Below are 115,343 nucleotides of genomic sequence, written 5' to 3'. Positions count from 1 at the left end.
GATGCCGAAGGCGAAGACGTCCATCTCCAGGTCGTCGACCACGCGGGCGAGCTGGTCGATCTGCTCGGGCGCGAGGAACTGGGCCTCGTCCGCGATCACGTAGTCCGCGCGCCGGCCCTGCGAAAGGTGCTCGACGAGGTAGGCGTACAGGTCCACGCCGTCCTCGACCTCCACCGCGTCCGTCACCAGGCCGAGACGCGAGGACAGCTTGCCCTGCCCGGCCCGGTCGTCACGGGTGAAGATCATGCCCGTCAGTCCGCGCGCGGAGCGGTTGTGCTCGATCTGGAGAGCCAGTGTCGACTTCCCGCAGTCCATGGTTCCGGAGAAGAACACCAGCTCGGGCATGAGCAGTTGGGCACCTTTCGGCGAGTGAGGAGGACGGTGGTGTACAGCCGGCAGGGCGGGAAGGGGCCTCAGGAGCGTACTTCCAGCAGGGGGACCAGCTGCTCGGCAGGGGTCATCGAACCGTGGTTGCCGACCATCAACGACTCCTTCGGCTCCTGCTCGGAGGCGATGAGCAGGACGTCGTCGCGGGCGGCGGCGACCACGTCGCCGATCCGGGCGTACACCCGGTCGTCGACGCGCGGCCCGAACCAGCCCGCCGCGAGGGCCTCCTCCCGGGAGGCGACCCAGAACTGCTCGCCGAGCACCTCGCGCCAGCAGGTGAGCACGTCGTCCTCGGCGCCCGGCACCGCGTACACGTGCCGCGCGCGTCCCTCGCCGCCGAGCAGGGCGACGCCGGCGCGCAGCTCCCAGTCCTCGTCGAAGTCGATGCGGTGCTGCTCGTCGAACGGGACGTCGACCATGCCGTGGTCGGCGGTGACGTAGAGCGCGCTGTGCGGCGGGAGCTGCTCGGCCAGGCGCTGGACGAGCCGGTCGACGTGCATCAGCTGTCCGCGCCAGGTGTCGGAGTCGACGCCGTAGCGGTGGCCGGCGCCGTCGAGTTCGGAGTAGTACGTGTAGACGAGCGTCCGGTCGGCGGCGGCGAGTTGCTCGGCCGCGACGTCCATGCGCTCCTCGCCGGTCAGCCGCCCCACGAACGTGCCACCGCTGAGGGCGACCTTGGTCAGCGGGGTGTTCTGGAAGGCCGGGGAGGACACCTGGGCGGCGTGCACGCCCGCCTGCTGGGCGAGCTGGAAGACCGTGGGGTGGGGCTGCCAGGCGCGCGGATCGCTGTACGGCTGCCAGCGCAGCTGGTTCATCAGCGCGCCGGTGGCCGGGTTGCGCACGGTGTAGCCGGGCAGGCCGTGCGCGCCCGGGGGCAGGCCGGTGCCGACGGAGGCGAGCGAGGTCGCCGTGGTCGCCGGGTACCCGGCGGTGATCGGGCGGCCGGTGCCGCCGCGCGAGCTGCCGAGCAGGGAGGTCAGGTAGGGCGCGTCCGCGGGGTGCGCCTTCAGCTGCTCCCAGCCGAGGCCGTCGATCAGGAAGACGCACGCGCGGTCGGCGGGGGCCAGCTCGCCGATCGCGGCCGTCATCCGCGGTACGCCCATGCCGGCGGCCAGTGTGGGCAGCAGGTCGGCGAGCGAGCCGGTTCCGTACTCGGGCACGGGTGCGGACTCGACGGCCAGCGGCTCCGGGTGGCCCCAGGCGGTGGCGTCGTCGGGGGAGAAGGGGCGGGTCATCAGCGGGTCGGGTCCGCGGTGGCCTCGGAGATGGACTGCGCGAACGCGAGGGCCTGCCGCACTGTCTCGGGGCCGTCGCCGGCCTCGCTGACGCGCAGGCTGAGGTCGTCCGCCGTCGAGTTGCCGGTGTAGCCGTGGTCGGCCTCGCAGTTGGGGTCGCCGCAGGCGGCGGGCTCCAGGTCGATCCGGGACACGGCGCCCCAGCCGATGGTCAGCACGACCTCCCGCGGCAGCGTGCCCGGCGTGTACTGCTCCGGGTTGGCGACCACGCGGCTGACCACGACCGACGAGATCCGGTCGAGCTTCACCGACTCCGTGGACGTGGTGGCGTACGGCGTCGGGGAGGTGCTGTCGGCGGCCTGCTCGTCGGTGTGGCTGACGATGAAGCGGTTGCCGGTGAGGACGAGCACCGTCACGTGTCGCCGCACCTCGTTCTGGTCGAACGTGGTCTCCTGGTGGACCAGGTACGACCGGATGGGCTCACCGCCCACGGCGGCCTCCACCGCCTCGGCCACGAGAGCCGGGTAGTAACCGCTGCGTTCGATCGCCGAACGCAGCCCCTGGGTCGTCGTACTGGTCTTGGCCATGCCGTCCATCCTACGGGGGCGCGCTGACTGCGAGGCACCGCTCCTGAGAGGGGAACCCCGCTCAGTACACCGGGAGCGTGCGCGGGCCGAGGTCGTCGCGGGCGGGCGGGGGTGCCAGGCGCACGGTGGCGTCGAGGACGCTCAGCCCGCGCGGGGCGACGACGACCGGCTCCAGGGTCACGGCGACGACCTCCGGGTGGTCGTGGACCAGCCGTGACACGCGCAGCAGCAGCTCCTGCAACGCGGGGGTGTCGACCGGGGCCGAGCCGCGCCAGCCGAAGAGCAGGGGTGCCGTGCGGATGGAGCGGATCAGGGAGGTGGCCTCGCGGTCGGTGACGGGGATCAGCCGGTGCGCCATGTCGCCGAGCAGCTGGGAGGCGACCCCGGCGAGCCCGAAGGAGAGCACCGCGCCGGCCGCCGGGTCGATGACCGCGCGCACGACGGTGTCGACCCCTCGGGGTGCCATCGCCTGCACCACCGGCCGCAGCTCCTCGGGCTTACCGAAGAGGTCGGTCAACTCGGCGTAGGCCCGGCGGAGTTGATCCTCGTCGGTGAGGTCGAGGCGTACGCCGCCGAGGTCGGCGCGGTGCCGCAGGTGCGGGGCGGTGGCCTTCAGGGCGACGGGGTAGCCGAGGGCGCGGGCGGCCTCCGCGGCGGCGTCGGGGGTGGGCGCGGGCAGGGCCCGGCGCACGTGGATGCCGTACCGGCCGAGCAGCTCGCAGGTCTCCTCCGTGCCGAGCGTGAGGCCCTGCCCGCGCTCGAGCAGTCCGCCGATGAATTCGGCGGCGCCCTTCTCGTCGATGTCCTCGTACTCCGGCACCTTCCCCGGCTCCACGGCCTCCCGCCGCCACTGGCCGTACCGGACCGCCTCGGCAAGGGCCCGCACGGCACGCTCGGCAGCGGGATAGGCGGTGATCAGCCGCGGCCCGGTGGGGGCCGGCTCGGGCCCGGCACCGCCCGCCGCCACACCCGCGGGACCTGCGCCCCCGGCCGCGGCCCTGTCGGGCACGGCAGGGGACGGCCACCGGGAGCCGGGGCGGAGCTGCGACCCCGTGGCGGAAGCCTGGCCCGGACCTCGCCGAGGTCCTGACGTGCATGCCTTTGGACCTGTGCCGGTCTCGGGATTCGGGTCTGCCAGGGATGCCCGGTCCGCCTGGTGCCCCGGACCCGCCGGGGACGCCGCGGCAGGCCGGGGTGTCGTGGGAGGTGGCAGGAGGGGGGTCGCTCCCGGGTGGGGGCCCGGGCCGGGTGCCGGGGCCGTGCTGGTGGCGGCGGAGAGGGCTTCCGCCAGGCCGCCGAACTCGACGTGCACGACCAGGACCGGCTTGCCGGGGACCTCCTGCGCGGCCGAGCGCAGCGCCTCGGCCAGGGCCGAGTCCTCGGCGGCCCCCTCCCCCAGCGCCGGTATCAGGGTGACGACCACCGCGTCGGCGGTCTCGTCGGCGAGCGCCCGGGACAGCGCGTCCCGGAAGTCCTCCGCCGACGCCGCCGTCGTCAGGTCCCGCGGCGGCTGGGGGCGCAGCCCCTCCGCGAGGCAGCGGTCGTAGGTCAGCACGCCCAGCGACTCGGAGTTGCCGAGGATCGCCACCCGCGGGCCCGGCGGCAGCGGCTGCCGGGCGAGCAGCAGGCCGGTGTCGACCAGTTCGGTGATGGTGTCGACCCGGATCACGCCGGCCTGCCGCAGCAGCGCGGACACCGTCGCGTGCGGCAGCCGCGTCGCCCGTACCGCGTGCCCCTGCGGGGCGGAGCCCGCGCCCTGCACCACGACCAGCGGCTTCACCGCCGCCGTACGCCGGGCCAGGCGGGTGAACTTACGCGGGTTGCCGATGGACTCCAGGTACATCAGGGCGACATCGGTGTCGGGGTCGTCGTACCAGAACTGCATGACGTCGTTGCCGGAGACGTCCGCCCTGTTGCCGGCCGACACGAAGGTCGACACGCCCGTGACCCCGGTGACCCCGCCGCCGCGCCGGTGCAGCCGGGACAGCAGCGCGATGCCGATGGCCCCGGACTGGGCGAACAGCCCGATACGGCCGGGCCGGGGCAACTCGGGGGCGAGGGAGGCGTTCAGCCGGACGTCCGGCGAGGTGTTGATGATCCCGAAGGTGTTGGGCCCGATGATCCGCATGCCGTACGTGCGCGCCTGCCGCACGAGGGCGCGCTGCCGCTCGCGTCCCTCGGGGCCGCTCTCCGCGTAGCCCGCGGAGATCACGACGAGCCCCTGCACCCCGTGCTCGCCGCACTCGGTGACGGCGTCCGGGACGCGCTCGGCCGGCACGGCGACGACGGCGAGGTCCACGGGCCCGTCGATGTCCCGCACCGAGCGGCGGGCGGGCACCCCGTCGATCTCCCGGCAGTCCTCGCCGAAGGCCCGGTTCACGGCGTGGAGCCGGCCTGTGAACCCGGCGTCGCGGATGTTGTCGAGGATGCTGCGGCCCACGCCGCCGCGCGTGCGGCCCACGCCGATGACGGCGACCGAGCCGGGCACCAGGAGCCGCCGCACCGACCGCCCCTCGGCCCGCTGCTCCCGTGCGCGCTGCACGGCCAGCGACCGGTCGGTCGGCTCGATGTCGAACTCCAGGTGTACGACGCCGTCCTCGAAGCTGCGCTTCTGGACGTACCCGGCGTCCGTGAACACCTTGATCATCTTGGTGTTGGCCGGAAGCACCTCGGCGGTGAAGCGCCGGATGCCGCGCTCGCGGGCGACGGCCGCGATGTGCTCCAGGAGCGCGGAGGCGACCCCGCGTCCCTGGTGGGCGTCCTGCACCAGGAAGGCGACCTCGGCCTCGTCGGAGGGCGCCGAGGCGGGCATGCCGTCCGCGCCGATGCGGTCGTAGCGCACGGTGGCGATGAACTCGCCGCCGACCGTGGCCGCGAGTCCCACCCGGTCCACGAAGTCGTGGTGCGTGAAGCGGTGGACGTCCTTCGCGGACAGGCGCGGGTAGGGCGCGAAGAAGCGGTAATACTTGGACTCGTCCGACACCTGTTCGTAGAAGCTGACCAGACGGCCGGCGTCATCGGCGGTGATGGGGCGGATCCGTGCGGTGCCGCCGTCGCGCAGCACCACGTCCGCCTCCCAGTGGGCGGGGTACTCGTGCCGGTCCGGCGAGGTCTGCATGGGCCCCAGCGTACGGCTCGCGTCCGACAGCGGCGCGAGGCAGTCTGTGGAGGACACACGTCGGACCGAGGCCGCGGTCCGACGCCACCCGGGGCGGCGCACACCCCCGCTCCGGGCTCGCTCCACGTGTGGAAAACTGGTCTAGACAACCCTGATCACCCGAAGGGCAGCAACACATGGCTGAGCGCCGCGTCAACGTCGGCTGGGCCGAGGGCCTCCACGCCCGCCCCGCCTCCATCTTCGTCCGGGCCGCCACGGCCTCAGGCATCCCCGTGACGATCGCCAAGGCCGACGGGACGCCCGTCAACGCGGCCTCCATGCTGGCCGTGCTCGGCCTCGGCGCCGAGGGCGGCGAGGAGGTCGTCCTGGCCTCCGACGCCGACGGCGCGGACGCCGCGCTGGACCGGCTGGCCAAGCTGGTCGCCGAGGGCCTCGGGGAGCTTCCCGAGACCGTCTGACCGGCAGGACCGCTCCTGCGCCGAAGCCGTGCCGCCCGGACGGGGTGGCACGGCTTCGGCGTGCCCGGCGTGCCCGGCGGGCCCCCGGAACACCGGAAGGGAACACGGTGGGGAACACCGGAAGCCCCGGCTCGGGAGCCGGGGCTTCGGGTGTTTCGCGTGACGCGCCGGGCGGTGTGCCGGCGCGGGAGGTCAGATGGTGAGGCCGTGCCGGCGGAGGTAGGCCACGGGGTCGACGTCGGAGCCGTAGTCCGGGGACGTACGGGCCTCGAAGTGCAGGTGCGGTCCGGTGACGTTGCCGGTCGCGCCGGACAGGCCGATCTGCTGGCCCGGGACGACCTGCTGGCCCATCGAGACCCCGATGGACGACAGGTGTCCGTACTGGGTGTACATGCCGTCGGCCATCCTGATCACGACCTGGTTGCCGTACGCCCCGCCCCAGCCGGTCTCGACGACGGTGCCGATGCCGACCGCGTGGACGGTGGTGCCGCTCGCGGCGTGGAAGTCGATGCCGGTGTGGGTGCCGGAGGTCCACAGTGAGCCGCCGGTGCGGTAGCCGGTCGATATGTAGGAGCCGAGGATCGGCGTCACGAAGGCGTTGAGACGCTTGCGTTCGGCCTCGCGGGCGGCGCGCGCCTTGGCCTCGCGCTCCTTCTCGGCCCGTTCCGCGGCCTTCTTGCGCGCGGCCTCCTCGGCCTGCTTGCGCGCGGCGGCCCTGTGCTGGGCGAGGGCCTGGGCGTCGATCTTCTCGGCGACGCTGTCGCCGATGGTGACGACCGGGGTGAGGCCGGTGTCCTCGGGGGCGGGGTCCTCCGCGGCGAGGGCCGGGGCGGCGAGGGTGCCGATGACGCCGGTGGTGGCCAGGGCCGCGACGCCCGCCGCACGGGCGGTGGTGCGGTGCATCCGGCTCGGCCGGCGGTGCTTCCCGGCGGCGCGGGTGAACGCCATGGAGACGTGGGTCCTTTCCTTCCCTCTCGCCTACCGGGTTAGCTGACGGGTTCGGAGCAGGAAGGTCTCCTACGGCCCCCTCGCGGCGTGCGCGGGTGTCCGATTCACCCCAGGGACGGTGGGTCCCCGGCTCCCCCGGCTCGCGCCGTACGGGGACTCAGCGATGGCTGTCCGGTGCCGCGGACGCGGCGCACTGCCCGACGAACAGACGGACCGACGCTAAACGGGGCCGCTTTCCATTCCCAAACGGATCAGATGTTTTGTAGCGCATACCACAGGGCAGACAGGCAACCTCCCCCTCAATTCGGACATCGTGGGGCCCTGGTGACGCTTCGGTCACCAGGGCCCCACGCGCGCGTGTACCGTTCGCCGCGCGTGCGGCGGCGCGGCGGCGCGGGGGTACCTCTACTCGGCCGCGACGACGATGACCCGGCCGGCGCCCAGGGCCTCGACGGGCTCCTTGATCTGCGCCGCGTCACCGACGAGGACCGTCACCAGCCGGTCCACGGGGAACGCGTTGACGACGGCCGCGGTCGCCTCCACCGTGCCGGTCGCGGCGAGCTGCTGATAGAGCGTCGCCTGGTAGTCGTCGGGCAGGTGCTGCTCGACCTGGTCAGCGAGCGTGCCCGCCACGGCGGCGGCCGTCTCGTACTTCAGCGGCGCCACGCCGACGAGGTTCTGCACGGCGACGTCCCGCTCGGCGTCGGTGAGGCCCTCGGCGGCGAGCTTGCGCAGCACCGTGAACAGGTCGTCCAGGGCCGGGCCGGTGTTCGGGGTGTCGACCGAGCCGCTGATGGCGAGCATCGCGGCGCCCGACCCGTCGGGGGCCGACCGCAGCACCTGGCCGAACGCCCGCACCCCGTAGGTGTAGCCCTTCTCCTCGCGCAGGACGCGGTCCAGGCGGGAGGTGAGGGTGCCGCCGAGGCAGTAGGTGCCGAGCACCTGGGCGGGCCACACGCGGTCGTGCCGGTCCGGGCCGATCCGGCCGATGAGCAGCTGCGTCTGCACGGCACCGGGCCGGTCCACGATGACCACGCGGCCGGTGTCGTCGGCGGTCACCGGCGGCACGGGCCGCGGCTTGGCGGGCGAGCCGGTCCAGGCGCCCAGGGTCCGGCCCAGCAGCTCGTCGAGGTCGACGCCGGTGAGGTCGCCGACGACCACGGCAGTGGCCGTGGCCGGACGCACGTGCCGGTCGTAGAAGGAGCGGACGGCCGCCGAGTCGATCGCGCCGACCGTGTCCTCGGTGCCCTGGCGCGGACGCGACATGCGCGAGCCGGCCGGGAAGAGCTCCTTGGACAGCTCCTTGGCGGCGCGGCGGGCCGGGTTGGCCAGCTCGTGCGGGATCTCGTCGAGCCGGTTGCGCACCAGGCGCTCGACCTCGGATTCGGCGAACGCGGGCGCCCTGAGGGCGTCGGACAGCAGGCCGAGCCCCTTGGCCAGGCGGGAGGCCGGGACCTCCAGGCTCAGCCGTACGCCGGGGTGGTCGGCGTGCGAGTCGAGGGTGGCGCCCGCGCGCTCCAGCTCGGCGGCAAACTCCTCGGCGGAGTGCTTGTCGGTGCCCTCGGAGAAGGCCCGCGCCATGATCGTGGCGACGCCGTCCAGGTCGGCCGGCTCCGCGTCCAGGGGCGCGTCCAGCAGCACCTCGACGGCGACGACCTGCTGGCCGGGGCGGTGACAGCGCAGCACCGTCAGGCCGTTGTCCAGCGTCCCGCGCTCGGGCGCGGGGAACGCCCACGGCTTGGCCGCGCCGGCCCGGGGCTGGGGGTGGAACTCCATCGTGGCGAGCTCGGTCACTTCGCCGCCTCCTCGGTCTCGTCGGTGGCCGCGGCGTCCGCGCCCTGGGCGTCGTCCTGCGCGTCGGCGGCGGTCGGCTCGTAGACGAGCACCGCGCGGTTGTCGGGGCGCAGGCGGGACTTGGCGGCCTCCCGGACCTCCTCGGGCGTCACCTCCAGGACCCGCTTGACGGCGGTCAGGGCGAGCTGCGGGTCGCCGAACAGGACGGTGTAGCGGCAGAGTTCGTCGGCGCGGCCGGCGACCGTGCCGAGGCGGTCCAGCCACTCGCGCTCCAGTTGGGCCTGGGCGCGCTCCATCTCCTCGGCCGTGGGGCCCTGTTCGGCGAACCGGGCGAGCTCCTCGTCGATGGCCGACTCGATGACGGGGACCTCGACGTCGCCGGAGGTCTTCACGTCCAGCCAGCCCAAGGAGGGCGCGCCGGCCAGCCGCAGCAGTCCGAAGCCGGCCGCGACGGCCGTACGGTCGCGGCGCACCAGCCGGTTGTAGAGCCGGGAGGACTCGCCGCCGCCGAGGATGGTGAGCGCCAGGTCGGCCGCGTCGCACGCGCGCGTGCCGTCGTGCGGGAGCCGGTAGGCGGCCATCAGGGCGCGGGCCGGGACCTCCTCCTCGACGACCTCGCGCAACTGCTCGCCGATGACCTCCGGCAGGGCGCCGTCGCGGGGCTCGGGCTTGCCGTCGTGGGACGTGATGGAGCCGAAGTACTTCTCAATCCAGGCGAGCGTCTGCTGCGGGTCGATGTCACCGACGACCGACAGGACGGCGTTGTTGGGCGCGTAGTACGTGCGGAAGAACGCGCGCGCGTCTTCCAGGGTGGCCGCGTCCAGGTCCGCCATCGACCCGATCGGCGTGTGGTGGTACGGGTGGCCCTCCGGGTAGGCGAGGGCGGTCAGCCGCTCGAAGGCGGTGCCGTAGGGGACGTTGTCGTAGCGCTGGCGGCGCTCGTTCTTGACGACGTCCCGCTGGTTCTCCATGGACTCGTCGTCCAGCGCCGCGAGCAGGGAGCCCATGCGGTCGGCCTCCAGCCAGAGGGCGAGCTCCAGCTGGTGGGCGGGCATGGTCTCGAAGTAGTTGGTGCGCTCGAAGCTGGTGGTGCCGTTGAGCGAGCCGCCCGCGCCCTGCACCAGCTCGAAGTGGCCGTTGCCCTTGACCTGGGCGGAGCCCTGGAACATCAGGTGCTCGAAAAGGTGAGCCAGGCCGGTACGTCCCTTGACCTCGTGGCGCGAGCCGACGTCGTACCAGAGGCACACCGCCGCGACCGGGGTCAGGTGGTCCTCGGAGAGCACCACGCGCAGGCCGTTGGCCAGGCGGTGCTCGGTCGCTGTCAGGCCGCCGGAGTCTGCCTCGGCTGCGGCCGTGTGACCCATGGGCATGTACGTCCCTTCGATCGCGGTGGCGGTCTGCGAACCGCCCTTTTCCTGCCGGTCCTGCCACTGTATGCAAGCGTGCGGACCCCTGGCGAAGTTCCCACGACCCGTACGCCGAGAGCGAGACAAAGCCACGCGCCGCGGCGGCGGGGCGGGAAGGGACGCGAAAGGGCTTCGCACGCGCCACAGAAGCACCACCGCCCTCAAGGGCCACGGGATGGAGAAGGCGCGGCAGCCGACGGCGGGAGGCGCCCCGGAGGCGGGACGGGATCGCGGAACGGCCCTGTGGGACGGGGCGTGGTCCGCGTTGTCGGTCGCGCGGTCCACAATGGTCCGCGTCAGATCCCGTCACGCTTCAGCAAGGAGCCGGCAGCGATGGCCCGCCGCAGCACGAAGACCCCGCCGCCCGACGACGCGTACGAGGAGAGGATCCTCGACATCGACGTCGTCGACGAGATGCAGGGCTCCTTCCTCGAGTACGCGTACTCGGTCATCTACTCCCGCGCCCTGCCGGACGCCCGGGACGGACTCAAGCCGGTGCACCGCCGCATCGTCTACCAGATGAACGAGATGGGGATTCGCCCCGACCGCGGCTACGTGAAGTGCGCGCGCGTCGTCGGCGAGGTCATGGGCAAGCTGCACCCGCACGGCGACGCGTCGATCTACGACGCCCTGGTGCGCCTGACCCAGCCCTTCTCGATGCGTGTCCCGCTCGTCGACGGCCACGGCAACTTCGGCTCGCTGGGCAACGACGACCCGCCGGCCGCCATGCGGTACACCGAGTGCCGGATGGCCGAGGCCACGGGTCTGATGACGGAGTCCATCGACGAGGACACCGTCGACTTCGCCCCCAACTACGACGGCCAGGAGCAGGAGCCGGTGGCGCTGCCGGCCGCCTTCCCGAACCTGCTGGTGAACGGCTCCTCGGGCATCGCCGTCGGCATGGCCACGAACATGCCCCCGCACAACCTCAACGAGGTCATCGCGGCCGCCCGCCACCTGATCCGCCACCCCAACGCCGATCTGGACGCCCTGATGCGGCACGTCCCGGGCCCGGACCTGCCCACCGGCGGCCGGATCGTCGGCCTGTCCGGGATCAGGGACGCCTACGAGACCGGCCGCGGCACCTTCAAGATCCGCGCGACGGTCTCGGTGGAGACCGTGACGGCGCGCCGCAAGGGGCTGATCGTCACCGAGCTGCCCTTCTCCGTGGGCCCGGAGAAGGTGATCGCCAAGATCAAGGACCTGGTCGGTTCGAAGAAGGTCCAGGGGATCGCCGACGTCAAGGACCTCACCGACCGCGAGCACGGACTGCGCCTGGTCATCGAGATCAAGAACGGCTTCGTGCCGGAGGCCGTCCTGGAGCAGCTCTACAAGCTGACGCCGATGGAGGAGTCCTTTGGCATCAACAACGTCGCCCTGGTCGACGGCCAGCCGCTCACGCTCGGCCTGAAGGAGCTGCTGGAGGTCTACCTCGACCACCGCTTCGAGGTCGTACGGCGCCGCAGCGAGTACCGCCGGCGCAAGCGGCGCGACCGGCTGCACCTGGTGGAGGGCCTGCTCACCGCGCTGGTGGACATCGACGAGGTCATCCGTCTGATCCGCTCCAGCGAGAACTCCGCGCAGGCCAAGGAGCGCCTGATGCGGCGCTTCTCGCTGAGCGAGGTCCAGACCCAGTACATCCTGGACACCCCGCTGCGCCGTCTGACCAAGTACGACCGCATCGAGCTGGAGGCGGAGAAGGACAAGCTCGTCGCGGAGATCGAGGAGCTGACCCGGATCCTGGAGTCCGACGCGGAGCTGCGCAAGCTGGTCTCGGCCGAACTGGCCGCGGTCGCCAAGAAGTTCGGCACTCCGCGGCGCACGATGCTGCTGGAGGCGAGCGACTCCCCGGCCGCCGTGGTGCCGTTGCAGGTGGCGGACGACCCGTGCCGCGTCCTGCTGTCCTCGACCGGCCTGATGGCCCGCACGGCGAACGGCGACCCGTTCGCGCGCGGGGACGGCAAGCGGCAGAAGCACGACGTGATCGTCTCGGCAGTCCCGGCGACCGCCCGGGGCGAGGTGGGCGTGGTGACGTCGGGGGGCCGCCTGCTCCGCGTGAACGTCGTCGACCTGCCGCAGTTGCCGGAGACGACGTCGGCGCCGAACCTCGCCGGCGGCGCGCCGCTGGCGGAGTTCGTCTCCCTGGAGGACGACGAGACCGTGGTCTGCCTGACCACGCTGGACGAGTCGTCGCCGGGCCTGGCGCTCGGCACCGAACAGGGTGTCGTCAAGCGCGTCGTCCCCGACTACCCCTCCAACAAGGAGGAGTTGGAGGTCATCACGCTCAAGGAGGGTGACCGGATCGTGGGCGCGGTCGAGCTGCGCACCGGTGAGGAGGACCTGGTCTTCATCACGGACGACGCCCAGCTCCTGCGCTACCAGGCCTCCCAGGTCCGCCCGCAGGGCCGCGCGGCCGGCGGCATGGCCGGCATCAAGCTCACCGAGGGCGCCAAGGTCATCTCGTTCACGGCCGTCGATCCGGCCGCGGACGCGATCGTCTTCACCGTGGCCGGGTCGCGCGGCACGCTGGACGACTCCGTGCAGACGACGGGCAAGGTCACGCCGTTCGACCAGTACCCGCGCAAGGGCCGCGCCACCGGCGGCGTGCGCTGCCAGCGGTTCCTGAAGGGCGAGGACTGCCTGGCCTTCGCCTGGGCGGGTCCCACCCCGGTCCTGGCCGCCCAGAAGAACGGCAGCCCGGCCCAACTCCCGGAGGTCGACCCGCGCCGGGACGGCTCGGGCGTGTCGCTGCCGAAGACGGTGGCGGTGGTCGCCGGGCCCGTCTAGCTAGACCGACAGATCCGCCGGGTCCGGTCCCGGGTCCGGCAGGCTCGGGTCCGCCGGATCCGGGTCCTCGGGGTCGTGCCCCTCGGGGTCCCGTACGTAGCGCAGGACGCCCCACATGCCGTGCTCGTCGGCGTGTGAGGCGTCCTGCTTGCACGCCTCCAGTTCCTTGCCGAGGGCGTCCGCGTCGATGCCGGAACCGATGAGCACGAGCTGGGTGAGGCGGGGCTCGCCGTCCGGCCAGGGCTCGGGGTAGAAGCGCAGGAAGCGCCCGACGGCGTGCACGGCGTAGCGGTTGCGCGCATCGTACGGGCCGAAGCCGACGTATCCCTTGATCCGGTAGAGCCCGTCGGGGCGGCTGTCCAGGAACCGCATCAGCCGACGGGGGTCGAGCGGCATGTCGGAGACGAAGGAGAGGCTGTCGTAGCCGGCGTGCAGATGCCCGGCGTGGTGGTCGTGGGCGTCCTCCGCGTCGGGCATGTGCAGGTCGTCGAAGGAGAGCTGCCCGACCCGCTCCTCGCTCGGCCGGCAGTCGAAGAGGAACTCGGGGTCCACCCTGCCGTACGAGGCCGGGACGACGGCGGCCCCGTCGACCAGGGACCGTACGAGTCCCAGCACCTTCTCGCCGTCGGCGGCCCGGTCGGTCTTGTTGACCACGACGAGGTCGGCGAGCGCCAGATGCCGGTCGATCTCGGGATGCCTCGCGCGGGTGTCGCCGAACTCGGCGGCGTCGACGACCTCGACGAGCCCGCCGTAGACGACCCTGGGGTTCTCGCTCGCCAGCACCATGCGGACGAGTTCCTGGGGCTCGGCGAGTCCGCTGGCCTCGATGACGACGACGTCGATACCGGCGGCCGGGCTCGTCAACCGGTTTAGGTACACGTCGAGTTCACTGGCGTCGACCGCGCAGCACAGGCACCCGTTGCCGAGGGAGACGGTGGAGTCCCCGAGGGCTCCCGCGACCGCCATGGCGTCGATCTCGACGGCCCCGAAGTCGTTGACGATCGCGCCGATGCGGCTGCCGCCGCCGCGGTGCAGCAGATGGTTGAGGAGCGTGGTCTTCCCCGAGCCGAGGAATCCGGCGAGCACCACGACCGGGATCTGCGCCGCGCTGCGACTCGGACTCGGGTTCCGGCTCGGCTGACTCACCGTTCGACCTCTCTCACGCCGACGCGTGCACCGGCTCACGGCCCGGCGCACGCACGAGGATGGAATGCCGACCAAGGATACGAGCCGTGCGCATCACGGCTGCCGGATCCGCCGTTGCGGCGACTTCCGGAGGAGATCACTCCGGCGGCTTGAAGTGGATCCGGCGCGAGTCAGGTTAGGCTCACCTGTGTGAGTACGTGCTCGACCGCCTCCCGGCAGCTCGACGAGCCGATGGCCGCCACCGCGGCCACGGCGACGACATGGCTGCTCCTTGAACAGCCCGGTCCCTGGGGTGCCAAGGCACTCACTTCGAGCCACCTGGACCGCGCGCTCGGGCGTGCGCTGGAGCGCGCGGCGCGGGGCACCGGCGTCCGGATCGCGCTCATCCGCCGTCCGGGGCGGCACGCCGATAGCCGCACCCAGTCCGTACGGCATGTGTACGCGGCACACACTGTCCCGGGAAACGTATGGCTGCGCAGCGCCATGACCGCCGACCCGGAGCACCTGCTGGACCTGGACTTCGCCGCCCTGGGCAGGGGTGACCACCACACCTTCGACGCCGCGCTCCAGGGCGGGCCTCACACAGGTGATCCACTCGCACTGGTGTGCACCAACGGCAAGCGGGACCAGTGCTGCGCCCTGCTCGGCCGCCCCCTCGCGGCCGAACTCGCCGCCTCCGGGGTCCAGGACGTCTGGGAGGTCACCCACCTGGGCGGCCACCGCTTCTCTCCGACGCTGCTCGTGCTGCCGTTCGGATACGCCTACGGCCGGGCCGAGGCCCACGCCGTCAAGGAGGTCCTGCACGGTGTGGGCGAGGGCCGGGTGGTCCTCGACGGCTGCCGGGGCCGGACGGCCTGGGAACGACCGGGACAGGCCGCGGAACTGGCGGTGAGGGAGACGGCGGGCGAGTACCGGGCGGACGCGCTGAGCATCGTGCGCACCGACGACGTGCCCACCGACGGCCCGGCGCCCTGCTGGGAGGTCACCGTCGCCCATGCCGACGGACGCCGCTGGCACGTGACCGTGAGCCAGGGGGCCGCTCTGCCGCCGCACCCGGAGAGCTGCGGTGCGTCGCTGCTGGGCGGGCCGACGCGCATGGAAGTGATCGCCGTCCGCGAACTGGCGACCGATCGGCTCGCCGGCTGACGGCTGACGGCTGACGGCTGACGGCTGACGGCTGACGGCTCACCGTCCGGGGGCCGGCCACTGAGGCGCACGGCAGGAGATCCGCGCCACACCCCGGGAGCAGCACCCGCGCCCCGACGTACTGTCATGGTCATGAGCGTCTCTCCTCCCGCGCGCCGCCGGCGGCTGGGCCTGCCGCGACGCGTCTTCTCGCAGGTGTTGTTGATGCAGCTGGCGATCGCCGCGGGAGTCGCCGTGCTCGCGACCGGCCTGTTCCTCGCGCCACTGGGCCACCAGCTCGACGACCAGGCGATGCGCCGGGCGCTCGCCATCGCCGAGACCACCGCCGAGAACCAGCAGATCGCACGGGACCTCCAGCACACCGCCCCGAGCGTCGACGGTCCCGTGCAGCGGGAGGCGGAACGGATCCGCAAGGCGACCGGCGCCGAGTACGTCGTGGTGATGGACATGCGGGGCACGCGCTGGTCGCACACGGATCCGGAGGAGGTCGGCCAGCACGTGTCGACGTCTCCCAAGACGGCCCTGGCCGGCCGGAAGGTCATGGAGATCGACACCGGCACGCTGGGGCGCTCGGCACGCGGCAAGGTGCCCCTGTACGACGCCGACCACCGCATCGTGGGGGCGGTGTCGGTCGGCATCGCCTACGACAGCGTGCGGGCCAAGCTGATCGACGCCATCCCGGGTCTGTTCGCCTACGCCGGCGGCGCCCTGGCCGCGGGCGCGCTGGCCGCGTGGCTGATCTCCCGGCGGGTCCAGCGGCAGACGAGGGACCTGGCCTTCTCGGACATCGCGGCGCTGCTCGCCGAGCGCGAGGCCATGCTGCACGGCATCCGGGAGGGGGTCGTGGCCCTGGACCGCGTCGGGCGGATCCGGCTGCTCAACGACGAGGCACAGCGGCTGCTCGGCCTCGGCGACGAGGCGGTCGGCCGGTCCCTCGACGAGGCGCTCGGGGAGGGCCGGACGACCGACGTCCTGGCCGGGCGGGTGACGGGCACGGACCTGCTCACCGTGCGCGGGCAGCGTGTCCTGGTCGCCAACCGGATGCCGACCGACGACGAGGGTGCCGTCGCCACCCTGCGCGACCGCACCGAACTGGAGGAGCTGGGCCGGGAGCTGGACTCGACACGCGGCCTGATCGACGCCCTGCGCGCCCAGGACCACGAGCACGCCAACCGCATGCACACGCTGCTCGGGCTGCTGGAGCTGGAGATGTACGACGACGCCGTGGAGTTCGTCGGAGAGGTCGTCGGAGACCATCGGGCCACCGCCGAGCAGGTCACCGAGAAGATCCAGGACCCGCTGCTCGCCGCCCTGCTGGTCGGCAAGGCGACCGTCGCGGCCGAGCGCGGGGTCGCGCTGTGGCTGTCGGACCGCACGCACCTGCCGGACCGGGTCGTCGACCCCAGGGGGCTGGTGACGATCGTCGGCAACCTGGTCGACAACGCGCTCGACGCCGTCGCGGCGACCCCCCACGCGCGCGTGGAGGTCGAGCTGCGCGCGGAGGCACGTACCGCCGTGCTCCGGGTGCGCGACACCGGGCCCGGGGTACCGGCGGGCCGGCGCGACCTGATCTTCACGGAGGGATGGTCCACCAAGCAGCCGCCGGCGCACGGCAGGCGCGGTATCGGTCTGTCCCTGGTGCGCAGGCTCGCCGAGCGGCAGGGCGGAACCGTCGCGGTGGGCGAGGCGCACGGCGGCGGCGCGGAGTTCACGGTCGTACTGCCCGAGGCGCTCGCCGAGCCGGAGCCGGCGCTGGAACCCGCCCTCGGCCCCGCCGCCGGGACCGCCGCCGGGACCGGCGAGGATGAGGGGGAGCAGTGATCGAAGTCCTGATCGTGGACGACGACCTCCGGGTCGCGCAGGTCAACGCCGCCTATGTGGAGAAGGTGCCGGGCTTCCACGTCGCCGGTGAGGCGCACAGCGCGGCCGAGGCGCTGCGCAGGCTCGAGACGCTGCCGCGCCTCGACCTGGTTCTCATGGACCACTACCTGCCCGACGACACGGGACTGTCGGTCGTACGGGAGATGCGCGGTCGCGGCCTGCGGACCGACGTGATCATGGTGACGGCGGCCCGGGACGTGTCGACCGTGCAGGCGGCGATGCGGCACGGTGCGCTGCAGTACCTGATCAAGCCCTTCACCTTCGCCGGGCTGCGGTCCAGGCTGGAGGCGTACGCGGCGCTGCGCCGTGTCCTGGACGGTGGCGGCGAGGCCGAACAGGCCGAGGTCGACCGGCTCTTCGGGGCGCTGTCGGCGGCGCCGGAACCCGGGCTGCCCAAGGGGCACTCCCCCGCCACCACCGAACTCGTCCGCCGGACCCTGATGCGGGCCGACGGACCCCTGTCGGCCCAGGAGGTCGCCGAGCGGACCGGGGTGAGCCGGCAGACCGCCCAGCGCTGTCTGAAGTTCCTGGAGCGCACCGGACGGGCCCGGCTGACGCTGAAGTACGGCGGCGCGGGCCGCCCGGAACACCGTTACGTGTGGGCGGCCCGCGACTGAGGCGACGGCTCGGGGGGAGGGGAAGAGGCCGTTGCCCCCCTTGCATACGGATGTCAGCCCGCGGCCTTCTCAACGAACTCGGTGGTGAACGTCTTGCTGAGGTCCACGTTGCCGTTCTTGATTTCGGGCTTGAACGCCTCGAGCACCTTCTCCACGGTCTCCGGGCCGTTCGCCGGCATGACGCCGTCCTTGGTGAACATCGGCAGCGTGCTCTTGATCGCCTCCGCGTAGAGCGTCTTGTTGCCCTGGGAGTAGTCGGCGGGCATCTTGGCGGCGATCTCGTCGGCGCTGTGGGTGGACATCCACTTGAGCGTCTTGACGAACGCGTTGGCCAGCTTCTGGACGGTCTCCTTGTGGCTGTTGACCCAGTCCGTCTGCATGTACAGGCTGGACGACGGGTACGGACCGCCGAGCGCCTCCTGCGACCCCTCCGGCGTCCGCATGTCGATCAGGACCTTGCCCGCCTTCTTGTCCAGGATCGTCGCGACGGTCGGATCGGTCGTCATGCCGGCGTCGATGGAGCCCTGCTCAAGCGCGGAGATGAAGGTCGGGCCTGCGCCGACGGCGACCGGCGTGAACTCGCTGATCTTCACCCCGTTCTTGACCGCCAGGTACTTGGTGAGGAAGTCGGTGGAGGAGCCGAGGCCGGTGACGCCGAGCTTCTTGCCCTTGAAGTCCTTCGGTGAAGTGATCTTGCCCGCCGCCTTGTTGGAGACGACCTCCACCTCGCCGGGCGCGTGCGAGAACTGCACCACGGATTCGACACTCTTGCCCTTGACCTGCAGGTCCAGGGTGTGGTCGTAGAAGCCGACGGCGCCCTGGACCTGGCCGGAGACGAGCGCGGTCTCGGCCTGGACACCGGCGGGCTCGCTCAGCAGCTCGACGTCCAGGCCCTCGTCGGCGAAGTAGCCGAGGCGCTGGGTGAGCATCGCGGGCATGTAGATGACCTTGTCCAGGCCACCCACCATGATCTTGACGTGCTCGCCCTTGCCGCCGCCTCCGCCCTTGCCGGAGTCGGTGGTGGAGCTGGCCTGATCGTTGGCGCAGGCGGTGAGGGAGGACAGGGCGAGCAGGCCGGCGGCGGCCGACGCAGCGAATCTGGCGGTCTTGCGCATGAAGGTTCACGTCCTTGTGAGAGGCGGTGCGAGAAGAGGAAAGGCTTTGACGGAGGGCCGGTACGGCAGTGGGCCGTCAGTCTCCGGAGTCCGCCGGCTTCCAGCGGAAGATGCGGCGCTCGGCGAAGGTGAGCAGCCCCTCGGCGACGAGCGCCACCGCGGCGAGGATGACCATCGCGGCGTACACGCCGGCCGCGTTGAAGGTGCCCTGGGACTGCGCGACGAGCAGGCCGATGCCCTTGGTGGCGCCGATGTACTCGCCGACGATCGCGCCGATGAGGGCGAAGCCGAAGCTGACGTGCAGGCTGGTGAAGATCCACGAGGTCGCGGACGGGATGACCACCTGGAGCGTCACCCTGCGGTCGCTCGCGCCAAGGATCCGGGCGTTGGCCACCAGGTTGCGGTCGACCTCACGGGCGCCCTGGAAGGCGTTGAAGAACACCGGGAAGAAGACCAGGACCACGGCCGAGGCGACCTTGGAGACCGGTCCGAGGCCGAACCAGATCACGAAGATCGGGGCGAGGACGATCCTCGGGATGGAGTTGAGGACCTTGATGTAGGGGCCGAGGACATCGGCGAGGAACGTGATGCGGCCCAGTGCGATACCGAGGATCACACCGGCCACCACACCGAACACCCAGCCGAGCAGCGCCTCGTAGAGCGTGTACCAGATCTGCTCGCCGAGTGAGCCGAGCGAGGTGCCGTGCATGATCCAGGTCCAGATCTGGTCCCAGATCTTCGAGGGCATCGAGAAGTTGAACGGATCGATGGCCTCGGCCCGGGACAGTGCCTCCCACAAGCCGAGGACGGCCACCAGCACCAGGACGCGGGCGGAGCCGACGGCCACCTTGCGTTTGCGGGCGGCGCGGGCCCTGGAGTGCGCGCGGTCCGGGGTCTTGACCGTTTCGGCGACCGGTGTGCTGAGAACCTCAGGCGACATGGGCGGCACCTCTTTCACGGGTGATGCGGACCTCTTCGCCGAGCGACTCCCAGATCTCGCGGTAGATGTCGATGAACTCCGGCTGCAGGCGCACCTGCTCGACCTTGCGCGGCCGCGGCAGACCGATGTCGAAGACCTGCTTCACGGTCGCGGGGCCGGCGGTCATGACGACGACCTTGTCGGCCAAAGCGATGGCCTCCTCCAGGTCGTGGGTGACGAAGACGACCGAGGCGCCCGTGCCCTCCCACAGCTCCAGGAGCTCGTCCGACATCAGCGCCCGGGTCTGCACGTCGAGCGCCGAGAAGGGCTCGTCCATCAGCAGGATCTCGGGGTCGTTGACGAAGGTGGAGGCGAGGGCGACACGCTTGCGCTGGCCGCCGGAGAGCTGGTGCGGGTAGCGGTCCTCGAAGGCGGCGAGTCCCACCCTGGCCAGCCAGGCGCGGGCCTTCTCCTTCGCCTCGGCCTTCGGCACGCCGCGGAATCGCGGCCCGGCCATCACGTTGGACAACACGGAGCGCCAGGGGAAGGTGGCATCCTGCTGGAAGACGAAGCCGACCTTGCCGCCGACGCCGTTCACCGGCTCGCCCGCCACCAGCACGTCACCCTCGGTGGGCTCCTCCAGCCCGCTGACCAGGGTCAGGGTGGTCGACTTGCCGCACCCCGTGGGGCCGACCACGGCCACGAACTCGCCGCGGCGCACCGTGAGGTCGAGGTCCCTGACGGCCGTGTGCAGGCCCCCTGACGGGGTCCTGAACGTCTTGCTGGCGCCCCGCAGTTCGATGGCGGGGCTGGTGTCTGTGCTCATGACCCGGGACGGTAGATGTGGCCCCGGCCACAGCAGCAGTCTTCTGAGCGCAACCCGTTCTTTTGCTCGCAAGCACCTGTTGTGCTCGTTTTGCGCGCGCTACAACAACGGAGCCGAACAACGGCTCAACGCCCCTATGGCCTTGAGAGAAAGAGGCCCGATGATTGACGTCCTGGTGGTCGACGACGACTACCGTGTCGCTGAGATAAACGCCAAGTACGTGGGAAAGGTTCCCGGCTTCCGGGTCATCGCCCGCGCGCACAGCGCCGCACAGGCCCTGACCACCGTGCAGCGCGGAGGCATCGCCCTGGTCCTGCTCGATCACTACCTGCCCGACCGCACGGGTCTGGAACTCGTCCACCGCATGCGGGAACAGGGCATCGGCACCGACGTCATCATGATCACGGCAGCCGGGGACGTGGCGACCGTCCAGCAGGCGATGCGCCTGGGCGCGCTGCACTACCTGGTCAAACCGTTCACCTTCGCCGCGCTGCGCACCCGTCTGGAGTCCTACGCAGCCCTGCGCCGCACCGTCGACCGCGTCGGCGGACACGGCGTCACCGGGCAGGAGCAGGTGGACCGGATCTTCGGCGCCCTGCGCACCGCACCCGCGCCCCCGTCCCCGGGGCTGCCCAGCGGCCACTCGGAACCGACGACGGACCTCATCTGCGGTGTGCTGCACCACGCCGACCAGCCCCTGTCCGCCCACGAGGTGGCCGCCCGGACCGGCCTGAGCCGCTCCACCGCCCAGCGCTACCTGCGCCATCTGGAACAGGCCGGACGCCTGCGTCTGTCCCTGAAGTACGGCGACACGGGGCGACCGGAACACCGCTACGCCTGGGTGGCGCCCTAGCCCCGGGCCGCACGGCAGTACGCCGCCGCGCGTCGCTATACGGCCCCCGCGCCCGTCAGCGACCGCACCTCCGTCTCGGCGTGCTTGGCCTCGTCCGGCGCCTCGGTGGAGGTGACGGTGCCCAGCCAGCCGGCGAGGAATCCCAGCGGTACGGAGACGATGCCGGGGTTCTCCAGCGGGAAGAGCCGGAAGTCGACGCCCGGGAACAGCGCGTCGGGACTGCCGGAGACCACCGGGGAGAGCACGACGAGCCCCAGCGCGGGAATCAGCCCGCCGTACACGGCCCACACCGCGCCGCGAGTCGTGAAGCCGCGCCAGAACAGCGAGTAGAGCAGTACCGGCAGGTTCGCCGAGGCGGCGACGGCGAACGCGAGGCCCACCAGGAAGGCCACGTTGAGGTTGCGGGCGAGCAGGCCGAGGGCGATCGCGACGACGCCGATGCCGACCGCGGCGACGCGCGCCACGGCCACCTCGCCGCGCTGCCGGGCACCGCGGCGCCGCAGCGACGCGTACAGGTCGTGGGCCACCGACGCCGAGGAGGCGAGCGTGATCCCGGCGACCACCGCGAGGATCGTGGCGAAGGCGACCGCGGCCACCACCGCGAACAGGACCGTCCCCGCCGCGGAGTCGGCGCCGCCGCCGAGGTCGAGGGCCAGCAGCGGAACCGCCGTGTTCCCGGCCGCGTTGGACCCGCGCAGGGCGTCCGGTCCCACGATCGCGGCCGCACCGAAGCCGAGGACGATCGCCATCAGGTAGAAGCCGCCGATCAGACCGATGGACCAGATCACCGAGCGCCGGGCGGCCCGCGCCGTCGGCACGGTGTAGAAGCGGGACAGGATGTGCGGCAGCCCCGCCGTGCCGAGCACCAGCGCCAGTCCGAGACTGATGAAGTCCAGGCGCGCGGTCAGGTCCCCGCCGTACTTCAGTCCGGGCACCAGGAAGGCGCCCCCGTGGCCGCTGCGCTCGGCCGCGGTGAGCAGCAGCCGGTCGATGTCGCCGTGGAACCTGACCAGGACGAGCACGGTCAGCACGACGGTGCCGCCCAGCATCAGGACCGCCTTGACGATCTGGATCCAGGTGGTGGCCCGCATCCCTCCCAACGACACGTAGATCACCATCAGCGCGCCGACGCCGATGACGGTCCAGGCCTGCACCCCTGCGCCGGTCCGGCCCAGGAGCAGCGCCACCAGGCTGCCCGCGCCCACCATCTGCGCCACCAGATACAGAACGGACACGGTGACCGAGGAGGTTCCCGCCGCGATCCGCGCCGGCCGCTCGCTCATCCGTGCCGCGACCACGTCGGCGAGCGTGAACCGCCCGCAGTTGCGGACCAGTTCGGCGACGAGGAAGAGCACGACCAGCCAGGCCACGAAGAAGCCCACCACGTACAGCACCCCGTCGTAGCCGAACAGGGCGATCAGTCCGGGGACTCCGAGGAAGGAGGCGGCCGACGCGTAGTCGCCCGCGACGGCAAAACCGTTCTCCATGGGCGAGAACAGCCGCCCGCCCGCGTAGAACTCCTCCGCCGATCCGTGCCGGTTGCGGCTCACCCAGGTGGTGATCCCCAGGGTGACCGCCACGAACACACTGAACAGCACCAGTGCCAGCGTCTGGTGGTTGCCCGTCACGAGGCACCACCACGCGCGCCGCGCGTCAGTTCCTGGGTGGCCCAGCGCAGTTCGAGCGCCGCCCGGTCCCTGCGCAGCCGTGCGTGCCGGGCGTAGGCCCAGGCGAGCAGGAAGGTGCTGAGGAACTGCCCGAGGCCCGCCAGCATCCCCACGTTCACCGCGCCGGCCACCGGCCGCGCCATGAACCCCGGCGCGGTCGTGGCGGTCACGACGTAGCTCACGTACCAGACGAGGAAGAGGGCGACCGCCGGCATCACGAACCGCCGGTAGCGGCTGCGCACTTCCTGGAACGCCGCGCTGCGCTGCACCTCGAGGTACGCCTCGGCCGCCGTACCGGCCCCCGGCCCGGTCCGCTCCTCCCGGCGAGCCGCCGGTACCGGTGCGGTGGGAGCTCCCGTGCCGTTGTCGTCACCCCAGCCGGAGGCCAGCGCGTCGTACCAGGGGTCGCGGTACCTGATGTCCTCGGGCTCCGGGTCCTGGCCTTCGTCGGTCCCGGGTCCGTTCCCGGGTCCGTTCCCGGGTCCGTCACCGCCGGCACGGAAGCGGTCGTTGCTTGACTGCATGCCCAAGGATGGACAGACCTGGAAGTTCCCTGACTTCTCTTCCCCCCGCTCTTCACCCCATCAGGTGACTCATCTCCGTCGGTGGCCGCGTCGGCACCGACAACTCGGCGCGGGCCTCCCCCCAGAAGGGAAGTCCCGCGCCGGCAGGGACCGGTGCCCTAGGCGTCGATGCGCGAGCGGTCCAGGGTCGCGGCCGAGCTGGCGATGAACTCCTTGCGGGGTGCCACGTCGTTGCCCATCAGGAGGTCGAAGACCTGCTCGGCGGCCTCCAGGTCGGAGAGGTTGATCCGGCGCAGGGTGCGGTGGCGCGGATCCATGGTGGTCTCCGCGAGCTGGTCGGCGTCCATCTCACCGAGGCCCTTGTAGCGCTGGATCGAGTCCTTGTACCGCACGCCCTTGCTCTCGAACTCGAGCAGCTTGTCGCGCAGTTCGCGGTCCGAGTAGGTGTAGACGTACTTGTCCTGGCCCCTCTTCGGCTGGATCAGCTCGATGCGGTGCAGCGGCGGCACCGCGGCGAACACCCGGCCCGCCTCCACCATGGGACGCATGTAGCGGTGGAACAGCGTCAGCAGCAGGGTCCGGATGTGGGAGCCGTCCACGTCGGCGTCGGTCATCATGATGATCTTGCCGTAGCGGGCCGTGTCCAGGTCGAAGGTACGGCCCGAGCCGGCTCCTATCACCTGGATGATCGCGCCGCACTCGGCGTTCTTCAGCATGTCCGTGACGGACGACTTCTGCACGTTGAGGATCTTGCCGCGGATCGGCAGCAGCGCCTGGAACTCGGAGTTCCGCGCCAGCTTCGCGGTACCGAGCGCGGAGTCGCCCTCGACGATGAACAACTCGCTGCGGTCGACGTCGTCACTGCGGCAGTCGGCGAGCTTGGCCGGCAGCGAGGAGGACTCCAGGGCCGTCTTCCGGCGCTGCGCGTCCTTGTGCTGGCGGGCGGCGATCCGCGTGCGGGCCGCGGCGACGGCCTTCTCCAGCACCACGCGCGCCTGTTGTGCGGCGTCGCGCTTGGTGGAGGTCAGGAACGCCTTGAGCTCCTTGGTGATGACGTTGTTCACGATGCGGCGGGCCGCCGAGGTACCGAGGACCTCCTTGGTCTGGCCCTCGAACTGGGGCTCGGCCAGGCGGACCGTGACGACCGCGGTGAGGCCCTCCAGGGCGTCGTCCTTGACGATGTCGTCCTCGGCGACGCGCAGCATCTTCTTGGCGCGCAGCACCTCGTTCATGGTCTTGGCGACGGCCTGCTCGAAGCCGGCCACGTGCGTGCCGCCCTTGGGGGTGGCGATGATGTTGACGAAGGACCGCAGCGTCGTGTCGTAGCCGGTCCCCCAGCGCATGGCGACGTCGACGCCGAGCTCGCGGGTGACCTCGGTGGGCGTCATCTGGCCGTGGTCGTCGAGGACCGGGACCGTCTCCTTGAAGGTCCCGTGCCCGGTGAAGCGGAGGACGTCGCAGACCGCCCTGTCGCTCGCCAGGTACTCGCAGAACTCGCTGATGCCGCCGTCGTAGCGGAAGGACTCCTCACCCTTGCTGCCGCCGTCGCCGAGGCCGTACTCGTCACGGACGACGATGGTCAGCCCCGGCACCAGGAACGCCGTCTGGCGGGCGCGCTGGTGCAGGTTCTCCAGGGACAGCTTGGCGTCCTTGAGGAAGATCTGGCGGTCGGCCCAGTAGCGCACGCGGGTGCCGCTGCGGGACTTGGGGATCTTCTTGGCCTTGCGCAGCCCGCTCCCGGCCTCGAACCTGGCGTCGGGTCCGCCCGCCGTGAACGCGCCGGGCACACCACGCCGGAAGCTGATGGCGTGGGTGTGGCCGCCGCGGTCCACCTCCACGTCCAGCCGGGCGGACAGGGCGTTGACCACGGAGGCGCCGACGCCGTGCAGACCGCCGGAGGCGGCATAGGAGCCGCCGCCGAACTTGCCGCCCGCGTGCAGCTTGGTCATCACGACCTCGACGCCGGACAGACCCGTCTTGGGCTCGACGTCGACCGGGATGCCGCGGCCGTTGTCCCGCACCTCCACCGAGCCGTCGTCGTGCAGGACGACCTCGATGTGGTCGCAGTAGCCGCCGAGGGCCTCGTCGACGGAGTTGTCGATGATCTCCCACAGGCAGTGCATCAGACCGCGGCTGTCGGTCGACCCGATGTACATGCCGGGGCGCTTGCGCACGGCTTCGAGTCCCTCGAGGACGAGCAGGTGCCGAGCGGTGTAGTTGGAACCGTCGCGGTCTGCTCCTGCCAGCAGCGCTGTGGACGGCACGGACGTCTCGGCGGTCACGCGGTTCGCTCCTCGCTGAATTTCAGATGGGGCCCTGATGGGTAAGGGCACGGCTCGGGTAGCCGCTCAGAGAGTACCGAGGCCTGGTAGAGCCCTTGTAACGCAACCCTCGGCAGAAACACAGACTAGTAGAGAGTCGCATACACGTTCGATCCTTCAGCCGAGTGAAGCACATATCACGTTCCCTTCGAGGCATGAACCATTTAGGCTCCGGGCACGTCCTCATGAAACAACCGGCAACCCGGCCGGGGAGGACCGACCATGACCGACAGCGCGAACCCGTACGACACATAGACACGCAATACGGCACATTCGCCGCCAAACCGGCAGCAGCCGACGGCCCCGAAGAAGAATCTTCGAGGAAAAGCCACGATCGGGAACGTTTGGGGCTGGTTGGATGTTGACCCTGGTACGACAGCTCGTCGAGCTAGAGAAGAGGCGACGTGACTACTGTTCTGACCCCCGCGAGCCCACTGACGGCCGCTGATCGCTGCGACCGCTGCGGCGCCCAGGCATACCTGCGCGTCGTCCTGCTGAGCGGCGGAGAACTGCTCTTCTGCGCCCACCACGGGCGCAAGTTCGAGCCAGAACTCAAGAAGATCGCCGCCGAGATACAGGACGAGACCGAGCGCCTGACCTCCGTTCCGGCGAACGCCTCCGAAGAAGAGCGCTGACATCCCGCCCGACGAGCCTCCGGCGCAGGCCGGCGAACGGGCGGTCGCTCCTGGCATCCAGGAGCGACCGCCCGTCCTCGTGACCCGCGACGCCGGTCAGGACTTGCCGGGCGACAGGTGGGGCGCCTTCGAGCCGGCCCGGCTCAGCGCCCGGACCACCTCGGACACACGCGTGTAGACGCCGGGGCTCCCGGCGCGCCCGCAGCCGCTGCCCCAGGACACAAGCCCGATCAGCCGCCCCTGTGCGACCAACGGGCCCCCGCTGTCCCCCTGACACGCGTCCCGGCCCCCGGCGGTCTCCCCCGCGCACAGCATGCTCTGAGGCAGGTATTTGCCCTCGCTGGTGCCCGGATAGGCCTTCTTGCACTCGGCGTCGGGCAGGACGTGGAGAGACGCGCCATACAGGCTGTGGGCATAGGCGGCGGTACCCGTGGTGTCCCCCCATCCGTAGACCGTGGCGCTCGTGCCCGGCGAGTACGCCGGGTCGCCCGCACCCGCCATGGGGATGACCGCACTCTGCGGCAAGGGCTCGGCAAGAGTGAGCACGGCGAAGTCACCGGCATTGGTGGTGGAGTCGTAGCGCGGATTGACCCAGGTGCGGCGCACGGAGACCTCCTTGCCCTGATCGGAGAGCAGATCCGTACGTCCCGTGATCACCTTCAGATCCGGCGTCGGTGGCGCGCCCACGGCCTCACTGGACAGACAGTGGGCCGCCGTGAGCACCGCGGTGCGGCCGATGGCCACGCCCCCGCAGAACTGCCCCGCACGGGTGCCTCCGAACCGGTCACGACTGGAGAGCGCCACGGTCCACGGACTCTGCGACACATCGACGGGGAAACCGCCGACGACGACGCTGTCGGCGGCGACGGGCGCCGCCGCGGCCAGCGGTATCGCGCCTCCGGCGGCCGCCAGGACCAGCGGCCCGATCAGGGCACGGGCAATACGGCGTCGCATGGATGCTCCTCACTCTCAGGCGATCACGGAACACCCAGAGTCATGCACAGTGGCGCGACGCGCAGCACGAGGGCCGGCCCCCTGCAGGGGGCCGGCCCTCGGTGTCATATGCCTGGACTAGTCGAGGTAGTCGCGCAGCACCTGCGAACGCGACGGGTGGCGCAGCTTCGACATGGTCTTGGACTCGATCTGACGGATCCGCTCACGCGTGACGCCGTAGACCTTGCCGATCTCGTCGAGGGTCTTCGGCTGACCGTCGGTGAGACCGAAGCGCATGGAGACGACGCCCGCCTCACGCTCGGACAGGGTGTCGAGGACCGAGTGCAACTGCTCCTGGAGCAGCGTGAAGCTGACCGCGTCGGCCGGGACGACCGCCTCGGAGTCCTCGATGAGGTCACCGAACTCGCTGTCGCCGTCCTCGCCCAGCGGGGTGTGCAGCGAGATGGGCTCGCGGCCGTACTTCTGGACCTCGATGACCTTCTCCGGGGTCATGTCGAGCTCCTTGGCCAGTTCCTCCGGGGTGGGCTCGCGGCCCAGGTCCTGGAGCATCTGGCGCTGCACGCGCGCGAGCTTGTTGATGACCTCGACCATGTGCACCGGGATACGGATGGTGCGGGCCTGGTCGGCCATCGCGCGGGTGATCGCCTGACGGATCCACCAGGTGGCGTACGTGGAGAACTTGTAGCCCTTGGTGTAGTCGAACTTCTCCACCGCGCGGATCAGACCGAGGTTGCCCTCCTGGATGAGGTCCAGGAAGAGCATGCCGCGGCCGGTGTAGCGCTTGGCCAGGGAGACCACCAGACGGAGGTTGGCCTCCAGGAGGTGGTTCTTGGCACGGCGGCCGTCCTCGGCGATGATCTCCAGCTCGCGCTTGAGCTTGGGGGCGAGCTTGTCGGAGTTCGCCAGCTTGTCCTCGGCGAAGAGGCCCGCCTCGATGCGCTTGGCGAGCTCCACCTCCTGCTCGGCGTTGAGCAGGGGGACCTTGCCGATCTGCTTGAGGTAGTCCTTCACCGGGTCGGCGGTGGCGCCGGCCGCGGCGACCTGCTGGGCGGGAGCGTCGTCCTCGTCCTCGTCGGAGAGCACGAAGCCGGCGCTCTCGGCGCCCTCGGGCTCCTCCGCCGCGCCCTTGGCCTCCTCGAGCGCCTCGTCCTCGATGAGCTCGACGTCGTCCTTCTTGGCGGCGGTGGTCTTCTTGGCCGCCGTCTTCTTGGCGGCCGTCGTCTTCTTGGCCGCCGTCTTCTTGGCGGCCGTCGTCTTCTTGGCAGCGGCCTTCTTCGCGGCGGCCTCTTCCTCGACGGACGCGCCGGCGGCGGGCGCCGCCGGAGCGGCGGTGGCGGTGGCCTTCCTGGTGGTCACCGTCTTCGCCGCGACCGTCTTGGTGGCGGTGCGCTTGGCCGGACTCTTCGCTGCGACGCTCTTTCGGGTGCGCTTGTTGGGCTCCGCGGCACTGACCATCAGCGTCACACCCTCTTCCTCGAGGATCTGGTTGAGGCTGCGCAGTACGTTCTTCCACTGAGTGGCCGGAATCTGGTCAGCTTCGAAGGCCCGACGCACATCGTCGCCGGCGATCTGCCCCTCAGCCTTTCCCCGCTCAATGAGCGCCATGACAGAGACGGACTCGGCGATCTCCGGCGGGAGCGTACGGGATGTGCTGGCCGACACGAACAACCTCTCGGAACGTTGGAAAACGGCTTCCGGCCCCGTCCATCGCGGACAGGAGCCGACCACCGGCCTTTGGGCCGACGGCGCGGGTGTGGGCCGGGAAGTTGCACAGCGCCGTGTACGGCGTCCGTATTCCCTCCGCGGCTGTCACCTCTTAGGTCATCGCGTTGTACCCAGGAGTGTTACGCCCAATCTGCGTGGCCCCAGTCACACCCCGTAAGTGCGTAAAAACGGCCAGACGTGGGCAGATGGAGTGGGCCGGTCGCCACGGACACGATCCCACCGGCGGCTCGCCCGGTCACGTGTGGCCCCCGCCGGCTCGCGGAGGGATCCGCGCCCGCGGCCCGCCGGCGAACCGCCCCTCACGGGGCCCCGCCGGAGGACGGCAGGGCCCCAGCCGTGCCGCCCACGCAGGGACCGACGCTCGAGCGGTTCAGTGCTCGCGCGGCGCGGGGACCACCCGCTCGACCTCCGGGTGCACCGTGAGCAGTTGGCGCATGGCACCCTCCGCCGCGGTGCCGTCGCCGCTCGCGATCGCGTCGACGATCCGGGCGTGCTGCGCCAGGGAGGCCTCGTTCGGCCGGTCGCAGCCCGTGACGGGGCCGCCGGACACCTGGAGGGCGGCCGAGACGATCCCGGAGAGGTGCTCCAGCATCCGGTTGCCCGCGATCTGGATGAGCAGCGAGTGGAACTCGGCGTCCGCGCGGGAGAAGGTGAGCGCGTCGCCCTGCCCCAGGGCGTGCCCCATGATCTCGACCATGTCGGACAGGCGCTGCTGGATGTCCTCGCGCCCGTGCCCGGCGGCGAGGCGCGCGGCGAGCGGCTCGATCGTCCAGCGCAGCTCGCTGAGCTCGCGGCGCTGGTCGTCGCGCTGCGGCCCGAAGGCCCGCCACTCGATGATGTCCGGGTCGAGGAGATTCCAGTCGCTGACCGGGCGCACCCGCGTGCCGACGTTCGGGCGGGCGCTGACCAGGCCCTTGGCCTCCAGGACCCGGAGCGACTCGCGGACGACGGTACGGGAGACCTCGAAGCGCTGGCCGATCTCCTCGGGCACCAGCGGACGGTCGGCGCCCAGGTCCCCGGAGACGATCATCTGACCCAGCTGCTGGACGAGTTGGCCGTGCAGTCCGCGGCCGCGGCTGCCCGCGGTACGCCGGCCCACACGCCCCAGTTCCGGGTCGGCGCCCTCCCAGGCGGGGCTCGCGACGCGGTCGGGAGCGGGCGCCTCGGAGTAGGGGTAACGGTCGAGTCCGCCCGGGCCGGCGAGACCAGAGTCTGTGGAGCGGGCGGCGGTCATCATGGTGTGCGCAAGGGTACTCACGGATCCTTTGTCGGCGCCGTCTCCAACTCCCTTGAGTTCTTTGGTGAAAAGCACACGAAAGGGTGATCGCTCACTTCGCCTCAATTGACGCCTTATCGGAAAGAAATGGGCTCTCCCTGGGAAGTTGCGTGCAGAGCCCGACCGAAAGGGAGCGAACCCCTGTCATCGGGTCCGGCTGCGCAGAGCTGTCAGCAGGTATGCGCACAACAACGCGACGAGCGTCAACGCCAGAGCACCGCCCACGGGTTGGGCGATCATCCGCGCCGCGGCAGCCAGGTACCGGTCACCGCCGAAGGGCCACTGGAGCAGGAAGAGCCGGCGCAGCCGGGCGGGCAGACCGGCGGCGTTCCACGCCTTCCCTCCCATCGCCCACTGCACCAGGGGTACGACGAGCACCGGTACGGAGAGCACGGTCGCAAGCCCTCCCGTGGTGGACCGGAACACCCCTCCGGCCAGCACGCCGGCCCAGGCGCATCCCACCACGAGGCTGATCCAACTCACGCTCAGCCAGAGCCAGTCGCCGGGAACCTGGGTGAGTTCCTGCCCGTAGACGGCATAGAGCACTTCGGCGTTGCAGCCGACCGTGAGGAAGGCGAGCAGCAGCGCGGTCGCGGAGGACACGATCAGCTTCGCGGTGAGCAGCCCGAGCCGGCGCGGCACGGTGCCCCGGTCCGTCGCCAGCGCGGGGTGGCGGAACTCGTCGCCGAAGGCGAGCGCGCCGAGCAGCCCGGCGCCGAGCGCCGCCGACGGCAGGGGCAGTTGCTCCGGCCATGCCGTCAGCAGCCGGGGCTGGGGGGCGTGGCCCATCCGCCCCATGACCAGGGCCGTGACGGCGGAGCAGACGAGGACGGCGGCACCGACGAGGAAGCCGGTGCGGACACCGGCGGCCCGAAGCAGCTCGTACCGCAGGGGGCGCAGGGGGCTGGGGCCGGGGCGCACGGAGATCGGGGGCGGGAGAGCGGACGAGGCATCGAGTGCGGCGGCCTCGGCGGGCCGCGGAGTCGGGATCGAGGGCTGCGCGGGTGCGGGGTGGCCGGCCGCGGGGTGCGCGTTCGCGGGGTGCGCGTTCGCGGGGTGGCCGGCCGCGGGGTGGCCGTTCGCAGGCTGCCCGTTCGCGGGGTGGCCGTTCGGAGGCTGCCCGTTCGCGGAGTGGTCGGCCGCGGGGTACGCGGCCGCGGGGTGTGCGGCCGCCCGCTGCTCGGCGGGGGGTTGATCGGGTCGCGGGGTTGTCGCGGCGGCTCCGTCCGGGGCTTCCGCAGGTGCGGACGATTCCCGGGAGGGCGAGGAGGTGCGGGCGGCGCCAGGGGCGGGGGCGGTGGTCGTGCCCGTGGTGGCCTTGGCCTCGGAGTCGGCGGTCGGGTCGCGGGGTTCGGGGGCGGTGGCGGGGCCGAGGGCTTCGGAGCCGCTGGTCGAGTCGCGGGTTTCGAAGCCGACAGTGGAGTCGAGGGGCAGGGAAGCGGCGGCAGGGGTCCTGTCCTCGGGACTGGCGACCGGTTCCGGCGGCTGGGAACCATCGGTGGGGGCCGCACCGCCGGGGTGGGTGGTGGACCGCGAGGCACCGGCATCGGTGAGGGCGACCGGGTCGTCGGGGTGAGTGGTGACCTCCGGGCCACCGGAACCGGTCGTGAGATCCGGGCCGTCGGGACGAGCGACGGACGCCCCTTCGCCGGGGCCTGCCGCCGGAACTCGGCTTCCCGTGCGACCCGCAGGGGAAGCCACCTTCGCCCGCGGCTCCAGGGGTACGCCGAGGACGTGTGCGGAGCCTGACACACTGTCGGGACGGGGAGGGGCCGACGGCGTCCCGCTCGTGCCGACGAGCGGCTCCCCCGAGTACGTGGTGACGGACGGTTCCTCCAAGCTCCGGCTGACGGAGCCGCCGTCTCCGGCCGAAGGGGCGTACGCGCTGTCTTCACCCCCCGCGAGACGTGTCCCCTTGGAGCGCGGGACGGCTGCGGCGCTCGCCGCGACAGCGGCCGCGGACGGCTGCCTCTTCCCCGCGGCCGGTACGACAGCGGACGGCTGCCGCCCGTCGGGGGGCGTCGTCACCGTGACCTCGGCCCGGGGCCCCTCGGCCGGCTCCGCGGCCGAAGGCGCTGAACCCGCACCGGCGCCCATGTCACCCACCTCGTCGGCGAGTTGGTGGATGAGGATGCCGTGACGGAACGCGGCCTCGCCGACGTCGGCACACGTACTGCCGTAGACGAACAGACGGTTGCCGCTCTCGCGTACGACCTCGACGGAGCGGCGGGCGGTACGGGCCTCCTTGGTCAGGAGGGCTCCGAGGCGGGAGGCGTGCGGGCTGCGCACGGCGACACGGGGACGCAGCCGGTGACGGGCGAAGTCCGCGGCCTCCTGATCCGCAACGAGCCTGCCACGTTCGAGCGTGACGACGCGGTCGGCGGCGCGGGCCGCCTCCTTGGGGTCGGCCGTGGTGAACAGGACCGTACCGCCCTGGTTCACGTGCGCCCGCAGCACGTCGTGCAGCCAACGGCTTTCCCGCGCGGACAGTCCATCGGTGGGGGCGTCGAGCACCAGCGTGTGCGGGTCGCCCAGCAGGACACAGGCCAGGCCCAGCCGGCGGTCCACCCCTCGGGACAGAGTGCCCAGGCGCTCCTCTCGGAAGCTGACGAGCCCGACGGCCTCGAGGACTTGTTCGGCGCGCCGTGCCGGAAGACCGGCCGCGGCACAGAGCATGCGCAGATGGCCACGGACCGTGCGTGCGGGGTGTCCTGGGACGCCGCCCAGGAGAACGCCGACCTCGCGGGAGGGATGGGCGATGCGATGCAGGGGGTGACCCCTGAAGTAGGTGATGCCGCAGCCCTGTTGGAGCTCGAGCATGAGCCTGAGCGTCGTCGTCTTGCCCGAGCCCGCCGTCCCGAGGAGCGCGGTGACACGGCCCGCGTGCGCTTCGAAGGAAACGTCCTCGACGGAGGGCGGAAGGCCCTTACGGGAATCACTGGTCAGTCCGAAGGCCTGGATCACCCGCAGCAAGATAGCGCGTCATGTCTGGATTTTCCGGGTATCAGGCCTCGCATTCGCCATCCGCTGGCGTTACTCGGCTCCCTTCTCCCATGGGGCAACAGGATCGGTTCAGCGGGCCCGGCATCCGACTTGGCGAACGTGCCGACTCACGACGGCGACGGGCGGACGGAGGTCAGACCTCCGGGCGCAGCATCGGCGGGTTGAGCAGGGTGGCTCCCCCGGCCCGGAAGAGCTGGGCCGGCCGGCCGCCCTGGCGGGTGGTCGTCCCTCCGGTCGGCACGAGGAAACCCGGGGTGCCCGTCACCTTGCGGTGGAAGTTGCGCGGGTCGAGGGCCACGCCCCACACCCCCTCGTAGACACGGCGCAGTTCACCGACGGTGAACTCGGCCGGACAGAACGCGGTCGCCAGCGAGGAGTACTCGATCTTCGAGCGGGCCCGTTCCACTCCGTCCGCGAGGATCTGGGCGTGATCGAAGGCCAGCGGCGCCACCGGCTCTCCGTCACGGCCGTAGCCGCCCTGTTGCAGCAGTTCCTCCACGGGCGCCCAACGGGCGTGCTCGGCGTCGCCGCCCGCCCGAGGCGCGGGCAGGTCGGGAGCCAGGGCGAGGTGAGCGACGCTGACGACCCTCATCCGCGGGTCACGCTTGGGGTCGCCGTAGGTCGCGAGCTGCTCCAGGTGCGCGCCGTTGTCCTGGACCGGGGCGAACGGGTCGTGCACGCACAGCCCGGTCTCCTCCGCCAGCTCCCGCGCCGCCGCCTGCGCCAGATCCTCATCGGCCCGTACGAAGCCTCCGGGAAGCGCCCACCGGCCCTGGAACGGCGGCTCACCCCTGCGCACCGCCAGCGCGCACAGGGAATGACGGCGCACGGTCAGCACGACCAGGTCCACGGTGACGGCGAAAGGCGGAAAGGCTGACGGGTCGTAGGGCATGCCGCGATCATAGTCGTCTGCCTGACGATAAACACTCCCTTCGCCGGTCGCATCGATGGCTGATCCACATCGGTCCTCCGCTCCCCCGCGAGCCCCACGGGCGTTCCTTCACCGGCGCTTCTCGGCAGCGCCGCTCCCCCGATCGGCACCCGGCCTGTCGGCGCCTCGGCGACGTGAACCGCCCCGTCCCGAAGTGCGCGTACGCGGACGACCCGGCGCCCTGGAGGGACCCGGGCATGCGCCGTCGGTCCGCGAGGTCGCGGGGCGCGACCCGGCCGGGGCGGGTCCGTCCACGCGCGTCCGGCGACAACTGCGGGACGCCGGGTCCGGCGCCGTTGGGGCAGCGTCGCCATCGGTTCCGATCGCCTCGTGCGGCGCCGTCGCGACCACGTCGGCCCCTGCGGCCGCGCCGCCCCGGGCGGCCGCTTCGCCCTGCGGCGTCGCGGCCCCGGCCGTTGCCGCTGCCGCACCGGCGTCCGCGGTTTTCGACAGTGCCCGTCCCTGTCGCTCGGCGCGCAGGCAGCGCCGGACCGACTCGGGGTCGAGCCCCTCGTTGCAGGCCTGGTGCAGGAGGCGGGCGAAGAGGTAGTCGTGGTCCGCGCCCAGTGCCATGGCCAGGGCCTCCCGGGCCTCCAGCTGGTCCCCGGCCGACCAGGCCACCCAGCCGGCGAGGGTCAGGGGCGCCGCGGCGTGCTCTCCGTACGGGCCGACACAACGGCGGGCGAGCGCTCGCCACAGCCGCAGTGCCGGATCGGCCTCGTCTCCCTCCATCCACTCGGCAGCGCGGTCCCGTGTCGTACGGTCCTGGAGGCCCAGGATCAGCGATGCCGCTTCCTCGTGGTCGAGCAGCTGGTCGTCACGGAGGTCCGCACGGGCGTCACCGGGCAGGAAGGGCACCTCGGCGAACCGGGTCATGACGCGCTCGGCGAGCTTCAGGGTCTCCTCGGCCACCGACGCGCGCTCGGCCTCGTCGAGGATCCTGGGCACCAGGGACAGCCCGGCGGCGTCCAGGGCGATCTCCTGTTCCAGGGCCGCGGCGGTCTCCCAGGGCAACAGCCTGGCCCGCAGCTCCTTCAGGCTGCCTCTGACCTGGATGCCCGCGTACGCCGCCGCGGCGGCCAGCACGGAGGTGCCGGGCAGCCCCATGGGCAGTCCGTCGTCGGGGCAGCATCCCTCGGTCGGGCAGCAGTACGACCAGAAGCGCCCGTCGGAGATGCACAGCGCCTCGATCACGGGGACGTCCAGGTGGCCGCATTCCGTACGCAGTTTCTGGGCCAGCGGCTCCAGCCGCCGCACGACGTCTCGGCCCGACTCGCCCGCCGCCGGCTCCTGGCAGAGGAAGGCCACCATCCGCTCGGGCTTGGCGCCTCTGCGCTCGCTGCCCGTGATCAGGCCGTGGGCCAGTTGACGGGCGGCGAAGGGCCAGTCGTCCTTGCCGGCGGGAATGCCGAGCCGGGCACGGCCACCGAACCGGCCGCGCCCGCCCCGGTCATTCAGCGCGACCAGGACGATGCTGTCCTCGGGGCGGTACCCGAGGAGATACGGCAGGGCGTCGGCGAGCTCGGCCGGGGTGCGGAGGGTGACCTGGTGTTCGGGGGCGGATCCGTCGTACGCGATGTCACCGTTTTCGAAGGATCCGGTCGTTTCGCTGTGATTCGTCATGTGCCGACGATCTCGCGGATCGCAAAAGTCCGCTTGAGCCTGTGGACAACTCTGGACGAGGACACGTCAGCCGCGGCCCGCGTTCCAGTTCCGGCCCCCGGCTCCGGCTCCGGCTCCGGCTCCGGCTCCTGCTCCTGCTCCTGCTCCAGCTCCTGCTCCTGCTCCTGCTCCAGCTCCCGCTCCGGCCCGATGCCCGCCCACCTCAGGTCTTTCCCGGTTGTCAGTGCCGTCCTGTTGTATGGGACGCATGGAGCACACGAGCAACGCGGACCTCAGGAAGGCGGCCGACACGGTCCTCGCCCGTCTGGTCGGCGACGGCACGGGCACGGCCCGACTGCGCGAGGACCAGTGGAAGGCGATCGAGGCCCTGGTCGCCGACCGGCGCCGGGCCCTGGTCGTGCAGCGCACCGGCTGGGGCAAGTCCGCGGTCTATTTCGTGGCCACCTCCCTGCTCCGGGCCCGCGGAAGCGGCCCCACCGTGATCGTCTCCCCGCTGCTCGCCCTCATGCGCAACCAGGTCGAGGCCGCGGCCCGCGCCGGCATCCACGCCCGGACGATCAACTCGGCGAACACCGAGGAGTGGGACACCGTTCAGGGCGAGATCGCCGAAGGGGCGGTCGACGTCCTGCTGGTCAGCCCCGAGCGGCTCAACAACCCGGACTTCCGCGACCAGGTCCTGCCCAAGCTCGCCGCGGCGACAGGACTGCTCGTGGTGGACGAGGCGCACTGCATCTCCGACTGGGGCCACGACTTCCGCCCGGACTACCGGCGGCTGCGCACCATGCTCACCGAGCTCCCGCCCGGTGTCCCCGTCCTCGCCACCACCGCCACCGCCAACGCCCGCGTGACCGCGGACGTCGCGGAACAGCTGGGGACAGGAGACGCCTTCGACACCCTGGTGCTGCGTGGTCCGCTGGACCGGGAGAGCCTCAGCCTGAACGTGCTGCGGCTGCCGGACGCTGCGCACCGAATGGCCTGGCTCGCCGACCGCATAGGAGAGCTGCCGGGCTCCGGAATCGTCTACACGCTCACGGTCGCCGCAGCCGAGGAGGTCACCGCCTTCCTGCGGCAGCGCGGCCACACGGTCGCGTCCTACACGGGCAAGACGGAAAACGCCGACCGGCAGCAGGCCGAGGAGGACCTGCTCGCGAACAAGGTCAAGGCCCTGGTCGCCACCTCGGCGCTGGGAATGGGCTTCGACAAGCCCGACCTCGGCTTCGTCGTGCACCTGGGGTCGCCGTCCTCCCCCATCGCCTACTACCAGCAGGTGGGCCGCGCGGGCCGTGGCGTGGAGCACGCCGAGGTGCTCCTGCTTCCCGGGAAGGAGGACGAAGCGATCTGGGAGTACTTCGCGTCGCTCGCCTTCCCCTCCGAGGATCTGGTGCGCCGCACCCTCGACGTGCTCGCCCGCGCTGAGGGGCCGCTGTCGCTGCCCGCTCTGGAGCCCCTGGTCGAGCTGCGCCGTTCCCGGCTCGAGGCGATGCTCAAAGTGCTCGACGTGGACGGAGCGGTCAAGCGGGTCAAGGGCGGCTGGACCGCGACCGGCCGGCCGTGGACGTACGACGCGCAACGATACGAGTGGGTCGCGCGGCAGCGGGAGGCCGAGCAGCAGGCGATGCGCGACTACGCGTCGGCGACGGGCTGCCGTATGGAGTTCCTGCAGCGCCGGCTCGACGACGACAGCGCCAGGCCCTGCGGTCGCTGCGACAACTGCGCGGGCGCCCGTTTCACCGCGGACACCTCCACCGCGGCGCTGGACGCCGCGCGCGTGGACCTCGGCCGGGCCGGTGTGGAGGTGCAGCCCCGGCGTATGTGGCCGACGGGCCTGCAGGCGGTCGGCGTCGATCTCAGGGGACGCATCCCGGCCGGTGAACAGGCCGCTGAGGGGCGAGGTCTGGGACGCCTCTCGGACATCGGCTGGGGCAACCGGCTGCGGCCGATGCTCGCGTCCCAGACACCCGACGCTCCCCTGCCGGAGGACGTGGCGCGCGCGGTGGTGGGCGTACTGGCCGACTGGGCGAAAGGACCCGGCGGCTGGGCCCCGGGCGCGGTGGACGCGCGGCCACGCCCGGTCGGCGTCGTCACCATGCCCTCTCGCACCCGGCCCCGGCTGATCCACTCCCTGGGCGCGCACATCTCGGAGGTCGGCCGACTGCCGCTGCTGGGCGGCGTGGAGTACACGCCGGACGCACGGCGGGTGCCGCGGAGCAACAGCGCCCAGCGTCTGAAGGCCCTGGACGGGGCGCTGACCGTACCGCCCGCCCTGGTCTCCGCCCTGGCCGACAATCCCGGCCCGGTGCTGCTCGTGGACGACTTCACCGAGACCGGCTGGACCCTCGCGGTCGCCGCCCGCCTGCTCAGAAGGTCCGGCACGCAGGCGGTGATGCCACTGGTCCTGGCGGTGCAGGGCTGATGCCACTGGTCCTGGCGGTGCAGGGCTGATGCCACTGGTCCTGGCGGTGCAGGGCTGATGGCACACGTCTGCGGCCCACGCGCACGACGCGGGCGGTCCCAGGAGTCGCGGGACGAGCGCCGGGTAGGGATATAAGCCATGGGTCGCCCGATAACGGCCGGTGCCCTCAATTGCTCGTTGCCGCATCCCAGTTCGACAGGAAGAATTGAAGTCCGCTCCCCGCACGGCTCAGCCGTTGGCCGGTAGGGCTCTCCTGCGGTGTGCGCTCCCCCGAATCCGATCCCGCCCGCAGTGTGGGCGCGTAGCCGAAGGGAGGAACGTGACCTTCGGATTCGCTCCGTCCTCGGCGGCATCGTTGTCGACGTCCGCCACCTCCGTCCACCGTGTGCTCGAACCCTCGGAGTGGGCGGCCGCGGGCATCCCTCTGCTGCGCAATCCGCGGGAGGTCGTCAGCGGACTGCACGCCCGGCACCTCCCCAGGCCCGCCACCGCCGTGGTCGCCGTCCTGGACCTGGACGAGCGGCTGAGGGCGAGCGCCTCCTTCGCCCGCCGGTCGGCGCCCGCCGACGGCTGGATGTTCCGCAACGCGCTGCTGGCCCAACTGCGCCAGGTCATCCCGCACGACCTGCGGCGCCGTACCCCGGTGCGCACCGCCGTACTGCTCTACTGCCGTGACGGGGACGCGCGTTGGACCGAGGAGGACGGGGCGTGGATGTGGGGACTGCGTGACGCCTGCACGCTGCACGGGCTGCGCTGCGGGGCGTACATCACGCTGACCCGGGACGGCTGGCAGGTCCTCGGCGAGGGCCGGGGGGGCCGGCGGCCGCACGCGTACTCGGCGCCCGAGCCCTTCGGCGCCGCCGAGGCTCCGTCCCCGCTGCCGCGCACCGGCGGCGCGGCCTCCGAGGTGCTGCGCCGCGCGGCGGCCCGCTGACGGACGGCACTCCCCCATCGTCCGCTCATGCCGGACGGCCGACCGGCCGGGGTGCGCACGCCGAAGGCCCCGCCGCCGGTCTTACGGCGCGGCAGGCACGACGTCACCTTTCTTCGGCCCCCGGACGGGCTCGGGTCCCCGGACGAGCGCAGGACCGTCGGACGGACTCAAGGCCGCACGGACTCAAGGCCGCACGGGCTCAGGACCGCCGGACGGGCCGGACGCGGCTCAGACAGCCGCGCCCAGCACCGAGTTGATCTGCTGCGGGTCACCGCAGACGACCAGCAGCGCGTCGGCCTTGGCGTGCGCCAGGGACAGGGCCGTGGCACCAGCGGCCTCGGGGCCGCCGTTGACCGCGACCACGACCACGGGGCGGGACGTGGCACGCGAGGCCACGGCGGCGTCCGCGTAGAACACGTCGTCGCGCGCGTCGTTCTGCGCCCAGTAGGACGCCTCACCGAAGGACAGTTCGTGCGCGGCCCACGGATGCGACCCACCGGTGGTGATCACCAGCACGTCGCCGGGGGCACGGCCCGACTCCAGGAGCAGGTCGACCGCTTCCTCGGCGGCGTCGAGCGCGCCGTCGGCGGAAGCCGGAACGAGTTGGATTTGAGGGGTCGCCGAGGCGGCGGGGGCGGTCGGCCGCGACGGTGCGGACTTGGCCGGGACCGACTCCCGCGACGCGCGCTGCGGCGGCGGCGCGGGCCGTGCGGGACCTGGACGACCGGGGCGCGGCGGAGCCGCGGGACGGGGGCCGGGAACGGGGCGGGGGGTCGGCGCGGTGCGGCCGGCGGACGGCGTGGCGCGGGGACCCTGGGCACTCTCGTGAATCTGAGGCTCCTCGGGAATGAGAGGCATGGGCTGATATTTATCAAACGTTGGTGCGGCTCGCGTGGGCGGGTGGCCCATCGGGCCGAGCGGAACGATCAGAAGTCGAAGCCGAGCTGACCTTCGACCTCCGGAACGCCTCCGTCTGCCCAGACACGGACCTTCTTGAGGTGTCGCCACCGGGGCAGCGCATCAAGATACGCCCACGACAACCGGTGGTACGGGGTGGGTCCCCGCTCCTCCAGCGCGGCCTTGTGCACGGGCGACGGATATCCGGCATTGGCCGCAAAGCCGAAGTCTGCATGCTCGATACCCAGTTCGGCCATCATTTTGTCGCGGTGGACCTTGGCGATCACCGAAGCGGCCGCGACGGCCACGCACGACTGGTCGCCCTTGATGACCGTACGGACCCTCCAGGGGGCGCCGAGGTAGTCGTGCTTCCCGTCGAGGATGACCGCGTCCGGGGGGATGGGCAGTCCCTCCAGGGCGCGCACGGCCGCGAGCCGCAGTGCCGCCGTCATCCCCAGGTTGTCGATCTCCTCCGGAGAGGAGCTCCCGAGGGCGTACGCGGTCACCCACGTCTGCAGTACCGCCGCGAGTTCGGTGCGTCGCTTGACGGTCAGCAGTTTCGAGTCGGTGAGCCCGACGGGCGGCCGGCGCAGTCCGGTGACCGCCGCGCAGACGGTGACGGGGCCGGCCCAAGCGCCGCGCCCCACCTCGTCGACACCGGCAATGACCTTCGCTCCGGTCGTGGCCCTGAGAGAGCGCTCGACGGTGTGAGTGGGTGGTTCGTACGGCATGGCGCCCTCAGCGTACGCTGCCCGGATCCCGCTGCGACACCCCGGTTTCCCTGGAGAACCGCGACGTCCCGCACCCGGATTGCCAGGGGCTGGTCGGGGGCGGCGGCGGAACCATCGACCGACCGGTCACCCCTTCGCGATCACGGCCCCTTCGTTCGCTCATGCACATCCCGGTGCGGTGCGTCATCGCAGCTCGGACGACTTCGCGCACAAGGCTGTTCGCCGCGTCGGACCTCGCTTCACCCACCTGCATTCCAGGGATTACGACGTCCAGAAGAAGCCTGATCGTCGACTCGACCGCCCCGTCGGGGGTCGCATTCGGAAGCACTCCGTCCGCTTCGGGTCGCATTCGTGAATCGATGCGCGAAGCGCGAAGCCAGGACGCGCCAGGCGCTCGCCTCCTGCGCGGACAACGGCACGCGAAGTGGAGGTCACACGGACATCGGGACCCAGTCGGGCAGCGCCTCCGTGCGCCGCACCCACTCGGCGGGCGGGGCCCCGGTCTTCCCCGAGGCGAGCACGCCGCCCACGATGGCGCAGGTGGTGTCCACGTCGCCGCCGGCCCGGGCAGTCGTCCAGAACGCGTCCTCGAAGTCGGCCAGACACCTGGCGGCGGACCAGAGCGCGAAGGGCACCGTGTCGTGCGCCGTCGTGCGCCGCCCGCTGCCGAGGACTGCGGCGACGGTGGCCACGTCGCCGTAGTCGAGCATGTCGCGGGCACGCCGCAGACCGGCGCCCACGGCGCTCCTGGCCGGTACGAGGTCGATGACGCCGCCGAGCAGCGCCTCCGCGCTCGGCGGTCCGCCGGGTGCGGCGGCCAGCGCGGCGGCCGCGGCCACGGCCATGGCGCCCACGACGGCCTCACGGTGCTGGTGGGTGGGGTAGGCGGAGATCTCGGCCTGGTGGGTGGCCTGCTCCGGGTCGTCCGCGTACCAGGCGCCCAGGGGCGCCGTGCGCATCGCGGCGCCGCTCCCCCACGATCCGTGCCCCTTGAACAGCGCGGGCGCCAGCGTGCGCCAGTCGCCGCCCTCACCGATCCGCCGCAGCAGACCGGCCGTCCCCGCGCCGTACCCGCGCTCCGGTGCGTGGCGCCGGGCGAAGGACTCGGCCAGGGCGTCCTGGTCGACACGGTGGTGGGCGGCCAGGACGGTGACGACGGAGCAGGCCATCTCGGTGTCGTCCGTCCACTGCCACGGGCCGGACGGCAACTCGCGGCGCTTGAGCAGCGGGTAGTTCACCGGAGCGAAGAACTGCGAGCCCAGCGCGTCTCCCACCGCGAGCCCGCGCATGCTGGCCAGGGCGCGCTCCAGGCGCACGCCCGGAGAGGAGTCAGGGGTCATCGCTCAGCCGCTCCATCCAGTGATCCCGTATGATCCCGGCTCACGCCACTGCTCGAACGGACGATCGAGCGCGTACCTGCCGTCGTCCCCGAGAACGAGCATCCGCATCTCGGCGTTCCCCGGGTTGGAAAGGCTCTCGAACTCGGCGACGGTCCAGTGGAACCAGCGCATGCAGAAGAGCCGCATGGCCAGGCCGTGGGTCACCAGGAGGACGTTGGGCGGGTGGCCGGGGTCCTCGAAGCTGCGGAAGAGGCTCTCCAGGAAGCCGCCGACCCGGTCGTAGACGTCGGCTCCGGACTCGCCCTGGGCGAAGCGGTAGAAGAAGTGCCCGTAGGTGTCCCGGTAGGTCTTCTGGAGGCGCACGTCGTCGCACTCCTGCCAGTTCCCCCAGTCCTGCTCGCGCAGTCGCGGCTCTTCGCGCACGCGTATGAGATCGGGGTCCAGCCGGAAGGAGTGGAGCGTCTCGTGGGTACGCCGGTAGGGGGAGACGTAGACGCTCACGCGTTCGCGTCCGAACAGGTCCCGCAGTTCCTTGCCGGTCTCCTCGGCCTGTCTCCGGCCCCGCTCGGTGAGCGCCAGTGCGTGGTCGGGTTCGCGCTCGTACACGGTGTCATCGACGTTGCCCGTTGACTCGCCGTGCCGGACAAGGATGATGCGCCGTGGTCGTGCCATGCCAGAACAGTAGATCGGGTCGGCGCCGATCGAGGACTCCAGCGGGCCCGGTACGGCGCAGATCACACAAATCGCGCGGCCCGCGCCACACAAGCCCGTGGGCGACCGTCCACCGTCAAACCGTCCAGGTGCTCTCGAGTTCCACGATGTCGCCCGTGAGCGACGCCATGTCGGCCTCCGTCTGGGCGCGCAGCGCCAGGCGCTCCACGCGCTCCGGGCGGTACTTGCCGTGCTCGGCGGCGGACTGCCACATGGACAGCACGAGGAACTCGTTGCCGGGAGCCTCACCGAACAGGCCGCGCACCATGCCGGGCGAGCCGGCCATCGCCGGGTTCCAGACCTTCTCCTGCATCAGCGTGAAGTGCTCGGTGCGCTCCTCGTGGACCCGGCAGAGGGCGACCCGCAGCAGGTCCGCGTCCGCGAAGCGGGGTTCGAAGCCCGTCTTCACGTCGAACCGGTAGTCGAACAGGCGGACCTGGGCGTCCTTGAAGGTGCCGCCCTGTGCCGCCGCCAGCCGGTCGTGGGAGCGGGCCATGAAGGAGTCGTAGAAGGCACGGCTCTCCCAGAAGGCGAAGATGTGCGCGACACCCGGCCGTCCCCGGCTCCACCCGCCCCCCTGCCCCCGAAACCCCGGCTCCCCCAGAAGCCCCGCCCACTTCCGCTGCCCCCGCTCGAAGCCCGGGCGGTCCACCACGGTGCAGCGAATCCACTTGACCAGCACCGCGCCATCGTAAGGCCCTGCGACGTGGCATTGGTCACTCCTGTGGGGACAGCGCCCGCGCAAGCGCCCCCGCGCGCGTGGCACGATGGACAACAAGCGCCCGTGGAACGGAAGTTGAGGCAGAGGGGCGCACAGGTCGGGCAAGGGGGAGTCAGATGAGCGGACTCAGCAAGGGGATCGGCAGGGTCGAGGTCGCGGTCAAGTGGGATCCCAGTCCCGCGGGGCAGCCACCCACTGATCTGGATCTGGTCGCCGCGGCCTACAGGGCCGGCGACCCGCATGGTGATCCGGCCTATGTGGTGCATTTCAACAGCCGTTCCCCCGACGGAACCATCTATCTCAACCGGGACAGCAGGAACGGCCAGGGCTTCGGGTGGGACGAGGTCATGATGCTCGAACTCGACCGGCTCGGCGACGGGTACGCGCGCGTGGTGGTCGGCGTCGTCATCCAGCAGCGTCCGGCGCACCGCACCTTCGCCGGCGTACTCGGTCCGGGAATGCGCGTCCGTGAGGGGTACACCGTCCTCGCCGAGGACGACTTCGGCGGTGTGCTCGGAGCGACGGCGGCCACGGTCGCGGAGTTCGCGCGGAACGAGTCGGGCACCTGGGAGTTCCACCCCGGCGTCCTCGGCTTCGAGGACGACCCGGAGACCTTCACCCACGCCATGGGCCGAGCGCACCCGTCGTAGCCACAACGCCTAAGGGGCGCGGCCCGTGGCCGACGCCCCTTACTTCACGGCGTTACCGTCAGATCAGCTGCAACCGCTGGTCGAGCCGCAGCCCTCGCAGATGTAGCAGGAGCCGGCCCGCTGCATCTTCGTACCGCAGGAGAAGCACAGCGGGGCGTCGGCCTGGATGCCCAGCTGCATCTCCACCAGCTCGGCGCTGGTGTGCGCCTGCCTGGGAGCGGGCTTGGCCGCCTCGACCTCGGCCTTCGGCGTGGCGACCGCCTTCAGGTCGGTCTGCCGGGGCGCCGACTGGGCCAGGCCCTCGACGTCGAGCTCGTCGTCGGTCGGCTCGTAGGAGCCGGTCTCGAGGTGGCGCTGACGCTCCTCGGCGGAGTGGATGCCGAGCGCGGAGCGCGTCTCGAAGGGCAGGAAGTCCAGCGCCAGGCGGCGGAAGATGTAGTCGACGATCGACTGCGCCATCCGCACGTCCGGGTCGTCGGTCATACCGGCCGGCTCGAAGCGCATGTTGGTGAACTTCGAGACGTACGTCTCCAGCGGCACGCCGTACTGAAGGCCCACCGACACGGCGATCGAGAAGGCGTCCATCATTCCCGCGAGAGTCGAGCCCTGCTTGGACATCTTCAGGAAGACCTCGCCGAGACCGTCGTCCGGGTAGGAATTGGCGGTCATGTAGCCCTCGGCGCCGCCGACCGTGAAGGAGGTGGTGATGCCGGGCCGGCCCTTGGGCAGGCGCTTGCGGACCGGGCGGTACTCGACGACCTTCTCGACCGCGCTGCGGATCGTGCCCTCGGCCTTCTCGGCGATCTCGGCCTTCTCGTCCTCCTTCTTCTTGGCGGAGAGCGGCTGGCCGACCTTGCAGTTGTCGCGGTAGATGGCGAGCGCCTTGACGCCCAGCTTCCACGCCTCGAAGTAGATCTCCTCGACCTCTTCGACGGTCGCCGACTCCGGCATGTTGACCGTCTTGGAGATGGCGCCGGAGATCCAAGGCTGGATCGCGGCCATCATGCGGACGTGGCCCATCGGGGAGATGGCGCGCTCGCCCATGGCGCAGTCGAACACCTCGTAGTGCTCGTGCTTGAGGCCGGGGGCGTCGATCACGTTGCCGTTCTCGGCGATGTGGGCGACGACCGCCTCGATCTGCTCCTCCTGGTAGCCCAGGCGGCGCAGGGCCTGCGGGACGGTGCCGTTGACGATCTGCATCGAGCCGCCGCCGACCAGCTTCTTGAACTTGACCAGCGCGAGGTCGGGCTCGACGCCCGTGGTGTCGCAGGACATGGCCAGGCCGATGGTGCCGGTGGGCGCGAGGACGGACGCCTGGGAGTTGCGGAAGCCGTTCTTCTCGCCGAGCCGCAGCACGTCCTGCCAGGCCTCGGTGGCGGCGGCCCAGACCGGCGTGTCCAGGTCGTCCATGCGGACGGCCGTGGTGTTGGCGTCGGCGTGCTGCTTCATCACCCGCAGGTGCGGCTGGGCGTTGCGGGCGTAGCCGTCGTACGGGCCGACGACCGCGGCGAGCTCGGCCGAGCGCTTGTAGGCGGTACCGGTCATCAGGGAGGTGATGGCACCGGCGAGGGCACGACCGCCGTCGGAGTCGTAGGCGTGGCCCGTCGCCATCAGCAGCGCGCCGAGGTTGGCGTAGCCGATGCCGAGCTGGCGGAACGCGCGCGTGTTCTCGCCGATCTTCTGGGTCGGGAAGTCCGCGAAGCAGATGGAGATGTCCATCGCCGTGATGACCAGCTCGACGACCTGGGCGAAGCGCTCGACCTGGAAGGACTGGTTGCCCTTGCCGTCGTCCTTGAGGAACTTCATCAGGTTCAGCGAGGCGAGGTTGCAGGACGTGTTGTCCAGGTGCATGTACTCGCTGCAGGGGTTCGAGCCGTTGATACGGCCGGACTCCGGGCAGGTGTGCCAGTGGTTGATCGTGTCGTCGTACTGGATGCCCGGGTCGGCGCAGGCCCAGGCGGCCTCAGCCATCTTCCGGAACAGATCCTTGGCGTCGACCTGCTCGATGACCTCGCCGGTCATCCGCGCGCGCAGGCCGAACGTCCCGCCCTGCTCGACCGCCTTCATGAACGTGTCGTTCACACGGACCGAGTTGTTGGCGTTCTGGTACTGGACGGAGGTGATGTCATCGCCACCGAGGTCCATGTCGAAGCCCGCGTCGCGCAGGGCGCGGATCTTCTCCTCCTCCTTGACCTTGGTCTGGATGAAGTCCTCGATGTCGGGGTGGTCGACGTCGAGGATGACCATCTTGGCCGCACGGCGGGTGGCGCCGCCGGACTTGATGGTGCCGGCGGAGGCGTCGGCACCGCGCATGAAGGAGACGGGCCCGGAGGCGTTGCCGCCGGAGGAGAGCAGCTCCTTGGAGGAGCGGATGCGGGAGAGGTTCAGGCCGGCGCCCGAGCCGCCCTTGAAGATCATGCCCTCTTCCTTGTACCAGTCGAGGATCGACTCCATGGAGTCGTCGACGGACAGGATGAAGCAGGCGGAGACCTGCTGGGGCTGCTTGGTGCCGACGTTGAACCAGACGGGGCTGTTGAAGCTGAAGATCTGGTGCAGGAGGGCGTAGGCCAGCTCATGCTCGAAGATCTCGGCGTCGGCGGGCGAGGCGAAGTACTTGTTGTCCTCGCCGGCCTTCCGGTACGTCTTCACGATGCGGTCGATCAGCTGCTTGAGGCTGGTCTCGCGCTGCGGGGTGCCTACGGCACCGCGGAAGTACTTGCTGGTGACGATGTTGACCGCGTTCACCGACCAGAAGTCGGGGAACTCGACGCCACGCTGCTCGAAGTTCACCGAGCCGTCGCGCCAGTTGGTCATGACGACGTCACGGCGCTCCCAGGCCACCTCGTCGTACGGGTGCACGCCGGGGGTGGTGTGGATGCGCTCGATACGCAGCCCCTTGCTGGCCTTGGCGCCCTTGGCTCGGGAACCTCGTGCCGGACCGCTCGCCGTCTCTGTCATGCCGCCTCCCTGTACGGGCGTAAACGCCCTGAAGTGCCCCTGTGTTCCGGAGCACGGTGTTCTGTCTGGTGCCGCGGGCACCCTCGCTGCCACCCGCGACAGGTCTTCCTCACCGCCGCTGAGCCGGGTCCGGACATGCCGTCCGGACCGGCCCGCTGCTCAGTCGGCGGTGCCTGCGGGCAGGGGGACCTCAGCCGTCCCGCCGCGCCCGCGGCCGTCTTCCTGGCACTCCTCACAAGCGCCGTCGCCGTCCTGCGCGGCGGTGTGTCCCGTTCCTTCCCTGAGTTCCGCGATGGCGGACTCGAAGTCCTCCAGCGAGTCGAACGCCCGGTAGACGGACGCGAACCGCAGATAGGCGACGAGATCGAGCTCCTTCAGGGGGCCGAGTATGGCGAGCCCCACGTCATGAGCGGCCACCTCGGCGCTCCCGCTGGCGCGCACCGCCTCCTCGACCCGCTGGCCCAGCTGGGCCAGCGCGTCCTCGGTCACGGGCCGCCCCTGGCATGCCTTGCGCACGCCGTTGATGACCTTGATCCGGCTGAAGGACTCGGTGACTCCGGACCGCTTGACCACCATGAGCGAGCACGTCTCCACTGTCGTGAACCGACGGGAGCAGTCAGGGCACTGGCGGCGCCTGCGGATGGACGTGCCGTCGTCCGTCGTACGGCTGTCGACCACGCGGCTGTCGGGGTGCCTGCAGAAGGGGCAGTGCATGGACTCCAACCCTCCTCACAGCAGACTCAATGGCCTCACCAGACCCATGGGCCCCGCGAAGCAGCCACAAGCATAGGCGATGAACGGCGGCCCGAAGACCGGGGGGAACACAATCTGTGGGCCGCTATAGCTATCCAACCACTACATGTGGGGATTGACTCCATACGGGCAGGCGATGCGCGCGTGTCGCGCGGATATGGCCGCGCGGCGTGCGCCGGAGCCGCCACGGGCAACACACCGGTGAACCCGCACCCGCCGGGGAGCTTACGGAGATACCGTGAGCGCCGCGCGGAGGACGCGTGGCACTCCCGGGCAGACGGGAGGCGGCACCCGGCTGACGGGACACCAGATGGCAGACTGGGGCGGCAACCCACGAGGTCGCCATCCCGGCGATGAAGAGTACAACAATGAACCCTTTTGCCAGCCGGGCACCGCATTGCCTATACACCCAGAAACGCAAACAAGTCCGGCTGTCGGCGTTTTTTCACTCGAACGTGTGTTTGGCGCAACCTTTCGAAAGCAACTACCGTTGTGCCGGAGGGAGACCATCGAGAGGGGCCGACGTGACCACCACCGCAGACAGTGCCACCATCACTGCCCAGGACCGCTCCCAGGGCCGACTCGAGCCGGTGCATGCGATGAACGAAGCCACGAATCCCGAGGGGCACAAGCGCTCCCTGCCGGGCCGACCTCCGGGCATCCGGGCCGACAGCTCGGGCCTCACCGACCGTCAGCGCCGGGTGATCGAGGTCATCAGGGACTCCGTGCAGCGGCGCGGCTACCCGCCGTCCATGCGGGAGATCGGGCAGGCGGTCGGCCTCTCCAGCACCTCCTCGGTCGCACACCAGCTGATGGCGCTCGAGCGCAAGGGTTTCCTGCGACGTGATCCGCACCGTCCGCGCGCGTACGAGGTCCGCGGCTCGGACCAGGCCACCGCGTTGCAGCCGACGGACACGGTGGGCAAGCCTGCCGCCTCCTACGTCCCTCTGGTCGGCCGGATCGCGGCCGGTGGCCCCATCCTCGCCGAGGAGTCGGTCGAGGACGTCTTCCCCCTCCCCCGGCAGCTGGTCGGTGACGGAGAGCTGTTCGTCCTCAAGGTCGTCGGTGACTCGATGATCGAGGCCGCGATCTGCGACGGCGACTGGGTCACCGTCCGCCGCCAGCAGGTCGCCGAGAACGGCGACATCGTGGCCGCGATGATCGACGGCGAGGCCACCGTCAAGCGCTTCAAGCGCGAGGACGGGCACGTCTGGCTCCTCCCGCACAACGCGGCGTACGAGCCGATCCCGGGCGACGACGCGACCATCCTCGGCAAGGTGGTGGCGGTGCTGCGGCGCGTGTGAGAACCGCGCCGGGTGGGCTCGCCCACCTGCCCCTTGATCGGGCCCCGGGACCCCTGCGCCGGTTCCGGGGCTCCGTGCTGCGCGTCGCTCCCGTGCTGAACGGCCCGGTTCACGGCGCTTTCGGATCGCGGGGGTGGCCTGACCGGCGATCACTTCCCCTCCTGCTCGGCCATCGCGTTGATGGCCGCCAGTGACTTGCGCACCTGGTTGCGGTCCGTGGTGTTCCAGAAGTCGGGCAACGACGCCTTCAGATAGCTGCCGTACCGGGCCGTCGCCAGACGCGGATCCAGTACGGCGACCACACCCCGGTCCCCCGAGGCCCGTACGAGACGTCCGGCGCCCTGGGCCATGAGGAGCGCCGCGTGGGTGGCTGCCACCGCCATGAAGCCGTTGCCGCCGGCGTCCTCCACGGCCTTCTGGCGGGCGCTCATCACCGGGTCGTCGGGGCGCGGGAACGGGATCTTGTCCATCACGACCAGCTGGCAGCTGGGCCCGGGGACGTCCACGCCCTGCCAGAGCGACAACGTGCCGAAGAGACACGTCTTCGGGTCCGCCGCGAAGTTCTTGATCAGTTCGCCCAGCGTCTCTTCGCCCTGGAGCAGGATCGGGAACTCGGGGATACGGCTGCGCAGCTCCTCCGCGGCCAGCTGGGCCGCGCGCATGGAGGAGAACAGGCCGAGCGTGCGTCCGCCCGCCGCCTGGATCAGCTCCGTCAGCTCGTCCAGCATGTCCCCCCGGTCGCCGTCCCGCGCGGGACGTGACAGGTGCTTGGCGATGTACAGGATGCCCTGCTTGGGGTAGTCGAACGGCGAGCCGACGTCGACGCCCTTCCACTGCGGAACGTCGTCGCCCTCGGTGCCCTCCGGCGCGAGACCGAGGGAGGCGCCGACGCCGTTGAAGTCGCCGCCGAGTTTGAGGGTCGCGGAGGTCAGGACGACGGAGCGGTCCGCGAAGAGCTTCTCCCGCAGCAGGCCCGAGACGGACATGGGGGCGACGCGCAGGGAGGCGCCGAAGCGGTCGTGGCGCTCGTACCAGACGACGTCCCACTCGGAACCGTTGGTGATGCGCTCCGCCACGTCGTGCACGTTCTCCACCGAGGCCAGTGCCTGTTTGCGGACGGCGTCCTCGTCCTGGACCGACCTGTCCCGGGTCGTGCCGAGCGCGGAGATGACGTTGCGCGCGGCGTCCCGCAGTGCCAGGAGCACATAGCCGAGGTCCTCGGGGATCTCCTCCAGGCGGCCGGGCAGGGCGAGCTCCATCAGGCGCTCGAAGCCCTCGGCCGCGGTCTGCAACTGATCGGCGGCCTTCTCGTTCACCAGCTTGGCGGCACGGCGCACCGCGCGGTTGACCTGGCCGGGGGTGAGCTCACCGGTGGCGACGCCCGTGACCCGTGAGACGAGTTCGTGTGCCTCGTCGACGATGAGCACCTCGTGCTGCGGGAGGACCGGCGCGCCCTCGATGGCGTCGATCGCGAGCAGTGCGTGGTTGGTGACGACGACCTCGGCGAGTTTGGCGTGCTCACGGGCCATCTCGGCGAAGCATTCGGCGCCGTAGGCGCACTTGGAGGCGCCCAGGCACTCCCGCGACGAGACGGACACCTGCGCCCAGGCCCGATCGGACACTCCGGGCGCCAGGTCGTCGCGATCGCCGGACTCGGTCTCGTCGGCCCAGTCGCGCAGCCGCAGCAGATCCTGACCCAGCTTGCTGGTGGGCGCGGCCGCCTCGAACTGGTCGAACAGCCCCTCCTCCTCGTCCTGCGGCATGCCCTCGTGCATGCGGTGCAGGCACAGATAGTTCGACCGGCCCTTGAGCATGGCGAACTCCGGGCGGCGGCGCAGCAGCGGGTGCAGGGCGTCGACCGTGCGCGGCAGGTCCCGCTCGACCAGCTGGCGCTGAAGGGCGAGGGTGGCGGTGGCCACGACCACTCTCTCCCCGTGGGCGAGAGCGGGCACGAGATAGCCGAGGGACTTTCCGGTGCCGGTGCCGGCCTGGACCAGCAGATGCGAGCCGTCGTCGATCGCGTCCGCGACGGCTTGGGCCATGGTCACCTGGCCGGGACGCTCCGTACCGCCGACGGCGGTGACGGCGGCATGCAGGAGTTCGGGGAGGGAGGGCTTCGTCATAGCGCGACCACCCTACGGCTCGGGACTGACAATCGGGCGATCAAGGCGAGGACCGGTGGCCGGGTATCTCTCATGGGGATCCGGCGGGGTGGGAACCGGATCGATCCGAGGGGTGTACCAGAAGTGATGACACTGTGGCGCACTGTCACAGCAGATCACGCAGGGACCGGTCGCGGATCATGAGGGCAGCCCGCTTGGCGGGCAGGTCGATCTCGGCGGCGAACCGGAAACCGGCGCTCAGAAAGGCGGCCAGGGAGGGTGCGTTGCGAAAGTCGGGTTCCGCAAGGACGCGGGCACAGGCGATGCGTTGGTCGAGCACCAGGTCGGCCACGGCTCTGAGCAGGGTGCCGCCAAGCCCCCGCCCACGGTCGGCGACGCCGCCGATGAGGAGATGGATACCGGTGTCGTGCGGCCGTGCCGGGTAGTGCCGGGCCAGGGGATCGAGGTCGGCCCGGTAGATCTCCCAGTAGCTCATCGGAGCGCCTTCGAGCAGGCCGATACAAGGGACGCTGCGACCGTCGCCGTCGAGTTGCGCGAGCAGATGGGCCTCGGTCACGCCCCGCGGCCCGGCCAGCTGCCAGAACTCCGCGACGGCGGGGTCGTTCATCCAGCGGCTGATCAGCGGCAGATCCCGCTCCATCCGGACGGGAACCAGCTGGAAGGCGCCGGCGGGGGTGAGGGTGGGGCCCCAGTCACCCACCCCGTCGAGCAGGTCGGCCGTGGTCGGGGCGTCCTTCCCGGTCGCCTCCCGGAAGAGCGCGACGAAGTCGTCCGGCAGACGCAGGTCGAGCGTGTCCTCGCCGTCGGCACCCGCCTCGGTCGGACGGCGGTGCGGAGCGGTTGCCGGCGCTTGACCGGTGTCGGCGCCGGCATCGGTGGGAGGCATGGCGCGCTCCTCTCGGAAGACGGGTTTGCGGAAGACGGGGGTTACGGAAGACGGGCGTCTGGGTGCGGGTCAGAGGTACAGGGGGTTGGCAATGGTGACGTAGACGGACTGGGTGTCGACCGGGCCGACGAGTTCGTCGAGGCCGTACAGCCGGGTCAGCAGGTTGGCCTTGCAGCGCAGGACCGGGGAGTCGAGCAGGCGGGAGGGGAGGGTGGAGCGCGTACGGGCGGGGCCGCAGGCCGCGTCAGTGAGGAAGCGGCGGAAGGCGGCCAGCAACAGCCGCTCGTCGGCGAGCTGTTGGGAGCCGAAGGCGCCAATGAGACCGAACACGTTGTTGACAGCGAGGTAGTAGGCGAAGCGTTCGTCGGTGACGTCGTCGGAGACGAAGGTGTCGCTGTGCTCGCCGATGCCGGGCAGTCGGGCGTCGAGTTCCGCGTGCCGGGAGACGCGGAAGTAGTAGCCCTGGTTGTCGCGGTAGCGACCGCCCGCGGGCCAGCCTTCGTCGTCCAGCAGGAGCAGCGTGTTCTGCTGGTGGGCCTCCAGGGCGACTCCGGCCTCGCCGTCCAGCCACAGCACGGGGCGGACCACCTGCTCGAGGTAGCGCAGGAACCACTCGGTGGCCACGGCTCTCGACGGGCGGCCGGTGCGGACGGCGAGGCTGGTGACGACCTCGGCCAGGCGGGACCGGAGAGTGAGGGGGGCGCCGGCCCGGGGGTAGGGCCGGGGGGCCACGAGTCCGGCGACGCAGGAGACGTCGTCCGACGGGTTGAACGGGTTGTGCCGGATCATCACGTCCAGGCCCGGCACGGGTGACCCGTCCTGATCGTCCACGGCCAGCCAGGCCGGGTCGCGGACGATGTCGAAGCCGGGGTGCGCCGCGCGCCACTGCTGGGAGAGCCCGCTGCGCAGCAGCCGGTGGACCTCTACACCCCGGTGCAGTTCCTTGCGGAGGTTCTCACGACGGGAGTTGGTGATGTACAGGCCCAGTGACAGCTTGAGCATGGCGGCCGCACCGGTGCGGAGCACGGTGCGTACGGAGGAGGTGGGGTACCAGTACGGCCCGTAGGAACCCAGGTCGCGCAACAGTCCCGCGTCGATCAGGGCCGCCGTGCCCGCGCGGTGGCGCACCTCGCGCAACTGCCACGGGTGCAGTGGCAGGGCGGCGTATCCGTCGGGCAGGGGCAGCCCCGCTCCGGCGAGCCGGGCGGTGAGCAGATTTGCGGGTACGGTCCGGCCGCATTCGGTCCAGGCCGAGTCGGTGGCGAGTACGGAGCGGGCGACCGCCATCCAATGCAACGGGAAGGAGCCTCGCAATTCGGGCGAGTAGTGGCGGACTTCGGCTTCCGAAAGACCCTCGCGGCTCTTGGGGGTCGGGTGCAGCGGGTGTCCGAGCAGGAGGGCCTGCTCGGCGGAGAGGAAGCGGTCGGTTCCGTCGGTGGGACGGTGCCGGCGGTCGCGCAGGAAGAGGGTGGTGCCACGAACGGAGTCGGCGACACGGGCGACGAGGTCGAGGGCGGCGGTGTCGGAGGGCTCGGCCGATGTCCGGTTCGGTGACGGGGCGGTGGCTGTGGGCGCCTGCGAGGCCCTGGGTGCGCGGTTCCTGGTGCGTGCCTCCCGCACCAGCAGGGTGGCGACCGTGACGGCGTCGGCCGGCGGGGCGTCCTCCGGAGCGTCGGCCAGGTAAGGAAGGCCGAAGCGGTGCCAGCCCGTCGGGGACCAGTGATGAACCGGGACGAGCAGGGCCGTCCCGCTGGCCCGGAGGGGGATGCGGAGGGTTCCGTAGCAAGGAGCCGCCGTGTCGGTCTCGCGCACCCAGCAGCGCAGAAGGTTCTCCACGGCCGCGGCCTGGGCGGCGGCGTGCGGGTCGGGGTGTTCGAGGAGGTCGGTGGCCGTCCCGTCGGGCCGCAGGGCGGCCGATGTCCTTCTCGGCTGACGGGGAACCTTCTCGGCCGGGTCGTGGGTGTGGGAGCGGCCGTGGGAGGTGGAGGTGAGGTTCAAGACGGCTCCTCGGAGTGACGTTCGGGTCGACGCGTCCAGCAGATGGCGGGCCGGCCGCGCGGGGGTGGGTGCGACGGTGGTGCGACACCGGACCAGTCGGTAAGGGCTGGCTCGGAGGGGGTGAGGATCTGGGTGTTTCGGAAGTGCCGGCGGGGCGGCTGGGAGGGGACGGGACGGTCGCCTTTGGCGGTCCGTCCGCGCCCCTGGGTTCAGAGTTCGGCGGGGCGGGGGCCGGACGAGCCGATCGGCTCAACCGTCCGGCTCCGGCACCGGTAGCGCGGTCCGGGTCGGCCGAGCGGGGCCGGTGTCGGCTCGGACCCGCTCGCCCCGGGGCGCCCGCCGACCAACGCGGCCGCGGGGCGCTACCCCGTGCCTTCCGAACGGCCGGCGGGTCGCGGCGGTCTCCAAGAGGTCCCGCGCTCCTGACCGTCTCGGCCGGTGTGGCTCCGGGTCGCCGCCTCGACCGCGTCGGCCAGGCGGCCGAGGACCGCGGCGGCCTGCTCGTCGGTGATCGTCAGCGGGGGAAGGAGCCGTACGACGCTCGCGTGGCGGCCGCCGAGTTCGACGATCAAGCCCCGCCGCAGGCACTCCCGTTGGACGGCGGCGGCGAGTTCGGGTGCGGCGGGACGGGGCTCCCGGACGCGGGGCAACGTCGGCCCGGCACCCGGGTTGTGATCGACACCGCCACCCCCGCCGACACCGCCACCCCCGCCGACGCCGCCCCCGGCATCGGCACCGGCGCCCTTGGGGCAGATCAGGTCCGAGCCGACGTCGGCCCCGCTGTCCCTCTCGGGTTCCCCTTCCGGGTTCACCAGTTCGAGGCCGATCATCAGCCCGCGTCCCCGTACCTCGCCGAGGCAGGGGAAGTGACCGGCCAGGTCGCGGAGTTGGGTCAGCATGTGGAAGCCGAGGGATGCCGCGCGTTCGGCGAGGCGGTTCTCCCGGACGTGGGCCAGGGTGGCCGTGCCCGCGGCCATGGCGAGCTGGTTGCCGCGGAACGTTCCCGCGTGGGCTCCGGGTTCCCACACGTCGAGGTCGTCGCGGTAGACCACGACCGCCAGCGGAAGGCTGCCGCCGATGGCCTTGGACAGCACCATCACGTCCGGCGTCACACCGCTGTGCTCCACCGCCCAGAAGGCACCCGTGCGGCCCACCCCCGTCTGGATCTCGTCGGCGATCAGTGGGACGGACCGGTCCTCGGTGATGCTGCGCATGCGCCGCATCCAGTCGTCCGGGGCGGGAAGTACCCCGCCCTCGCCCTGGACGGGTTCGAGGATCATCCCGGCGGGCAGCGGTACGCCCGACTTCGGATCGTCCAGGACGGACTCGGTCCAGCGGATGGAGAGTTCGGCCCCGCGCGCGCCGCCGACGCCGAAGGGGCAGCGGTAGTCCTGCGGGTAGGGCAGGCGCGCGACCCGTACGTCGGTGGCATGGCCCGAGGCGGCGAGCGCTCCTTCGGTCATCCCGTGGTAAGCGCCGGAGAAGGCCAGTATTCCGGTGCGGCCGGTGGCGGCCCGGACAAGTTTGAAGGCGGCCTCGACCGCGTCCGTGCCGGCCGGGCCGCAGAACTGCACACGCGCGCGGTCGGCGAGTCCGGGCGGCAGAGTGTGGAACAGCTCGGTGACGAAGGCGTCCTTGACGGGTGTGGCGAGATCGAGGGCGTGCAGGGGCGCGCCCGAGTCGAGGACCTCACGGATGGCTTCGAGGACGACGGGGTGGTTGTGGCCGAGGGCGAGGGTGCCCGCGCCCGAGAGACAGTCCAGGTAGCGGCGGCCATCGGCGCCCTCGATGGTGAGCCCGCGGGCCCGGACGGGCACGATCGGCAGGGCACGCGCATAGGTGCGTGCCGCCGACTCGCGCGCCGACTGCCGCCGCAGCATCCCCTCGAACGAGGCGCGCGCCCCCGCCGACGCGCAGCCTCCGGGCGCAGACTCCGTCACGGTCACGGTCCTTGTCCTCCCGCTGTCCCAGAGCGTCGGCCTGCCGCTGACGCAAGGCGCCGGCCTCACGCCGCCGGGGCGAGTCGCCGCCCGCGGCACGGGGTCCCGGACGCAGACATCAGGACCCTCACCGCTACAACCCCGGACGGTCCGCACGGTTACGGTTGCGCTCAAGATCCTTGTGGCCGTGGCGCGTTGCTCGTCGGCGTCCTCGGCCGGACCTGGCGAGATCACTCACGGCCCGCGGCCGCACAAGGCGGCGTGCGACGGCAGGGAGCGGGAGGCAGAACGCCAGGAGGCGGGTGGCAAAACATCAGACGCCGGCAGGCAAATCACCATGCAGCGGGTGACAACTCGCATCGGTCTCGCATCGGACAATGGGGATCGCAGGGGAAGCCGGCCGAGCGAGGTGCGGGGACATGAGCGACGAAACACCGCCCGTGGCGGGGTTGACCACGGGGGCTCTGGCCCGCCGCCTGGGCGTCTCCCCGACCACCCTGCGCTCCTGGGACCGCCGCTACGGTCTGGGGCCCGCCGTGCGGGCGCGGGGACGGCACCGCCGCTGGAGCCCGCAGGACGTCGCGATGGTGGAGGAGATGTGCCGGCTGACGGCGGCGGGTGCGCCACCCGCCGAGGCCGCCCGGGTGACCCGCCTCGGGCGCGGCCCGGCCGGGCAAGCCGAACCGGCCGCCGCCGTGGCCTCCGCCCGGTCCGCGCCGTCGTCCGGGGCGGAGGGGCCTCCCCGCCGCGGGGGCGCCGGCGGCGGGCTGCCGCTGGGCGACGTGCGGCAGGAGTGCCGGGGCCTGGCCCGTGCCGCGGTGCGCCTGGACTCGCCGGAGCTGGAGAGCCGGCTGCTGGAGGCGGTCGGGCGGTACGGGCTGACGGTGGCGTGGGAGGAGGTGATGGTGCCGACCCTGCGCGCGGTGGGCCGCAAGTGGGAGTCGTCCGGCGACCGGTACGTGGAGGTGGAGCACCTGCTGTCCTGGCAGGTGTCGAGCACACTGCGCAGCACGCCGCTGCTGCTGCCGCACGCCGCGGCGCGGGTGGACGCTCCGCCGGTGGTGCTGGCCTGCGCGCCTGGTGAGCAGCACTCCCTCCCCCTGGAGGCGCTGAACGCGGCGCTGGGCGAGCGCGGGGTGCCGACCCGGATGCTGGGCGCCGCGGTGCCGGTGGAGGCGCTGATCGCCTGTGTGCGGCGCACTGGTCCGACCGCCGTGGTCCTGTGGTCGCAGGCCCGCTCCACCGCGTCGGTGCCGTTGGCGCGGCACGTCGCGGCTCTGGAATGGGGGGCGCCTGGTGCGCGCAGGCGGCCTGCCGTCCTGCCCGCCGGTCCGGGCTGGGAGCGGCGGACCTGCGGGGGCTTCCCGCGCTGCGCGGCCCTGCGGGACGCGGTCGAGACGCTGACCCGCCTCTGCGGTGACGACGGTGCCGTGGCGCACGCCCCACGGCTGCGCTGAGGGCCCGGAATCGGACGAACTGCCAGACCAGACAGCCTGTGGCGAAACCGCTGCCCGTAGCGAAACCGTTGCCGTTCCGTCAACGGTCCCCCACGCCGACCGCATAGTGTGTGGTGCCGTTCGCGCACACCGTGAGACCAGGACGAACTGGGCCTGATTTCAAGGTGAGAGCGTGATGGCAAGGAGCAAGTCCGTTCACAGCAGGGGGAGTAAGAGCATGCGACCCATACGCCCGTTCTTCAACGCTCGTCGAGGAGGGGGCGCCCGCCGCACAACCTCACCCGTGCTGACCTCCGTGGCCCTGGCCTCGGTGCTCGCGCTCTTCGCCACCGGCTGCGACTCGGGCGACAGCAAGGCCGACGACCGGCCCACCGCCGTCGCGACCGCCGACGACACGGGCGCAACCGCCGACGGAAAGATCAAGATCCCGGACGACCTGAGGAAGAAGCTCAAGGAACACGGGATCGACATCGACAAGTGGAAGAACGGCGCCTGGAAGGACTGGAACCAGGACGACTGGCTCCGCGAGGCGAAGGACTTCGTCAACCCGATCATCAAGGACCTGTGGGATCCCGACCGGATGCGCCGCGCCAAGGACCCGGACAAGGGCGTCGACGACAACGACCTCTCCGGCGACCAGGGTGTCACCGACCCGACCCCGGCCCAGGTGAGGGCGCGTGCGGTCCCGCCGGCGTACCACGCGAACGCGGCGACGGCGGGGAAGGTGTTCTTCGACTCCCCCGAGGGCACGATGGTCTGCTCGGCGACGGTCGTTCAGGACCCGGCCCACCCGGGCAAGTCCAACCTCGTGTGGACGGCCGGCCACTGCGTGCACGCCGGTAAGAAGGGCGGCTGGTACCGCAACATCGCCTTCGTGCCGTCGTACAACGACGCGGGCCGCAGCACCGCCGAACTGCAGAACGCCGGCAAGGACGAGGTCGCACCGTTCGGCGTGTGGTGGGGGGACTGGGCGCAGACCTCGGAGCAGTGGATCGAGCAGGGCGGTCCGACCGGCGGGCAGGGTGCCGCCTACGACTTCGCCGTCATCCATGTGACGCCCGAGCAGGGCGACTCCGGCAAGTCGCTGGAGGAGACCGTCGGCGCGGCGCTGCCCGTGGACTTCGCCGCCCCGGCCGTGAAACAGGTGCGGAGCCTGACCGCGACCGGCTACCCGGCCGGGCCGCCGTACGACGGGCAGCGGCTGTACCAGTGCCAGGACAAGCCGGGCCGGCTGTCGCTGAACGCCTCGGACCCGACGATGTACCGCATCGGCTGCACCATGACCGGCGGCTCCTCCGGCGGTGGCTGGGTCGCGACCGGCTCGGACGGCAAGCCCGCTCTCGTCTCCAACACCTCGATCGGTCCGGTCACGGCCGGCTGGCTGGCGGGTCCGCGGCTGGGCCCGGCGGCCAAGGACGTGTACGACGCGGTCAGCGGCAAGTTCGCAGGACAGTAGGCAGGCCGAAGGCGGCGGGGTGTCTCACGGAAACCTTCACCGTCCCGCCTCCGTTCGCACTCGATTCCCCGGGCATAGTGGGGTGCCGCTCCGGACGGCTCCGCACGGAAACGCCCGGATGACAAGCGCATGACGCCAAGGGCGCTCGGCGCTCGGGCCGGGCGCACGGCATTTCACACCAATCAACGGGGGTTCATCGCACCATGCAGTTCATACCTGGTTCCGCCACGCCCCGGCGCGCGCGCCGGCGCACCGTCCTGGCCGCCACCGGACTCGTCGCGGCCCTGGCGCTCACCGCCACCGCCTGCGACGGCTCGGGCAAGGCCGACGCCGCCGGCACGCCGGACGCCGCCGCCTCGCAGTCCGCGGACAGCGGCAGCGACGACGGCAAGGTCAGGATTCCGGCCGACATCGCGGACAAGCTCAAGGAGCACGGGTTCGATGTCGACAAGTGGCAGCGCGGCGGCTGGAAGGACTGGGACAAGGACAAGTGGCTCAGTGAGGCCAAGGACTTCGTCAACCCGGTGATCGAGGGCCTGTGGCAGCCCGAGCGGATGAAGTCCGCCCAAGAGGCCGACAAGACGGTCTCCACCCAGGACGCCGCCGCCGACCAGGGCGTCAGCGACCCGGCGCCGCGGCCGGTCCGGGCGCAGGCGGAGAAGACGCCGTACCACGAGAACGCCGCCCCGGTCGGCAAGGTCTTCTTCGACTCGCCCCAGGGCTCGATGGTCTGCTCGGGCACGGTCGTCAAGGACGTCAACCACCCGGGCAAGTCCAACCTGGTGTGGACCGCCGGCCACTGCGTGCACGCCGGCCGGGACGGCGGCTGGTACCGCAACATCGCTTTCGTCCCGGCCTACAACGACCTCGGCAAGTCCGCGGCGCAGCTGAGCAACGCGAAGGCCTCCGAGGTCGCCCCGTACGGCGCCTGGTGGGCGGACTGGGCGTCCACCTCCAACCAGTGGATCCAGGGCGGTGCGGAGACGGGCGGCGCGGGCGCCGCGTACGACTACGCCGTGCTGCACGTGAAGCCGGAGTCCGGTTCCCGCTCGCTGGAGGAGACCGTCGGGGCGGCGCTGGACGTGGACTTCTCCGCGCCGCCGACGGCGCAGGTCGCCACGATGGGCGCCTGGGGCTACCCGGCCGCGCCTCCGTACAGCGGTCTGAACATGTTCCGCTGCGTCGACCGGCCGGGCCGGCTGTCGCTCAGCCCGTCGCTCCCGACGATGTACCGCATCGGCTGCACCATGACCGGCGGCTCCTCCGGCGGTGGCTGGTTCCGTGTGGTGGACGGCAGGACGAAGCTGGTGTCCAACACCTCCATCGGCCCGGCGGACCACACCTGGCTGGCGGGTCCGCAGCTGGGGCAGGGCGCGGAGGCGCTGTACCAGAACATGAGCAGGACCTACGGCGGCCGGTGACCCGGTGACCCGGTGACGAAGCCGAGGGCCCGCCCCCTTCGACAGGGGGCGGGCCCTCGGGCCGTGCGGTTGTGGGTCAGAGCGCGGGCGCGGGCGCGTACGGCGCCAGTTCCGCCGCGAGCTCCTCGTGCACCCGGGCCTTGAGCAGGGTGCCCTCCGCGGTGTGCTCCTCGGAGATCACCTCGCCCTCGGTGTGGGCACGGGCGATCAGCTTGCCGTGGGTGTACGGCACCAGCGCCTCGATCTCGACGGACGGCCGGGGCAGCTCGCTGTCGATCAGCGCGAGCAGCTCGGTGATGCCCTGCCCGGTGCGGGCCGAGACGACGATCGAGCGCTTCTCGATCCGCAGCAGCCGCTGGAGCACCAGCGGGTCCGCCGCGTCCGCCTTGTTGACCACGACGATCTCGGGTACGTCGGTGGCGCCGACGTCCCTGATCACCTCGCGCACCGCGGCCAGCTGCTCCTCCGGGTCGGGGTGGGAGCCGTCCACCACGTGCAGGATGAGGTCGGAGTCGCCGACCTCCTCCATGGTGGAGCGGAAGGCCTCGACCAGGTGGTGCGGCAGGTGCCGGACGAAGCCGACGGTGTCCGCCAGCGTGTAGAGCCGCCCGCTCGGGGTCTCGGCCCGCCGCACGGTCGGGTCCAGGGTCGCGAACAGGGCGTTCTCGACCAGGACACCCGCGCCGGTGAGCCGGTTGAGCAGGGAGGACTTGCCGGCGTTGGTGTAGCCGGCGATGGCGACGGAGGGCACCTTGTTGCGGCGCCGCTCCTGGCGCTTGATCTCGCGGCCGGTCTTCATCTCCGCGATCTCCCGGCGCATCTTCGCCATCTTCTCGCGGATCCGCCGACGGTCCGTCTCGATCTTGGTCTCACCGGGACCGCGCGTGGCGAGGCCGCCGCCGCTGCCGCCGCCCATCTGCCGGGACAGCGACTGACCCCAGCCGCGCAGCCTCGGCAGCATGTACTGCATCTGGGCGAGCGCGACCTGCGCCTTGCCCTCTCGGGACTTGGCGTGCTGGGCGAAGATGTCCAGGATCAGGGCCGTACGGTCGATGACCTTGACCTTGACGACGTCCTCGAGGTGGATCAGCTGGCCAGGGCTGAGCTCACCGTCGCAGATGACGGTGTCCGCGCCGGTCTCCACGACGATGTCCCGCAGCTCGTTCGCCTTGCCGGAACCGATGTAGGTGGCCGCGTCGGGCTTGTCACGGCGCTGCATGACGCCGTCGAGCACGACCGCGCCCGCGGTCTCCGCGAGGGCGGCCAGCTCGGCCAGGGAGTTCTCCGCGTCCCGCGCGGTCCCGGAGGTCCATACGCCGACGAGCACGACCCGCTCCAGGCGGAGCTGGCGGTACTCGACCTCGGTGACGTCCTCGAGCTCGGTGGACAGGCCCGCGACACGGCGCAGCGCCGCCCGCTCGGAACGGTCGAACTGATCGCCGTCCCGCTCTCCGTCGAACTCGTGGCTCCAGGTGACGTCCTCTTCCATCAGGGCATCGGCCCGGAGACCTTCGGGGTAGGAGTGCGCGAGGCGCTTGCCGTCCTGGGACGCCTCGAACGACTGGGAAGAGGAAGAAGAGGAGGTCATTTGGTCCTTACGTGGTGGGAGAGTCCTTCACCGGTCAGAACGTACGAGCGCCCCGGGAGATTCCCGTGGCCCCGTGCGGCGCCGGTCTGAAGATGGTCGCACGGTACGGCCCGTCTCGTCACTGCGTTATTCCTCCGGGTGCCATCACCATTCGCGTCCCGCCACGTCCATTCACCTCCGTTCACGTCCCCTCACTTCTTCGCCGTCCGAGGCGGCGGGGCGGGCTTCCAGTCGGGGTGGCCGGGCATCGGCGGGGTCTTCTCGCCGTACAGCCAGGCCTGGAAGAAGCCGCTCAGGTCACGTCCGGCGATGCCCGAGGCCAGGCGCTCGAAGTCGGCCGTGGTGGCCGTGCCGTCCCGGTGGGCCAGCACCCAGGCGCGCTCCAGGCGCTCGAAGTCCGGCTTGCCGATCTCCTGGCGCAGCGCGTACAGGACGAGCGCGGCGCCGTCGTAGACGTTCGCGCGGAAGACCCCGATCTTCTGGCCGGGCTTCGGCGGCTTGGGCAGCGCGGGCGGTCCGCCGGCCTCGCGCCAGCGGTCCGAGGCGCCGTAGGCGGCCTTCATACGGGTCTCCAGCGGCCTCTGCCCCTTCTCGTCGGCGTACAGGGCCTCGTACCAGGTGGCGTGGCCCTCGTTGAGCCACAGGTCGGACCAGGTGCGGGGGCTGACACTGTCGCCGAACCACTGGTGGGACAGCTCGTGCACCATGACCGACTCGACATACCACCGAGGGAGGGCGGGTTCGGTGAACAGCTTCTTCTCGAAGAGGGACAGGGTCTGCGTCTCGAGTTCGAAGCCGGTGGCGACGGAAGCCATGAGCACGCCGTACGTCTCGAAGGGGTACGTCCCGACCTTGCTCTCCATCCAGGCGATCTGGTCGGGGGTCCTGGCCAGCCACGGTTCGAGCGCCTCGCGGTCCTCGGCGGGGACGACGTCGCGCAGGGGGAGGCCGTGCGGGCCGGTGCGGTGCACCACGGTGGAGCGGCCGATGGACACCTGAGCCAGCTCGGTGGCCATGGGGTGCCGGGTGCGGTACGTCCAGGTCGTCGCCCCGCCGGTCCGGGTGACGCCGGCCGGAAGGCCGTTGGCGACGGCCGTGTACCCGTCGGGCGCTGTGACGTGGAAGGTGAACATCGCCTTGTCGGAGGGATGGTCGTTGCACGGGAACACCAGGTGGGCGGCGTCGGCCTGGTTGGCCATGGCGAGACCGTCCGCGGTACGCACCCAGCCGCCGTCGCGGCCCTTCTCGGGCACGGGGTCGCTGGTGTGGTGCACGGTGATGCGCATCCAACTGCCTTGCGGCAGCGGGAACTTCGGGGTGACCACGAGATCCTCGCCCGCGGTGGTGAACTCGGCGGGCAGGCCGTCGACCTCGACGGCGTCGACCGTGCCGTGCGCGAAGTCGAGGTTCACGCGCTCCAGGTTCTCGGTGGCCCACGCGTCGATCGTGGTGACGGCCTGGAGCGGTTTGCCGTTGTCACCGCCATAGGTGAACGACAGGTCGTACGACGACACGTCGTACCCGGGGTTGCCCAGGTACGGGAAGAGCCGGTCACCCACGCCCAGCGGCTCGGCCGGAGCGCTCGCGGCGACGAGACAGACGGAGACGGCGGACGCGAGGAGTGTCGCCTTCAGGCGACGCGGGACACGTGATCCAAGGCTGAGCGGCATGGACCACCGCTACCAGCGGCCACCCGCCCCACAGCGCCGACGCGCGTCCAACCCACCCGAAAGAGCCCCACGGGAGCACGCCGAGGGCCGCGAAGGCGCGGGAGCCTACCGCTCACACCCCTGGTGGCTGAGGCTGGGTGCGGCTCACGTCGTAGACGCCCGGGACGTTGCGCATCGCGCGCATCAGGGCCGGGAGCCCGGCCGCGTCGGGGAGTTGGAGGGTGTACGTGTGGCGGACGCGCTGCTGGGCCGGCGGGGCCACGGTCGCGGAGACGATCTCGACGCCCTCGAGGGCGATGGCCTCGGTGAGATCGGCCAGCAGGTGGGGGCGGCCGAACGATTCCGCGAGCAGCGTGACACGGCACGCGGCGGTCTCTCCCCAGCGCACGCCGAACTCCGCGCGCCCCGCGTTCCTCATCCGCGCGACCGCGGCGCACTCCACGCGGTGCACGGTCACCATTCCCCCGCGCACGGCGAAGCCGGTGATCTCGTCGGGCGGCACGGGCGTGCAGCAGCCCGCGAGCCGTGCGGCCGCGTCGGGCCGGCCGACGACCACGACGCTCGCCGTGTCCGGCCCGAAGGCGGCCGGCACGTCGGGCCCGGCCGACGGGACCGCTCCGGCGGGCACCGGAACCGGCGGCATGCCGGAATCCGGACCGGCCCGCTCAGCCGCGGCGGAGCCGGCGCGCACGGGGCCGCCCGCGGCCGGTGCGGCGTCCCCGGCGGCGTCCTGAGCCCGGTCCGCGGCGGGCTGACGGGTGGCCAGACGGCGTTGGATGGCGATGCGGGCGGCCGGGGTGTGGGCGTGGTCCAGCCATTCCTCGGACGGCTCGGAGGCCGGGTCCTGGCCCATCAGGAGCTGGACGGTGTCGCCGTCCTTCAGGACGGTGCTCAGCGTCGCCAGGCGGCCGTTGACGCGGGCGCCGATGCACGCGTGCGCGTCCTCGCCGTACTGGGCGTACGCGGCGTCCACGCATGTGGCGCCCTCGGGCAGGCCCAGGGTGCCCCCGTCGGGCCGGAAGACGGTGATCTCGCGGTCCTGGGCGAGGTCTTCGCGCAGGGTGGACCAGAAGGTGTCGGGGTCCGGCGCGGCCCGCTGCCATTCGAGGAGGCGGGAGAGCCAGCCGGGGCGGGTGGGGTCGGCGCGCTCGCCGTCGCTCGCGGAGTGCTCCTCCGCGGGAGGGGCGTAGGGGTTGCCGAGTGCGACGACCCCGGCCTCGGCGGCCTTGTGCATCTGGTGGGTGCGGATGAGGACTTCGACGACCTGTCCGTCCTCGCGGGCCACGGCGGTGTGCAGCGACTGGTACAGGTTGAACTTGGGTACGGCGATGAAGTCCTTGAACTCCGAGACGACGGGCGTCATGCAGGTGTGCAGCTCACCGAGGACGGCGTAGCAGTCGGCGTCCTCGTTCACCAGCACCAGCAGCCGTCCGAAGTCGCAGCCGCGCAGTCGGCCGCGCTTGCGTGAGACCCGGTGCACGGAGACGAAGTGCCGTGGTCTGACGAGTACTTCGGCGGAAACGTCCGCCTCGCGCAGCACCCCGCGCACCTGCTCGGCGACCTCGGTGAGCGGGTCACCCGGGCGGCCCGCGTTCTCCGCGATCAACTCCCGCGTGTGCGCGTACTCCTCGGGGTGCAGGATCGCGAAGACGAGGTCCTCCAGCTCGGTCTTGAGCGCCTGCACGCCGAGCCGTTCGGCGAGCGGGATGAGGACGTCCCGGGTCACCTTGGCGATACGGGCCTGCTTCTCCGGGCGCATCACGCCGAGGGTGCGCATGTTGTGCAGCCGGTCGGCGAGTTTGATCGACATCACGCGGACGTCGCTGCCGGTGGCGACGAGCATCTTGCGGAAGGTCTCGGGCTCGGCGGCCGCGCCGTAGTCGACCTTCTCCAGCTTGGTGACGCCGTCGACGAGGTAGCGGACCTCCTCGCCGAACTGCTCGCGGACCTGGTCCAGCGTCACGTCCGTGTCCTCGACGGTGTCGTGCAGCAAGGACGCGGTCAACGTCGTCGTCTCGGCGCCGAGTTCGGCGAGGATGAGGGTCACGGCGAGCGGATGCGTGATGTAGGGCTCGCCGCTCTTGCGCATCTGGCCGCGGTGCGAGGACTCGGCCAGGACGTAGGCGCGGCGCAGCGGTTCGAGGTCCGCTTCCGGGAAGTGCGCGCGATGGGCCTCGGCCACGTGGCCGATCGCGTCCGGCAGCCGGTCGCGGGCGGCCGGGCCGAGCAGTGCGGCACGGCCGAGGCGGCGCAGGTCGATCCGCGGGCGGGCCCTGCGCCGTGGCCCCACGGGAGACACCGGGCCCGGGGCCGCAGGATTCGTGGCATCCGCACTCATGGGCACCTCCGGCTGCGTGGACCGGCGGACGGGGCGCCCCAGGGCGTACGCGGCACAGGGGTTGGCTACGGATCCCCCGTCCGGGCCGGTGATTGATGCTACCGAGCCCAGCACGCCCGACCGGCCGTCTCTCGGTGAGCGTGAAACGGATCACCCATTCGAGCGATGGCCAGGAGGTTTACGGCTTTCAGTCACCTGACAGGAGGTCAGCCGTGGATTCGCCGCCCGTAGCCGCCTCCGGGCATACATATGACCTTCCCATGGGCCGTCCGGGCTGCGATACCCAGCCGACCGACCATCAGCCGGCCGCTGTTTCCAGCCACTTCGCGTCGATCTCGCCCTCGGCGACGATCACGGCGGAGCCGGTCATCTCGATCTCGCCGTCCGGCCGCTCAGTGATCACCAGCGTTCCGCCGGGGAGGTCCACCGTGTACGTCGCCGGGGTCCCGGTGGCCGTCGGGTCGGCGCCGTCGCGCCGGGCGGCCGCCACGGCGACGGCACACGCGCCCGTGCCGCACGAGCGGGTCTCGCCCGAGCCGCGCTCGTGCACGCGCAGGGCGACGTGGCGGGGACCGCGGTCGACGACGAACTCGACGTTCACGCCGTCCGGGTAGGCGGAGGCCGGGCTGAAGGGCGGCGGGGAGAACAGGTCGCCGGCGTCGGCGAGGTCGTCGACGAAGGCGACCGCGTGCGGGTTGCCCATGTTCACGTTGCGCGCGGGCCAGCTGCGCCCGCCGACGCTCACGGTGACGTCCCCCTCGGGGAGCCTCGCCCTGCCCATGCCGACGGTGATGTCACCGTCCTTGGCGATGTGCACCGTCTTCACGCCCCCGCGCGTGGCGACCGCGAGGTCGCCCTCCGTCGTGTGTCCGGCGTGCTGGAGGTAGCGCGCGAACACCCGCACGCCGTTGCCGCACATCTCCGCGACGGAGCCGTCGGCGTTGCGGTAGTCCATGAACCACTCCGCCTCGGCCGCCATGCCGCGGGCCTCGGGGTGCGCGGCGGAGCGCACGACGTGCAGCACCCCGTCCCCGCCGATGCCCGCGCGGCGGTCGCACAGGGCGGCGACGGCCGCCGGGGACAGCTCGACGGCGTTCTCCGGGTCCGGGACGATCACGAAGTCGTTCTCCGTGCCGTGGCCCTTGAGGAAGGGGATGCGCGTGCTCATGGCTCGATCGTACGGGGTCGCTGCGGCGACCCGGTGATCATGTCCAGCGGCCGCAGGGCCGGTCCGCGGTACGGGTGCCCGGATCCTGGTGAAGCCGGGGTCCGGGCGCGCGGCCTGGCGAAGCCGGGGCCTGCGCGGCCTAGCGGAGCCGGGCGACCCGCCAGACGGCGAGCACCACGACCACGGTGACGACGAGGGCGTACGCGCCGATCACCCGCCAGTCCAGGCGCCGCCCGGAACCGCGCGGCGGCAGGCCCGGCCAGGTGTGGCCGACGCGGCGGGCGGCCATCATGCCCCAGCCCGCCGAGCAGGAGCAGATCAGCAGCCCCAGCATGGCGATCACGGCGCCGTTGTCGCCGTCGAAGGCCAGCGGGAAGGCGAACATCAGGGAGCCCACGACGGCCAGGCCCACGATCGGGGCCAGTTGCCAGATGCGCAGCCGCCGCTGCGGGCGCAGCTCGACCTCCACCTCTGGCCCGGCGAACAGCTCCTCGGGCCCGGGGCCGTCCGCGGTCACGCCGCCCTGCGTCTCGTCGGGCCCGTCGGGGCTCAACGAGCCGTCGTCCGGTTCCGCGCCGCCGCGCTCCACGGTGATGCGGTCGGTGTCTTGTGCGGTGTCGCGAGGGCCGGCCTCCATCGCCACGCGCCCTCCCAACTAGGACTTCACTCGGTCGATCCGAGCTTGATGATGGCACGGCGCCGGAGGCCTGGATGACGGCCTGGGCGTCCCGATGCCATGACGTGATCAGGCTGTAACCGGTCGTTCGATCAACGCCAGGGCGAGATGCGGAAGTTCTGTGAGATCCGCCGCAGCCCCGCTCAGCCAGTGCACACGGGGGTCCCGGCGGAACCACGAGTCCTGGCGCCGCGCGAAGCGTTTCGTGGCGCGTATGGTCTCCGCGCGCGCCTCGTCGAGCGTGCACTCCCCCGCGAGCGCCGCGAGCACCTGCTGGTAGCCGAGCGCGCGCGATGCCGTACGCCCCTCGCGCAGGCCCCGCGCCTCCAGCGCGCGCACCTCGTCCACGAGCCCCGCCTCCCACATGCGGTCGACCCGGCGCGCGATGCGTTCGTCGAGTTCGGGTCGGGTGACGTCGACGCCGATCTGGACGGTGTCGTAGACCGAGTCGTGGCCCGGGAGGTTCGCGGTGAAGGGGCGGCCGGTGATCTCGATCACCTCGAGGGCCCGGACGATCCGGCGGCCGTTGCTGGGCAGGATCGCCCGCGCGGCCTCGGGGTCGGCGGCGGCGAGGCGGGCGTGCAGCGCGCCGGAGCCGCGCAGCGTGAGCTCGTCCTCCAGCCGGGCGCGCACCTCGGGATCGGTGCCGGGGAACTCCAGGTTGTCCACGGCCCCCCGGACGTACAGGCCGGAGCCGCCGACCAGGACCGGCCAGCGCCCCTCGGCGAGCAGCGCGTCGATCCGCTCCCGGGCGAGGCGCTGGTACTCGGCGACGGACGCCGTGACCGTCACGTCCCAGATGTCGAGCAGGTGGTGCGGTATACCACCGCGCTCCTCGGGCGTCAGCTTCGCGGTGCCGATGTCCATCCCTCGGTAGAGCTGCATGGAGTCGGCGTTGACGACCTCGCCGCCGAGGTGCTGGGCCAGAAAGACGCCCAGATCGGACTTTCCGGCCGCAGTGGGGCCGACGACGGCGATGACGCGGGGGGCGGGGGGTGCGCTGCTCACCGCACCAGTCTCCCAAACCCCGCAGGAGGTGCCTCGCACGAGTCGTGTGACGGCGGGTGACGGGGTAGGACGAGTAGGGTATCGAGTGAGTATGGGCGTTTTTGCGCGACTCCTTCGGTGGTCGAAGGGCCGGAGGGGAACTCGACCGCCGGGGGAAAGGAATCCGCCCCATCAGGGAAGGTGAACCATGGGTCTGCTGGACAACATGAAGGCCAGGATCGGCCCGGCGAAGGAGAAGGTGTCGGACCTCGCCCAGCGCCACGGGGGCACGATCGGGCAGAGCCTCGACAAGGCCGCGAAGGTGGTCGACGAGAAGACCAAGGGCAAGTACAGCGACAGGATCCACGCGGGTACGGGCAAGGCCAAGGACGCCATGGACCGGCTCGCCCACAAGGGCGGGACGAGCCCGGAGACCCGTACGGCCCCGGAGGCGGGCACGAGCCCGGACCAGGGCACCGGCACGGCGCCGGGCGGCGCTTCCGCTCCGACACCGCCGGAGGGACCGCCGCCCACGTCCTGAGGGGCGTCGGCGGACGGCCGGGAGGCGCGATGCGTCCCGGCCGTCCGCCGTGTCCGACGCCTTTCGTTCACGACCAGGCCGCGACCAGGTACCCCACACCGTACGGCGCGTCGTCGTAGAGCAGCGTGCCGGAGAGGCCGGCGCCCTCGGCCGCGCCGGCCAGCACCTGCCAGGGGGCCCGGCCCGACGCCTTCAGTTCGTGCGCCGTCTCCACGTCGAGCGCCAGGAGAGCCTGTGTGTCGGCCTCCCCCAGTGCCCGGGCGACGCCCGCGTCGAAGGGTTCGGCCCGTTCGTCGAGATATCCCGGCGCCTTGAGCGTGCGCCGCGCGCTGGCGTCGCCCATCACCAGCAGCGCCACACGGCCGGCCCGCGCGGCGAGGTCCCGGCCGGCCGCCGCGCACCGCTCGGGTGCCGGCGACTCCCCCACACCGAGCCCCTCGACGGGGATGTCGGACCAGCCGATGCGCTCCAGCAGCCAGGCGGCGACGGCCAGCGAGGGCGGCAGCTCGCGCCCGGCGCCGGTACCCGTGTCCCGGCCGAGCCGTACCTCCAGGTCCACACCGAAGCCGCGGAACGAGCCCCGGGTGCCCTCCGGACAGACGCCGCGCCCGGAGGCCTCCGCGGGTCCGACGACCACCAGCAGGTCGGGCCGGGCGGCGGCGAGCACGCCCAACGCGTCCGCGCAGGCGGCCCGGGCGGAGTCCAGCTCGGGTGCGGCTCCCGCGGCCACCTCGGGCACGAGGAGGGGCGGGCAGGGGCAGACAGCGGCGGCGACAAGCATGATCCGCAGGGTAACGCCGCCGGACGGCCGGCCGTCGGGCGGCCGCTCGCTCGACGGGTCAGTCGCAGCCGCAGCCGCTGTTCGCGGCGACCGGCAGCGGCTCGGGAACGCCCACCTTCGGCAGGCCGAGCATGACACCGGCCGGCTGGGCGGCCTCGGCGGCGTTGCGCTTCTCCCACGCGTCACCCGCGCGCGTGCGGCGCACACCGAGCACCGGGCCCTCGGCGAGGAGGTGGTGCGGGGCAGCGTAGGTGATCTCGACCGTGACCACGTCGCCGGGGCGCACGTCCTGCTCGGGCTTGGTGAAGTGGACCAGGCGGTTGTCAGGGGCGCGGCCGGAGAGGCGGTGGGTGGCGCCGTCCTTGCGGCCCTCGCCCTCGGCGACCATGAGCTCCAGCGTGCGGCCGACCTGCTTCTTGTTCTCCTCCCAGGAGATCTCCTCCTGGAGCGCGACCAGCCGCTCGTAGCGCGCCTGGACGACCTCCTTGGGGATCTGGTCCTCCATTTCGGCGGCCGGGGTGCCGGGACGCTTGGAGTACTGGAAGGTGAACGCCTGCGCGAAGCGCGCCTCGCGCACGACGTGCAGCGTCTGCTCGAAGTCCTCCTCGGTCTCGCCGGGGAAGCCCACGATGATGTCGGTGGTGATCGCGGCGTGCGGGATGGCGGCGCGGACCTTCTCGATGATCCCGAGGTAGCGCTCCTGCCGGTAGGAGCGGCGCATCGCCTTCAGCACCGTGTCGGAGCCGGACTGCAGCGGCATGTGCAGCTGCGGCATGGCGTTCGGGGTCTCGGCCATCGCGGCGATCACGTCGTCGGTGAAGTCGCGCGGGTGCGGCGAGGTGAAGCGGACCCGCTCCAGGCCGTCGATGTTCCCGCAGGCCCGCAGCAGCTTGCTGAACGCCTCGCGGTCGCCGATGTCGGAGCCGTAGGCGTTGACGTTCTGGCCGAGCAGCGTGATCTCGGAGACGCCCTCGGCGACCAGGGCCTCCACCTCGGCGAGGATGTCGCCGGGGCGGCGGTCCTTCTCCTTGCCGCGCAGCGCGGGGACGATGCAGAAGGTGCAGGTGTTGTTGCAGCCGACGGAGATCGAGACCCAGGCCGCATACGCGCTCTCGCGCCGCGTCGGCAGCGTGGAGGGGAACGCCTCCAGGGACTCGGCGATCTCCACCTGCGCCTCCTGCTGCACGCGGGCGCGCTCCAGCAGGACCGGCAGCTTGCCGATGTTGTGCGTGCCGAAGACGACGTCCACCCAGGGCGCCTTCTTCACGATGGTGTCCCGGTCCTTCTGCGCCAGGCAGCCGCCGACCGCGATCTGCATCCCGGGCCGCTTCGCCTTCTGCGGCGCCAGGTGGCCCAGGTTGCCGTACAGCCGGTTGTCGGCGTTCTCCCGGACGGCGCAGGTGTTGAAGACGACGACGTCCGCGTCGCCGTCCGCCCCCTCCGGCGCCCGCACGTAACCGGCGTCCTCGAGCAGGCCGGCCAGCCGCTCGGAGTCATGGACGTTCATCTGGCACCCGTAGGTGCGGATTTCGTAGCTCTTGGGTCCTTGAACGTCCACTGCGGGGCTCCGGTCGCTGCTGCTGGTCATGCATCAAGGGTAGGTGGTTCCCGGACGGCCCCGGGACGGCGGAGCGTCACGCCCTCCAGGCCGGGGCGTCACGGACTTCCAGGCCGGGCAAGGCCGTGCACCGCGCGGATCCACGGGAGCGACGGCCCGGCCGGAGAGCTTTGCGCCCTCGTGACGGCGACACGACCGGCCACTTCCTCCCGCATGGGGGCAACTGGCCCAAAATGACACGCGTGACGGAGCTTCGTGACGCCCTGCGGGCACCCGCGCCGGAAGTGCCCCCGACCGCGGTGCTGCGCGCATGGCTGCTGCGGCCGGCCGGTCCCGTCCCGGTCGCCCTCCTCGCCGTCGTCCTGTGCGCCCGCGCCGCGCGGGTGGCCGTCGTGTTCACCGGGGGAGGCATGGACAACGCCTTCGTCGTCCATGCCGGGCAGATCTGGCTGGGCGGCGGCGCTCCGTACGCCGACCGGCGCTTCCTGTACCTGCCGAGTGCCGTGCTGTTCGCCGCCGGGCAGGCCGCGCTGCCGGCGGCCGTGGTGCGCGTCGCCGCGCCGCTGGTCTGCGTGGCGCTGATCGCGGGCGGCTGGTGGTGTGCGGTACGCCTGTTCCGGGTGCCGGCGTGCAGCCGGTTCGCGGTGCTGGGGCTGCTGGGGCTGGTGCTGTGCTGGGCGCCGGTCGGCCACCTGGTGAACCTGGGGAACTGGACGGCGGTCAGCGCCCTGGCGTTGCCGCTGGCGCTGTTGCTGGCCGACCGGGGCCGCTGGGACCTGGCCGGGGTGGTCCTGGGCCTCTCGGTGGCGGTGAAGCCGCTGCTGCTGCCCGTGGTCGTCCTGCTGGTGCTGGCCCGGCGGTGGCGGGCGCTGGCCTGGATGGTGGCGGTGCCCCTGGCCCTGTCGTCGGGCGCGGCCCTGATCATGCCGGACCCGGGCGGCTTCTTCACCCGCACGCTGCCCTTCCTGCTCAAGGGCGGGGACGGTCTGATGCGGCCGTTCGACTCCTCCCTGCCGGCGGTGCTGCCCCGGCTGGGGCTGCCGCCCGGTCCGGCCGAGGTGCTGGCCCTGGCCGCTGCGGCGGCCGGTGTGCTCTGCGCCCGGCTGCGCTGGCGGCGTGCCGATCCCGGTCCGGCGCGGCTCGCGGACACGGCCGCGCTGCTGATGCTGGCCTCCTACCTGGTGTCCCGGCCGTCCTACGACCACTACCTGGTCGTCGTGGTGCCGCTGCTGGTCGCCGGGGCGCTGGAGGCGGACTCGGTGACGCGTTCGCCGTGGTTCTGGGTCGCGCTCGTCCCGCAGGTGCCCCAGTTCGCCTTCCCGTACCTGGACGCCTCGACCCGCAGGGCGTTCAAGGACGCGGCCACGCTGTCCGGGCTCGCGCTGGTGCTCGCCGTGCGGTGCGCCCGGTCTTCCCCGCGGTGGCCCGCCGGATCGGAGTACGCAGCCCGCGTCAGGCGCCGTCGGGGGCCCAGCCCTGCCGGCGCAGCACGGCCGACACGTCGGGCGCCACGTAGTGCTCCCCCTTGAGCACCTTGCCGTCGGCGCGGCGGGCGACCCGGCCGTCCGGGCCGAGCTTGGTCATGTTGGCGCGGTGGATCTCGGCGATCACCTCGTCGAGGTCGATGCCGTGCACCAGGGCGGTGCCGTACGCCACGTACACGACGTCCGCCAGCTCGTGCGCGAGCCGGTCGAGCGGGCCGCCGACCGAGACCTCAGCGACCTCGGCCGCCTCCTCCGCGAGCAGTTCCCCGCGGTGCGCGGCGAGCTCCGGCGGCACCCGGGTGGGCGTGGGGCGGGCGTCGAGCCCGAAGGCACGGTGGAACTCACGGACCAGATCGGCGGGCGAGGAACTCATACCCGCGAGGTTAGCCGCAGGCTCGGACTGCACCGGCCGCCCGCCGGGCCGCCCGCCCCTGGTCAGCAGGGCCTCCCCCTGGCAGGATCGCGCGCATGCCAAAGCCGTTCCCCCGCATCGGACGACGCCGCGGCCTCCAGGGCACGGCCGCCGGGGTCGTGGTCCTCGGGCTGCTGCTGTGGTGGCTGCTGCCCCTGGGCGACGCCCCGCCGAGCGGGACGATCACCTTCAGCACGGGAACTCTGCGCGGGGTCTACCAGGAGTACGGCGTGCGGCTGCGCACCGCGTTCGCCAAGGACATGCCCGATCTGGAGGTGCGGCTGCTGACCAGCGACGGCTCGCAGGAGAACGTCGCGCGGGTGGCGGCCGGCCGGGCCGACTTCACCATCGCCGCCGCGGACGCGGTGGAGACGTACGAGGTGAACCACGGCCCGGGTGCCGCGCGGCTGCGCGGTGTGGCCCGCCTCTACGACGACTACGTGCAGCTCGTCGTCCCCAGCGACTCGCGCATCCACTCCGTGTCGGACCTGCGCGGCAAGCGGGTGTCGGTCGGGCCGCCGGAGTCCGGTGTCCGGCTGATAGCCGAGCGGGTGCTCAGGACGGCCGGGATCGACCCGGAGACGGACATCCGCCCGATGGGCGACGGCATCGGCACCGCTCCGGACCGGCTGCGGCGGGGTGAGCTCGACGCGTTCTTCTGGTCGGGCGGACTGCCGACGGACGGTCTGCGGCGGCTGGCCGAGAAGTTCGCGTTCCGTTTCGTGCCGATCGAGGCCGAGCTGGTCGCCAGGCTGCACGCCGAGGGCGGCGCCACACGCTACTACCGCGCCACCAACATGCCGGAGTCGGCGTACCCGTCGGTCCAGAAGGGCCAGACCGTCCCGACGATCGCCGTGTCCAACGTGCTGATGACGCGCAAGGACATGGACCCGAGGCTGACGGAGTGGGTGACCCGCACGGTCATCAAGAGCCGCGACGGCATCGGCGCCCACGTCCACTCCGCCCAGCTGGTCGACCTGCGCACCGCGATCTACACCGACCCACTGGCCCTGCACGAGGGCGCGCGGCGCTACTACCGCTCGGTCAAACCGTAGGCACCGACCTCGGCACGGCCACCGTCACCCGCAGTCCGCGCGGCTCCTCCTCCCGGTGCCGGGCGTAGGAGATCGAGCCGCCGCCGGCCGCGAGCAGCGCGCGGGAGATGGACAGGCCGAGTCCCGAGCCCTTGATGTTCTGGTGGCGCCCACTGCGCCAGAAGCGGTCGCCGACGCGGGCGATCTCCTCGTCGGTGAGGCCGGGACCGTGGTCGGCGACCACGATCGTCGACGTGTCGCGGTGGAAGGAGACCGTCACCTCGACGCTCCCGCCGCCCGGCGTGAACTTCACCGCGTTGTCGATCACCGCGTCCAGCGCGGAGGACAGTGCCACGGGGTCGGCCCAGCCCGTGGTGGCCGGGCAGTCGCCGGCCAGCCGCACCCCCTTGGCCTCGGCGGCCGGCGCCCAGGCCGCCACCCGCTCGGCGGCCAGCTCCCCGATGTCGATGAGCTTCAGATCCGGCTCCGCGTGCTCGGCGAGCGCCAGGTCGAGCAGGTCGTCCAGGACCTGGGCGAGGCGCTTGCCCTCGGTGCGCACGGAGGCGATCTCCTCGTTGTCCTCGGGCAGTTCGAGCGCGAGCAGCTCAATGCGCAGCAGCAGCGCGGAGAGCGGATTGCGCAACTGGTGCGAGGCGTCGGCGACGAAGGCCCGCTGCTGCTCCAGCACGTCCTCGACGTTGTCCGCCATCTCGTTGAACGACCGGGCGAGCCGCTGCAGTTCGGGTGGCCCGCCGGCGGCCGCCACCCGGGACTTCAGCCGCCCGGTGGCGATGTCGTGGGTGGTGGCGTCGAGGATCCGTACGGGCCTGAGCACCCAGCCGGTCAGCCGCAGCGCCGCGCCGACGGCGAGCAGCATCGCGGCGATCTCGCCGGTGCCGACGAGCAGCCAGCCGTGCAGGGTCCGCGAGCGCATCTGCCCGGTCGGCGAGTCCGTGACGACGACCGCGACGACGTCGCCGTCCCGGATCACCGGGGAGGCGACGACGAGCCGGTGGCGCTGCCAGGGCCAGACCTGTTCCGGGTCGTGGCTGCGCCGGCTCAGCAGCGCCTCGTCGAAGGCGTCGCGGACCTCGCCGAACGCGGGCAGCGACCAGTCGTCCGGGGCGTTGGCCATCGGGACGCCGGTCCGGTAGAAGACGCCGGCCCGGATGCCGTAGACCCCGTGGTAGCTGCCGAGTTCGCGGCGGAGGGTCTCCAACCGCTCGTCCGGGACCGTGCGCCGGGAGCCGCTGGCCCCGTCCGTGACGAACTGGGCCAGGGCTGCGAAGCGCGCGGTGTCGTCGATGCGGTCCACGACCGCCTTCTGCTGCTCGGCGCCGGCGACACTGACGGCGAGCGGGACGCCGAGGGCGAGCAGGACGGCCGCCATCAGGACGATGAGCAGCGGCAGCAGACGTGAGCTCACCCGTCCCCGCTAGGCGGCCGGGGCGACGAGGCGGTAACCGACGCCGCGTACGGTCTCGATGAGCGCCGGCGTGCGCAGCTTGGAGCGCAGGGAGGCGACGTGCACCTCCAGGGTCCGTCCGGTGCCCTCCCAACTGGTCTGCCACACCTCGCTGATGATCTGCTCCCGCCGGAAGACCACCCCGGGGCGCTGGGCGAGCAGCGCGAGCAGGTCGAACTCCTTGCGGGTGAGCTGGACGACCGCGCCGTCCACGCTGACCTGCCGGGTGGGCAGTTCGATGTGCACGGCGCCGAGGCGCAGCGTGCTCTCGCTGCCGGCGTTCGCGTCCTCGTGTGCGGTGCGGCGGCTGACGGCGTGGATACGGGCGAGCAGTTCGCCGGTGTCGTAGGGCTTCACGACGTAGTCGTCGGCGCCGAGGTTGAGGCCGTGGATGCGGGAGCGGACGTCGGAGCGGGCGGTGACCATGATCACGGGGATGCTGGTGCGCTTGCGGATCCTGGCGCAGACCTCGTAGCCGTCCTGGTCGGGCAGGCCCAGGTCGAGCAGGACCACGCCGAAGCAGGCGCTCTCGGGGACGAGCGCCTGGAGCGCCTCCTCGCCGCTGCGGGCGTGCGTGACGTCGAACCCGTGCCGCGCCAGGACGGCGGACAGGGCGGCGGCGACGTGGTTGTCGTCCTCGACGAGGAGCAGTCGCATTCCGGCCCCCTCCGGTTCATGTTTCATACGGTCACGGCGTGTAAACGTCATGCACGCGCGCGTGCACCATGGCAGTGACGCCGATGGACGAGGACGGCGTCAAGAGGGATCCGGTTGCGCACCGTGTGTCGTTATCCAGCCGGTACGTGCCCCACCCGGTCACGCTACGACATGTGTGCGGCCGCTACCGGATCGTGATGCTCAGATCTCCCTCAGATGTAATGACGCTGGTCGCATCGGTCATTACTGTCCCCCGAAACCGAGGAGGACGGAGCCTGAAAGCGATGACCGAAGTATCGATGGCCAAGGAAGACGTGGCCTCGACCGCCGATCTGGTCGTCCTGAAGAGCGTCAACAAGCACTTCGGCGCGTTGCACGTACTCCAGGACATCGAGTTGACGATCACCCGCGGCGAGGTCGTCGTGGTCATCGGGCCCTCCGGGTCCGGGAAGTCCACCCTGTGCCGCACCATCAACCGCCTGGAGACCATCGATTCGGGCACCATCACGATCGACGGCAAGCCGCTGCCCCAGGAGGGCAAGGAACTGGCCCGGCTGCGCGCCGACGTCGGCATGGTCTTCCAGTCCTTCAACCTCTTCGCGCACAAGACCGTGCTCGAGAACGTGATGCTCGGCCAGGTCAAGGTCCGCCGCACGGACAAGAAGAAGGCCGAGGAGCGGGCCCGCGAACTGCTCGACCGGGTCGGAGTGGGCGCGCAGGCCGACAAGTACCCCGCGCAGCTCTCCGGCGGCCAGCAGCAGCGTGTGGCCATCGCCCGGGCACTGGCCATGGACCCGAAGGTCATGCTGTTCGACGAGCCGACCTCCGCGCTCGACCCGGAGATGATCAACGAGGTGCTGGAGGTCATGCAGCAACTCGCCCGGGACGGCATGACGATGGTCGTCGTCACCCACGAGATGGGCTTCGCCCGATCGGCTGCAAACCGGGTGGTCTTCATGGCCGACGGCCGGATCATCGAACAGGCTGCGCCCGACCAGTTCTTCAGCAACCCGCGCAGCGACCGGGCCAGGGACTTCCTTTCGAAGATCCTGCACCACTGACGCGACGGCCCGCCGGTGGCGCCGTGCGCCACCGGCCCGTGATTGTGCCGTCGCAGTGCCGACGGCTCCGCATCTCCTCAACACCGAAGGAAGTTCACATGAAGCTCCGCAAGGTCACCGCCGCCTCGGCCGTCGTCCTCGCCCTCGCCCTCTCGGCGACGGCGTGCGGCTCGAACGACAAGAAGGACGAGGGGTCGTCGGGCGGTGGCGGCAAGAAGATCACCGTCGGCATCAAGTTCGACCAGCCGGGCCTTGGCCAGAAGACCCCGCAGGGCTACTCCGGCTTCGATGTCGACGTGGCCAAGTACGTCGCCAAGAAGCTCGGTTACGACGAGAACCAGATCGAGTGGAAGGAGTCCAAGAGCGGCGACCGCGAGACCATGCTCCAGCGCGGTGACGTGGACTTCATCACCGCCACGTACTCGATCACCCCGGAGCGCGAGCAGAAGGTCGACTTCGCCGGTCCCTACCTGCTGGCCCACCAGGACGTCCTGGTCCGCGCCGACGACGACTCGATCAAGTCGCCGGCCGACCTGAACAGCAAGAAGCTCTGCTCGGTGACCGGCTCGACCTCGGCCCAGAACGTCAAGGACAAGCTGGCGCCCAAGGCGGACCTCCAGCAGTACCCGACGTACTCGGCGTGTCTGAGCGGCCTTCAGAACAAGGCGATCGACGCGCTGACGACGGACGACTCGATCCTCGCCGGCTACGCCTCCCAGGAGCAGTTCAAGGGCAAGTTCAAGCTGGGCGGCCTCAAGATGACCAACGAGAACTACGGCATCGGCGTCAAGAAGGGCAGCGACCTCAAGGACAAGATCAACAAGGCCCTTGAGGACATGGTCTCCGACGGTTCGTGGCAGAAGGCCGTCGACGCCAACCTCGGTCCGGCGAACTACAAGAACGAGCCCGCGCCGAAGATCGGCGACATCAAGAGCTGAGTCAGCGCCCGTCGGGTGCGCCGCCCGCGCAGGGCGGCGCACCGGGGCCCACCACACGCGGAAGCGCGGGAGATCGTGTTCGACTTTCTTCAAGGCTACGACCTGCTGGGAGCCTTCTGGGTGACCGTGCAGCTCACCCTGCTCTCGGCCGTCGGCTCCCTGGTCTGGGGCACCCTGCTGGCTGCCATGCGCGTCGGCCCGGTGCCGCTCATGCGCGGTTTCGGCACCGCCTACGTCAACGTCGTGCGGAACATCCCGCTGACGGTGATCATCCTGTTCACCTCGCTGGGCCTGAGCCAGACGCTCAACATCAACCTCGGTGCGCAGGACTTCGACACCATCAACTTCCGGCTCGCCGTGCTGGGTCTGATCGCCTACACCGCGGCGTTCGTCTGTGAGGCGATCCGCTCCGGCATCAACACGGTGCCGGTCGGCCAGGCGGAGGCGGCCCGCGCCCTCGGACTGAGCTTCACCCAGGTGCTGACCCTGGTCGTGCTGCCGCAGGCGTTCCGCTCGGTGGTCGGCCCGCTCACCAACGTGCTGATCGCGCTCACCAAGAACACCACGGTGGCGGCGGCGATCGGCGTGGCCGAAGCGGCCCTGCTGATGAAGAAGATGATCGAGAACGAGGCACAACTCCTGCTGATCTCCGCGGTCTTCGCGTTCGGCTTCGTGTGCCTGACGCTGCCGACCGGTCTGATCCTCGGCTGGGTGGGCAAGAAGGTGGCGGTGAAGCGATGACCTCCGTGCTGTACGACGCCCAGGGGCCCAGGGCCAAGCGGCGCAACATCCTCTACACCGTCCTGTTCGTGCTTGCCGCCGCGGCGCTGGTGTGGTGGGCCCTGCAGAGCCTGAGCGACAAGGGCCAGTTGGACTGGGAGAAGTGGAAGCCGTTCTTCTCCGGCTCCGAGGCGTGGACCACGTACATCCTGCCCGGGCTGAAGAACACACTGATCGCGGCGGCCCTGTCGATGCTCATCGCGCTGCCCCTCGGCGCGGTCTTCGGCATCGCGCGACTCTCCGACCACGCCTGGATCAGGATCCCGGCCGCGGTGGTCGTGGAGTTTTTCCGCGCCATTCCGGTGCTGATCCTGATGATCTTCGGTACGGCGCTGTTCGCCGCTTACAGCAACATCAGCTCGGACGACCGGCCGCTGTACGCCGTCTGCACCGGTCTGGTGCTCTACAACGCCTCGGTGCTCGCGGAGATCGTCCGCGCGGGCATCCTCTCCCTGCCCAAGGGCCAGACGGAGGCCGCGCAGGCGATCGGCCTGCGCAAGACCCAGACCATGACGTCGGTCCTGCTGCCGCAGGCGGTCACCGCGATGCTGCCGGCGATCGTCAGCCAGCTCGTGGTCATCGTGAAGGACACCGCGCTCGGCGGCGCCGTCCTCACCTTCTCGGACCTGCTGTCCGCCGTGTCCGCCATGAGCTCCTACTACGGTGCGAATACCATCGCCAGCTTCACGATCGTGGCGCTGATCTTCGTGGCCATCAACTTCAGCCTCACCACCTTCGCGAGCTGGCTGGAGCGGCGGCTGCGGCGCGGAAAGAAGTCGACGGGCGCGGTGCTCTCGGCCGCGGCGGTGGGCGGCGCCGAGTCGACGGGAACCTCCGCCTGACGGCCGCTCACCGGGACAGAAGTGACATGGGGGCAGTGGAGTGATCACCACCGCCTCCGTCACTTGACGCAAGCAGCGGCAATGGGTTGCATACGTTCTGTGATCGTGCACCCTGCTCCGGCTTCTTCTTCACACCTGTCCGTCAGGACACCGCTGCGGGCAGGGGGCGCCGCGCCGTGGACCCGGTGATCGTTGTCGGAGCGGGGCCCGTCGGACTCACGCTCGCCCTGGCGCTGGCGCGTCAAGAGGTGCCGTCCGTCGTGCTCGACGAGGGACCCGGCGCGGACGCGCCGCGCGCCGCGCGCACGGTCGTCCTGCGCGAGGACACCGCCGCGCTCGTGGAGCGCCTGGCCGGTGCACCGCTCGGCGGGGCCGGGCTCCGTTGGGCCGGATGGCGGTCGTTGCGGCGCAAACAGGTGATGTGCGACATCGCCTTCGACGATGACGACCCCGCGCCGCTGCACATCGCCCAGCACGTGCTGACCGGCGCCCTGCGCGCCGCCGTCGCCCGCGAACCGCTGGTCGAACTCGCCGTGGACAGCCGCCTCGACAGCATGGAGCAGGAGTCCACGGGGGTCACCGTCCACACCCGCGACCCGGGCGGCACATGGTGGCGCGGCAGTTACCTGGTCGGCTGCGACGGCCCGCGTTCGACCGTGCGCAAGCTCCAGGACATCCGCTTCCCCGGCCGTACGGCCGTCGAGCGGCACGCCGTCGCCGCGGTGCGCACCGAACTGCCCCGGCCCGGCGAAGCGTTCCTCCACCGGCTGCCGCCGTGGCGGACGACCGGCCCCTTCGCCGGGGAGATCGCCGCCCGTCCGCTCCCGGACGACGTGTGGCGGCTGGACTGGCTGCTGCCGCCCGGCAAGGACCTGGTCACACCCGAACTGCTGCTCGCCCGCATCCGGGAGACCCTCACCGGCTGGACCGGCGAAACCTCCCCGTCGTACGAACTCCTGGACACCGGAGTCCACACGGTCCACCACCGGGTGGCCCGCCGCTGGCGCGCCGGGCGGATCTTCCTCGCCGGGGACGCGGCCCACCTGCTGGGCGCGCTCGGCACCCAGGGTCTCGACGAGGGCCTGCGGGACGCCGACAACCTCGCCTGGAAGCTGGCGCCGGCCTGGCACCACGGGCCGCACGAGGGGCTGCTGGACAGCTACCAGACCGAGCGGCGCGCGATCGTCGCCGCCCGGCTGCGCGCCGCCGACCAGCTACTGCCGGTACTGCGCGGGGGCGGCGGACTGCGGTCCCTGGTGCCCGGGTCCGGCCGTGGACACGACGCCCTGCTGATGGACGGCCATCTGGGGCGCGGGGCGCTGGGCGAGCCGGGGGCGTACGCGGACTCGCCGCTCACTCCGCCGCCCCTCGACGGGGAGATCCTCGTGGACACACCGGCCGGCGCTCCGGTCGCCGACGTGCTGGTGACCGCGGAGGACGGCTCCTTGGTGCCGCTGCGCGAACGGCTGGGCCGGGGGGCGCTGCTCGTGGTGCTGATCGCGCCGGGTACGGGCGTGTGGGAGCGCCGGCACTGGGTGAGCGCCGGCATCATGCCCCGGCTGGCCGGGGCGGTGACCGCGCTGCCGCACCCCGCCGAGTTGCTGGTCGCCGAGAGCTACCCGGGCGCCGCTCCCCACACCGTCCTCCTGGTCCGGCCCGACGGGCACCTGGTCACCGCGCTGAGCGGGGTGCGCCCCGCCGACCTGTACACCGCGGCGGAGACGGCGCTGGGCGGCGCCGGACGCACCGAGGACCGTGCCGAGGCGGGCGCGCGCTGACCGCGGAGCCCTGTGGACCGTACGCGCCGTGCGGTCCACAGGGTGACGGCGAGTTGACCGGTCCGTGCCGCCGTGGTCTACTCCGGAACGTGACCGACACCGATGTGCGCCTGTGGCGGAGGGTCCACATGGACCTCGTCCGCTATGCGGGCTGCGTGTGTCGTCCGGCCTGTTGAACTCGCCTTCCCTCCCCCGGCGCGCCGCCTCACTCGCACACTCCCGTACGTCCTTCGTCCGTACCCTGTGCCGCCGCGCGTCTTTCGCGAACGCTCTTCAGGACGGTGTACGTGTCTGTCTCGCCTCTCGGACCCCCGGCTCCCGACCTCTCCCCTGACGCCTCCTCACCCGCCGGGTCCGCGCCCTCCGTGCAGGCGCCGACACAGGCGGAACTCCTCGACTTCGTACGGCGCGCCGCCGCCGACGCCGGGCTGATCGCCTCGCTTCCGCTCGACCCGGAGGGCCGCACCTGGGTGCGCCTGGAGGGGCCCGGCGGCAGTGAGGCCTGGCTGATCGGCTGGCCGCCCGGCACCGGCACAGGCTGGCACGACCACGCCGACTCGGTCGGCGCCTTCGTCACCGCGGCGGGCGAGTTGAAGGAGAACTCGCTCGCGGCCCGGCTGCCCACCGACGGCTGGAAGACGCTCGAACTCACCGAGGGGGTGGACCGCGAACGGCGGCTCCCGGCGGGGCGGGGCCGCTCCTTCGGCCGCCACCACGTGCACGAGGTGCTCAACGAGTCCACCGACCGGCACGCCGTCTCCGTGCACGCCTACCATCCGCCGCTGACCCGCATCCGCCGCTACAGCCGTACCGGGCACACACTGCGCCTGGAACAGGTCGAGCGCCCGGAGGACTGGCAGTGAGCACGCCTCAGCCACCCGCCGGAATCGACGAGCTGCTGGAGCGGGTCCGCCAGGGCTACGAGCGCGTCGAGGCGCGCGAGGCGTACGCGGCCGCCCGAGTCGGCGGCGCCCTCCTGGTGGACATCCGCTACGCCGCGCTGCGTTCGAGGGACGGCCTGATACCGGGCGCCCTCGTCGTGGAGCGCAACGAGCTGGAGTGGCGACTGGACCCGCTGGGCAGCCACCGTGTCCCTGAGGCCACCGGCCACGATCTGCGCGTGGTCGTCGTCTGCAACGAGGGCTACGCGTCGAGTCTCGCGGCCGCTTCCCTGCACCAGCTGGGGCTGCTCCGGGCGACCGACCTGGTGGGCGGCTTCCAGGCATGGCGCTCGGCCGGACTGCCGGTGACGCCGTGGGACGGCCGAGGATGAGCGGGCCGTCGTGGGTGTTCGTGGCGCCGGGCCGCAGGCCGCAGCCACCGAGCAGCAGGCCGGCCGCGAGGAGCCGGACGACGACCAGGGGTCTTCGGGAGGGTGCGGGCACAGGCACGGACGGGCAGCCTGCCGAGCAGGGGACGAGGGGACCGGCGAGGCTGTCGTCGGCCCGCGCCGTCGGCCCCTCCCGGAATCGCACGCCGAGCCTGCGCACCCCGTGGTGTTCGTGTTCCCGGCGCCGGCCGCCCGGCGGGCGCCGGCTCAGTACCCCTCGTCGGCCAGGAAGTCCGTGTCCTCGCCCTCCTCCTCCAGCGCCTGCCGGACCACACGCAGGGCCAGGCCCTCGGAGTAGCCCTTGCGGGCGAGCATCCCGGCGAGGCGGCGCAGCCTTTTGTCGCGGTCGAGGCCGCGGGTGGAGCGCAGTTTGCGGGCGACGAGCTCGCGCGCGGTGGCCTCCTCCTGATCGGCGTCGAGCCGGCCGACCGCCTCGTCGATCAGCGCCGCGTCGACACCCTTGGTCCGCAGCTCCCGGGCGAGCGCGCGCCGGGCCAGTCCGCGCCCGTGGTGCCGGGACTCCACCCAGGCATCCGCGAACGCGCTGTCGTCGATCAGCCCGACCTCCTCGAACCTGGACAGGACCTCCTCCGCCGCCTCGTCCGGGATCTCCCGCTTGCGCAGGGCGTCCGCGAGCTGCTTGCGGGTGCGCGGGGTCCCAGTGAGCAGGCGCAGGCAGATGGCGCGCGCCCGCTCCACCGGGTCCCCCGGAGGCTCCCCCTGCTCAGCCCTCGGCAAGGAGAAGGTGCCCCCGTCCTCGGCGGACGCCTCGCCGAAGCCGCGCCGACGGCGTCCGCGTCCACCGTGCGACCCGCCGTCACGCGAGCCGCCCCGGCGCGCACCACCCACGGGTGGGCCACCCGCGCGCCGCTGTCCGCCGTCGTCCCAAGGCACACCGCCGTCCGGCTCGGCATCCTCGTGCACGCCGTCTCCGTCCGTGCCCGAGCCGAGCGCGTCCCCGGTGCCCCTCCCCCGCGGGGCACCGGAGGCGGCGTGTTCGTACGCGTGCTCGTGCTCGTACTCGGCCCAGTCGGTTCGCCGTGTCACGGGTCAGCTCTTGGCCGAGGCGGCCTTGGGCTTGGTGGCCTTGGCGGGTGCCGTCTTGGCCGCCTCGTCCGCGGCGGTGGTGACCGCGGCGTCCGTGCCCGGCTCCGCGGCCGGCTCCTCCGGCCGCACGCCGACGCCCAGCTTCTCCTTGATCTTCTTCTCGATCTCGTTGGCCAGGTCGGGGTTGTCCTTGAGGAAGTTGCGCGCGTTCTCCTTGCCCTGGCCGAGCTGGTCGCCCTCGTACGTGTACCAGGCGCCGGCCTTGCGGACGAAGCCGTGCTCCACGCCCATGTCGATCAGACCGCCCTCGCGGCTGATGCCCTGGCCGTAGAGGATGTCGAACTCGGCCTGCTTGAAGGGCGGCGCGACCTTGTTCTTGACGACCTTGCAGCGGGTCCGGTTGCCGACCGCCTCCGTGCCGTCCTTCAGGGTCTCGATACGGCGGATGTCGATGCGCACCGAGGCGTAGAACTTCAGGGCCCGGCCACCGGTCGTGGTCTCCGGGGAGCCGAACATCACGCCGATCTTCTCGCGGAGCTGGTTGATGAAGATCGCGGTGGTCTTGGACTGGTTGAGCGCGCTGGTGATCTTACGCAGAGCCTGGCTCATCAGCCGGGCCTGGAGACCCACGTGGCTGTCGCCCATCTCGCCCTCGATCTCCGCGCGCGGGACGAGCGCGGCGACGGAGTCGATGACGATGAGGTCGAGGGCGCCGGAGCGGACCAGCATGTCCACGATCTCCAGGGCCTGCTCGCCGTTGTCCGGCTGGGAGAGGATCAGGTTGTCGATGTCGACGCCGAGCTTCTTCGCGTACTCGGGGTCGAGGGCGTGCTCCGCGTCCACGAACGCGACCTGGCCGCCCGCCTTCTGCGCGTTCGCCACCGCGTGCAGGGTCAGGGTCGTCTTACCGGAGGACTCCGGTCCGTAGATCTCCACGACTCGGCCGCGCGGCAGGCCACCGACGCCGAGGGCCACGTCGAGCGCGGTCGACCCGGTCGGGATGACCTCGATCGGCTCCTTCGACCGCTCGCCCATGCGCATGACCGCGCCCTTGCCGAATTGTCGTTCAATCTGTGCGAGCGCGGCGTCGAGCGCCTTCTCGCGGTCGGTTCCTGCCATGGGTTCCACCCGGTTTGCTTGAGTCGATCGCTTCACGTCAAAGACGCTAACGCCTGCCACTGACAATGCGCCCCGACGCACGTCCGGCCTGTGGATAACTCAGGCACTTCTCCCCCCGAACTGGGGCGAAATCCCTTCCGTTGAGCCTCGCCGGAGCTCCCATAAGAATGGATGTTCGATTTTCGTGTCAAGCGCACCGGCGGCGCCGGAGCACGACCCTCCTTCGCGGGAAGCATCGGCAGGACGCCACAACGCCCTGCCCCGTACGTCCTGCCGAGTACGCCCTACCGGGCCCGCCACAGCCGACGCGCGCGGTCGAGCAGGCCCGGTACCGGACCGCGTCCGCGGTGGCCGTGGACGCGGGGGTCGTCCGTGACGGCGTACCGCTTCACATAGGCACCCAGGAAGGCCTGGAGGGTGGCGACCGCGGGAATGGCGATCAGCGCGCCCACGGCGCCGAGCAGGGCGGTGCCAGCGATGACCGAGGCGAAGGCGACCGCGGGATGGATGTCCACGGTCCGCGCGGTCAGCTTGGGTTGCAGCATGTAGTTCTCGAACTGCTGGTAGACCACCACGAAGACCAGCACCCACAGCGCGTACCAGGGGTCGACCGTGAAGGCGATCAGCATCGGCAGGGCGCCCGCGAGATAGGTCCCTATGGTGGGGATGAACTGCGAGACCAGGCCCACCCAGACACCGAGCACGAGCGCGTACGGCACTCCCAGGGCCTGGAGCAGGACATAGTGGGCGATCCCCGAGACGAGCGCCATCAGGCCGCGCGAGTACAGATAGCCGCCGGTCTTGTCGACCGCGATCTCCCACGCGCGCAGCACCTCCGCCTGGCGGGCGGGCGGCAGCAGGGAGCAGATGGTGCGGCGCAGCCGCGGACCGTCAGCGGCGAAGTAGAACGAGAACAGCGCGATCGTCAGCAGCCGGAACAGGCCTCCGAGCACCTGGGCGGACACGTCGAGCACGCCCGCGGCGCTGTTCTGCGCGTACTTGCGCAGCCAGTCGGAGTGGAGCAGGCCCTCCTGCACATCCACCCGTCTGAGCTCGGTGTGGAAGGTGGTGTTGACCCAGTTGATGACGGAGTCGAGGTACTCCGGGAAGCCCTCGACCATCTTGATGATCTGCCCGGCGAGCATCGAGCCGAGCAGCGTCACGAAGCCCGCAGACGCGATCGCCAGACCGAGGAAGACCAGGAAGGTCGCGAGCCCCCGCCGCATCCCGCGGTCGGCCATGCGGCTGACCGCGGGCTCGATGGCGAGCGCCAGGAAGAACGCGATGAGGACGTTGAGGAGCAGGCCGGTCAGCTGGTGGAAGGCCCAGTTGCCGAGCTGGAAGGCGGCGACGAGGCCGATCGCGAGCACCATGGCCCGCGGCAGCCAGCGGGGCATGCGGGCGCCGGGCCCTGCTGCGCCCTCGGCCGGTACCGGAGTCCGGGGAGGCGGCGTCGTAGCGAACGGGGATGCGTGCGGGGCCGTCTGCCCGGTCTCGTCAGTGGGTGCCACGGTGCAAGTCTCTCCGACGTCGCCGGCGGCCCGGCACCGGCCCGTGATCCTCGGGTCCGGTCAGTGCCTCTCCCGCGGAACGTTCATGACCTGGCACACCACGCGCCACACGTCCTTCGCGTCCCAGCCGGCCGCCAGCGCCTCGTGCACCGTGCGCCCGCCGAGCTCCGACATCACGTGGTCGCGCGCGAAGGTGTCGGCGTACCCCGTGCCGAAGTGCTCCGCCATCCGCTCCCAGAAGACCGTCAACCGCATGATCCCAGTATCCCGCCCCTGCGGGTGACCTCGTTCCGGGGCCACCGGGCGAGACCGCTTTCCGCCCTACGGTCGGACGCATGGCCGAGACCGGAACTCCCCCTTCTCCCCCGCCGCCCCCGGCATCCTCCCCGCTGTTCCGCGCCGAGCACTTCGTGTGGCTCACCGCGCGCGTGCTGGAGCAGCGGCTGTTCGCGTACCACTTCCTGAACGGCGGCGCGGATCCGGTCGAGACCGCGCTGGACGCCTACCGCAACGAGGACGGCGGGTACGGTCACGCGCTGGAGCCCGATCTGCGCGGCCCCGTCAGCCAGCCGCTGCACACCGCGCACGCGCTGCGTGTGCTGGACACCGTCGGCCGCTGCGGCGGACAGCGGGTGGAGCGCGTGTGCCGCTACCTGACCTCCGTCTCCACTCCCGACGGCGCGCTGCCCGCGGTCCATCCCGGCCAGCGCGGCTATCCGGCGGCCCCCTTCGTGCCGATCGTGGACGACCCGCCGAGCGATCTCCTGGCCACCGGACCGGTGGTGGGCCTGCTGCACCGCAACGAGGTGTGGCACGCCTGGCTGTTCCGGGCCACCGACTTCTGCTGGCAGCGGGTCGAGTCCCTGGCGACCTCCCACCCGTACGAGATCGGGGCGGCCGTCACCTTCCTGGACTCGGCACCCGACCGCACCCGCGCGCGTGCGGCCGCGGACCGGCTCGGCCGTCTGGTGCGCGATCGGCGCCTGGCGCTGCTGGACCCGGAGCGGCCGGAGGCCTACCCGGTCGCACCGGGCTACGCCCCCGGGGAGCACCACTTCCCGCACGACTACGCGCGGACACCCGGCTCCCTCGCGCGCGCGTGGTTCACGGACGAGGAGATGAAGCGCTCCCTGGACCACCTGGCCGGCCGCCAGGAGGAGGACGGCGGCTGGCCGGTCACGTGGCTCCACTGGGCTCCGGGCACCGCGCTGGAGGCACGTCCCATGGTCACGATCGAGGCGCTGCGCACCCTCAGGGCCTACGGCCGGCCCATCGGCTGAACCACCACCGGTACGCACCCCGGCTCACCCGGCTCACCCCGTCAGGGCCCGCACCCCGGCCGTCACCAGCACGGCCGCCCCGACCACCACCAGGAACGGTGCCCGCAGCAGCAGCGCCACGGCGGCGGCCGCGACCCCGGCCGCCCGCGCGTCCAGCACGAGCGTGTGCCCGTCGGCGAACGTCTGCTGGGCGGTGAGCGCGGCCAGCAGGGCGACGGGCAGCAGCGCGGCGAGCCGCTTCACCAGCGGCCGCTCCAGGGCACCCGCCGGAACGAGCAGCCCGGCCAGCTTGACGGCGTAGCAGCCGACAGCGGTCACCGCCACCGCGATCCAGATGTTCAACGATCTCCCTCTCGTACGTCGTCACGGGCGCCGCTCCCGCGGCGGCCCCGCAGGTACAGCACGGCCGGCGCGGCGAGCGCGGCCGCCAGGACCGGCACCCCGGCCGGCAGCACGGGCAGCAGACCGAGCCCGAGCAGTACGGCCAGAGCGGCGACGGCCCGCTCGGTGGCGGTCTTCAGCATCGGCGCCAGCAGCGCCAGGAACACGGCCGGCCCGGCCGCGTCCAGGCCCCACGCGTCGGTGTCGCCGAGGGCCTTGGCGCCCAGCGCGCCCAGCAGCGTGGTGAGGTTCCACAGCACGTAGAGGGTGACCCCGGTGACGGTGAAGCCGATCCGCGCGCTGCGCCGCGTGGGCTGGGCCAGCGTCACGGCGGTGGTCTCGTCGATGACCCATTGGGCCGCGAACGGCCGTACCGCGCGCGGGAGGGCCAGCAGCTGCGACAGGCGCAGCCCGTAGAAGGCGTTGCGCACGCCCAGGAAGAAGGCGCCCGCGGCCGCCGTGTACGGGTTGCCTCCGGCGGCCAGCGCCCCCACCAGCGCGAACTGGGAGGCCCCGGTGAACACCAGCAGGCTGAGCGCACACGTCTGCCAGAGCGTGAGACCGCTGCCCGCCGAGGTCACCCCGAAGGCGAACCCGGACAGTCCTACGGCGACCCCGACCCCCAGGGCGTCCCGTACGACGGCGGCGTCGGGCTTTCCTCCGTCGTCGGCGCGTATGTCTGCGAGAGCTGTCTGTTCTGCCACGGCGTCGAGGGTAGGAAGAGCCGGGCCCCGGAGTCTTGTACGTTCTTGCGCTCGCGCTGGTAGGCGCCCGGGGGCACGCCCACGATCCGGGTGAAGTGCCGGCTCAGGTGCGACTGGTCGGTGAAGCCGACGGCGACGGCGGCCTCGGAGGGCGCGGTGCCCGCGTCCAGCAGCCGTCTGGCCCGGCGCACCCGGGCGTCGGTCAGCCAGGTGTGCGGCGGCATTCCGTAGGCGTTGCGGAAGGCCCGCAGCAGCGCGAACGGGCTGCTGCCCAGGTCGGCCGCCAGCCTCTCCAGGCTGGGCGGCTCGGCCATCCGCTCCTCCAGGACGGCACGCGCGCGTGCCGCGGTCCTCGCGCCCGCCGTCCGTATCTCCCGCTGCGGCAGCGTCCCGCCATTGAGCCGCAGCAGCCGCGTCACGGCGACCCGCAGCAGGGTGTCGGCGGCCAGCGCGTTGCCCTCGTCCGTGGCCCGCAGCACCTGGTGCACCAGCTCGACGGCGTACGGATCGTCGAACACGGGACGGACGAAGCCCGGCGTCCCGCGAATGCCCGTGGTCTCCGCGGCGATCTCGGCGACCAGCTCCGGCGACGGATACACCGCGCCGTACCGCCACCCCTCGGGCACCGCCGCCCGTCCTGTGTGCGGTGTGTCGGGATTGACCAGCGCCAGCATCCCCGGGCCCGCGTACTGGTCGGACCCCCCGTGGTGGAACACCTCCACGCCCTCGACGACGGCGGCGATCACGAAGTGCTCGTGGGTGTGCCGCACGAACTCCTTGCGGACGTAGCGGGCCCGCAGCAGATCGACACCGGGCAGTTCCTCGTACTGCCAGTGCCGCGCCCGCTCCTCACCCGCTGCCGCCATACCCCCGATTCTCCGTGGTCGGCGCGGCTCCACCAGTGTCGGGGCCGCCTTGGGCGACCGAGGGCACGCCCAGGTCGCAGGGCGTTGTCAGTGGCCGGGTGCACGATGGATTCATGGTCAGCGACGCACACCGGGCCCTCGACGGCTTCTCCCCCGCGACCCGCGGCTGGTTCACGGGGGCCTTCTCCGCGCCCACCGCCGCCCAGGCGGGGGCGTGGCAGGCCATCGGTGAGGGCTCGGACGTGCTGGTCGTCGCCCCGACCGGCTCCGGCAAGACCCTCGCCGCCTTCCTCGCCGCGCTCGACCAGCTCGCCTCCACCCCACCCCCGGCCGATCCGAAGAAGCGCTGCCGGGTGCTGTACGTCTCCCCGCTCAAGGCCCTCGCCGTGGACGTGGAGCGCAACCTGCGCAGCCCGCTGACCGGTATCCGCCAGGAGTCCGTCCGCCGCGGCCTGCCCGAACCGGAGGTGAAGGTCGGCATCCGCTCGGGCGACACCCCGGCGGCCGAGCGCCGCGCCCTGTCCACCCGCCCGCCGGACATCCTGATCACCACACCCGAGTCGCTGTTCCTGATGCTGACCTCGGCCACACGGGACGCGCTGACGGGCGTGGAGACGGTGATCCTGGACGAGGTGCACGCGGTGGCCGGCACCAAGCGCGGCGCGCACCTCGCGCTGTCCCTGGAGCGCCTGGACGAGCTGCTGCCGAGGCCGGCCCGCCGTATCGGCCTGTCGGCGACGGTCCGCCCGGTCGACGAGATCGCCCGCTATCTGTCGCCCCGCCGCAAGGTGGAGATCGTCCAGCCGGAGTCCGGCAAGGAGTTCGACCTGTCGGTGGTCGTCCCCGTCGAGGACCTGGGCGAGCTGGGCGGTTCCCCGGTCGCCGACGGCGGCGACCGGGCGGAGCGGCCCTCGATCTGGCCGCATGTCGAGGAGCGGATCACCGACCTGGTCCAGGCGCACCGCTCGACGATCGTGTTCGCCAACTCCCGCCGGCTCGCCGAGCGCCTGTGCAACCGGCTCAACGAGATCGCCTACGAGCGGGCGACCGGCGAGTCCCTGGACGAACACCACTCCCCCGCCGAGCTGATGGGCGGCTCCGGCGCGGCGCACGGCGCGCCGCCGGTCATCGCCCGCGCGCACCACGGCTCGGTCTCCAAGGAGCAGCGCGCCCTGGTCGAGGAGGACCTCAAGGCGGGCCGGCTCCCCGCGGTCGTCGCCACCTCCAGCCTGGAGCTGGGCATCGACATGGGCGCCGTCGACCTCGTCGTCCAGGTCGAGTCCCCGCCGTCCGTGGCCTCCGGACTGCAACGGGTCGGCCGCGCGGGACACCAGGTCGGCGCGGTCTCCACCGGCGTGGTCTTCCCGAAGTACCGCGGCGACCTGGTCCAGGCCGCGGTGGTCACCGAGCGGATGCGCTCCGGCTCCATCGAGTCCCTCAAGGTGCCCGCCAACCCGCTGGACGTCCTCGCCCAGCAGCTCGTGGCGATGACGGCGATGGACACCTGGCAGCTGGACGACCTGCTCGCCCTGGTCCGCCGGGCGGCGCCGTTCGCCTCACTGCCGGAGTCGGCGTTCACGGCCGTCCTGGACATGCTCGCCGGGCGCTACCCGTCGGACGCGTTCGCGGAGCTGCGCCCGCGCGTGGTGTGGGACCGCGTCGCGGGCACGATCACCGGCCGCCCCGGCGCGCAGCGCCTCGCCGTCACCTCCGGGGGCACGATCCCCGACCGCGGCCTGTTCGGGGTGTTCCTCGCCGGCTCGGACCCCAAGAAGGGCGGCGGCCGGGTCGGTGAGCTGGACGAGGAGATGGTCTACGAGTCCCGGGTCGGCGACGTCTTCACGCTCGGCACCAGTTCCTGGCGCATCGAGGACATCACGCGCGACCGGGTCCTGGTCTCGCCCGCGCCGGGCGTGCCGGGCCGGCTGCCGTTCTGGAAGGGCGACCAGCTGGGCCGCCCGCTGGAGCTGGGCCGTGCGGTGGGCGCGTTCCTGCGCGAGGTCGGCTCCCTGCCGGAGGAGGACGCCCGGCTGCGTCTGCTGGCCGCCGGCCTCGACGCGTGGGCCGCGGACAACGTCCTGTCGTACCTGGAGGAGCAGCGCGCGGCCTGCGGGCACGTCCCCGACGACCGGACGATCGTCGTGGAGCGCTTCCGCGACGAGCTGGGCGACTGGCGGGTCGTGGTGCACTCCCCCTTCGGCGCCCAGGTGCACGCCCCCTGGGCGCTGGCGCTCGGCGCCCGCCTGTCCGAGCGGTACGGCATGGACGCGCAGGTGATGCACGCCGACGACGGCATCGTGCTGCGCCTGCCCGACGCCGATCTGATGGGCCTGGACCTGCTCGACCAGGAGCCGGTGAAGGCCGGCCTGGAGTACGACGCGGAGCAGGCGCCCGTCGGGGCCGCGGACGTCACCTTCGACAAGGGCGAGGTCGACCGGATCGTCACCGACCAGGTGGGCGGCTCGGCCCTGTTCGCCTCCCGCTTCCGCGAGTGCGCCGCCCGCGCACTGCTGCTGCCGCGCCGCAACCCGGGCAGGCGCACCCCGTTGTGGCAGCAGCGCCAGCGCGCCGCCCAACTGCTCCAGGTGGCGAGCGAGTTCGGCTCGTTCCCGATCGTGCTGGAGGCGGTCCGCGAATGCCTCCAGGACGTCTTCGACGTGCCGGGCCTGGTCGAGCTGATGGGCGACGTCGAGTCGCGCAGGGTGCGCCTGGTCGAGGTCACCACCCCCGAGCCGTCCCCCTTCGCGCGTTCGCTGCTCTTCGGGTACGTCGCCCAGTTCCTGTACGAGGGTGACTCGCCGCTCGCCGAGCGCCGCGCCGCCGCGCTGTCGCTGGACTCGCGGTTGCTGGCCGAGCTGCTGGGCCAGGCGGAGCTGCGCGAACTGCTCGACGCCGAGGTGCTGGTGGAGCTGGAGCGCGAGCTTCAGTGGCTGTCCGAGGACCGCCGTGTGAAGGACGTCGAAGGCGTCGCCGACGTACTGCGGATGCTCGGTCCGCTCTCGGAGGCCGAGCTGGCCGAGCGGGGCGCCGAGCCCGGCTGGGCGCGGGAGCTGGCCGGGGCGCGCCGGGCCATCCGGGTCCGGATCGCCGGTGCCGACCACTGGGCCGCGATCGAGGACGCGGGCCGGCTGCGCGACGCGCTCGGCACCGCGCTGCCGGTGGGCGTCCCGGAGGCGTTCACCGAGCCGGTGAAGGACCCGTTGGGCGACCTGCTGGCGCGCTACGCCCGCACCCACGGCCCGTTCACGTCGGCGGCGGCCGCCGCCCGCTTCGGCCTGGGCGTGGCGGTCACCGAGGGCGCGCTCCAGCGGCTCGCCGCGGGCGGCCGTGTCGTACAGGGCGAGTTCCATCCGGCCGGCATCGGCCAGGAGTGGTGCGACGCGACCGTGCTGCGTCGGCTGCGCCGGCGCTCGCTGGCCGCGCTGCGGCACGAGCTGGAGCCGGTGCCGCCGGCCGCGCTCGCGCAGTTCCTGCCCCAGTGGCAGCACATCGGCAAGGGGCACGGACTGCGCGGCGTCGACGGACTGGTGCGCGCCGTCGAACAGTTGCAGGGCGCGTCCGTGCCCGCCTCCGCGCTGGAGAAGCTGGTCCTGCCGTCCCGCGTGACGAACTACACCCCGTCGATGCTGGACGAACTCACCGCGGCCGGCGAGGTGGTGTGGGCGGGCGCGGGCGCGCTGCCCGGAAAGGACGGCTGGGTCTCCCTGTTCCTGGCGGACACGGCGCCGATGCTCCTGCCGCCCCCGCACCCGCTGGAACCGACCGCGCTCCACCAGTCGGTCCTGGACTCCCTCTCCGGCGGATACGGCCTGTTCTTCCGTCAGATCGCCGACCAGGTCCGCGCGACCACCCACCCCGAGGCCACGGATCCCCAACTGGCCGACGCGCTGTGGGACCTGGCGTGGTCCGGACGGCTCACCAACGACACGCTCGCCCCGATGCGCTCCCTGCTGGGCTCGGGCCGCACCGCGGGTTCCACCGCGCACCGGGCCAAGCGCGCGGTCCCGCGCGGGCGTTACGGATCGCTGACGGCCGCCGCCCGCACCGCGTCCCGCAGCGGCCCGCCGACCGTCGCCGGCCGCTGGTCGTTGCTGCCGGTCCGCGACCCCGACCCCACCGTGCGCGCCCACGCCCTGGCCCGTACGCTCCTCGACCGGCACGGCGTGGTCACGCGGGGCGCGGTGGGGGCGGAGGGCGTCGAGGGTGGCTTCTCGGCGGTGTACCGGGTCCTGTCCGCCTTCGAGGACAGCGGCCAGGCCCGGCGGGGCTATGTGGTGGAGGGCCTGGGTGCCGCGCAGTTCGCGATGGACGGCGCGGTGGACCGGCTGCGCGCGGTGGCGAACGCCCGTGAGCGGGGCGAGGGGCTGCCCGGCGTGGTCTCCGGAGGCGGTGGTCCCGACGGCTTCGGCTCCCCCGACGGCTCCCGGGGCCCCGGTGGCATCGACTCCGGCTTCCCCGCCGCCGAACTCGGCGGTGACTTCGACGGTGGCCTCGGCGGCGACTTCGGCGGCGACGTCGACTGGCTGGACTCCGGCCGCCCGGCCCCCGGTGACTACGTCTCGCCCCGGGACCTGGCCGCACCGGGTCGCGGTGGCCCGAGGGGCGGCGGGTCGGCCTTCCCGTACGGCAACGGCTTCGGTGACCACCGTGCCCGTACCGCCGACGCCGGGCCCCGAGGGGTCGTCCTCGCCGCCGCCGACCCCGCGAACGCCTACGGCGCCGCCCTGTCCTGGCCCGAGCCGCCGACCGGCGCGGGACACAAGCCGGGCCGCAAGGCCGGCTCCCTGGTGGTGCTCGTCGACGGCGAACTGGCGCTGTACATGGAGCGCGGCGGCAAGACGCTGCTGGCCTGGCCGGCCGACCCGGACGGCGAGGCCGGTGACGACCCGCGTCTGCGGGCGGCCGCCGCGGCGCTCGCCGCGGCCGCCCGCGCGGGCTCGCTGGGCACGGTGACGGTGGAGCGGATCAACGGGGCATCGGCCCTGACCTCCCCCCTCGGCGCCCTCCTGGAAGGAGCGGGTTTCATAGCGACCCCGCGCGGACTGCGCCTGCGCGCCTGATCCGGGCAGCGGGAGCCACCTCCACGCGCACCCGTACGTGTCACCCTTGACCCATGCCCGAAGGCGACACGGTCTGGCAGACCGCGAGGCGGTTGCACGACGCCCTCGCGGGCAAGGTGCTGACCCGCAGCGACTTCCGGGTGCCGAAGTACGCCACGGTCGACCTCACCGGCCGGACCGTCCTGGACGCCGTCTCCCGTGGCAAGCACCTGCTCACTCGTTTCGAGGGCGGTCTGACGCTGCACTCGCACCTGCTGATGGAGGGCGCCTGGAAGGTGTACGGCACCGGCGAGCGCTGGAAGGGCGGCCCCGGCCACCAGATCCGCGCCGTGCTCGGCACCGCCGACCGCGCGGCCGTCGGATACCGCCTCCAGGTCCTGGAGCTGCTGCGCACCTCGGAGGAGGACCGCACCGTCGCCCACCTCGGCCCGGACCTCCTCGGCCCCGACTGGGACCCCGACCTGGCCCTGGCCAACCTCTTGGCCGACCCGGGCCGCCCGCTCGGGGAGGCCCTGCTCGACCAGCGCAATCTCGCCGGCATCGGCAACGTCTACAAGAGCGAGCTGTGCTTCCTGCTCGGCGTGACCCCGTGGCTGCCGGTGGGCGCCCTGCCCGCCGACCGCGCCGCGAAGCTGCCCGCCCTGGCCAAGAGGCTCCTGGAGGCCAACCGCGACCGCGTCGTCCGCCGGACCACCGGCCTGCGGGGCCAGGACCTGTTCGTGTACGGCCGGGCGCCGCGCCCCTGTCTGCGCTGCGGCACCTCCGTCCGGGTGGCCGACCAGGGCGACGGCTCCCAGGAGCGGCCCACGTTCTGGTGTCCGAGCTGCCAGGCAGGCCCCGCACCGCCGCCGGGCACCGCGCAGAGGTGGCGGGACCGCTATCACCGCACCACCGGCTGATATCACCGCGCCACCGCTTGACCCGTCCCGTCTTTACGACGTCCCGGATTCCTCGTCCGAACGGTGAGGCGGCGATGCCGTCGCGGCGCCGAACGGCCATCCCCCGTCGGCGGACGGCGGCCCACCGAGAACGCCGTACGGCCACCCTCCGGAGGCGGGGAACAACGCCCCACCGCCGTCCGCGGGCGCCGGCGCCTCAGGTCCCTTGTCCACCTCCACGTCCGGCCCCACGTCCGGCTCTTGCTTCGGCCCCACCCTGCGGCCCTCCTTGGGCACGCAGTGCACGGGCAGCAGGCTCAGACCCCATCCCCCGGCCGTGACGGCCCCCTCCAGCACCCCCGCCTCGCCCGACAGCAGCAGCCGCAGCACCGCCCACCACCACACCGCGCCGAGCCCCAGAGCGGCCCCCCAGCGCACTATCGGCCCCGCCATCGCACCCACCGCCACCTCCAGCCGACGCCGGACCGCCGCACTGGCCTCCACGATGGCGGCACCGCCCGGCACCGGCAAACGGGCGCGGCGAAGCCCGCCGTAAACCCCCGGACAAGATGAAGGCCCCGGCCGCGCCCCTCCGGGTCTCCCCGGAGAAGCCCCGGCCGGGGCCTCACTCACGTGTGCGTAGGTTCACGCGCTCGTGCGACAGGTCACGCGGCGACCACGTCCACCGCCTCGGCGGCGGGCGCCTTGATGGTCACCCGTTCCGGTGGCACACCGGTCACCGACACGGAACCCAGCATCGGGCGAACCGGCGTGGGCACGGGCTCGGTGGCCGCAGCAGACTGGGCCAGCTCGGCGAGGGCGAGCTCGTCGCTCACTTCCCGCATGAGCTCGGACATCCGTACGTCCAGCGCGTCGCAGATGGCGGCGAGCAGCTCGGAGGAAGCCTCCTTCTGCCCCCGCTCCACCTCGGATAGATAGCCGAGCGAGACTCGGGCGGACGAGGAGACTTCGCGCAGAGTACGGCCCTGGCGCTGGCGCTGCCGACGCAGCACGTCACCCAGCAGGCGACGGAGCAGAATCATCGGTGGCTCCCTCCTCGGACCGCGTAGCCGCATCCTTCACGCCCCACCGTACCGCCTTGCGCCGCGGCCGTGCGGGGAGCGATGTCGTGTTCACTCAGGGCTGCAAACATCAAAACCCCCCGTTCCGTTCCGTATCCTGTGCCCGCTCATTTCCGGTCTGTTCGCCCGCGATCTGCTCCAAAAGCAGTGCGAGCACGCTCCGTACACTCTCCATACGAATTTCCGCCCGGCCACCGTTCAACCGCAGTGCGGACGTTTTCCCGCCACGTTCGGCGCCGGTTTCCGTCACGCGCGGACCGGCCACGGCCACGAAGACCGTCCCGACCGGCTGCCCGTCCTGGGGGTCGGGGCCGGCGACGCCGGTGGTCGCGATGCCCCAGTCGGCTTCCAGGGCCTTCCGCACCCCGGCCGCCATCTGGGCCGCGACCTGCGGATCCACCGCTCCCCGCTCGGCCAGCAGGGTGGCGTCGACACCGAGCAGCCGGTGCTTGAGCTCGGTGGCGTAGGCGGTGACCGAGCCCCGGAACACCTTCGATGCCCCCGGCACCGCGGTGATCTCCGCCGCGACCAGGCCACCGGTCAGCGACTCGGCCACGGCGACCGTCTCGCCCCTCACCGTGAGTAGTCTCACTACGTCGACGGCCGGCGAACTCACGCTTGCGACTCCTCCAACGCGGCACGCTGCTCGGCGATTCCCTGCCTGCGCAGCACGATGGCCTGTCTCACATAGTCGAGGCCCGTGACCACGGTCAGCACGACCGCCGCGGCCATCACCCAGAACCTCAACGTGGCCAGCCAGCCCGTCAGCGCCAGTACGTACATCCCGACGGCCACGCCCTGCGTGAGCGTCTTCAGCTTGCCGCCGCGGCTCGCGGGGATGACGCCGTATCGGATGACGAGGAAGCGCAGGAGCGTGATCCCCAGTTCCCGGCCCAGAATCACCCCGGTCACCCACCAGGGCAGATCGCCGAGTCCGGAGAGGCAGATCAGCGCCGCGCCCATGATCGCCTTGTCGGCTATGGGATCGGCGATCTTCCCGAAGTCGGTGACGAGGTCGTACGTCCGCGCCAGATGGCCGTCGAACAGGTCGGTGATCATGGCGATGGCGAAGGCCGCCCAGGCCAGCGACCGCCACGCCGGGTCGTACCCGCCCTCGGCCAGCATCAGGGCCACGAAGCAGGGCACGAGCAGCAGCCGGAGCATGGTCAGCAGGTTGGCGACGTTCCACACACTCGCCTGGTTCACGGCGGCGGCCGCGATCTTCCCGCCCCGCGGTGCCTTGCCGGAGCCGTGCGCCGTCGCGGTCTCACCCGTCGCGTCCGTCGCACCGGAACCGGCAGGAGTGGCGGAAGCGGCAGGACGGGAGACCTGGGAGGCGCGGGAAGCGCCCGAAGCCCCGTCGGCACCGGCGCGGCGCGAGGCCGCCCCCGTGCCCCTCCCCTGTGCGCCCGAGGAGCCGCCCGCGGCGGATGCCGGGACTCCCGTCATCTGTCCGCCTCCTCGCTCCACGCGAACGCGACCGCCAGCGGCTGGGCCACCAGGTCGACACCTTCCGTACCGACCACCTTCGCCTCGACCATACGACCGACGTCCAGGCCCTCGCCGCCGACGAGCAGTACCTGGCCGTCCGTCTCCGGTGCCTGGTGCGCCGCCCGGCCGCGGACGCCCTCCTCGGCATCCACGGACTCGACCAGCACGTTCACCGTCTGACCGACGCGCTCCTCGGCCCGCTGGGAGACGAGTTCCTCGGCCAGCCGGGAGACACGCGCCAGCCGCTCGGCGACGACGTCTTCGTCGAGCTTGCCGTCGTACGTCGCCGCCTCCGTGCCCTCCTCGTCGGAGTAGCCGAAGACGCCGATGGCGTCCAGCCGCGCGCCGTTCAGGAACCGCTCGAGCTCGGCCAGGTCGGCATCGCTCTCGCCGGGGAAGCCGACGATGAAGTTGGACCGCACGCCGGCCTCGGGGGCCTTTGAGCGGATGGTGTCGAGCAGCTCCAGGAAGCGGTCGGTGTCGCCGAAGCGGCGCATGGCGCGCAGCACGCCGGGCGCGGAGTGCTGGAACGACAGGTCGAAGTAGGGGACGACCTTCGGGGTGGAGGTCAGGACGTCGATCAGCCCGGGACGCATCTCGGCCGGCTGGAGGTAGCTCACCCGCACCCGCTCGATGCCCTCGACCTCGGCGAGCTCGGGCAGCAGGGACTCCAGGAGGCGGATGTCGCCGAGGTCCTTGCCGTAGGAGGTGTTGTTCTCGGAGACCAGCATGATCTCCTTGACGCCCTGCTCGGCCAGCCACCGCGTCTCGTTCAGCACATCGCTCGGGCGGCGGGAGATGAACGAGCCGCGGAAGGACGGGATGGCGCAGAAGGAGCAGCGCCGGTCGCAGCCGGAGGCGAGCTTGACCGAGGCGACCGGGGCGCCGTCCAGGCGGCGGCGCAGCGGAGCGCGCGGGCCGGAGGCCGGGGCGACACCTTCCGGGAGGTCCGTGGGGCCGTGCCCCGGAATGGCCACCTCCGTGCCGGCGTCCTGCCGCTCGGCCGGGCTGATCGGCAGGAGCCTGCGGCGGTCGCGCGGGGTGTGCGCGGCGTGGATGCCGCCGCTCAGGATCGTCTGGAGGCGGTCGGAGATGTCCGCGTAGTCGTCGAAGCCGAGCACGCCGTCGGCCTCCGGGAGGGCCTCGGCGAGCTCCTTGCCGTAGCGCTCGGCCATGCAGCCGACCGCGACCACCGCCTGCGTTCTGCCGTGGTCCTTGAGGTCGTTGGCCTCGAGGAGGGCGTCGACGGAGTCCTTCTTGGCGGCCTCCACGAAGCCACAGGTGTTGACCACGGCGACGTCCGCTTCCGCGGCGTCCTCCACGAGCTGCCAGCCGTCCGCCTCCAAACGGCCTGCGAGCTCCTCCGAGTCCACCTCGTTACGGGCGCAGCCGAGAGTGACGAGTGCGACGGTACGGCGTTCAGGCATGGGCTCAAGACTACTTTGTCTCTCCGACCGCCCAAGTCGACGGGGTTGGCCGATCTTGGCCAACCCCGTACTCGCCTGTCTGTTCGGCCCTTTGTGTACGGGCCGCCCGCCCGCCGCTACCCGACCTGCGGGTCGCCCTTGGTGTACGTGAGGCGTTCCACGGCGCCCGGCTGGAACTGGTCCTCGATCTTCTTGCCGTTGACGTACAGCTGGATCGAGCCGGCGTCGCCGAGGATCAGGTTGATCTTGGAGCTGTCCTGGAAGGTCTTGGACTCGCCCTTCTGCAGGAGCCCGTCGAAGAGCATCCGGCCGTTGTGGTCCTTGGCCGAGATCCAGCTGCGCCCGTTGTCGGCGCTGACCTGCACGGTGACCTTGTCCTGCGGCGCGGCAGCGATGGCGCTGTCGGACGGCGCCGGCGCCGGGTCGGCGGACTTGGTGTTCTTCGGCGTGGGCGAGGCCGACATGCCGGCCGTGGGCGTGGAGCCCTCGCCGATCTGCCCCTTGGCGCCGGTGTCGTCGCTGCCGCCCTTGAAGGCCGTGAAGCCGACGAAGCCGATCACGACGACGATCGCCGCGACCATGGCCGCGGTCCAGTTGGGCCCGCGCCGCTCCGGGCGGATGCGTTCCGCCTCGAACAGGGGGGCTGCCGGGGTCGGGGCGGGGCGGCCGCCGTGCTCGGCGTCGAAGCGCGCGATCAGCGGGGCCGGGTCGAGGCGCACGGCCTTCGCCAGGTTCCGGATGTGGCCGCGAGCGTAGACGTCGCCGCCGCAGGGCGCGAAGTCGTCGGCCTCGATGGCGTGCACGATGGCGACGCGGACCCGGGTGGCGCTGGTGACGTCGTCGACGGTCAGCCCGGCGGCCAGCCGCGCCTCCTGCAGGGCACGGCCGACGGAGGGGCCGGCTTCCTCGGAAACGTCTTCGAAGGGACGCTCGTCTTCAGGGGAGTTGCCGATGGACACGGGGGCGCCTTTCGAGCGTGTAGCCGCCTGTGCTGGAGGTTCAGTCTAGAGATGTGCCAAAGGGTGAAGCGACCCGGCGGTAGGACTTTGTACGCCATCGGAATGGCCGGACAATCCGATGGTGGGACAGATGTGGCGTCCAGGGCGGGACCCGCACCGGTCCTCTCGCTCAACTTGACGTACGCCCAGGCGAAACGGTTGCCCGTTGCTCGCTAACGGGTGGATCACGGTCCACGCGTCCACCCGCGGCGAGCACATCCGCCGGACGGCGTCTTCCTGCTACCCCTCAGACTCCCCGCGAATCACGGCCAGCACGCCGTCCAGCTCGTCGGGCTTCACGAGAACGTCACGCGCCTTGGATCCCTCGCTGGGTCCGACGACGCCGCGGGACTCCATGAGGTCCATCAGCCGTCCCGCCTTGGCGAATCCGACGCGCAGCTTGCGCTGGAGCATGGACGTCGAGCCGAACTGCGTGGAGACGACCAGCTCGGCCGCCTGGCACAGCAGGTCGAGGTCGTCGCCGATGTCCTCGTCGATCTCCTTCTTCTGCTTGCTGCCGACGACGACGTCGTCCCGGAAGACCGGCGCCATCTGGTCCTTGCAGTGCTGGACGACCTCCTGGACCTCCGCCTCGGTCACGAACGCGCCCTGAAGACGGGTCGGCTTGCTCGCGCCCATCGGCAGGAACAGCCCGTCGCCCTTGCCGATCAGCTTCTCCGCGCCGGGCTGGTCGAGGATGACGCGCGAGTCGGCCAGCGAGGAGGTGGCGAACGCGAGCCGCGAGGGCACGTTCGCCTTGATCAGACCGGTGACCACGTCGACCGAGGGGCGCTGGGTGGCGAGCACCAGGTGGATGCCGGCGGCGCGTGCGAGCTGGGTGATGCGGACGATCGCGTCCTCCACGTCGCGCGGCGCGACCATCATCAGGTCGGCGAGCTCGTCCACGATCACCAGCAGGTACGGGTACGGCTTCAGCTCCCGTTCGCTGCCCTCCGGCGCCTTGACCTTGCCGTTGCGCACCGCCTCGTTGAAGTCGTCGATGTGCCGGAACCCGTACGCCGCCAGGTCGTCGTAGCGCAGATCCATCTCGCGCACGACCCACTGCAGGGCCTCGGCGGCCCGCTTGGGGTTGGTGATGATCGGCGTGATCAGGTGCGGAATGCCCTCGTACGCGGTCAGTTCGACGCGCTTGGGGTCGACGAGGACCATGCGCACGTCCTCCGGGGTCGCCCGCATCATGACCGAGGTGATCAGGCAGTTGATGCAGGAGGACTTGCCGGAGCCGGTGGCGCCGGCGACGAGGATGTGCGGCATCTTCGCGATGTTGGCCATCACGTAGCCGCCCTCGACGTCCTTGCCGAGCGCGACGAGCATCGGGTGGTCGTCCCCGGCGGCGTCCGCGAGGCGCAGCACGTCCCCGAGGTTCACCATCTCCCGGTCGGTGTTGGGGATCTCGATGCCGACCGCGGACTTGCCGGGGATCGGGCTGATGATCCGCACGTCCGGGCTGGCGACGGCGTACGCGATGTTCTTGGTCAGCGCGGTGATCCGCTCGACCTTCACGGCGGGCCCGAGTTCGACCTCGTAGCGCGTGACCGTCGGGCCGCGGGTGAACCCGGTGACCCGGGCGTCGACCTTGAACTCGGTGAAGACGTTGGTGAGCGAGTCGACGATGGCGTCGTTGGCCGCGCTGCGCGCCTTGCCCGGACCGCCCCGCTCCAGCAGGTCCAGGGAGGGCAGGGAGTAGGTGATGTCGCCAGAGAGCTGAAGTTGCTCGGCGCGCGCCGGCAGGTCGCGGGGCTGGGGCGGCGGGGTCTTCGTGAGGTCGGGGACCCCGGACTGCTTCTGTCCGGCGGGACGCTGGGCCGGCGGGTCCTGTGCGGACCGCCCGCTCCGGCCGTCCTGGCCGGGGCGCGCGGCGGGCACGGGCGTCGGGGTGGTGCTCTCCCCGCGGTCGCCCACACCGACACCCTGGGTGAGGTCCGCGACGATCGGCGAGGGCGGCATGCCGTGCAGCACCGCGCCGTCGAGTGCGGCGGCGGCAGCGGCGGCGACGTCCACGGCGTCCATCCGCCGTTCCATGTCCGGCTGCGGCACTGCCGAGCGGCGGGGACGGGTACGCCGCTTGGAGAGGGCCTCCTGCTCCGCCGCGTCGGGGTCGTAGTCCTGGGGGGCGCTCGGCCGCTTGCGGGAGCGCGCGGGCAGCGCCTCGCGCCACTGCTCCTCGTAGCGCGCGTCGTCGTCGCTGTACTCGTCGGCCTCCGGGTCGTGCACGATGCCGAGCCGCACCCCGAGCAGCCGCAGCCGCTGCGGGATGGCGTTGACCGGGGTCGCGGTGACGACCAGCAGGCCGAACACCGTGAGCAGCACGAGCAGCGGTACGGCGAGGACCTCGCCCACCGCGTAGGTCAGCGGGGTCGCCGCGCCCCAGCCGATGAGCCCGCCGGCGTCCCTTATCGCCTGCATGCCGTCGCTGCGGGCGGGCGAGCCGCAGGCCATGTGGACCTGCCCCAGCACGCCGATCACCAGGGCGGACAGTCCGATGACGATCCGTCCGTTGGCGTCGGGCTTCTCGGGATGCCGGATGAGGCGGACGGCGATGACCGCGATCAGGATCGGCACCAGCAGGTCCAGCCGGCCGAAGGCACCGGTCACCAGGATCTCGACCAGGTCGCCGACGGGCCCGCGCAGATCGGCCCAGGTACCGGCGGCGACGATCAGGGCGACGGCGAGCAGCAGCAGGGCGATGCCGTCCTTGCGGTGCGCGGGGTGGAGGTTCTTGGCGCCCTGCCCCACTCCGCGGAAGACGGCGCCGACGGCGTGCGCGAGCCCGAGCCAGAGAGCGCGCACCACCCGGTACACGCCCCCCGTCGGACTGGGCGCCGGCCGGGCCGCGGGTTTGCCCGCGGCCTTTTTGGCGGGCGACTTCCTGGCGGGGGACTTCTTCGCGGCGGCCTTCCTCGCCGGAGCCGCCCCGGAAGCGGCGGCCTTCTTCGCGGGCTGCTTCTTGGCTGCGGAGGGACGTGAGGCCATGGGTGTGAGGTTACCGGTGGAGACGACAGTGGACACGTGCGCCCGTTGCTTCACCCGTTCGTGTCGGGTCCGGAGAGGAGCCGGGCTGACACGCCCTCAAGAGCTCTACGTCACGGGGAGCATGGCCCGATCCCGCCGCTCGCCGCGTGGGCCGGGCCCGCGCCCCGGATTCGGACTCAGCCCTGCGAAGGCACCGAGGATGTGCTCCCCGTGCCCGGCTCCAGCGCGTCCAGGGCGCGTCGCAGACCCGTCAGCTTGCGCTCCAGGTGGGCTGCCGTGGCCACCGCCGCCGCGTCGGCGGACTCGTCGTCCAACTGCTTGGACAGGGCCTCCGCCTGCTCCTCGACGGCCGCGAGGCGGGCGGAGAGTTCGGCGAGCAGACCGGCCGACTCCTTGCCGTCGCCCACCGCGCCTTTGCCGCCACCCTCCAACTGGAGCCGCAGCAGGGCCGCCTGCTCCTTCAGCTGGCAGTTCTTCATGTACAGGTCCACGAAGACCGAGACCTTCGCGCGCAGCACCCACGGGTCGAACGGCTTGGAGATGTAGTCCACCGCGCCCGCCGCGTAGCCGCGGAAGGTGTGGTGGGGGCCGTGGTTGATCGCGGTGAGGAAGATGATCGGGATGTCCCGGGTCCTCTCCCGCCGCTTGATGTGCGCGGCCGTCTCGAAGCCGTCCATGCCCGGCATCTGGACGTCCAGCAGAATGACCGCGAAGTCGTCCGTGAGCAGTGCTTTGAGCGCTTCCTCCCCGGACGATGCCCGCACCAGCGTCTGATCGAGCGCAGAGAGGATGGCCTCCAGCGCCAGCAGATTCTCCGGCCGGTCATCGACCAGGAGGATCTTGGCCTTCTGCACCATGGCCCGCCCTCCTCGCCCCGGCTTGGGGCCGCCCCTGTCCGCAGGAACCGGGGAGGCACCGGCGGGTGCCGCCCCAGGGGACGACTCCCTTACGCCGCCCGTCCTTGTGCCGGTCATCGTAGCCGCACCCCGCCCGTCGCCACACCCTGTCACCGTGATGTCACTGTGCACCTGGCGGAAACGCCGCGGGAGACCAGAAGGTTCCCCGGATTCCGCACTTCTACACGGCTTCCGGGCCTCCGAGTCGACAACGTCCCACGCCCTCCGAACGTTCCGGCCACCGGTCCGTCGTCACTCCCCGCGCATCCACTGCCCCATCACGCTCAGCAGGTGATCGGGGTCCACGGGCTTGGTCACGTAGTCGGAGGCGCCCGACTCGATCGCCTTCTCCCGGTCGCCCTTCATCGCCTTCGCGGTCAGCGCGATGATCGGCAGCCCGGCGAACTGCGGCATCCGCCGGATCGCCGTGGTCGTCGCATAACCGTCCATCTCGGGCATCATGATGTCCATCAGGACGACCGCCACATCGTCGTGCTGCTCCAGCACCTCGATGCCCTCGCGGCCGTTCTCGGCGTACAGCACGGACAGGCCGTGCTGCTCCAGGACGCTGGTCAGGGCGAAGACGTTGCGGATGTCGTCGTCGACGATGAGCACCTTCTCGCCGCCGAACCGGATGTCACGGTGCCCCTGCGGGACGGCCTCCGGCTCCGCCGGGCCCGACGACGCCACCACCCACTGGTCCTGGAACGGCCGCCCGTGCCGCGCCGGCCTGTGGTCGGCGGTGGGCAGGGCCTTGCGACGGCGCCGGAAGAGCGCGGCGGGGCCGTTCTGCCTCTCCCGGTACGACTTCACCTCCGCCGGCGTCTCGACATGCGCGGCAGCCTGCCCGGACGGGTCCGGCTCGGGGGCGGCGACCAGTTCGCCGGCGTCCAGCACGGAGCCGGGCTGCTGGTAGCCCTGCGGGGGCAGCTCCCCCGGGTGCAGCGGCAGGTACAGGGTGAACGTCGAGCCGCGGCCCGGCTCGCTCTGGGCGTGGATCTCACCGCCGAGCAGTTGCGCGATCTCCCGCGAGATGGACAACCCGAGTCCGGTACCGCCGTACTTGCGGCTGGTGGTGCCGTCGGCCTGCTTGAACGCCTCGAAGATCACCCGCATCTTGCTGGCCGCGATGCCGATTCCGGTGTCGGTGACGGAGAAGGCGATCAGGCCCGCGTCCGGGTCGGCCAGCGAGCCGGCCTCCAGCAACTGCTCGCGGATCGGCTGCGGAACGTCGTCCCGGGCGGGACGGATGACCAGCTCCACCGATCCGGAGTCGGTGAACTTCACCGCGTTGGACAGCAGGTTGCGCAGTACCTGGAGCAGCCGCTGCTCGTCGGTGTGCAGGGTCGCGGGCAGCTCCGGCGACACCCGTACGGACAGGTCGAGGCCCTTCTCCGCGGTCAGCGGGCGGAAGGTGGCCTCCACGTAGTCGATGAGCTGGACGAGCGCGATGCGCGTCGGGGAGACGTCCATCTTGCCCGCCTCGACCTTCGACAGGTCCAGGATGTCGTTGATGAGCTGGAGCAGGTCGGAGCCGGCGCCGTGGATCGTCTCGGCGAACTCGACCTGCTTCGGGGAGAGGTTGCCCTCGGCGTTGTCGGCGAGCAGTTTGGCCAGAATCAGCAGGGAGTTGAGCGGCGTACGCAACTCGTGCGACATGTTGGCCAGGAACTCGCTGCGGTAGCGCATGGAGACGGCGAGCTGTTCGGCGCGCTCCTCCAGGACCTGCCGGGCCTCCTCGATCTCGGAGTTCTTCGCCTCGATGTCGCGGTTCTGCTGGGCCAGCAGCTCGGCCTTCTCCTCCAGTTCGGCGTTGGACGCCTGAAGCGCCTTCTGCCGCTGCTCCAGCTCCTCCGACCTCAGCCGCAGTTGCTCGGTCAGTTCCTGGGACTGCTTCAGCAGCAGCTCGGTCTTGGTGTTGACGGAGATGGTGTTGACGCTGGTGGCGATCATCTCCGCGATCTGGTTCAGGAAGTCCTTCTGGATGTGGGTGAACGGCGTGAACGAGGCCAGCTCGATGACGCCGAGCACCGTCCCCTCGAACAGCACCGGCAGCACGATCACCTGCGCGGGCGGCGCCTCGCCGAGCCCGGAGGAGATCTTCAGATAGCCGCTGGGCGCGTTCTCGACCAGGATGGTCCGCTTCTCCTCCGCGGCGGTCCCGATCAGCGCCTCGCCCGGCCGGAACGACGTCGGCATCGAGCCCAGCGAGTAGCCGTAGGAACCCAGCATCCGCAGCTCGTAGGAGTCGTCGCCCTCGCTCCCGAGGTCCGTGTCGTCGGCGAGCGGCATGGCGACGAAGAAGGCACCGTGCTGTGCCGAGACCACTGGCGTCAGCTCGCTCATGATCAGCGAGGCCACGTCCTGGAGGTCGCGGCGGCCCTGCATCAGCGCGGAGATCCGGGCGAGGTTGCCCTTGAGCCAGTCCTGCTCCTTGTTGGCGATCGTGGTGTCGCGCAGGTTGGCGATCATCTTGTTGATGTAGTCCTGGAGCTCCTGGATCTCGCCGGAGGCGTCCACGTCGATCTTCAGGTTCAGGTCGCCGCGGGTGACGGCGGTGGCCACGCGCGCGATGGCGCGCACCTGCCGGGTGAGGTTCCCGGCCATTTCGTTCACGGACTCGGTCAGGTCCCGCCAGGTGCCGTCGACGTCACGCACGCGTGCCTGGCCGCCGAGCTGGCCCTCGGTGCCCACCTCGCGGGCGACCCTGGTGACCTCCTCGGCGAAGCTGGACAGCTGGTCGACCATCGTGTTGATGGTCGTCTTCAGCTCCAGGATCTCCCCGCGCGCGTCGATGTCGATCTTCTTGGTCAGATCGCCCTTGGCGATGGCGGTGGTGACCATGGCGATGTTGCGCACCTGACCGGTCAGGTTGGACGCCATCTGGTTCACGGACTCGGTGAGGTCCTTCCAGGTGCCGGCCACCCCCGGGACGTACGCCTGGCCGCCGAGGATGCCGTCCGTGCCCACCTCGCGGGCCACCTTGGTGACCTGGTCGGCGAACGAACTCAGCGTCTTCACCATGGTGTTGAACGTGTCCGCGAGCTGCGCGACCTCACCGCGCGCCTCGATGGTCACCGTCCGTGTCAGATCGCCGTTGGCGACCGCGGCCGCGACCTGTGAGATGTTGCGCACCTGCATGGTCAGGTTGTTGGCCATCAGGTTGACGTTGTCGCTGAGGTCCTTCCAGATGCCCACGGCACCGGCCACGTGCGCCTGGCCGCCGAGGATGCCCTCCGTGCCCACCTCGCGCGCCACCCGCGTGACCTGCTCGGCGAAGGACGACAGCTGGTCGACCATCGTGTTGACGGTGGTGACGAGCTCCAGGATCTCGCCCTTGGCGTCGACGGTGATCTTCTTCGACAGGTCGCCCTTGGCGACGGCGGTCGTGACCTCGGCGATGTTGCGCACCTGGCTGGTCAGGTTGTTCGCCATGAAGTTCACGGACTGGGTGAGGTCCTTCCAGGTGCCGGAGACGCCCTGGACCTCGGCCTGACCGCCGAGGATGCCCTCCGTGCCCACCTCACGGGCCACCCGCGTGACCTCCTGGGCGAACGAGGAGAGCTGGTCCACCATCGTGTTCAGGGTGTTCTTCAGCTCCAGGATCTCCCCGCGCGCGTCCACGGTGATCTTCTGCGAGAGGTCACCGCGCGCCACGGCGGTGGCGACCTGGGCGATGTTGCGCACCTGGGCGGTGAGGTTGCCGGCCATGCCGTTCACGGAGTCCGTGAGGTCCCGCCACACACCGGCGACGCCGGGCACCTGCGCCTGACCGCCCAGACGCCCCTCCGTGCCCACCTCGCGGGCAACGCGGGTGACCTGGTCGGCGAAGGCGGAGAGCTGGTCGACCATCGTATTGATGGTGTTCTTCAGCTCCAGGATCTCGCCGCGCGCGTCGACGTCGATCTTCTGCGACAGGTCGCCGCGGGCCACGGCCGTCGTCACCTGGGCGATCTGCCGCACCTGGGAGGTGAGGTTGCCGGCCATGAAGTTGACGGAGTCGGTGAGCTCCTTCCAGGTGCCGGACACACCGTCCACGCGGGCCTGACCGCCCAGGCGGCCCTCCGTGCCCACGTCCCGGGCCATCCGGGTCACCTGGTCGGCGAACGACGACAGTTGGTCCACCATCGTGTTCACGGTGTTCTTCAGCTGGAGCATCTCGCCGGAGACGTCCACGGTGACCTTCTGCGACAGATCACCGTTGGCCACGGCCGTCGTCACCTGGGCGATGTTCCTCACCTGTCCGGTGAGGTTGCGGAACGCCGTGTTGACGGAGTCGGTGAGGTCCTTCCAGGTTCCCGCGGCGCCCGCCACCTGCGCCTGACCGCCCAGCTCGCCCTCGACCCCGATCTCCCGCGCCACCCGCGTGACCTCGGCACCGAAGGACGACAGCTGGTCGACCATGCCATTGACGGTGTTCTTCAGCTCCAGCATCTCGCCGGCCACGTCGACGGTGACCTTCTGCGACAGGTCACCGCTGGCCACGGCCGTCGTCACGGTGGCGATGTCCCTCACCTGTGTGGTGAGGTTCCGGAACACCGTGTTGACGGAGTCCGTCAGATCCTTCCAGGTGCCGGCCACCCCCGGCACGTTCGCCTGCCCGCCCAGGCGGCCCTCGGCGCCGACCTCGTTGGCCACCCGTGTGACCTCGTCCGCGAAGATGCGCAGCGTCTCGGTCATCTGGTTGATCGTGTCGGCGAGCTGCGCGACCTCGCCACGCGCCGGAACGGTCACCTTCTGCGAGAGGTCGCCGTTCGCCACGGCGGTGGTGACCTGGGCGATCCCGCGCACCTGCGCCGTCAGGTTGCCGGCCATCAGGTTCACCGAGTCGGTGAGTTCCTTCCAGGTGCCGTCGACCCCGGGCACATGCGCCTGACCACCGAGGATGCCGTCCGTGCCCACCTCACGGGCGACCCGCGTCACCTCGGAGGAGAACGCGGAGAGCTGGTCCACCATCGTGTTGACGGTGTTCTTCAGCTCCAGCATCTCGCCGGCGACGTGGACGGTCACCTTCCGTGACAGATCGCCCTTGGCCACCGCCGTGGTGACCAGCGCGATGTCCCGCACCTGCGCCGTCAGCCGGGACGCCATGGTGTTGACGGAGTCCGTGAGGTCCTTCCACGATCCGGACAGACCGCGCACCCGCGCCTGCCCGCCCAGCTTGCCCTCCGTACCCACCTCGCTGGCCACGCGCGTGACCTCGTCGGTGAACGTCGACAGCTGGTCGACGAGGTTGTTGACAGTCCGTCCGACCTTCAGGAACTCGCCGCGCAGCGGATGCCCGGCCCCCTCCGGCACCTGCGTGCGCAGCTCCATGCGCGGCGACAGGTCGCCCTCGGCGACCGCGGAGAGGACCCGGCCGACCTCGGAGACCGGTCGTACGAGATCGTCGACCAGCGCGTTGGAGTGGTCGATCGCGGTCGCCCAGGAGCCCTCGCAGGCGCCCGTCTCCAGCCGCTCGGTGAGTTTTCCCTCACGTCCGACCATGCGCCGCACCCGCGACAACTCGCCCGTCAGATGCAGATTGCGGTCGGCCACCTCGTTGAAGACGGCCGCGATCTCCGACATCACGCCGTCCCCGGACACCGTGAGCCGCCTGCGGAAATTGCCGTCACGCATCGACACCAGAGCGGCCAGCAGTCGGTTCAGGGAAGCCGTGTCCACCTCGGTGGTCCCGTTGCGCGTCGTGCGCCGGTTCTTCGGGGACTGTCCGCCTTTCGCGCGCGGCTTCGTGCCCCGCGTCGCTGCGCCAGACTCCACTGTGTCCCTCCCGCAGGGGTCGACCGTTACCGCCGTGCTGCGGTACGCCTGGTCGCGTACCGGTTACTGCTGCGTATTCCTGTCCGATGTAATCAGCCCACAGGGAGAGCTGCTGCCCTGGGTGCAGAGAACACACTCAGCCTGCCCGGACCTTCACCAGAAGCCTGCCCAGTGTTTCACCCCGGCCGAACCAGGCCATAACAGTTCGGCAGCTTCGCACACCCTCCGCACACCCTTGGGGCGGAAACACTGGCGACCGGCATCCGCGTGGACGGTGAAGGTAAGTAACCTTGCATGGGGCTGTCCAGCCGCACCGGTCCGTCCGGCCTGGACGGTGGCACGGGAACGAGCGGGCATCGGAGGGCGGCCGCAGACATGACCACGGGAGTGATCCCCGGGGGACAGCCCCCGGAGCCACAGCCGAACGGCCCGCAGCTGCCGGAACAGCGGCGCGAGCCCATCGGCCACCAGGGTCTGCACGTCGACAACCGGACAGGGAGTTCTGTGATCACCGCGCGCGCGGCCGCCAGTTTCGATCCCCTGGGGCGTTCGGTCGCGACCGCCCGGTCCTTCGTCCGCGACACCCTCCAGGGGTGGGGCTTCGGCGACATCGTCGACGACGCCGTGGTCCTCACCAGCGAACTGGTCACCAACGCCGTCGTCCACGCCGGAACCGCGGCCGACGTGCTGTGCCTGCGCAGCGACGACGGAGCGCGCATCGAGGTGTCCGACCGCTACCCCGAACGCGAGCTCCCCGTGCAGAGCTCGGCGATCAACATGGGCAGCCCCGACCGCGAGGGCGGCCGCGGCCTGCAACTGTGCGCGGCCCTGGCCGGCCGCTGGGGCGTGGAGTACACGCCGACGCACAAGAAGGTCTGGTTCCAGCTGGACCTGCCCGAGCGCCCGGTCGGCACCCGCACCGCCGGCCCCTGCCTGCCCGCCGACCTCCTCCCGCTCGCCGACGGCCGGGTCCGCGTGGCCGTCGTCCAGATCGAACGCAGCGGCTCCATCAGCGCCTGGAACGAGGACGCCGAGGAGCTGTTCGGCTACGCCTCCAAGCAGGTCACCGGCAGGCCGCTCACCGACCTCGCCGCCTGGCCGCACACCCCCGGCACCAGCACCGGCATCGCCGAGGCGCTCCAACTCTCCCGCTGGGAGGGCAGCTACGGCATCCGCGGCGCCCACGGCCGCGTCATCCCCGTCTACGCCTCCCACCTCCGCGTCCGCGACACCGGCGGCGAGCCCTCCACGGTCTGCCTGCTCGTACGAGACCACGAACGGGCCGTGCTCCAGACCCCGTTGCGCCTCCCGGCGTCCGCCGACGCGGGCAGCGCCACCGAGGGCCCCAGCGCCGACCCCTTCGAGGTCTTCATCGGCTCTCCCGCCCCCGACGACCTCGACGGCCTGCTGCAACGCACGGTGGAACGCGCCCGCGACATGCTCGACGGCGACGCCGCCTTCCTCCTGCTGGCCACCGACGACGAAACGGAGTTGGAGGTCCGCGCCTCCACCGGCCTGCCCTCCGCGCGCCAGCGTTTCGCCCGCGTCCCCGTCGAGGCGGGCCCCGGCCGCTACGGCTCCGCCCGGATGCCGGCCGTCCACGACGACCTCACCGCCGTCCCGGGCGCCGTCCCCCTCCTCAACAGCACGGGCATGCGCTCGGTCGTCACGGTCCCGCTGAAGGTCGAGGGCCGCCTCACGGGCTCCCTCGGCGTCGCCGCGGAGGCACCTGGCCGGTACTCCAACGAGGAGGCGCTGCGCCTCCAGTTCGCCGCCGACCGCATCGCCCTGGCCGTCGAGTCGGCCCGTCTGGGCGAACTGGAGCGGCTGCGCCGCGGCTCGCTCAGCTTCCTCGTCGAGGCCTCCGATCTGCTGGCCGGCACCCTGGACCGCGACCAGACCCTCGCCCTGATGGCCCAGATGACGGTCCCGACCCTGGCCACCTGGTGCGCCGTCTATACGATCGCCGACCAGGCCTCCGACCCCTACCTGTCCTATGTCCTGCACGAGGACGAGGAACTGATCGACGGCATCAAGTCCCTGCTGTCCAAGATCGCCCCGCCGGACCCGGTTCCCACGCCCGGAGCACGCGTGTGGACCGCTCCCGGCGAGGCCGCCCACCAGGCGGCTCTGCGCAGCTCCATGCGCAGCCTCAGCCTGGGCGACTCGCACCATCACATCGGTACGATCATCGGACCGACCCTCGCCACGGCCTCCGCGGTCGGCGGCGAGACGGTCGTCCTGCCGCTGGTCGCCCGCAACCGCGTCATCGGCATGCTCACCCTCGGCAAGCCCGCCGACGAGCACTTCCGCCAGGAGATCCTGGAACTGGCCGAGGACCTGAGCCGCCGCGCCGCCCTCGCCCTGGACAACGCCCGCCTGTACTCGGAGCGCACGGCCATCAGCCAGTCGCTTCAGCGCAGCCTCCTGCCGCCGGGGCTCCCCGACGTCGAGGGCGTGGAGGTCGAGGTCATCTACCGAGCGGCCGGTGAGGGCAACGAGGTCGGCGGCGACTTCTACGACCTCTTCCCCATCCGTGACGGCGCCTACGGCTTCGCCATCGGCGACGTCTGCGGTACGGGCCCGGAGGCGGCCGCGGTGACCGGCCTGGCCCGACACGCGCTCAGGCTGCTGGCCCGTGAGGGCTTCGGCGGCCCGGCGGTGCTGGAGCGCCTGAACTCCGCGATCCTCGACGAGGGCGCCCGCAGCCGCTTCCTCACACTCCTGTATGGCGAGTTGTGGCCGCAGGAGGACGGCAGCGCCCGGCTGAAGGTGGTCTGTGCCGGCCATCCGCTGCCGCTGCGCCTGCGTCAGGACGGCACGGTGGAGCCGGCCGCCGACCCCCAGCCGCTGCTCGGCGTCATGGAGGACCTGGAGCTGTACGAGCAGACGATCACGCTGGACCCGGGCGATGTACTGCTGTGCGTCACGGACGGCGTCACCGAGCGCCGTGAGGGCACCCGGATGCTGGGCGACGACGGTCTCGCCGACGTGCTCACCACCTGTACGGGCCTGACGGCCGGTGCGGTGGCGGCCCGCATCATGCGCGCGGTGGAGCGCTTCGCCTCGGACGCCCCGTCCGACGACATGGCGATCCTGGCGATGCGGGTGCCGGGTCTCCAGCAGTAGGGCGCCACAGGGCATGGAAAAGGCCCTCACCCGATGGGTGAGGGCCTTTTCCGTTGGAGCCCCCAAACGGAATCGAACCGTTGACCTTCTCCTTACCATGGAGACGCTCTGCCGACTGAGCTATAGGGGCCTGTCGCCTTTTCGGGGTTTCCCCCGCGGCAACGGAATAGATCATACCCCGAACAAGGCGGTGCTCCCAACCATGATCGGTCCGCCGAGCGCGTTGCACACCGAGACGATCCGCTGCATCTCCCGCCGCGTCAACGAGGCGTCCACGGGCAGCGTGAGCGTCTCCTCGGCGGCCCGCTCGGTCTCCGGCAGGGACACGCACCGACGGAACTCCGGCAGCCGGTGCACGGGGGTCTTCACGGGCACCCGGCAGTCAACTCCCCTGGCGCGTATGGCGCGTGCGTAGGCGTCCCGGTCCGGCCGGCCGTTGCCCGGCACCCGCACCACGTACTGCTGATAGGTGTGCCCGTCACCACCGTCGGGCGTCCGTACGCCCCGCAGCTTGGTGTCCAGATAGGCGGCACGCTCCCTGCGCCGCGCCACCTCGTCGTACGGCGCCTCGGACTCGCCCTGCTCCAGCACCAGCAGCCCGTGCCGCCGGCCCATCTCGTGCAGCCGCCCCATGTCGGCGGACCGGCCGAAGCGGTGTACGACGACCACGGCCACCGTGCGCGAGGTCAGGGCCTGTTCGACGGTGGAGGCGTCGAGGCAGTACGTCATCGGGTCTATGTCGGCGAACACCGGCAGCGCGCCCACCTGTGTCACGGCCTCGGCAACCTCCACGTTGCCGAACGCCGGCACGACGACCTCGTCACCGACTCCGACGCCGGCGGCCCTGAGCAGAGCAGCAATACCCATGAGGCGGATGCTGGTTGCGCAACATGAACTTCAAGTAACGGAGAACAAAAAAGGGTTGGACCCGGAACCGAAGTTCGGGGTCCAACCCTTTCAAAATTTGTTCGGCGGCGTCCTACTCTCCCACAGGGTCCCCCCTGCAGTACCATCGGCGCTGTAAGGCTTAGCTTCCGGGTTCGGAATGTAACCGGGC

Annotated in this window: 88 protein-coding genes, 1 tRNA gene, 1 rRNA gene and 1 riboswitch (1 of these 91 running past the window's edge); of the genes, 29 read left to right on the top strand and 61 right to left on the bottom strand. The window is 71.7% G+C overall.

The window, feature by feature from the left end; genetic code table 11:
- The 4 genes from ABZ818_RS17925 to ABZ818_RS17910 form a co-directional block, all read right to left on the bottom strand.
- On the bottom strand, positions 1-345 hold the 5' portion of the coding sequence (locus ABZ818_RS17925; protein WP_361415299.1) for a thymidine kinase. Its footprint begins 306 nt before the window's first position; the window shows 345 of its 651 coding nt (coding positions 1-345); it begins with the start codon at positions 343-345; the stop codon falls past the left edge of the window.
- 68 nt (positions 346-413) lie between these two features.
- On the bottom strand, positions 414-1,622 hold the full coding sequence (locus ABZ818_RS17920; RefSeq protein WP_361415297.1) for a nucleotide pyrophosphatase/phosphodiesterase family protein: 1,209 nt from the start codon (positions 1,620-1,622) through the stop codon (positions 414-416).
- Entirely contained in the window at positions 1,622-2,218 is a 597-nt protein-coding gene (locus ABZ818_RS17915; RefSeq protein WP_141357577.1) for a DUF5998 family protein, read from the bottom strand. The genes ABZ818_RS17920 and ABZ818_RS17915 overlap by 1 nt, the downstream gene beginning before the upstream one ends.
- Positions 2,219-2,270: 52 nt before the next feature.
- Positions 2,271-5,327 (bottom strand): GNAT family N-acetyltransferase, encoded by a 3,057-nt coding sequence (locus ABZ818_RS17910; protein WP_361415294.1) that lies wholly within the window; start codon positions 5,325-5,327, stop codon positions 2,271-2,273.
- Between the two features lie 176 nt (positions 5,328-5,503).
- On the opposite strand from ABZ818_RS17910, the gene ABZ818_RS17905 reads away from it, so the two are divergent.
- Complete coding sequence (locus ABZ818_RS17905) at positions 5,504-5,785, top strand: HPr family phosphocarrier protein (protein WP_361415292.1); 282 nt, start codon at positions 5,504-5,506, stop codon at positions 5,783-5,785.
- Between the two features lie 192 nt (positions 5,786-5,977).
- Here ABZ818_RS17905 and ABZ818_RS17900 read toward each other — a convergent pair whose 3' ends face one another.
- The 3 genes from ABZ818_RS17900 to ABZ818_RS17890 form a co-directional block, all read right to left on the bottom strand.
- Complete coding sequence (locus ABZ818_RS17900; RefSeq protein ID WP_361415290.1) at positions 5,978-6,733, bottom strand: M23 family metallopeptidase; 756 nt, start codon at positions 6,731-6,733, stop codon at positions 5,978-5,980.
- Positions 6,734-6,745: 12 nt separating this feature from the next.
- Positions 6,746-6,906, bottom strand: a riboswitch (cyclic di-AMP (ydaO/yuaA leader).
- 232 nt (positions 6,907-7,138) lie between these two features.
- On the bottom strand, positions 7,139-8,527 hold the full coding sequence (locus ABZ818_RS17895; protein WP_361415288.1) for a pitrilysin family protein: 1,389 nt from the start codon (positions 8,525-8,527) through the stop codon (positions 7,139-7,141).
- The gene (locus tag ABZ818_RS17890) at positions 8,524-9,897 is read right to left on the bottom strand and encodes a pitrilysin family protein (protein ID WP_361415286.1); all 1,374 of its coding nucleotides are present in this window, start codon (positions 9,895-9,897) and stop codon (positions 8,524-8,526) included. The genes ABZ818_RS17895 and ABZ818_RS17890 overlap by 4 nt, the downstream gene beginning before the upstream one ends.
- Before the next feature lie 369 nt (positions 9,898-10,266).
- Here ABZ818_RS17890 and ABZ818_RS17885 point away from each other — a divergent pair, with 369 nt between their 5' ends.
- Complete coding sequence (locus ABZ818_RS17885) at positions 10,267-12,720, top strand: DNA topoisomerase IV subunit A (protein ID WP_361415284.1); 2,454 nt, start codon at positions 10,267-10,269, stop codon at positions 12,718-12,720.
- Here ABZ818_RS17885 and ABZ818_RS17880 read toward each other — a convergent pair whose 3' ends face one another.
- A complete protein-coding gene (locus tag ABZ818_RS17880; RefSeq protein ID WP_361415282.1) occupies positions 12,721-13,866 on the bottom strand; it encodes a GTP-binding protein in 1,146 nt (381 codons plus the stop codon).
- Between the two features lie 189 nt (positions 13,867-14,055).
- On the opposite strand from ABZ818_RS17880, the gene ABZ818_RS17875 reads away from it, so the two are divergent.
- From ABZ818_RS17875 to ABZ818_RS17865, 3 genes are all read left to right on the top strand, one after another.
- Positions 14,056-15,012 carry a sucrase ferredoxin gene (locus tag ABZ818_RS17875; protein WP_361415280.1) on the top strand — a complete coding sequence of 319 codons (957 nt, stop codon included), beginning with the start codon at positions 14,056-14,058 and terminating at the stop codon, positions 15,010-15,012.
- Positions 15,013-15,144: 132 nt separating this feature from the next.
- Complete coding sequence (locus tag ABZ818_RS17870; RefSeq protein ID WP_361415278.1) at positions 15,145-16,833, top strand: sensor histidine kinase; 1,689 nt, start codon at positions 15,145-15,147, stop codon at positions 16,831-16,833.
- Positions 16,830-17,510, top strand: a complete 681-nt coding sequence (locus tag ABZ818_RS17865; RefSeq protein WP_361415276.1) for a response regulator — start codon at positions 16,830-16,832, stop codon at positions 17,508-17,510. The genes ABZ818_RS17870 and ABZ818_RS17865 overlap by 4 nt, the downstream gene beginning before the upstream one ends.
- A 53-nt stretch (positions 17,511-17,563) precedes the next feature.
- Here the strand turns inward: ABZ818_RS17865 and ABZ818_RS17860 are convergent, their stop codons facing one another.
- The 3 genes from ABZ818_RS17860 to ABZ818_RS17850 form a co-directional block, all read right to left on the bottom strand.
- Entirely contained in the window at positions 17,564-18,625 is a 1,062-nt protein-coding gene (locus tag ABZ818_RS17860) for an ABC transporter substrate-binding protein (RefSeq protein ID WP_361415274.1), read from the bottom strand.
- A gap of 76 nt (positions 18,626-18,701) precedes the next feature.
- Positions 18,702-19,565 carry an ABC transporter permease gene (locus ABZ818_RS17855; protein WP_361415272.1) on the bottom strand — a complete coding sequence of 288 codons (864 nt, stop codon included), beginning with the start codon at positions 19,563-19,565 and terminating at the stop codon, positions 18,702-18,704.
- Positions 19,555-20,370, bottom strand: a complete 816-nt coding sequence (locus ABZ818_RS17850) for an ABC transporter ATP-binding protein (RefSeq protein ID WP_361415270.1) — start codon at positions 20,368-20,370, stop codon at positions 19,555-19,557. Before ABZ818_RS17850 ends, ABZ818_RS17855 begins: the two co-directional genes overlap by 11 nt.
- Positions 20,371-20,530: 160 nt before the next feature.
- Between ABZ818_RS17850 and ABZ818_RS17845 the strand changes: the two genes are divergently transcribed.
- The gene (locus tag ABZ818_RS17845; RefSeq protein WP_361415268.1) at positions 20,531-21,223 is read left to right on the top strand and encodes a response regulator; all 693 of its coding nucleotides are present in this window, start codon (positions 20,531-20,533) and stop codon (positions 21,221-21,223) included.
- Between the two features lie 35 nt (positions 21,224-21,258).
- Here the strand turns inward: ABZ818_RS17845 and ABZ818_RS17840 are convergent, their stop codons facing one another.
- From ABZ818_RS17840 to ABZ818_RS17830, 3 genes are all read right to left on the bottom strand, one after another.
- Positions 21,259-22,851 carry a cation acetate symporter gene (locus ABZ818_RS17840; protein WP_361415266.1) on the bottom strand — a complete coding sequence of 531 codons (1,593 nt, stop codon included), beginning with the start codon at positions 22,849-22,851 and terminating at the stop codon, positions 21,259-21,261.
- Positions 22,848-23,414 carry a DUF485 domain-containing protein gene (locus tag ABZ818_RS17835; protein WP_361415264.1) on the bottom strand — a complete coding sequence of 189 codons (567 nt, stop codon included), beginning with the start codon at positions 23,412-23,414 and terminating at the stop codon, positions 22,848-22,850. The genes ABZ818_RS17840 and ABZ818_RS17835 overlap by 4 nt, the downstream gene beginning before the upstream one ends.
- Positions 23,415-23,572: 158 nt before the next feature.
- On the bottom strand, positions 23,573-25,696 hold the full coding sequence (locus tag ABZ818_RS17830) for a DNA topoisomerase IV subunit B (RefSeq protein ID WP_361415262.1): 2,124 nt from the start codon (positions 25,694-25,696) through the stop codon (positions 23,573-23,575).
- 443 nt (positions 25,697-26,139) lie between these two features.
- On the opposite strand from ABZ818_RS17830, the gene ABZ818_RS17825 reads away from it, so the two are divergent.
- Positions 26,140-26,370 carry a hypothetical protein gene (locus tag ABZ818_RS17825; protein ID WP_141357618.1) on the top strand — a complete coding sequence of 77 codons (231 nt, stop codon included), beginning with the start codon at positions 26,140-26,142 and terminating at the stop codon, positions 26,368-26,370.
- Positions 26,371-26,466: 96 nt separating this feature from the next.
- On the opposite strand, the gene ABZ818_RS17820 is transcribed toward ABZ818_RS17825, so the two are convergent.
- From ABZ818_RS17820 to ABZ818_RS17795, 6 genes are all read right to left on the bottom strand, one after another.
- Positions 26,467-27,324, bottom strand: coding sequence for a serine protease (locus ABZ818_RS17820; RefSeq protein ID WP_361415259.1), 858 nt, complete (start codon positions 27,322-27,324; stop codon positions 26,467-26,469).
- Between the two features lie 117 nt (positions 27,325-27,441).
- Positions 27,442-28,986 (bottom strand): RNA polymerase sigma factor, encoded by a 1,545-nt coding sequence (locus ABZ818_RS17815; RefSeq protein ID WP_361415257.1) that lies wholly within the window; start codon positions 28,984-28,986, stop codon positions 27,442-27,444.
- A 433-nt stretch (positions 28,987-29,419) separates the two neighbouring features.
- Positions 29,420-30,307: a FadR/GntR family transcriptional regulator gene (locus tag ABZ818_RS17810; protein WP_361415255.1), complete on the bottom strand. Its 888-nt coding sequence runs from the start codon at positions 30,305-30,307 to the stop codon at positions 29,420-29,422.
- Between the two features lie 162 nt (positions 30,308-30,469).
- Positions 30,470-33,289 carry an ATP-binding cassette domain-containing protein gene (locus ABZ818_RS17805; RefSeq protein ID WP_361415253.1) on the bottom strand — a complete coding sequence of 940 codons (2,820 nt, stop codon included), beginning with the start codon at positions 33,287-33,289 and terminating at the stop codon, positions 30,470-30,472.
- Positions 33,290-33,461: 172 nt separating this feature from the next.
- Positions 33,462-34,220 (bottom strand): NUDIX hydrolase, encoded by a 759-nt coding sequence (locus tag ABZ818_RS17800; RefSeq protein WP_361415251.1) that lies wholly within the window; start codon positions 34,218-34,220, stop codon positions 33,462-33,464.
- 108 nt (positions 34,221-34,328) lie between these two features.
- Entirely contained in the window at positions 34,329-35,882 is a 1,554-nt protein-coding gene (locus ABZ818_RS17795) for a DUF4192 domain-containing protein (protein WP_361415249.1), read from the bottom strand.
- 247 nt (positions 35,883-36,129) lie between these two features.
- Between ABZ818_RS17795 and ABZ818_RS17790 the strand changes: the two genes are divergently transcribed.
- The gene (locus ABZ818_RS17790) at positions 36,130-38,295 is read left to right on the top strand and encodes a RecQ family ATP-dependent DNA helicase (protein WP_361415247.1); all 2,166 of its coding nucleotides are present in this window, start codon (positions 36,130-36,132) and stop codon (positions 38,293-38,295) included.
- Between the two features lie 319 nt (positions 38,296-38,614).
- A complete protein-coding gene (locus ABZ818_RS17785; protein WP_361415245.1) occupies positions 38,615-39,229 on the top strand; it encodes a hypothetical protein in 615 nt (204 codons plus the stop codon).
- 228 nt (positions 39,230-39,457) lie between these two features.
- Here the strand turns inward: ABZ818_RS17785 and ABZ818_RS17780 are convergent, their stop codons facing one another.
- The 5 genes from ABZ818_RS17780 to ABZ818_RS17760 form a co-directional block, all read right to left on the bottom strand.
- Positions 39,458-40,087 carry a hypothetical protein gene (locus ABZ818_RS17780; RefSeq protein ID WP_361415243.1) on the bottom strand — a complete coding sequence of 210 codons (630 nt, stop codon included), beginning with the start codon at positions 40,085-40,087 and terminating at the stop codon, positions 39,458-39,460.
- 68 nt (positions 40,088-40,155) lie between these two features.
- Positions 40,156-40,857: a ribonuclease HII gene (locus ABZ818_RS17775; RefSeq protein ID WP_361415241.1), complete on the bottom strand. Its 702-nt coding sequence runs from the start codon at positions 40,855-40,857 to the stop codon at positions 40,156-40,158.
- Between the two features lie 431 nt (positions 40,858-41,288).
- Entirely contained in the window at positions 41,289-42,197 is a 909-nt protein-coding gene (locus tag ABZ818_RS17770; RefSeq protein ID WP_361415239.1) for an ADP-ribosylglycohydrolase family protein, read from the bottom strand.
- 3 nt (positions 42,198-42,200) lie between these two features.
- A complete protein-coding gene (locus tag ABZ818_RS17765; protein ID WP_361415237.1) occupies positions 42,201-42,869 on the bottom strand; it encodes a phosphoglycerate mutase family protein in 669 nt (222 codons plus the stop codon).
- Positions 42,870-42,984: 115 nt separating this feature from the next.
- The gene (locus ABZ818_RS17760; protein ID WP_361415235.1) at positions 42,985-43,590 is read right to left on the bottom strand and encodes a YdbC family protein; all 606 of its coding nucleotides are present in this window, start codon (positions 43,588-43,590) and stop codon (positions 42,985-42,987) included.
- 155 nt (positions 43,591-43,745) lie between these two features.
- Here ABZ818_RS17760 and ABZ818_RS17755 point away from each other — a divergent pair, with 155 nt between their 5' ends.
- Positions 43,746-44,279: a TerD family protein gene (locus tag ABZ818_RS17755; protein WP_361415233.1), complete on the top strand. Its 534-nt coding sequence runs from the start codon at positions 43,746-43,748 to the stop codon at positions 44,277-44,279.
- 63 nt (positions 44,280-44,342) lie between these two features.
- On the opposite strand, the gene ABZ818_RS17750 is transcribed toward ABZ818_RS17755, so the two are convergent.
- Together ABZ818_RS17750 and nrdR are read right to left on the bottom strand one after the other, a co-directional pair.
- Positions 44,343-47,237, bottom strand: coding sequence for a vitamin B12-dependent ribonucleotide reductase (locus ABZ818_RS17750; protein WP_361415232.1), 2,895 nt, complete (start codon positions 47,235-47,237; stop codon positions 44,343-44,345).
- Between the two features lie 159 nt (positions 47,238-47,396).
- Positions 47,397-47,951, bottom strand: coding sequence for a transcriptional regulator NrdR (gene nrdR, locus ABZ818_RS17745; RefSeq protein ID WP_361415231.1), 555 nt, complete (start codon positions 47,949-47,951; stop codon positions 47,397-47,399).
- Between the two features lie 563 nt (positions 47,952-48,514).
- Here nrdR and lexA point away from each other — a divergent pair.
- Positions 48,515-49,294: a transcriptional repressor LexA gene (lexA, locus tag ABZ818_RS17740; RefSeq protein ID WP_141357653.1), complete on the top strand. Its 780-nt coding sequence runs from the start codon at positions 48,515-48,517 to the stop codon at positions 49,292-49,294.
- A 149-nt stretch (positions 49,295-49,443) separates the two neighbouring features.
- On the opposite strand, the gene ABZ818_RS17735 is transcribed toward lexA, so the two are convergent.
- The 4 genes from ABZ818_RS17735 to ABZ818_RS17720 all read right to left on the bottom strand — a co-directional run bounded on the left by ABZ818_RS17735 (position 49,444) and on the right by ABZ818_RS17720 (position 56,247).
- Positions 49,444-51,417: an ATP-dependent DNA helicase gene (locus ABZ818_RS17735; protein ID WP_361415230.1), complete on the bottom strand. Its 1,974-nt coding sequence runs from the start codon at positions 51,415-51,417 to the stop codon at positions 49,444-49,446.
- A 145-nt stretch (positions 51,418-51,562) separates the two neighbouring features.
- Positions 51,563-52,303, bottom strand: a complete 741-nt coding sequence (locus ABZ818_RS17730; RefSeq protein WP_361415229.1) for a GNAT family N-acetyltransferase — start codon at positions 52,301-52,303, stop codon at positions 51,563-51,565.
- A gap of 69 nt (positions 52,304-52,372) precedes the next feature.
- A complete protein-coding gene (locus tag ABZ818_RS17725) occupies positions 52,373-54,211 on the bottom strand; it encodes an IucA/IucC family protein (RefSeq protein ID WP_361415345.1) in 1,839 nt (612 codons plus the stop codon).
- Positions 54,212-54,663: 452 nt separating this feature from the next.
- Positions 54,664-56,247: a diaminobutyrate--2-oxoglutarate transaminase family protein gene (locus ABZ818_RS17720; RefSeq protein WP_361415228.1), complete on the bottom strand. Its 1,584-nt coding sequence runs from the start codon at positions 56,245-56,247 to the stop codon at positions 54,664-54,666.
- Positions 56,248-56,660: 413 nt separating this feature from the next.
- Between ABZ818_RS17720 and ABZ818_RS17715 the strand changes: the two genes are divergently transcribed.
- The 3 genes from ABZ818_RS17715 to ABZ818_RS17705 all read left to right on the top strand — a co-directional run bounded on the left by ABZ818_RS17715 (position 56,661) and on the right by ABZ818_RS17705 (position 60,575).
- Positions 56,661-57,698 carry a MerR family transcriptional regulator gene (locus ABZ818_RS17715; RefSeq protein WP_361415226.1) on the top strand — a complete coding sequence of 346 codons (1,038 nt, stop codon included), beginning with the start codon at positions 56,661-56,663 and terminating at the stop codon, positions 57,696-57,698.
- Between the two features lie 217 nt (positions 57,699-57,915).
- Positions 57,916-59,154 carry a hypothetical protein gene (locus ABZ818_RS17710; protein ID WP_361415224.1) on the top strand — a complete coding sequence of 413 codons (1,239 nt, stop codon included), beginning with the start codon at positions 57,916-57,918 and terminating at the stop codon, positions 59,152-59,154.
- A gap of 203 nt (positions 59,155-59,357) precedes the next feature.
- Entirely contained in the window at positions 59,358-60,575 is a 1,218-nt protein-coding gene (locus tag ABZ818_RS17705; protein WP_361415222.1) for a hypothetical protein, read from the top strand.
- 76 nt (positions 60,576-60,651) lie between these two features.
- Here ABZ818_RS17705 and hflX read toward each other — a convergent pair whose 3' ends face one another.
- The 6 genes from hflX to miaA form a co-directional block, all read right to left on the bottom strand.
- On the bottom strand, positions 60,652-62,163 hold the full coding sequence (gene hflX / locus ABZ818_RS17700) for a GTPase HflX (RefSeq protein ID WP_361415220.1): 1,512 nt from the start codon (positions 62,161-62,163) through the stop codon (positions 60,652-60,654).
- A gap of 191 nt (positions 62,164-62,354) precedes the next feature.
- Positions 62,355-63,833 carry a M1 family metallopeptidase gene (locus ABZ818_RS17695; RefSeq protein ID WP_361415218.1) on the bottom strand — a complete coding sequence of 493 codons (1,479 nt, stop codon included), beginning with the start codon at positions 63,831-63,833 and terminating at the stop codon, positions 62,355-62,357.
- Between the two features lie 112 nt (positions 63,834-63,945).
- Positions 63,946-66,171 carry an HD domain-containing protein gene (locus tag ABZ818_RS17690; protein WP_361415216.1) on the bottom strand — a complete coding sequence of 742 codons (2,226 nt, stop codon included), beginning with the start codon at positions 66,169-66,171 and terminating at the stop codon, positions 63,946-63,948.
- Between the two features lie 298 nt (positions 66,172-66,469).
- Complete coding sequence (dapF, locus tag ABZ818_RS17685; RefSeq protein ID WP_361415214.1) at positions 66,470-67,339, bottom strand: diaminopimelate epimerase; 870 nt, start codon at positions 67,337-67,339, stop codon at positions 66,470-66,472.
- Between the two features lie 139 nt (positions 67,340-67,478).
- Entirely contained in the window at positions 67,479-67,976 is a 498-nt protein-coding gene (locus tag ABZ818_RS17680; RefSeq protein WP_361415343.1) for a hypothetical protein, read from the bottom strand.
- A 108-nt stretch (positions 67,977-68,084) separates the two neighbouring features.
- Positions 68,085-69,023: a tRNA (adenosine(37)-N6)-dimethylallyltransferase MiaA gene (miaA, locus tag ABZ818_RS17675; protein WP_361415212.1), complete on the bottom strand. Its 939-nt coding sequence runs from the start codon at positions 69,021-69,023 to the stop codon at positions 68,085-68,087.
- A 187-nt stretch (positions 69,024-69,210) separates the two neighbouring features.
- Between miaA and ABZ818_RS17670 the strand changes: the two genes are divergently transcribed.
- On the top strand, positions 69,211-69,543 hold the full coding sequence (locus ABZ818_RS17670; RefSeq protein WP_361415210.1) for an antitoxin: 333 nt from the start codon (positions 69,211-69,213) through the stop codon (positions 69,541-69,543).
- 67 nt (positions 69,544-69,610) lie between these two features.
- On the opposite strand, the gene ABZ818_RS17665 is transcribed toward ABZ818_RS17670, so the two are convergent.
- Positions 69,611-70,324 carry a class III extradiol dioxygenase subunit B-like domain-containing protein gene (locus ABZ818_RS17665; protein ID WP_361415208.1) on the bottom strand — a complete coding sequence of 238 codons (714 nt, stop codon included), beginning with the start codon at positions 70,322-70,324 and terminating at the stop codon, positions 69,611-69,613.
- A gap of 58 nt (positions 70,325-70,382) precedes the next feature.
- Positions 70,383-71,912: a tRNA (N6-isopentenyl adenosine(37)-C2)-methylthiotransferase MiaB gene (miaB, locus tag ABZ818_RS17660; protein WP_361415206.1), complete on the bottom strand. Its 1,530-nt coding sequence runs from the start codon at positions 71,910-71,912 to the stop codon at positions 70,383-70,385.
- A 212-nt stretch (positions 71,913-72,124) separates the two neighbouring features.
- Here miaB and ABZ818_RS17655 point away from each other — a divergent pair, with 212 nt between their 5' ends.
- Positions 72,125-73,411 (top strand): glycosyltransferase 87 family protein, encoded by a 1,287-nt coding sequence (locus tag ABZ818_RS17655; RefSeq protein ID WP_361415204.1) that lies wholly within the window; start codon positions 72,125-72,127, stop codon positions 73,409-73,411.
- Here the strand turns inward: ABZ818_RS17655 and ABZ818_RS17650 are convergent.
- On the bottom strand, positions 73,335-73,739 hold the full coding sequence (locus ABZ818_RS17650) for a MazG nucleotide pyrophosphohydrolase domain-containing protein (RefSeq protein ID WP_361415202.1): 405 nt from the start codon (positions 73,737-73,739) through the stop codon (positions 73,335-73,337). The genes ABZ818_RS17655 and ABZ818_RS17650 overlap by 77 nt on opposite strands.
- Before the next feature lie 95 nt (positions 73,740-73,834).
- Here ABZ818_RS17650 and ABZ818_RS17645 point away from each other — a divergent pair, with 95 nt between their 5' ends.
- Positions 73,835-74,833 (top strand): TAXI family TRAP transporter solute-binding subunit, encoded by a 999-nt coding sequence (locus ABZ818_RS17645; RefSeq protein WP_361415200.1) that lies wholly within the window; start codon positions 73,835-73,837, stop codon positions 74,831-74,833.
- Here the strand turns inward: ABZ818_RS17645 and ABZ818_RS17640 are convergent.
- A complete protein-coding gene (locus tag ABZ818_RS17640; RefSeq protein WP_361415198.1) occupies positions 74,823-76,238 on the bottom strand; it encodes a HAMP domain-containing sensor histidine kinase in 1,416 nt (471 codons plus the stop codon). The two genes, ABZ818_RS17645 and ABZ818_RS17640, sit on opposite strands and share 11 nt — an antisense overlap.
- Before the next feature lie 9 nt (positions 76,239-76,247).
- Positions 76,248-76,934, bottom strand: coding sequence for a response regulator transcription factor (locus tag ABZ818_RS17635; RefSeq protein WP_361415196.1), 687 nt, complete (start codon positions 76,932-76,934; stop codon positions 76,248-76,250).
- Positions 76,935-77,218: 284 nt separating this feature from the next.
- Between ABZ818_RS17635 and ABZ818_RS17630 the strand changes: the two genes are divergently transcribed.
- The 8 genes from ABZ818_RS17630 to ABZ818_RS17595 all read left to right on the top strand — a co-directional run bounded on the left by ABZ818_RS17630 (position 77,219) and on the right by ABZ818_RS17595 (position 83,606).
- Positions 77,219-77,995, top strand: coding sequence for an amino acid ABC transporter ATP-binding protein (locus ABZ818_RS17630; RefSeq protein WP_361415194.1), 777 nt, complete (start codon positions 77,219-77,221; stop codon positions 77,993-77,995).
- A 98-nt stretch (positions 77,996-78,093) separates the two neighbouring features.
- On the top strand, positions 78,094-78,933 hold the full coding sequence (locus ABZ818_RS17625) for a glutamate ABC transporter substrate-binding protein (RefSeq protein WP_361415192.1): 840 nt from the start codon (positions 78,094-78,096) through the stop codon (positions 78,931-78,933).
- A gap of 75 nt (positions 78,934-79,008) precedes the next feature.
- Positions 79,009-79,674 (top strand): amino acid ABC transporter permease, encoded by a 666-nt coding sequence (locus tag ABZ818_RS17620; protein WP_361415190.1) that lies wholly within the window; start codon positions 79,009-79,011, stop codon positions 79,672-79,674.
- Positions 79,671-80,555: an amino acid ABC transporter permease gene (locus ABZ818_RS17615; RefSeq protein ID WP_361415188.1), complete on the top strand. Its 885-nt coding sequence runs from the start codon at positions 79,671-79,673 to the stop codon at positions 80,553-80,555. Before ABZ818_RS17620 ends, ABZ818_RS17615 begins: the two co-directional genes overlap by 4 nt.
- Before the next feature lie 176 nt (positions 80,556-80,731).
- Complete coding sequence (locus ABZ818_RS17610) at positions 80,732-82,333, top strand: FAD-dependent monooxygenase (protein ID WP_361415186.1); 1,602 nt, start codon at positions 80,732-80,734, stop codon at positions 82,331-82,333.
- An 89-nt stretch (positions 82,334-82,422) separates the two neighbouring features.
- Entirely contained in the window at positions 82,423-82,509 is an 87-nt protein-coding gene (locus ABZ818_RS17605) for a putative leader peptide (protein WP_348638505.1), read from the top strand.
- A gap of 111 nt (positions 82,510-82,620) precedes the next feature.
- Complete coding sequence (locus tag ABZ818_RS17600; protein WP_361415184.1) at positions 82,621-83,196, top strand: cysteine dioxygenase; 576 nt, start codon at positions 82,621-82,623, stop codon at positions 83,194-83,196.
- On the top strand, positions 83,193-83,606 hold the full coding sequence (locus tag ABZ818_RS17595) for a rhodanese-like domain-containing protein (RefSeq protein ID WP_361415182.1): 414 nt from the start codon (positions 83,193-83,195) through the stop codon (positions 83,604-83,606). The genes ABZ818_RS17600 and ABZ818_RS17595 overlap by 4 nt, the downstream gene beginning before the upstream one ends.
- Before the next feature lie 264 nt (positions 83,607-83,870).
- Here ABZ818_RS17595 and recX read toward each other — a convergent pair whose 3' ends face one another.
- The 4 genes from recX to ABZ818_RS17575 form a co-directional block, all read right to left on the bottom strand.
- Complete coding sequence (gene recX / locus ABZ818_RS17590) at positions 83,871-84,710, bottom strand: recombination regulator RecX (RefSeq protein WP_361415180.1); 840 nt, start codon at positions 84,708-84,710, stop codon at positions 83,871-83,873.
- A 3-nt stretch (positions 84,711-84,713) separates the two neighbouring features.
- Positions 84,714-85,829, bottom strand: coding sequence for a recombinase RecA (recA, locus tag ABZ818_RS17585; protein ID WP_361415178.1), 1,116 nt, complete (start codon positions 85,827-85,829; stop codon positions 84,714-84,716).
- A gap of 284 nt (positions 85,830-86,113) precedes the next feature.
- A complete protein-coding gene (locus ABZ818_RS17580; RefSeq protein WP_361415176.1) occupies positions 86,114-87,340 on the bottom strand; it encodes an AI-2E family transporter in 1,227 nt (408 codons plus the stop codon).
- A gap of 60 nt (positions 87,341-87,400) precedes the next feature.
- Entirely contained in the window at positions 87,401-87,595 is a 195-nt protein-coding gene (locus ABZ818_RS17575; RefSeq protein WP_361415174.1) for a DUF3046 domain-containing protein, read from the bottom strand.
- An 80-nt stretch (positions 87,596-87,675) separates the two neighbouring features.
- On the opposite strand from ABZ818_RS17575, the gene ABZ818_RS17570 reads away from it, so the two are divergent.
- On the top strand, positions 87,676-88,620 hold the full coding sequence (locus ABZ818_RS17570; protein WP_361415172.1) for a hypothetical protein: 945 nt from the start codon (positions 87,676-87,678) through the stop codon (positions 88,618-88,620).
- A 33-nt stretch (positions 88,621-88,653) separates the two neighbouring features.
- On the opposite strand, the gene ABZ818_RS17565 is transcribed toward ABZ818_RS17570, so the two are convergent.
- From ABZ818_RS17565 to ABZ818_RS17555, 3 genes are read right to left on the bottom strand one after another with little or no spacing between them, the layout of a single operon-like run.
- Complete coding sequence (locus ABZ818_RS17565; protein ID WP_100570754.1) at positions 88,654-88,962, bottom strand: AzlD domain-containing protein; 309 nt, start codon at positions 88,960-88,962, stop codon at positions 88,654-88,656.
- Entirely contained in the window at positions 88,959-89,705 is a 747-nt protein-coding gene (locus tag ABZ818_RS17560) for an AzlC family ABC transporter permease (protein ID WP_361415170.1), read from the bottom strand. Before ABZ818_RS17560 ends, ABZ818_RS17565 begins: the two co-directional genes overlap by 4 nt.
- Complete coding sequence (locus ABZ818_RS17555) at positions 89,606-90,571, bottom strand: AraC family transcriptional regulator (protein WP_361415168.1); 966 nt, start codon at positions 90,569-90,571, stop codon at positions 89,606-89,608. The genes ABZ818_RS17560 and ABZ818_RS17555 overlap by 100 nt, the downstream gene beginning before the upstream one ends.
- A 113-nt stretch (positions 90,572-90,684) precedes the next feature.
- Between ABZ818_RS17555 and ABZ818_RS17550 the strand changes: the two genes are divergently transcribed.
- Positions 90,685-95,631 carry an ATP-dependent helicase gene (locus ABZ818_RS17550; protein ID WP_361415166.1) on the top strand — a complete coding sequence of 1,649 codons (4,947 nt, stop codon included), beginning with the start codon at positions 90,685-90,687 and terminating at the stop codon, positions 95,629-95,631.
- Between the two features lie 53 nt (positions 95,632-95,684).
- Positions 95,685-96,530 carry a DNA-formamidopyrimidine glycosylase family protein gene (locus ABZ818_RS17545; protein ID WP_361415164.1) on the top strand — a complete coding sequence of 282 codons (846 nt, stop codon included), beginning with the start codon at positions 95,685-95,687 and terminating at the stop codon, positions 96,528-96,530.
- A 33-nt stretch (positions 96,531-96,563) separates the two neighbouring features.
- On the opposite strand, the gene ABZ818_RS17540 is transcribed toward ABZ818_RS17545, so the two are convergent.
- The 9 genes from ABZ818_RS17540 to ABZ818_RS17500 all read right to left on the bottom strand — a co-directional run bounded on the left by ABZ818_RS17540 (position 96,564) and on the right by ABZ818_RS17500 (position 111,157).
- On the bottom strand, positions 96,564-96,962 hold the full coding sequence (locus ABZ818_RS17540; RefSeq protein WP_361415347.1) for a hypothetical protein: 399 nt from the start codon (positions 96,960-96,962) through the stop codon (positions 96,564-96,566).
- A 212-nt stretch (positions 96,963-97,174) separates the two neighbouring features.
- Entirely contained in the window at positions 97,175-97,552 is a 378-nt protein-coding gene (locus tag ABZ818_RS17535) for a helix-turn-helix transcriptional regulator (RefSeq protein WP_100570760.1), read from the bottom strand.
- 109 nt (positions 97,553-97,661) lie between these two features.
- On the bottom strand, positions 97,662-98,207 hold the full coding sequence (locus ABZ818_RS17530; protein WP_361415162.1) for a CinA family protein: 546 nt from the start codon (positions 98,205-98,207) through the stop codon (positions 97,662-97,664).
- Positions 98,204-99,040, bottom strand: coding sequence for a CDP-diacylglycerol--glycerol-3-phosphate 3-phosphatidyltransferase (gene pgsA, locus ABZ818_RS17525; RefSeq protein WP_361415160.1), 837 nt, complete (start codon positions 99,038-99,040; stop codon positions 98,204-98,206). The genes ABZ818_RS17530 and pgsA overlap by 4 nt, the downstream gene beginning before the upstream one ends.
- Complete coding sequence (rimO, locus tag ABZ818_RS17520; protein WP_361415158.1) at positions 99,037-100,509, bottom strand: 30S ribosomal protein S12 methylthiotransferase RimO; 1,473 nt, start codon at positions 100,507-100,509, stop codon at positions 99,037-99,039. The genes pgsA and rimO overlap by 4 nt, the downstream gene beginning before the upstream one ends.
- Before the next feature lie 116 nt (positions 100,510-100,625).
- A complete protein-coding gene (locus tag ABZ818_RS17515; RefSeq protein WP_361415156.1) occupies positions 100,626-101,468 on the bottom strand; it encodes a RodZ domain-containing protein in 843 nt (280 codons plus the stop codon).
- Positions 101,469-101,747: 279 nt separating this feature from the next.
- On the bottom strand, positions 101,748-104,501 hold the full coding sequence (locus ABZ818_RS17510) for a DNA translocase FtsK (RefSeq protein WP_361415154.1): 2,754 nt from the start codon (positions 104,499-104,501) through the stop codon (positions 101,748-101,750).
- A 176-nt stretch (positions 104,502-104,677) separates the two neighbouring features.
- A complete protein-coding gene (locus tag ABZ818_RS17505; protein WP_225075965.1) occupies positions 104,678-105,358 on the bottom strand; it encodes a response regulator in 681 nt (226 codons plus the stop codon).
- Between the two features lie 291 nt (positions 105,359-105,649).
- Positions 105,650-111,157 (bottom strand): HAMP domain-containing protein, encoded by a 5,508-nt coding sequence (locus ABZ818_RS17500; protein WP_361415152.1) that lies wholly within the window; start codon positions 111,155-111,157, stop codon positions 105,650-105,652.
- A gap of 375 nt (positions 111,158-111,532) precedes the next feature.
- On the opposite strand from ABZ818_RS17500, the gene ABZ818_RS17495 reads away from it, so the two are divergent.
- Positions 111,533-114,286 (top strand): SpoIIE family protein phosphatase, encoded by a 2,754-nt coding sequence (locus tag ABZ818_RS17495; protein ID WP_361415150.1) that lies wholly within the window; start codon positions 111,533-111,535, stop codon positions 114,284-114,286.
- 54 nt (positions 114,287-114,340) lie between these two features.
- Here ABZ818_RS17495 and ABZ818_RS17490 read toward each other — a convergent pair.
- The 3 genes from ABZ818_RS17490 to rrf all read right to left on the bottom strand — a co-directional run.
- Positions 114,341-114,416, bottom strand: a tRNA-Thr gene (locus ABZ818_RS17490).
- A gap of 41 nt (positions 114,417-114,457) precedes the next feature.
- Positions 114,458-115,138: a DegT/DnrJ/EryC1/StrS family aminotransferase gene (locus ABZ818_RS17485; protein ID WP_361415340.1), complete on the bottom strand. Its 681-nt coding sequence runs from the start codon at positions 115,136-115,138 to the stop codon at positions 114,458-114,460.
- Between the two features lie 114 nt (positions 115,139-115,252).
- Positions 115,253-115,343: ribosomal RNA gene (gene rrf / locus ABZ818_RS17480) — 5S ribosomal RNA — on the bottom strand; the annotation flags it as partial.

The organism is Streptomyces sp. NPDC047453 (genome assembly GCF_040643155.1).
GTDB lineage: Bacteria > Actinomycetota > Actinomycetes > Streptomycetales > Streptomycetaceae > Streptomyces.
The sequence above is the reverse complement of the archived record's forward strand: the minus strand, read 5'-3'. Positions and strand labels throughout refer to the sequence as shown.

Excerpts from the sequence above, each read along its gene's own strand:
- recA (WP_361415178.1), bottom strand. The coding sequence starts at position 85,829 with ATGGCAGGAACCGACCGCGAGAAGGCGCTCGACGCCGCGCTCGCACAG.
- ABZ818_RS17905 (WP_361415292.1), top strand. The coding sequence starts at position 5,504 with ATGGCTGAGCGCCGCGTCAACGTCGGCTGGGCCGAGGGCCTCCACGCC.
- ABZ818_RS17670 (WP_361415210.1), top strand. The coding sequence starts at position 69,211 with ATGGGTCTGCTGGACAACATGAAGGCCAGGATCGGCCCGGCGAAGGAG.
- ABZ818_RS17555 (WP_361415168.1), bottom strand. The coding sequence starts at position 90,571 with ATGGCGGCAGCGGGTGAGGAGCGGGCGCGGCACTGGCAGTACGAGGAA.
- ABZ818_RS17750 (WP_361415232.1), bottom strand. The coding sequence starts at position 47,237 with ATGACAGAGACGGCGAGCGGTCCGGCACGAGGTTCCCGAGCCAAGGGC.
- ABZ818_RS17550 (WP_361415166.1), top strand. The coding sequence starts at position 90,685 with ATGGTCAGCGACGCACACCGGGCCCTCGACGGCTTCTCCCCCGCGACC.
- rimO (WP_361415158.1), bottom strand. The coding sequence starts at position 100,509 with ATGCCTGAACGCCGTACCGTCGCACTCGTCACTCTCGGCTGCGCCCGT.
- ABZ818_RS17615 (WP_361415188.1), top strand. The coding sequence starts at position 79,671 with ATGACCTCCGTGCTGTACGACGCCCAGGGGCCCAGGGCCAAGCGGCGC.
- ABZ818_RS17630 (WP_361415194.1), top strand. The coding sequence starts at position 77,219 with ATGACCGAAGTATCGATGGCCAAGGAAGACGTGGCCTCGACCGCCGAT.
- ABZ818_RS17910 (WP_361415294.1), bottom strand. The coding sequence starts at position 5,327 with ATGCAGACCTCGCCGGACCGGCACGAGTACCCCGCCCACTGGGAGGCG.
- ABZ818_RS17695 (WP_361415218.1), bottom strand. The coding sequence starts at position 63,833 with ATGCCGCTCAGCCTTGGATCACGTGTCCCGCGTCGCCTGAAGGCGACA.
- ABZ818_RS17860 (WP_361415274.1), bottom strand. The coding sequence starts at position 18,625 with ATGCGCAAGACCGCCAGATTCGCTGCGTCGGCCGCCGCCGGCCTGCTC.
- ABZ818_RS17540 (WP_361415347.1), bottom strand. The coding sequence starts at position 96,962 with ATGGCGGGGCCGATAGTGCGCTGGGGGGCCGCTCTGGGGCTCGGCGCG.
- pgsA (WP_361415160.1), bottom strand. The coding sequence starts at position 99,040 with ATGACGGGAGTCCCGGCATCCGCCGCGGGCGGCTCCTCGGGCGCACAG.
- ABZ818_RS17800 (WP_361415251.1), bottom strand. The coding sequence starts at position 34,220 with ATGCCCTACGACCCGTCAGCCTTTCCGCCTTTCGCCGTCACCGTGGAC.
- ABZ818_RS17715 (WP_361415226.1), top strand. The coding sequence starts at position 56,661 with ATGAGCGACGAAACACCGCCCGTGGCGGGGTTGACCACGGGGGCTCTG.
- ABZ818_RS17920 (WP_361415297.1), bottom strand. The coding sequence starts at position 1,622 with ATGACCCGCCCCTTCTCCCCCGACGACGCCACCGCCTGGGGCCACCCG.
- ABZ818_RS17570 (WP_361415172.1), top strand. The coding sequence starts at position 87,676 with ATGGCCGAGACCGGAACTCCCCCTTCTCCCCCGCCGCCCCCGGCATCC.
- nrdR (WP_361415231.1), bottom strand. The coding sequence starts at position 47,951 with ATGCACTGCCCCTTCTGCAGGCACCCCGACAGCCGCGTGGTCGACAGC.
- ABZ818_RS17755 (WP_361415233.1), top strand. The coding sequence starts at position 43,746 with ATGAGCGGACTCAGCAAGGGGATCGGCAGGGTCGAGGTCGCGGTCAAG.
- ABZ818_RS17690 (WP_361415216.1), bottom strand. The coding sequence starts at position 66,171 with ATGAGTGCGGATGCCACGAATCCTGCGGCCCCGGGCCCGGTGTCTCCC.
- ABZ818_RS17545 (WP_361415164.1), top strand. The coding sequence starts at position 95,685 with ATGCCCGAAGGCGACACGGTCTGGCAGACCGCGAGGCGGTTGCACGAC.
- ABZ818_RS17835 (WP_361415264.1), bottom strand. The coding sequence starts at position 23,414 with ATGCAGTCAAGCAACGACCGCTTCCGTGCCGGCGGTGACGGACCCGGG.
- ABZ818_RS17650 (WP_361415202.1), bottom strand. The coding sequence starts at position 73,739 with ATGAGTTCCTCGCCCGCCGATCTGGTCCGTGAGTTCCACCGTGCCTTC.
- ABZ818_RS17765 (WP_361415237.1), bottom strand. The coding sequence starts at position 42,869 with ATGGCACGACCACGGCGCATCATCCTTGTCCGGCACGGCGAGTCAACG.
- ABZ818_RS17885 (WP_361415284.1), top strand. The coding sequence starts at position 10,267 with ATGGCCCGCCGCAGCACGAAGACCCCGCCGCCCGACGACGCGTACGAG.
- ABZ818_RS17575 (WP_361415174.1), bottom strand. The coding sequence starts at position 87,595 with ATGCGGTTGACGGTCTTCTGGGAGCGGATGGCGGAGCACTTCGGCACG.
- ABZ818_RS17705 (WP_361415222.1), top strand. The coding sequence starts at position 59,358 with ATGCAGTTCATACCTGGTTCCGCCACGCCCCGGCGCGCGCGCCGGCGC.
- ABZ818_RS17890 (WP_361415286.1), bottom strand. The coding sequence starts at position 9,897 with ATGCCCATGGGTCACACGGCCGCAGCCGAGGCAGACTCCGGCGGCCTG.
- ABZ818_RS17535 (WP_100570760.1), bottom strand. The coding sequence starts at position 97,552 with ATGATTCTGCTCCGTCGCCTGCTGGGTGACGTGCTGCGTCGGCAGCGC.
- ABZ818_RS17790 (WP_361415247.1), top strand. The coding sequence starts at position 36,130 with ATGGAGCACACGAGCAACGCGGACCTCAGGAAGGCGGCCGACACGGTC.
- dapF (WP_361415214.1), bottom strand. The coding sequence starts at position 67,339 with ATGAGCACGCGCATCCCCTTCCTCAAGGGCCACGGCACGGAGAACGAC.
- ABZ818_RS17780 (WP_361415243.1), bottom strand. The coding sequence starts at position 40,087 with ATGCCTCTCATTCCCGAGGAGCCTCAGATTCACGAGAGTGCCCAGGGT.
- ABZ818_RS17855 (WP_361415272.1), bottom strand. The coding sequence starts at position 19,565 with ATGTCGCCTGAGGTTCTCAGCACACCGGTCGCCGAAACGGTCAAGACC.
- ABZ818_RS17795 (WP_361415249.1), bottom strand. The coding sequence starts at position 35,882 with ATGACGAATCACAGCGAAACGACCGGATCCTTCGAAAACGGTGACATC.
- ABZ818_RS17505 (WP_225075965.1), bottom strand. The coding sequence starts at position 105,358 with ATGGTGCAGAAGGCCAAGATCCTCCTGGTCGATGACCGGCCGGAGAAT.
- ABZ818_RS17680 (WP_361415343.1), bottom strand. The coding sequence starts at position 67,976 with ATGGAGGCCGGCCCTCGCGACACCGCACAAGACACCGACCGCATCACC.
- ABZ818_RS17625 (WP_361415192.1), top strand. The coding sequence starts at position 78,094 with ATGAAGCTCCGCAAGGTCACCGCCGCCTCGGCCGTCGTCCTCGCCCTC.
- ABZ818_RS17510 (WP_361415154.1), bottom strand. The coding sequence starts at position 104,501 with ATGGCCTCACGTCCCTCCGCAGCCAAGAAGCAGCCCGCGAAGAAGGCC.
- ABZ818_RS17900 (WP_361415290.1), bottom strand. The coding sequence starts at position 6,733 with ATGGCGTTCACCCGCGCCGCCGGGAAGCACCGCCGGCCGAGCCGGATG.
- ABZ818_RS17820 (WP_361415259.1), bottom strand. The coding sequence starts at position 27,324 with ATGCGACGCCGTATTGCCCGTGCCCTGATCGGGCCGCTGGTCCTGGCG.
- hflX (WP_361415220.1), bottom strand. The coding sequence starts at position 62,163 with ATGACCTCCTCTTCTTCCTCTTCCCAGTCGTTCGAGGCGTCCCAGGAC.
- ABZ818_RS17775 (WP_361415241.1), bottom strand. The coding sequence starts at position 40,857 with ATGCCGTACGAACCACCCACTCACACCGTCGAGCGCTCTCTCAGGGCC.
- ABZ818_RS17735 (WP_361415230.1), bottom strand. The coding sequence starts at position 51,417 with ATGACGAAGCCCTCCCTCCCCGAACTCCTGCATGCCGCCGTCACCGCC.
- ABZ818_RS17850 (WP_361415270.1), bottom strand. The coding sequence starts at position 20,370 with ATGAGCACAGACACCAGCCCCGCCATCGAACTGCGGGGCGCCAGCAAG.
- ABZ818_RS17770 (WP_361415239.1), bottom strand. The coding sequence starts at position 42,197 with ATGACCCCTGACTCCTCTCCGGGCGTGCGCCTGGAGCGCGCCCTGGCC.
- ABZ818_RS17645 (WP_361415200.1), top strand. The coding sequence starts at position 73,835 with ATGCCAAAGCCGTTCCCCCGCATCGGACGACGCCGCGGCCTCCAGGGC.
- ABZ818_RS17915 (WP_141357577.1), bottom strand. The coding sequence starts at position 2,218 with ATGGACGGCATGGCCAAGACCAGTACGACGACCCAGGGGCTGCGTTCG.
- ABZ818_RS17665 (WP_361415208.1), bottom strand. The coding sequence starts at position 70,324 with ATGCTTGTCGCCGCCGCTGTCTGCCCCTGCCCGCCCCTCCTCGTGCCC.
- ABZ818_RS17845 (WP_361415268.1), top strand. The coding sequence starts at position 20,531 with ATGATTGACGTCCTGGTGGTCGACGACGACTACCGTGTCGCTGAGATA.
- ABZ818_RS17730 (WP_361415229.1), bottom strand. The coding sequence starts at position 52,303 with ATGCCTCCCACCGATGCCGGCGCCGACACCGGTCAAGCGCCGGCAACC.
- ABZ818_RS17495 (WP_361415150.1), top strand. The coding sequence starts at position 111,533 with ATGACCACGGGAGTGATCCCCGGGGGACAGCCCCCGGAGCCACAGCCG.
- ABZ818_RS17710 (WP_361415224.1), top strand. The coding sequence starts at position 57,916 with ATGCGACCCATACGCCCGTTCTTCAACGCTCGTCGAGGAGGGGGCGCC.
- ABZ818_RS17635 (WP_361415196.1), bottom strand. The coding sequence starts at position 76,934 with ATGCGACTGCTCCTCGTCGAGGACGACAACCACGTCGCCGCCGCCCTG.
- ABZ818_RS17870 (WP_361415278.1), top strand. The coding sequence starts at position 15,145 with ATGAGCGTCTCTCCTCCCGCGCGCCGCCGGCGGCTGGGCCTGCCGCGA.
- miaB (WP_361415206.1), bottom strand. The coding sequence starts at position 71,912 with ATGACCAGCAGCAGCGACCGGAGCCCCGCAGTGGACGTTCAAGGACCC.